Source organism: Streptomyces tardus (assembly GCF_018101125.2).
GTDB lineage: Bacteria > Actinomycetota > Actinomycetes > Streptomycetales > Streptomycetaceae > Streptomyces > Streptomyces tardus.
This window is the reverse complement of record NZ_JAELVF020000001.1, coordinates 3,522,386-3,637,728: the sequence shown is the minus strand read 5'-3', so window position 1 is coordinate 3,637,728 and position 115,343 is coordinate 3,522,386. Positions and strand designations below refer to the sequence as shown.

The following is a 115,343-nucleotide window of genomic DNA, read 5'->3' as shown; positions in this document are numbered from 1 at the left end:
CCGGCGCTACTTCAAGCGGCACGCCTGGGGCAACACCCGGCTGACCGACCTGCTCTCCGCGCTGACCGAGACCTCGGGCCGCGATCTGGAGGAGTGGTCGCGCGCCTGGCTCCAGACCGCCGGCGTCAACACCCTGACGCCGCAGGTCTCCTGCGACGCAGAGGGCCGGATCACCGAGCTGGCCGTGCTCCAGGCGCCCGCCGAGGGCGAGGCAATGGACCCCGTGCTGCGCCCGCACCGCGTCCAGGTCGGGCTCTACCGCACCGAGGGCGGGGCGCTGGTGCGGTACGCAGGCGCCGGCGTCGACGTCGTCGGCGCCCGTACGGCGGTGGCGGAGCTGGCCGGCGCCGAGCGCCCCGAGCTGGTCCTGGTCAACGACGAGGACCTCACCTACGCCAAGACCCGGCTGGACGAGGTCTCGCTGGCGACGCTGGTGGACCGGCTGGGCTCGGTGAGCGACCCGCTGGCCCGGGCGCTGTGCTGGTCGGCGCTGTGGAACCTCACCCGGGACGGGCTGATGCCGGCCCGCGAGTTCCTCGGCTTCGTGCTGCGTTTCGGCGGCAGGGAGAGCGACATCGGAGTGCTCCAGATGCTGCACGCCTGGTCCCGTACCGCGCTGGGCCACTACACGGCGCAGGAGCACCGGGGCACTGCCGAGCGGCAGCTCTCCGAGGGCGCGCTCCGGCTGCTGCGCGAGGCCGACCCCGGCAGCGGCCATCAGCTGGCCTGGGCCCGGTTCTTCGCCTCGGTGGCGAGCGGGCCGGAGGAACTGCGCCTGCTGCGGGGGCTGTTGGACGGCAAGGAGAAGGTGGCGGGCCTGAAGGTCGACCAGGAGCTGCGGTGGGCGTTCCTGAGCCCGCTGGTCGCCGAGGGTGCGGCAGGCGAGGCGGAGATCGCAGCCGAGCTGTCCCGCGACGACACCGCCTCCGGCAAGCGGCACCAGGTGCGCTGCCTGGCGGCGCGGCCATCCGCAGAGGTCAAGGAACAGGCCTGGTCGGCGGTGGTCGACTCGGACGCGCTGTCCAACGCGCTCGTCGGCGCCACCCTCGCCGGCTTCGACCCGGGCGGACAGCGGGAGCTGCTGGCCCCCTTCGTACCGCGGTACTTCGCCGCGCTGGAGAAGGTGTGGGCGGAGCGTTCCATCGAGATCGCGATGGCCGTCGTACGCGGCATGTTCCCGATGGCCCAGGGCGACGAGGCGACGCTCGCGGCGACGGACGCCTGGCTGCGGGAGACCGAGGGCAGTGCGGCGCCGGCGCTTCGCAGGCTGGTGTGGGAGTCGCGGGACGATCTGGCGCGTGCGCTGCGCGCCCGCCGGTGCGACGCCTCGGCCGTCTGACGGACCGACGCGGCGTCCGGGCGCCCTGGCAGCAGAGCGCCGGCAGCGCGGCGTTCGGGCGCGCGGCGCCGGCGTCCCCCTGATCACCCACTCAACTCCCGTACGTGCGTACGGGAGTTGAGTGCTTTCGGCGGAGGGTCAGGGCGTGTTCCGGGCAGCTTGAGGACAGGGAGGTCCGGGTTCGTTGACGAATCTGTAACAGCGCGAGAGGGCCGGTGTGCACGCGGGCATCGCACAGTCATGGCCCACGAGACCCCGCTCCCTCCCCGCTCCGCGAACCGGCCCCGCAACGACGACACCACCGTCGTCACCGCGGCCGTGCTGCGCGCCCAGGGCGTCAGCGCCGCCGCCGTGCGCGACCTCTGCCGCACCGGCGGCCCGTGGCAGGCGCCGCTGCCCGGCGTCTACCTCCTGCACCCGGACGAACCCACCGAACAGGAACGACTGCGCGCGGTGCTGCTCTACGCGGAGGGCGACGGCTCACGGGTACCGGAGCAGGGCGGGCGGCCGGTCCTCAGCGGCCTGGCCGCCCTCGCGCTGTACGGCTTCCGCTCGGCGCCGCCGATCGCCGCGCTGGAGCGGATCGAGGTGCTGGTGCCGCGGAGCAGGCGCGCACGCTCCTCGGGATGGGCGCGGATCGTCCACGTGCCCCGGCTGCCCCCGGCCCAGGAGGTGGAAGGGCTGCCCCTCGCCCCGGTGGCCAGGGCCCTCGCCGACGCGGTCGCCGGGCTCACCGAGCCGGCCGAGGTGCATCGGCTGCTCGCCGAGGCGGTGCGCGCACGGCACTGCGAATCGGCGGAGATCGTACGGGAGTTGCGGCGCGGCCGGCTGCTGGCCCGGCCCCAGGTGGTCGACGCTGTGGACACCCTGCTTGCCGAGGGCCGCGCGGTCGCGGAGAGCCGGCTGTACGCGCTGGTGCGCGAGGGGGCGCTGCCGCAGCCGTGCTGGAACGTGGAGCTGCGGCAGCCGGGCGGGCCCTCCCTCGGGGCGTTCGACGCGTACTGGCCGGAGCACCGGGTGGCCGTGGAGCTCGACGCCTGCGGGCCGGCCCGCGACCGGGCCGGCAGCACCTTGTGGCCCCCGCGCACCCGGCAGCGCACAACGGCTTCTGAGCTGGGAGTCACGGTGCTCGGTCTGACGCCCGACCGGCTGCGCGAGGAGCCGCGGCAGCTCGCCGCCGTGCTGCGCACCGCGCTGATGACGGCGCACGAGCGCGGGAGCGCCGCGGAGGTGCTGGTACTGCCCCGCTGACCCGGCCGGCCCGCCGACCGGCCCGCCGCGTACGACCTGACCCGGCGGCCGTGCGCCGTGGCCGTGCGCCGTGGCCGTGCGCCGTGGCCGGATGCCGGGTGGTGGGACGACGCCGGAACCGTACGGCTGCGGGGTCGGACAAGGGTGGGGACGCGGATACGGGCCGGCGGCGGGCGGACCGGCAGCGTACGGGCGGGCGGGCACGTACGGCGTTCAGCTGCGGCGGATCAGGAGTTCGGTGTTGCGGTCGGTGGCGCTGCCGGCGAGCGTGCTGCGCGCGCCGGGTGCGTTGTGCGCCAACTCCCGATAGAGCGAGGCCAGTTCGACGCGGTTCGAGGTGCCGGTCGTGGTCCGGGCAGGTGCGGCGGACTCGATGAGCGTGGTGAACAGCGAGTAGCTCCCGTCGCGGTTGTCGGTGACCTCCACGACGCGCGCGAGCTGGGGGAAGTCCACGTGCGAGGCGGTGGACACCTCCCAGAAGCCGCGGTGCGCGGTGACGGCGTTCTTGTGGCTGTGCCCGTTGACCCAGGCCAGCACGTGCGGATGCCGACCCAGGAGCTCCAGGAGCTGGTCGCCGCCGTCCGGCGTGCTGGCGCTGGTGTGGTGGCTGAAGACCAGCACAGGAGTGTCGCGGTGCGCGCGCAACTCGCGTTCGAGCCAACGCAGTTGGGCAGCGCCGACAGCGCCGGTGTAGTGCCCGCCCGGGCGGGTGGTGTCCAGGCTGATGCCGATCAGGTCGTCGCTGATCCGGAAGGAGTAGTAGAGCCGGTCCTCGGCGAGGTTGGCCTCGGTGTAGCCGTGTCCGCGCGGCCCCGCGCCGGTGTACCGGCTGTGCAGATGGGCACGTACGTACTCGGCGGCGGTGAAGGGGGCGCGCGCCGGATCGGGGGTCACCGTACGGGCGTTGCGGGCGTACTCCTTGAGGAGCGCGGTGAACTGCTCACCGCGCGGGTCGCCGCCCTCACGCACCCGGCGCCAGAGTGTGGCGCTGACCTCCCGGGGCAGCTCCATCAACTTGCGGTCGCCGACGGCGAGATCGGCGAAGAAGCCGTCCCCCGAGGCGTAACAACCGCCCGGCAGGGTGTCGTGGTTGCCGACCGTGGAGTACCAGGGGATGGTCAGCCCGGGGCTGGTGAGCCGGCGGGTCGCGGCGGTCAGCAGCCCGTCGACGCGGGGGTAGCCGAGCTTCTTGTCGGCGTCCCCCAGCGTGCTCTCGGGGTGCCAGTAGAGCGGCAGGCCGGAGTTCTGGACGCCCTCGTAGCCGCGCGGATCACCGGTGTTGGGGGTGATGCGACCGCCGCTCATCGCGGTGAGGTACCAGTCGAGCTCGGCCCGGGAGTTGTTGTCGGTGTTGTCGCCCGTGGTGACCACACAGTCCAGCGGGGCGCCGGTGGCGGGGCCGTGGCGGAGCGCGTTGACCCGGTCGATCAGCGAGAGGGCTCCGTGCACCGAGAGGGTCTCCTGCGGACGCCAGGCGCTCGCCGTCTCCGCGCGCAGGTACTCGTGCCGCAGCGGGTGCTGGGTGTCGACGATGTGCAGGTCGGTGAATTGCACGAAGGCGGCGAGGGTCGTACGCCTCTCCTCGCGCCCGCCGCCCGCCGGGGCGAGCTCCTCGCGCACCTCCCGCGTCCAGCCCGGGCCTTCGGTGAGCCTCCGGTAGCTGCCGTCCCCCCGGACGCCGTCCGCGACCGCCGCGCCGGCGGTCAACAGGGTGCGTCGGTTGAGGGGCTCGGGGCTGTTCTGGCTGCGAGGCATGTCGCTCTCCGGTACGAAGCGGCAGCTGGCAGAGGGCTGTTGCCCCCCTTTCGCATGCTTGGCTTCGGCGGTGGCGCTGCGTTGAACTCGACGGGAACGTCAGCGTGCCATCTGTCTGCGCGCCCGGCGGCAGGCAGACCCCGCGATCACGGCCTGCGTGCAGCCTGCCCACGGCCCGCGCGCAGGGGGTGGAACGGCGCGGCGGGGCGGGCCCGGGGACGGCGGCGCCGAGAGGGACTGCACAGATGTGCCTGTGGCACTGGCAAGGACCGTTCGAGGGGGTGGCGTGGAAGGATGGCCGGCACCGCTGGCAACCGCCCGAAGGATGGAGACACCACGTGCCTGGCACCAATCTGACCCGCGACGAGGCCCGCGAGCGCGCCCGGTTGCTGACCGTGGACGCGTACGAGATCGAGCTGGACCTCTCCGGCGCGCAGGAGGGCGGCACGTTCCGCTCGGTGACGCGGGTCCGGTTCGAGGCCGGCGAGAGCGCCGACACTTTCATCGACCTGGTCGCGCCCTCGGTGCGCGAGGTCGTGCTCAACGGAGCGCCGCTGGACGCGGACACCGTCTTCGCCGACTCCCGGATCGCGCTGCCGTCCGTACAGACGGGGCCGAACGAGCTGACGGTCGTGGCCGACTGCGCGTACACCAACACGGGTGAGGGGCTGCACCGGTTCGTCGACCCGGTGGACCAGCAGGCCTATCTGTACACCCAGTTCGAGGTGCCGGACGCCCGGCGGGTCTTCGCCAACTTCGAGCAGCCGGACCTCAAGGCGACGTTCCGCTTCACCGTCACCGCCCCCGAGGGGTGGACGGTGATCTCCAACTCGCCGACGCCCGAACCGGCCGACCGCGTCTGGGCGTTCGCCCCCACCCCGCGGATCTCCAGCTACATCACCGCACTGATCCTCGGCCCGTACCACTCGGTGCACAGCAGCTGGGAGGCCTCCGACGGCAGCGGTCGCAGCGTGCCGCTGGCGATCTACTGCCGGCCCTCGCTCGCCGAGTTCCTGGACTCCGAGGCGATCTTCGACGTCACCCGGCAGGGCTTCGACTGGTTCGAGGAGAAGTTCGACTTCCCCTACCCCTTCGAGAAGTACGACCAGCTCTTCGTCCCCGAGTTCAACGCGGGCGCCATGGAGAACGCGGGCGCGGTGACCATCCGTGACCAGTACGTCTTCCGCTCCAAGGTGACCGACGCCGCCTACGAGGTGCGCGCCGAGACCATCCTGCACGAGCTGGCGCACATGTGGTTCGGCGACCTGGTCACCATGGAGTGGTGGAACGACCTGTGGCTGAACGAGTCGTTCGCCACCTACACCTCCATCGCCTGCCAGGCGTACGCCCCCGGCAGCCGCTGGCCGGACGCCTGGACCAGCTTCGCCAACCAGATGAAGACCTGGGCCTACCGGCAGGACCAACTGCCCTCCACGCACCCGATCATGGCCGAGATCCGCGATCTGGACGATGTGCTGGTCAACTTCGACGGCATCACCTACGCCAAGGGCGCCTCGGTGCTCAAGCAGCTGGTGGCCTACGTCGGCACCGATGAGTTCTTCCGCGGCGTGCAGGCCTACTTCAAGCGGCACGCCTGGGGCAACACCCGGCTGAACGACCTGCTGGTCGCGCTGGAGGAGACCTCCGGCCGCGATCTGTCGGCCTGGTCGAAGGCGTGGCTGGAGACCGCCGGCATCAACGTGCTGCGGCCGGAGATCGAAACCGCCGCGGACGGCACCGTCACCTCCTTCGCGGTCCGCCAGGAGGCACCCGCGCTGCCCGAGGGCGCCAAGGGCACCCCGACGCTGCGCCCGCACCGCATCGCCGTGGGCCTCTACGAGCTCCGGGACGGCAAGCTGGTGCGCACCGACCGCATCGAGCTGGACGTGGACGGCGAGTCGACCGAGGTGCCGCAGCTGGTGGGCCGGGCCCGCCCCGCGGTCGTCCTGCTCAACGACGACGACCTCTCGTACGCCAAGGTCCGCCTGGACGCCGATTCGTTGGCCGTGGTCACCGAGCATCTCGGCGACTTCGCCGAGTCCCTGCCGCGCGCACTGTGCTGGGCGTCCGCCTGGGACATGACCCGGGACGGCGAACTGGCGACCAGGGACTACCTGGAGCTGGTGATCTCCGGTATCGCCAAGGAGACCGACATCGGTGTGGTGCAGACCCTGCTGCGGCAGGTCAAGCTCGCACTCGACCTGTACGCGGCGCCGGAGTGGCGCGAGGAGGGCCTGGCCCGCTGGAGCGGAGTGGCGCTCGATCAGTTGCGCGCGGCCTCCCCGGGCAGCGACCACCAACTGGCCTGGGCCCGGGCGCTGTCGGCGACGGCCCGCACCGACGAGCAGCTTGCCCTGCTCGCCGGGCTGCTCGACGGAAGCGAAATTCTCGACGGCCTGGCGGTCGACACCGACCTGCGCTGGACGCTCCTGGTCCGTCTCGCGGCGACCGGCCGGGCCGACGACGCGGCGATCGCCGCCGAACTGGAGCGGGACCCCACCTCGGCCGGTGAGCTGCACGCCGCGACCGCGAAGGCCGCCCGTCCCACCGCGGAGGCCAAGGCCGAGGCCTGGGCGCAGGTGGTGGACTCCGACAAGCTGCCCAACTCGCGCCAGGAGGCGGTGATCGGCGGCTTCGTCCAGACCGACCAGCGCGAGCTGCTGGCGCCGTACGCGGACCGGTACTTCGAGTCGCTGCGCGGAGTCTGGGAGTCGCGCAGCCACGAGATGGCCCAGCAGATCGCGGTGGGGCTCTACCCGACCGTGCAGGTGTCGCCGAGCACGCTGGAGGCGACGGACGAGTGGCTGCGCGCCCAGGGCGAGGCCAACGCGGGGCTGCGCAGGCTGGTCACCGAATCGAGGGCCGGCGTGGAGCGGGCGCTGAAGGCGCAGGCCGCCGACGCCGCAGCGGCTGACCACAGCGGCTGACCGGGAGACCGGGAGAGCGACGGGCGCGGTACGGGGCGGAGTTCCGGCCGGTACCGCGCCCGTCGCGTTCCGGGCCGCCGTCGCGTTCCGAGCGGCCGGCGGCGGTCAGTGACCAGTGCGCCCGGCGATCCGATCGGCGGGCGGCCCGCGGTCAGCGCAAGGCGGCGGCGGGAGCTGTGGCGCCTTCCGCCCGGCGAGCGCGAACGGCAGGCGGGCGGGGCGGGCAGCACAACGCGCGCCGACGCCGACCCTTGGGTCTGCGGGGCGCGCGAGGGGTGATCCCGTGAGGCGTGGCCGGGACACCGGACGCCGACAGCCGGTGCGTGGCCGACCGGCGTACGCGATCAGCCGCGTTCCGGGCGGTCGGCGACGGCCGCGCACGGTCGGCCGATGCCGGCCGGCGGCGTCAGCAGGTGTACGCGGTCAGCCGGTCTTCTTGCGGGACTTGTCACCGAGCATGGTGAGGCCCGCGATCAACAGGAAGAGGAGCACGGGGGCCACCACGAACAGACCGACCGTCTCGGCGATGCTCAGCCCGGCACCCGGGTCGTCGCCGTCGTCCGGCCTGGCGGCCAGGGCGGTGGGGGAAGACATCAGCAGCATCAGCGTCGTACCGACGGTGACGGCTCCGGCTCGCACAGCATTCTTGTTGACCACGGTTCCAAACTAGCGAACGCCCCAGAGCGCCGCACCGCCGGGGTACCCCTGGGGCAGGCGGCGTCGAGCGAGGCGGCCACACCCTGGCAGACGCCGGCACGGCAGCGCGCCGGAGCCTCGGCCCGCCGCGCACCGGCGGCGGGGGCGTGTACACACAGCTGCGACCACCGCGCCCGGACGAGCGGACGTGGTGGTCGCGAAGAGCGGGAGGAGAAGCGGCGCGACGCGGACGGGCGGCGCCTGCTGTCTCAGTAAGCGGCGTCCATGCTGCCGCGCCCGTCGGAGTAGAGGGCGGCGCCGGTCGGCTCGCTGGTGAGCGGAAGCTCGGCGATGGGCGACTCGCTGGTCAGCGGCGCCTCGTCGGCGAGCGGCGGCTCGGAGGTGAGGGGTGCGTCGGCCCAGTCACCGTAGGAGGTGCCCTCGAGGCCGGAGTCGTAGCTGGGAAGGAGCTCGGCGAGCAGGCGTTTGGAGGGGTCGCCGTCCTCGGCCTTGCCGGCCTGTTTCGGCAGCGGAACGACGGTGGAGACGAGGAGTTCGGCGGACGCGGCCACGACGGGCCTCCGTTCGTTGACGGTGAAGGACAAGAGCTGACTACCCAATGCTCACCCGCTCATCCTCGATCCGGCGAATATCCGGACCAGAAGGTGTCGTACGTCACGTTCTCCTCCTTGGCGGCGAATTGCCGGTTCAGGCCAACGAGAACCGCCGGAGCATTCGGCAAACAGTGCTTCTGCACGAAGATTTTACGTGCTTCGACCATCGAACTCCTGCCCACTCAGCAGCACTGGGCGGTGACCGTGCGCAACCTCCTTGACAGTGGCGGGGGTTGTGCCCCCTCGGAACGAAGTCGTCCGGCGACGGAAGGAGAGAGGCGCAGCGGTCGCGCCCCACGGAGCGGATCCGGCCGGTCACGGAGCGAAGGAGGTGTCACCGCCCGTGTTGGCGATCATGCGCCGCAGCACCCGCAGGGTCAGCACGTACTCCTCGTCGCTGACGCCCGCCCGGGCTTCGGCGAGAGTCGCCGGAATGACCTCGCCCATCAGCTTCGCGCGCAGCCCCCGACCCCGGGCGGTGAGCACCAGCCGGCCCTCGACCTCCTCCAGCAGCCCGGCCGCCACGACCTCGTCGACCGCCGGGCCGAGCACGGCGTCGTCGAGGAAGGGGCGGCTCTCGGCGATCACCCGCACGATCTCCTCACGCGTGAGACCCCCTCCCTCCGCCGCGCCCTCGGCTCCGGCCCGGTAGAGGACCCACCAGTTGCGCTGCGCGAGACCGAACCGCCCGACGGCACGGTTGATCCGGGCGACGATCGCCGCGGAGGCGGCGCCGCTCCAGTAGCCCATGGGCTGGCCCAGCAGCTCGGCATCGGAGAACGTCTCGGCGAACTCTCCCGCGGCACTCGCGGGGAGGCGTCCGGCCGGGCCCTCCCCGGAGCTCGCCGCGGGCTTCGCGGGGAAGCCCCCGGAGACGGCCGCGGCGTTGACGGCGTTCATGGTCGCCCCTCTCGATCTGCGGCACTCCCGCGCTGCGGGGCCGCGGTGACTCGATCCGGGTTCCACGCTAGAAGTTGAACTTCGGTTGAAGTCAACTGCCGGACAACGACGCCGAGTCGGGGGCGGGGCGCAAGCCCGGGCAGCCCGTCCGGGACGACACCGTCCCGGACGTGACCGACGAGGCTGCCTACGCCCCGCGCGCGGCACCCCCGGGCTGGGGGCCCTCGGAGGCGGTGTCCCCGTACGCCGTCCGCAGTCGGCCGTGCGCGGCGGCCTCGGCGCCCGCCGCGTCCAGGGCGAGCAGCCCGGCGCCGAGGACCGGGGGCGCGGTGACGACGCGGGCGGAGGCGTACGGGGCCCGCTCGGCGAGTCGCTCCAACAACGCGTCGTGCAGCAGCGGATGGCGCGCGGCGACAACGCTGCCGCCGAGCAGCACCGGGGTGGGCACCCGGCTCAGTTCCAACCGGTCCAGCGTCACGGTCACCAGCGCCACCAACTCCTCGGCCTGGCGCAGGACGATCCCGTGGGCGATCCGGTCACCCTGCGCCGCGACGTCGAAGAGCACCGGCGCCGCCTCGTGCCGCCGCTCGGCGCCGAGACCACCGAGGTGGAAGGCGGCGATCAGCTCGGCCATCGTGGTCAGGCCGTAGTGCGCGGGCAGGGCGCGGGCGAGCACGGTGTCCGCGCCCCGGCCGTCCTCGGCGCGGGCGGCGTGCCAGATCGCGGAGTCGGCGAGACCGCCCCCTCCGCCCCAGTCGCCGGAGAGCGCGCCGAGCGCGGCGAAGCGGTGGACCCTGCCGTCGGCGCGCTGCCCCGCGCAGTTGATACCGGCGCCACAGACGACCGCGACGCCCTGCGGCGGGCGGCCGTCGTCGTCCAGTCCGGCACGCAGGATCGCGAAGGTGTCGTTGGCGACCTCCGTACGGGCGCCCCAACGGCGTTCCGCCAGGGCGTCGCGCAGGGCTACCTCCTCCTGCGGCAGATCGGCGTTGGCGAGGCAGGCGGTGACACCCGTGATCACGGGCCCGCCGGCCTCGGTGAGAGCGCGTTCCACGATGCCCTGGAGCACGTCGACGGCGGCCTCCGTACCGACGGCCTGCGGACGGAACCCGCCGCCGCGGGCGCCCGCGAGCAGCGTCCCGTCCGCGGCGATCACGGCGGCGTCGGTCTTGGTGTTGCCCGCGTCCAGCGCGAGCACGGCCGCCGCCGTCGCCTCCGGGGCGACCGGCCCCGAGACGGACGAGGCCGACGCGGCCGACGCGGCCGACGCGGCCGACGGACGATCGCTCACAGCCACGGCAGATGTTCCTTGTTGTGCGCCAGCAGCCGGTCGGTCAGGGTCTCGGCACGGTCGTACTGGCCGATCAGCGGATGGGAGAGCAGCGCGGAGAAGACCCGGTCGCGCCCTCCGCGCAACGCCGCGTCCAGCGCCAGGCGCTCGTACGCCGTGACGGAGCTGATCAGCCCCGCGTACAGCGGGTCGATGTCCGGCGCGGGCAGCGGAACGACCCCTCGCGCGGACACCTCGGCCGGGACCTCGACGACGGCGTCGTCGGGCAGGAAGGGCAGGGTGCCGTCGTTGCGCACGTTGACGACCTGCACACCGGCGCCGCCGTCCTGGGTGCCGAGCAGCGAGGCGGCCAGCGCGACGGCGGCCTCGGAGTAGAACGCGCCGCCGCGCTTGGCGAGCAGCTCGGGCTTCTCGTCCAGCTCGGGGTCCGCGTACATCCGCAGCAACTCGGCCTCCATGGCGGCGACTTCGGCCGCCCGGGAGGGCTTGTCGTGCAGCTCGCGCACCACCGCGTCGTGGGAGTAGAAGTAGCGCAGATAGTAGGAGGGAACGACGCCGAGGCGGTCCAGCAGCGGCCTGGGCAGCCGCAGGTCCTCGGCCAGCCGCTCGCCGTGCGCGGCCAGCAGTTCGGGCAGTACGTCCCGGCCGCCGGCACCGCCGCCCTCGGGGGCGAGCTGTACGCCGAACTCCCAGGTCAGATGGTTCAGTCCGTAGTGCCCGAGCCGGAGCCGTTCGGGGCCGACACCGAGCAGCCCGGCGAACTTGCGCTGGAGGCCGATGGCGACGTTGCACAGCCCGACGGCCTTGTGCCCCTCCTCCAGCAGCGCCCTGGTGACGATGCCGACGGGGTTGGTGAAGTCGATGATCCAGGCGTCCGGGTTCGCCCGGCGGACCCGCTCGGCGATGTCCAACACCACCGGAACGGTACGCAGCGCCTTGGCGAGCCCGCCGGCGCCCGTCGTCTCCTGCCCGACGCAGCCGCACTCCAGCGGCCAGCTCTCGTCCTGCTGCCGTGCGGCCTGGCCGCCGACCCGGAGTTGGAGGAGCACGGCGTCGGCATCGGCCACCGCGGCGTCCGGATCGGTCGTGGTGCGGACGACTCCGGGGTGGTCCTGACGGGCGAAGATGCGCCGGGCCAGTCCACCGACGAGCTCCAGTCGCTCCTCGTGGGGGTCGGTGAGGACGAGCTCGCTGATCGGCAGAGTTCCGCGCAGCCTGGCGAAGCCGTCGATCAGTTCCGGGGTGTAGGTGGACCCGCCGCCCACCACCGCGAGTTTCATGGGTACTTGGCTCCCGTCCGGGTACGGAGCGCGCCCGCCGCTGTCGAGCCGGGCCGTGGTCTCGCGCCGTACACAGGGCCACCGCACCGCATCCGGGCCCCAGTTGTCTAGACCTTACCCAGGCCGTGCCGCCAAGCGGCCGTCTCCTGCGCCCAGCGGCCGTCCCGTGCTGAGCGTCCGTCCCGTGCCCGTGCTGAGCGGTTCAGCGGCCGTCCACGCTTTCGTCGACCAGCTTGCGCAGCCGCACCGCCTCGCCGTCGACGACGCGTACGCCCTGGGCGTCCAGCGCGTGCTTGATGCGCCAGCGCAGCTCCCGCTCCACCGGCTTGACCTGGCCCGGCATCACCTTCGCCGAGACCCGCACGACCATGGAGTCGAGGGTGACCGACTCCAGTCCGAGCATCTCGACCCGGTCCCAGAGCTTCTCGTCCCACGGCGGCGAGGCGGCGAAGTCGCGGCCGGCGGACTCGATCGTCTCGCGCACCTTCTCCAGCGGCTCCCCCGCGCCCACCTCCACGTCGACGGCGGCGGTGGACCAGCCCTGGCTGAGGTTTCCGACCCGCCGGATCTCCCCGTTGCGGACGTACCAGACCTCGCCGTCGTCGCCGCGGAGCTTGGTCACCCGCAGCCCGATCTCCAGGACGACGCCGGTGGCCTCACCCGCGTCGATCCGGTCGCCGACGCCGTACTGGTCCTCCAGCAGGATGAACATTCCGGTCAGCACGTCGGTGACCAGGTTGCGCGCACCGAAGCCGAGCGCGACACCGGCCACACCCGCGCTGGCCAGCAGGGGGCCCAGGCTGATCTCGAAGACCGACAGCACGGTGAGCGCGGCTGTGCCGAGAATGAGGAAGGAGGAGACGCTGCGCAGGATCGAGCCGATCGCCTCCGAGCGCTGACGCCGGCGCTCGGCGTTGACCAGCAGTCCGCCGAACGTGTTCCCCGCGTTGTCGGCGGAGCGGTTCATCCGGGCGACGAGGCGGGTGATCGTACGGCGGACGACCGTTTTCAGCACCAGCGCGATCACCACGATCAGCGCGATGCGCAGACCGGCCGCGAGCCAGCCCTCCCAGTTGTTCTGCACCCAGCCGGCGAAGTCGTTCGCGCGCACCTGGGCATCCTCCATCGAGTTCACGCCGACACCCTAGGCCGGGGAAATGTGCCGTAACCCCGGGGATGGTCGCGAGCTGGCCGGATTGCTGTGGGTTTGGCCGGAGATTTGACCAGAGGCCCTCTCCCTGTGTCCGAAAACACGCGAGGCCCATTACCTGATCGTGGTGGCCAGCGGGCCGACCTGGGGACACACTGGGGGAGATCGTCCCGGCGCGAGCCACGCGCCGCAGACGTACAAGGAGGCACCGTGCCGCATGTCCTGGTCCTCAACGCGTCGTACGAGCCGCTCGGCATCGTACCGCTCCGTCGCGCGCTCATCCTCATCCTCAACGACAAGGCGATCAGCCTGGAGGATTCGGGCGCCCTGATGCGCAGTACGAGCTGCGCCATCCCCGCACCCAGCGTGGTTCGGCTCAAGCGCTTCGTGAGGGTGCCGTTCCGCGGCCCCGTGCCACTGACCCGGCGGGCGCTGTTCGCCCGGGACGGCGGACGCTGTGCCTACTGCGGCGGGGCCGCCACCAGCGTCGACCACGTCATCCCGCGCAGCCGGGGAGGGCAGCACGCGTGGGAGAACGTCGTCGCCGCCTGCCGGGCGTGCAATCACGTCAAGGCGGACCACCACATCACCGAGCTGGGCTGGAGACTGCGCCATCAACCCGCGCAACCCGCCGGCCTGGCGTGGCGCATCATCGGTACGGGCCACCGCGACCCGCGCTGGATGCCCTACCTGAGGCCCTACGGCGCGGACGACGCCCTGGCCCGGATCGACGGCAGAACGCCTGCCTGAGACCGGGCCTTCGTCGTTCCGGGACCGGGACCGGAGCCGGGCCGCATCGTCCGCGCGCGTCACGGCCCGCGCGTCACACCCCGCGCGTCACGGCCCGGCGCGACACCGCGCCCCGCCCGCCCCGCCCCGCGGCCCCGGCGGGGGCAGGCCGCCGACGGAGCACGGCGTACGCCGCTGCGCGCCCGGCGGACGCACTTCCGCGCACGCCGCTGACGATCCGTCGGGGAACCGTCCGCCGTCACCCGGGCGTCATCCCGCACGACAGTCGAACTCCCGCCCGCGCGCGGCGACTTCGCGCCCGCCGGGGCGTGATCGTGTTCGGAGCGGAATTCCCGGCCGGGGGCAGTGTGATCGAGCACCCGGCACGCCATACTGCTGACAGGGGTTCGCTCCAACTGCCGGACGAACAGCGGGAGTCAGCACGTAACCGAACATCGCGGGCGACGAGGGCGACAAGGGGGAGGGCCGTGTCGGTCACCGAACAACAGGCCGTGGCACCGTCGACGACGACGGGCGCAGCCGGAGTCGTCGCACATTCGGAGCCCGAGGCGCGGCCTCCCCGCCGTTCGGACGCGGCCGAAGCCGTCGCCCGACTCCGCGCCGCCTTCCACATCGAGCCCGGCAGGCTGCGGCTGCTCGGGGCAGCGGCGGTGGCCGCGCTCCTCGTGTTCGGTCTGCTGGCGTCCTGGCAGATGTCCGAACGCCGGGACAGCACCAGCGCGGTGATCGACGGAAGCCAACCGCTGAGCATGCACGCCGCGCAGATCTACCGCTCGCTGGCGGACGCCAACACCACTGCCGCCAGCGGCTTCCTCACCGGAGGAAACGAGAACCAGAAGATACGGGACCGGTACGACCAGCAGATCGGGCTCGCCTCCGAATCCCTCTCCGATGCCGCGGCCAACGGCAGAGCCTCCGACAGAGCAAGGGCCAAGCTCAGCGAGCTCACCGAGCAACTCCCGGTCTACACCGGTCTGGTGGAGACCGCGCGCGCCAACAACCGGCAGGGTCTGCCGGTCGGCGGCGCGTATCTGCGGCACGCCGACGAGATGATGCGCGAAGATCTGCTGCCCACGGCCGAAAAGCTCTACGACGCACAGTCCGAGCAGCTCAACGAGGAGCACGAGAGCGCCCGGTCGCTTCCGTGGCTCGCCCTGCTGTGGGGCGTCGCGGTCCTGGCGCTGCTGGTGTGGTTGCAGCGACGCCACTTCCTGCGCACCAACCGCGTCTTCAACCGCGGTCTGGTCGCCGCGACCTGTGCCGCCGCACTGCTGCTGGTCTGGGTGCTGGGCAGCGGGCTGCTGGCGCAGCACCACCTCGACGAGGCCAACAGAAACGGCACCCTCTCGCTGGACAGGCTCAACTCGGCGCTGGTGGCCGCGCTGAAGGCGCGCGGCAACGAGGGCATGGCGCTGGTCTCGCGAGGCGCCGGCGACCAGTACACGAGCGAGTACGAGAAGAACATGAAGGACCTGGCCGGCAGCAGCCCCGAGGACGGCGACGGCGGACTGCTGCGCGAGGCGGAGCAGTTGGCGGACGACGAGGCGGGCAGGGAGCCGGTCAGGTCCGCGCTGCGGAACGCGGGTTTCTGGCACTACCGCAACGGAGAGGTACGGAAACGGGAGGCCGGCGGTGAGTACAGCCAGGCGGTCGCCATGGTCATAGGTTCACGCGGTACGACGGGTGAGACCTTCGACAAGGTCAACGGTGGTCTGAGCAGGGCGATCAAGCACGAGCAGACGCAGTTCACCACCGCCGCGGAGCGGGGCAGAAACGCCCTGGACTCGCTGCCGGTGGGCGCGGTGGTGCTGGTGCTGGTGGGCGCCGCAGGGGCGGTCGCCGGCATCGGCCGCAGGCTGGCCGAGTACCGGTGACAGGGGCGGACATGACAGACAGACGACGGTTCGGCGGCACCGACCCCGATTCCTCCGTGCGGACACGCAGGCTCGACCGGGGCTTCCTCGCCACGGCCGCGGCGGCACTGACCATGGTGCTGGCCGTGCTGCTGCACCCGGTCTGGACCCCCGCTCCCGGTGGCGGTACGGCTGAGGCACGCCAGGAGGAGACGACCGCCCAGCCGGTGCGGCCGGCCGCACCCGAGCGGCGCCCCACCGCACCCGAGCGGGAGAAGGAGTGCAAGGACGGCAGCGACCCGGCGGCCAGCCTCAAGCCGGCCACCGCGACTGGCGAGGCCGTGCGCCGTATCGACAAGCGCGGCTTTCTGAAGGTCGGCGTCGACCAGAACAGCTACAACTGGAGCCACCGGGACCCCCAGAGCGGTGAGCTGGTGGGCTTCGACATCGATCTGGTCAATGCCATCGCCGAGGATCTGCTGGGGCCCTCCGCCCGGATCGTGTACAAGGCGATCTCGACCAACCAGCGCGCCGAGGCCCTGGCGGACAACAGCGTCGACCTGGTCGTGCGCACCATGACGATCCTGTGCGAACACCTCGACAAGAAGGTCGCGTTCTCCACCGCCTATTTCGAGGCCGGCCAGCAGCTTCTGGTGCCCCAACGCTCCCGCATCACCGGGCTCGACTCCTCGGCCAAGGGCAAGAAGCTCTGCACGGCCAGCTCGTCCACCGGCGACAAGGAGCTCGGACGTGGTTTCCACGGCGCCAGGACAGTCCGGGTGGCCAACCAGCTCGACTGCCTGGTGCTGCTGCAACTCGGCCGGGTGGACGGTGTGGTGACCGACAACGCGCTCGCCGCGGGCCAGGCCGCACAGGACCCGTCGGTCGGGCTGGTCGGCGAACCGCTCACCTCCGAGTTGTACGGGGTGGCGATGAGCCAGGAGGACGAGGACCTGGTGCGCCGCGTCAACCACGTGTTGGAGGAGTTCCGCGAGGGAGGTGAGTCAAGCCAGTGGCAGAAGTCCTACCGCGAGTGGCTCGACGAGGTACTGGACGGCGAGTCGGCCACACCGCCGAAACCGCTCTACCGGGACTGAACACCCCCGCCGCACAGCCTCGTTGACTCTTCGGGGCCGCGAAGCCCTCCTGCGACGTGGCCCGCGACGAGGGCCCGTGCCCAGCAGCACCAGCAGCACCAGCAGCCAGTGACCGCAGCCCGTACGAGCAGTGAGGTGATCGATGGGGTCCCCAGGACCCGCCGGCCCGGTGATGAACCGGGAGGAGGTGGACAGGACGCTCGCCCGTCTCGGTGCGGAGTGGGAGGCGATCGAGTCGTCCCTGTACTCCCTCCAGGACCACGCGGGGCGTCGGCTGCTGGAGGGCGCCGAGCTGAACGGCACCACCAGACACCGCTGGGCGACCGCCGAACACACGATCTCGCTGCTGTGGACGCAGTTCGAGACGTACGGCCGGGCACTGACCGCCGCCAGGGCGATCCGCGGCAGACGGCGCTGGCCCAACCGCGAGGAACTCCTCGAACTCACCGCGCTGCTCCGCGGCGAGGGCCTGACGGTCGGTGCCGGTGCGGCCTCCAGCGGCAGGCTCGCCGAGCAGGTCAGCCTGGACCGGCTGGTGGAGCGGATGAACACCGGGTACGCCCGGGCCCTGGACGTCGTCGCCGCGGCGGACTCGGTGTGGTCGGCGCTGCCGGCCCGGATCGATCTGCTCGCCGCCGAGCTGCGCCGGGTGCACTCGCTCGCCGGCTCGGTCGGCGTGCGCGCGGGCGAGCATCCGGCCGGTGACGAGCTGGAGCAGATCACCGACGAACTCGTCGCGCTGCGCCGGGAGGTGGTCACCGACCCCCTGGACTTCTGGCTGCCGACCCAGGGCAGCAGCACACCCGGCAGTGGCCGTCCCGACACCGGGCGCTACGACCGCGCCGCCCGCGCCCTGGAGGACGTGCGCCGCGAGGTCGACGCCGTGCTGGCGGTGCGTCAGGACGCGGACGAGCGGCTGCACGGGGTGCGCGACACCCTCTCGCGGGCGGACCGGACGCTGGCCGAGGCACGTACGGCGCGCGGCGAGGTGCTGGCGAAGATCGCGGCCTTCGAGGTGCCCGCGGTCAGCGGTCCCTCCACCGTGCTGCACGAGGAGCTCGCCACCGCGGCGGAGTACCGCAGGGCGGGCCGCTGGCACCGGCTGTCGCCGTTGCTCGACGGGCTCGAGGACCGCGCGGAGGAGGAGCTGTACCGGGCCCGTGCCGCGCTCTCGGACGTCACCGCGCCACTGGCAGTGCGAGCGGAGCTGCGCGGCAGGCTGGACGCGTACCAGGCGAAGGTCTCCCAACTCGGCCTGGAGGAGGAGCCGATGCTCATCGAACCGTACGACGCGGCGCGGCGGATGCTGTGGAGCGCACCCTGCGATCTGCGGGCGGCGGAGGCCGCGGTGACCCGGTTCCAGCGGGCGGCGGCGGAGGCGGTCGCGGCGAGCTCGGGCGCGGGTACCGCAGCCGGGGAGGCGGGCCGATGAGCTCACTGTCGACGGGCTGCCAGCAATCCCACTGCGAGGGCTCCTACGAGGACTTCGGGGACGACGAGCAGTACTGCGACGTCTGCGGGTTCCCACCCCCGGTCTCCGGGCTCGGCGCGCTCGGCTCGCCCGCGACCGGAGTGGTGGCGGAGGGGGCCGGTACCGGCAGGACCGGCTCGTCGGCGTCGACGGGGACGGGACCCGGGTCCTCCTCGCACCGTTCGGTCTCCGGACGGCTGTCGGGCTCGTCGAGCGGCGCGGGCTCCGTACCGGCCGTCTCGGTGCGCGGCTCCCGCAGCACCACCGACGGCTCGTCCTCGGCGCGCAAACGGTTGGGCGCGGGGCTGGTGACCGTGCCGGAAGTGCCGGCCCCCGTCCCGACGACGGAGGTGATGGCCGACCCCGAGGTGCCCGAGCGCAAGCGCTTCTGCAGCAACGGCGAGTGCGGCAGCTCGGTGGGCCGGTCGCGCAAGGGCCGCCCGGGGCGTACCGAGGGCTTCTGCACCAAGTGCGGCCAGCCGTACTCCTTCACCCCCAAACTGAACCGCGGCGATGTGATCAACGGGCAGTACGAGATCGCCGGTTGTCTTGCGCACGGCGGTCTCGGCTGGATCTATCTGGCCATCGACCGCCCGCTGAACGGCCGCTGGGTCGTGCTCAAGGGCCTGCTGGACACCGCCGACCAGGACGCCATGGCGGTCGCGATCTCCGAACGCCACTTCCTCTCGGAGATCGAGCACTCCAGCATCGTGCGGGTGTACAACTTCGTGGAGCACCACGATCCGCGCACCGGCAGCGTCGACGGCTACATCGTCATGGAGTACATCGGCGGCAAGTCCCTCAAGCAGCTCGCCAACGAACGTCTCACCCCCGAGGGTCGCCGGGAGCCGCTGCCGGTGGAGCAGGCCTGCGCCTACGGCATCGACGCGCTGGAGGCGCTCGGCTATCTGCACAGCCGCGGACTGCTCTACTGCGACTTCAAGGTCGACAACGCGATCCAGCAGAACCACCAGCTCAAGCTGATCGACATGGGCGCGGTCCGGCGGACGGGCGACGACGACAGCGCGATATACGGCACCGTCGGCTACCAGGCCCCCGAGGTCGCCGAGCAAGGCGCCTCGGTCGCCTCCGACCTCTACACCGTCGCGCGCACCCTGGCCGTGCTGACCTTCGACTTCCAGGGCTTCACCACGGTCTACCGCGACAGCCTGCCGCCGCCGGAGAGCATCGGCATCTTCCAGCGGTACGAGTCGTTCTACCGTCTGCTGGCGCGTGCCACCGACCCCGACCCCGGGCGGCGGTTCGCCTCCGCCGAGGAGATGGCCGACCAGCTGACCGGGGTGCTGCGCGAGGTCGTGGCCCTCCAGACCGGCAAGCCCAGGCCCGCCGCCTCCCGGCTCTTCGGCCCCGAGACCCGCCTGGTGGACACCGACTTGCTCAGCCCGCCCCGCGGCGACGCCTCGACGCTGGGCTCCCGGGTGCAGCGCTCCCGGCGACGGTTCGGCTGGCGGCGGGCCGACCGCCCGGAGCTGGCACCGACGCCGGCGGCCCAGTCGCCGGGCGCCGCCGCCTCCGCGGAGCTGCCCGCCGGCGCGTCCCCGCGGGCCGAGGCGACCGGCTCGCTCCCGCAGTCGGCCGAGCGGCAGGCGATCCCGTCCGGTGGTGTGCCGGCCCAGTCCTCCGAGCAGGCGGCGGCAACGGGGGTCCCGGTCTCCGGGCGCCCGGCCGAGCATCCCGGCGGGGGCGGCGGCGAGCAGCTGCAGCCGGTGGGCGAGAAGGCGCTCGCGCCGTCCGAACACCCGCCCGGCGCACCGGACTTCGCCGCGTCCGAGCCCGCACCAGAGCCCGCACCCGAGTCACCCGCGCCCGAGTCCGCCGATCCGACGACCGCCGACGATCCGGCGACGTACTCCTACGGCCAGACCCCGGCCCACGTACGCCTCCCCCACCAGCTGCGCGCCTCCTCGCCCGTCGCGCGGGAGCCGGTCGCGGGCGCGCCGCCCCTGGTCCCGCTGCGCATCCGCGCCACCGCTCTCGCGCTGCCGGTGCCCCGTATCGACATGCGGGACCCCAGCGCCACCTTTGTGCTGGGGCTGCTGAACGCCGAACCGCACGACGTGCTCCCGGCGTTGGAGGAGGTCCCGGTCGACTCGCTGGAGGTGCAGCTGCGCCGGCTGCGGGCCCGGCTCGAACTCGCCGACCGGGACCCGGAGTCCGCCGCCGCGGTGAACGAGATCGTGGCCGATCTGGAGAGCGAGCACGGGGAGGACTGGCGGGTCGTGTGGTACCGCGGTCTGGTCGCCCTGACCAAGGGCGACCGGGACACTTCCGCGCACTCCTTCGACGCGGTCTACGACGCGTTCCCCGGCGAGCCGGCGCCCAAGCTCGCGCTCGCGGTCTGCGCCGAGATGCTCGGCCAGCTCGACAACGCCGCCGAGTACTACCGTCTGGTGTGGTCCGCCAACCGCAACTACGTGAGCAGCGCGTTCGGTTGGGCGCGGGTGCTGCTGGCCTCCGGCGACCGGCAGGGGGCCGTGGCCGCTCTGGAGTCGGTGCCGCAGACCTCCATCCACTATCTTTCTGCACGGGTCGCCGCCGTGGCCGCGAGACTGCGCGAACGCGACCCGCAGGACGACCTGCTGACCGATCTGTACGCGGCGGCGGAGCAGGTCGAGGAGTTGGACGCCCTCGGTGTGGACGCGCCCCGTCGGGAGCGGCTGACGACCGAGGTGCTGGGCAGTGCGCTTGACTGGGTTCTCGCGGGGCGACACGGCGCTCCCCCGAACCCCGGCCCCGGGCAGATCCGTTCTGTGCTGGGCTGTCCGCTGGAGCAGGAGGGGTTGCGGCTCGGACTGGAGAAGTCCTGCCGCACTCTCGCCCGACTGGCGACAAGCGGTACCGAAAGGATCGAATGGGTGGAACGCGCCAACCGCTTCCGCCCCAGGACATGGGTGTGACGATGCCGCAGCTCGAACAAGTCTCCACCTGCCCCAGCTGCGCCGAGCCGTTCGAAGAGGGCGACCGCTTCTGCGGGGTCTGCGGCACCGATCTGACCGCGCCCCGCCCGGTCGCCTCCGGAACACCCGTTCCACCGACACCCGCCTCCGGGACACCCGTGCAGGCTCCGCAGCCGTCGGGGGCGCGCCCCGCGCCCGGGCCCGGCCCGCCCCAACCGGGCGTTCCCACACCGACGTTGACGGATTTCTCGGTTCCGCCGGACGCGCCGGGCACACCACCGCACCCGCCTCGCCCGAGCGCGGCCCCGGCCTCACCGCAGCAGCACCGGGCGCAGCCTCCGCATCCCGAGCAGCACCGACAGCCCGGCGGACACGGTCCGGTGGACCGGCCGGCGGAACAACACCCGCCGGACCGCGGGCAGTCCGGCGGGTACGGTCCCGCGCCCTCCGCGGCCGGCCGCGCCGGAGGGCCGGTACCGCCGCCGCCACCGCCACCGGGTGCCACTCCCCCGGCGGGCCCCGACCCGCAGGCGAAGCGCCCCCGTGAGACCGGGGGCGCGCCCCCCGCGGGACGGCCGGCCGGGCAGTTCGGCCCACCGCGCCACCGGCCTGTGGCACCGTCTGCCCCGCCTGCAACCATTCCGGAATTGTTGCAGGCGGGGCAGACGGTGCCACCGGCCGGTGGGCGTGACGCTGTGGGTGGCGGCGAAGAAGTCCTCGTTGCGGTGGTGGCGGTGGCCGCGGTCGCTGACCACGCAGACGCCGTCCAACTGCTCTTCCATGTGGTCCCGTTCGCGTGGCTGGGCATGGCCGCACCGCTCGCAGTAGCCGTCGCGGTGGATTCCGGAATCCACCGCGACGGCTACTGCGAGCGGTGCGGCCATGCCCAGCCACGCGAACGGGACCACATGGAAGAGCAGTTGGACGGCGTCTGCGTGGTCAGCGACCGCGGCCACCGCCACCGGGTGCCACTCCCCCGGCGGGCCCCGACCCGCAGGCACAGCGTCGGCCGCGTCGGCTCCCGCCGAACCCCCGCAGGGCCGGCCGGTCGCCGCTCCCACCGCGCCACCGGCCGGTGGCACCGTCTGCCCCGCCTGCAACCATTCCGGAATCCACCGCGACGGCTACTGCGAGCGGTGCGGCCATGCCCAGCCACGCGAACGGGACCACATGGAAGAGCAGTTGGACGGCGTCTGCGTGGTCAGCGACCGCGGCCACCGCCACCACCGCAACGAGGACTTCTTCGCCGCCACCCACAGCGTCACGCCCACCGGCCGGGACGCAGTCGTCGCCGTCGTCTGTGACGGCGTCTCCTCCTCGACCCGGCCCGACGAGGCGTCGGCCGCGGCGGCACGTACGGCCTGCGCCTCGCTGCGCGGCGACCTCGCGTCCGGAGCGCGGCCCGAGCAGGCCATGCACGACGCGATTCTGCGCGCCGGAGCCGCCGTCAACTCCCTCGCCGAGTCCGACCGCAACCCCGAACAGAACTCCCCGGCCTGCACCCTGGTCGGTGCCGTGGTGGTGGAGGACGTCCTCACCGTCGGCTGGGTCGGAGACAGCCGTGTCTACTGGGTCCCGGACGACCGTTCCGCGCCGGCCTCCCGGCTGACCGAGGACGACTCCTGGGCCGCGCAGATGGTGGCCGCCGGCCTCATGCCGGAGAGCGAGGCGTACGCCGACCCGCGCGCGCACGCGATCACCGGCTGGCTGGGCGCCGACGCCTACGAGGTCGAGCCGCACACCGCCTCGTTCAGCCCGGAGGGCACCGGCGTGGTCGTCGTCTGCACCGACGGGCTGTGGAACTACGCCGAGTCCGCCGCGGAGATGGCCGCCGCCGTCCCGGGCGACGCCCGTACCGCGCCGTACGCCGCCACCCGGCACCTGGTCGACTTCGCGTTGCGCAGCGGGGGCCACGACAACGTAACGGTGGCGCTCCTGCCGTTCCCGCGCCCGCGGACGCGGGCAGGATCGGCCTGACGGACCGACACTCGGGGGAAGCGCCGGACCCTTCTTCCGAACTCCGCTGCCACGGCGGCCGGTTGTACGCGTACCGAGGGGAAGAGGGACATACGCGGATGGCGAGATTCACCAAGGAGAACGTGCCGAGCTTCTCGGCCGAGGTGTACCAGAACAAGTTCCTGCCCGAGGGCGCCGAGGAGGTCAACGCGATCGTCACCGTCACCTCCACGGGAGGGGGTACGAGCGGTGGGGTTCCCCTGGTGAGCGACGCCTCCGGAGTGCACAGCGCGGGCAGGGTCAGCGCCTCGCGGGCCGCCGTGGTGATCATGGTCGACTGCTCCGGGTCCATGAACTACCCCGAGGCGAAGCTCCGCAACGCCGGGGAGGCCACCGCCGCGGCCGTCGACACCCTGCACGACGGGGTCTCCTTCGCGGTGGTCGCCGGCACCCACAAGGTCCGCGAGATCTACCCCGGGGACGGCCGACTCGCCGTCGCGGGAGAGGAGACCAGAAGCGCGGCCAAGACCGCCCTGCGCGGCCTCACCGCGGGCGGCGGCACGGCCATCAGCACCTGGCTGCGGTGCGCCGACCGGCTGCTGGCCACCAGCGAGGCGCCGATAAAACACGGCGTCCTGCTCACGGACGGGAAGAACGAGCACGAGGAGCCCGTGGAGCTGCGCACCGCGCTGGAGGAGTGCGCGGGCCGCTTCACGTGTGACGCGCGTGGAGTGGGCACCGACTGGGAGGTGCGGGAAGTCACCTCCATCGCCTCCGCGCTGCTCGGCACGGCGGACATCGTCGCCGACTCCGAGGGGCTGGCGGAGGACTTCACACGGATGATGGCGGAGGCGATGGGCAAGGAGGTCGCCGACGTCAACCTGCGTCTGTGGACTCCCCAGGGCGCCGAGATCCGGTACGTCAAGCAGGTCGCGCCCACGGTGGAGGACCTCTCCGCCCGCAGGACCGACACTGGTCCGCGCACCGGCGACTACCCGACCGGCTCCTGGGGCGACGAGTCCCGGGACTACCACGTGTGCGTACGGGTGCCCGCTGCTTCGGTGGGGCAGGAGATGCTCGCGGCCCGCATCTCCCTCACCCGCCCGCAGCCGGACGGCACTTCACCGTCCCTGGCGCAGGGGCTGATCAAGGCGGTGTGGACGGACGATGTGGCTGCCGGCACCACCCTGAACCCGCAGGTGGCTCACTACACCGGGCAGGCCGAGCTTGCCAGGGTCATCCAGCAGGGGCTGGAGCTGCGCAAGAGCGGCGACGAGGACGGAGCGACCTCCAAACTGGGCCGTGCCGTGCAGTTGGCATCGGCCTCCGGCAACGAGGACACCGCCAAGCTGCTCGCGAAGGTGGTGGACGTGGTGGACGCCGCTGCGGGTACTGTTCGGCTCAAGGCTCGGGTGACTGACGCCGACGAGATGACACTGGAAACCCGGTCGACCAAAACGGTTCGAGTGAAGAAGTAGCGGTTACGGAGGGGGCACCGGGGAGCACTGCCCGCAGTGCGGCACCCAGCGCGAGACGCAGGCGCACTTCTGCGAGGAGTGCCGGTACAACTTCCTGACCGGCCAGCCCACCCCGTACCCGACTCCGGGGCCGCCGCCCGGCGGCTATCCCCCACAGTCGGGTGCAGCGCCGCTGGACTACACCGACTCCGGCCGCACCAACCGGACCGCCGAGCGGATACCGCCGGGTACGGGCCAGGTTCCGGGCGCGGGCCAGGGCGCGGAGACGTCCTGGAACCTCGCACCGCCGAGCGCGGGTGCTCCCGCTCCGCAGTACAACCGGCAACCCCCCTCGCCGCAGCATCCGAGCCCGTCCGAGCAGTCCTACCCGCAGGGCCAGCAGCCGCCGCAGGGCCCCTACCCCGGCCAGGGCCAGCAGCCCTTCGGCGGTGGCACCGGGCACGTCCAGGGCGGCGCGCCCCAGTACCCCGGCGCACCCGAGCAGTCGTACACCCAGGGCCAGCAGCCGCCTGCGCAGCAGTACCCGCCGGAGCAGCAGCCGCAGTACGGCTACCCGCCGCAGCAGACCGGCGCTCCGCAGCAGGCGCAGCAGTTCGCGCCGCAGGCACCGCCGCCGCACCAGCACCCGCAGCACCCGCAGCACCCGCAGCAGGGCGAACAGCACGGCCGGCCCCAGCAGTTCGCGCCCCAGGGCCAGCAGCCGTACCAGCAGCCGTACGGCCAGCAGGTTCCGGGTCAGCAGGTTCCGGGTCAGCAGATGCCCGGACAGCAGCAGGGCCCGCCCGGCGCGTGGCGAGTGATCATCACGCAGGACCCGGAGTACTTCCAGGCGATGATGGAGCGCAGCGGCCCGGAGGGCGCCGGCCTCCAGATCCCGCAGCCCGGGCCCGGCCAACAGCTCCCGCTCACCGGCCACCAGATCACCATCGGCCGCCGCCGCCAGTCCACCGGCGAGGCGCCGGACATCGACCTCGGACGCGCACCCGAGGACCCGGGCGTCTCGCACCAGCACGCGCTCCTGGTCCAACAGCCGGACGGGAGCTGGGCCGTGGTGGACCAGGACTCGACCAACGGCACCACGCTCAACGGCGCCGAGGACCCGATACAGCCCTTCATCCCGGTCACGCTCCAGGAGGGCGACCGCGTACACGTGGGCGCCTGGACGACCATCACCCTCCACCGCGGCTGAACGCCCGCACCGTCGCAGCTGGTGCGCGGGCCGTACGCGCCGTGCGGGGACGGGAGTTCAGCCGTGCGGCACGTGTGCGGGAAGGGCCCAGCGATGCGGGCCCTCCGGAGTGTCCAGCCACACCCACTGCCCGCTCTCGGTGACCGTGAGGCCGAAGCGTTCCCGTCCTGGTTCGCCCTCGCGCCGCCACAGCTCGTACGCCTCGCGGGGGTCGAGGACGTCCGCGCTCAGCGTCAGCAGGAAACGGAACGCGTCCTGCGCCCGTGCCCCGGCCGGCACCCCGGCCGGCCGCCTCGGCGCCTCCCGCAACTGGTCCGCGCCGCGCAGCGGCACGAAGTAGGCCGGGGTCTCCAGGAAGCGCCCCTCGGCCCAGCCGACCGGGCGTACGCGCAGGGCGATCAGGCCGGTGGCGAGCGGCGCGAGTATCAGCCCGTCCACCGCGGACTGCGCGACCCAGGGCCAGGGCACGCGGCGCAGCGCACAGGTCGCGATCACCCGGTCGTAGGGGGCGTTGCGGGCGTGGCCCCCGGCCCCGTCGCCGGTCACGACAGTCGGCCGGTAGCCGGCCGCGGCGAGGTGGGCGCGCGCGGCCTCGGTGATCTCCGGGTCGACATCGACGGTGGTGACCCGGTCGGAGCCCAGGCGGTGCGCGAGCAGCGCGGCGTTCCAGCCGCTGCCGGTGCCGATCTCCAGCACGTTCATGCCCTCGCCCACCCGCAGAGCCTCCAACATCGCCGCCATCAGCGACGGTTGACTGCTGGAGGAGATCAACTCGCCCTCGTGCAGCCGGATCGCCAGCGGTACGTCCTCGTACGCGCCCTCCCGCCAGCGCGCCCGGGCGGCCGGGTCGGGGTCGGCGCGCGACCGCCGCTCGCCGCCACCGGCGGTGCCGATGAGGTAGTACGGCACAAAGGTCTCGCGCGGTACCGCACCGAAGGCCTCGCGCCAGTCAGGGTCCTTCAGCGCGCCCGCGGCGACCAGGGCGTCGAGCAGGGCTTGCCTTCCCATCCCTCCACTGTGATCGGTGCCGGCGGTTCCTGCGAGGGCAGGGCGAGGGACGGGCCGCACACCGGCTCGGACGGCGACTCGCACACCGGCTCGGACCGCGGTCGTGCCGGACGTCTGCTCCGATTGTCGGTCCCGGCAACGGACTCCCGCACCGAACGGATAGCCGATAGCGTCCCGGTATGACGATCAGTGCCGACGCTTTCGCGATCTCGGCCGAGAACCTCCGCAAGCGGTACGGCGACGTGCAGGCCGTCGACGGGGTGACTCTGCAGGTGAAGCGGGGCGAGTTCTACGGGATCCTCGGGCCGAACGGCGCGGGGAAGACGACCACCATGGAGATCATCGAGGGACTCCGCGAGCCCGACGAGGGCAGCGCGCACATCCTCGGGGAGTCCTCCTGGCCGCGCAACCACCGGCTGCTGCCGCGCATCGGTGTGCAGCTCCAGGCCTCCGCGTTCTTCGAGAGGCTCACCGCCAGGGAGCAGATCCGGACCTTCGGTTCGCTGTACGGCATCGGCGCGAAGGACGCGGACGCCATGCTCGACCGCTTCGGGCTGACCGAGAAGGCGGGCGTGCGCGACGATCAGCTCTCCGGCGGCCAGGCCCAACGGCTGTCCATCGCCTGCGCGTTGGTGCACGACCCTGAGGTGGTCTTCCTCGACGAGCCGACCACGGGTCTCGACCCGCAGGCCCGGCGCAACCTCTGGGACCTGCTGCGCGACCTCAACAAGGAGGGCCGCACCGTCGTGCTGACCACCCACTACATGGACGAGGCGCAGCAGTTGTGCGACCGGGTCGCGGTCATGGACCACGGCAAGGTGCTGCGGGTCGACGCTCCCGACGCGTTGATCAGCGAGCTGGGCGTGGACTCGCTGGAGGACGTGTTCCTCAGCCTGACCGGACGGGAGTTCCGCGAGTGAAGGCGTTCCTCACTCTGTCGAAGACGATGACGCTGGGCCTGCTGCGGGACCGGGCGGCTGTCTTCTTCATGTTGATCTTCCCGTTGATGTTCCTGGTGCTGTTCGGCGCCCTCTTCAAGGACACCTCCGCGCCTCAGGTGAAGGTGGTGCAGGTCGGCGATGTGGCCGTCTTCGACGACATACCCGCCGAGCAGCGCGAGCAGCTGCGCGACGTCATGGTCGTCGACAAGACCGACGGCTCGCGCGCCGCGCTGAACCAGGCGCTCGCCGATGTGCGCAAGGGCGATGCCGACGGTGTCATCTACGCACCCGAGACCGCCGGCAAGAGCGCGGGATCGGGCCCGACCGAGCAGGTCGAACTGCGAGTCTCCGGCGCCGACAGCGCCAAGGCCGGCAGCGTGCGCAGCGTTGTGGACTCCGTGCTCCAGCAGGCCAACCAGAAGGCGACCGGCCAACCGCCCGCCTACGCGCTTGCCACCGACCGGGTCGAGGACGAGTCCGTCAAACAGATCCAGTTCCTGACCCCCGGGCTGCTGGGCTGGGCGGTCGCGATGGGAGCCGTCTTCGGCACCGCGTACAACCTGGTGGCCTGGCGGAAGAAGCGCATTCTGCGGCGGCTGTGGCTGGCCCCGGTCGGCGCGGGTTCGGTGGTCAGCGCCCGGGTGGGGGTGAACCTCGGGCTCGCCCTGGTGCAGACCGCGATCTTCCTCGGAATCGCCGTACTGCCCTACTACGGGCTCAAGTTGAGCGGCGACTGGTGGTTGTGCCTGCCGCTCGTGGTCACCGGCACCCTGGCGTTCATGTCGATCGGCCTGGTGGTGGGAGCACTCGCGAAGTCCGAGGAGGCGGCGAACGGCATGGCACAGCTGATCGTGCTGCCGATGGCCTTCCTCTCCGGCTCCTTCTTCCCCCTGGACCTCGCGCCGGCCTGGGTCCGCACGCTGTCGGACTTCCTGCCGCTCAAGCACCTCTCGGACGCCATGCAGGGCGTACTGAGCCGGGGCGAGAGCTGGGGCACCGCGCTGCCGGTGATGGGCGGGCTGCTGCTGTTCGCCGCGGTGCTCACGCTGATCGCAGGCAAGCTGTTCCGCTGGGAAGCCGTCTAGGCCGTGTTTTAGAAGTCGCGGGCGGCCAGCCATTTGGTGAGGTCGCCCGCGATCCGGTCACGATGGTTCTCGATGGCGATGTCGTGCTCGCGGCAGGTGGTGTCGTGGCGGACGATCTCGAATCCGTCCTCGTCTAGGACGGAGACAGAGGCGAACCAGGCTGGCTCGTCCTCGTCGGGCTGGATGACGATGAAGGTGTTGTCGCTGTCGTTCAGATCGCTGATCAGCATGAATAGGGCATCCTCGGACGGGTCGTCGACGTGGTCGCCGTTCTCGCTGTCGGCGCAGTAGTGCCCGGCGGCCACAGGTCCTCCCCATGTGCGTGCTGATCGAACCGGTGGCCAGGATGGCACGGCCGGACGACCAGCCGATGGGTCACAGCCACTGGTGGATCGCCGCGATCTGCACGGTGGCCTCGAAGCGGACCGCCAGCTTGTCGTAACGCGTCGCCACCGCCCGGTGTTGCTTGAGCCGGCTGATCCCGCACTCGACCGCATGTCGGGCCTTGTAGTCCTCCCGATCGAAGGCCGGTGGCCTGCCGCCCACACGGCCTCGACGCTTGCGGTGGCGGATCTGATCGGCCGGCTCGGCGATGGTGCACCGGATCCCGCGTCTGCGCAGGTAGGCACGATTCGCGCGAGACGAGTACGCCTTGTCACCCCGCACCCGCAGTGGCCTGCGCCTGGGGCGCCCGCCACCGACCTTGGGCACCCCAATCGCTTCGAGGACCGGTTCGAACTGCGGGCTGTCACCCCGCTGTCCTGCCGTGACCAGCAGCGACAGCGGCTTCTGGCCCTGCTCGCAGGCCAGATGAATCTTCGTGCTGAACCCGCCCCTGGACCGTCCCAGGCCGTGATCGTCCGGCTCTTGGCCGACCCCGCCGGGCGGCTCCTTCTGCCCGACCCCGTCTCGGCGGGCACCAGCGGCGTGCTGATGAGCCCGGCAGACCGTGGAGTCGACGTTCACCTCCCACGTGACCAGCCCGGCCGCATCGGCCCGCGCCTGGAGCGAGGCCAGCAGCCGAACCCACACACCCTCGCGTTGCCACCGGCGGAAGAGCCCATACACGGTCTGCCAGGGTCCGTACTCGCCCGGCAGATCACGCCAGGGAACACCGGTCCGCACCCGCCACCGCACCCCGTCGATCAAACGCCGACGGTTCTGCGGCCGACGACCCAACCTCACCGCCGGCAACAACGGCTCCAGCACCGACCACTGCTCATCAGAAAGATCCCCTCGCCCCACACCATGATCATCACGCCGCAAGGCAAGACCCGGAGACCAGTTCTAAAACACGGCCTAGCCCCCGGGCTTCCCGTGTCCGCGCGAGCGCGTGCGGGCACGGACGGGCGGCCTACGGGCGTACGGGCAGGCACGGACGGGCGGCCTACGGGCGTACGGGCGCGCGTGGGTACGAATGCGCGGGCGCGCAGGTACGGAACGCGCGGGCAGTTGCGAGGAGCAACCGCGCTCCCCGGCCGCCCGAGCGGCGTCCCCGGGCCCGGCTCGGAGTGATCGCTCCGAGCCGGGCCCGGGGACGCGGGGATCTGCGACCATGGTGACGTGATGGAGATTCCGCGCGGCAGCTTGCAGCAGCAGACGTTCTTCGAGCAGGTCGGGGGCGAGGAGACGTTCCGTCGGCTCGTCCGGGTCTTCTACGAGGGCGTCGCCGACGACCCGTTGTTGCGGCCCATGTACCCGGAGGAGGACCTCGGCCCCGCCGAGGAGCGACTGGCGCTCTTCCTGATGCAGTACTGGGGCGGGCCTCGGACCTACAGCGACGAGCGGGGCCACCCCCGGTTGCGGATGAGGCACGCGCCGTTCACCGTCGACCAGGCTGCGCACGACGCCTGGTTGCTTCATATGCGAGCGGCCGTCGACAGTCTCGAACTGGCTCCGGAGCTTGAGCAGCAGCTGTGGAACTACATGGTCTACGCGGCCCGCTCCATGATCAACGCTCCGGGCTGAACACGCGGTTGCCCGCCGCACGGCAGGCGGTGCGGCGGGCTGTGGGCAGGGCGGATGTGGCGCGACTCTGCGGCTCTGCGGTGGGTCCGCCCGGCGGGCGGACGGGGGTTCGGTGCGGCAAGCAGTGCGCGCCTACGAACCGTGGCTGCCCGCCCCGGTCGGGGTGACCGAGAGGCTTGGACCGACCGAGGTCCGCACCGCCACCGAGCCGTAGCGGGTGCGCAGCCGCAGCCAACTCCCCGCGCTCAGCAGTGTTGTCGGGTGCTGCCCGTGCAGAAACCCCAGCGCGTGCGCGGCGTGGACGGCCCTCAGCGGCAGCTCGGTCCGCCCCAGCGGGCGCGACCAGATCTCCTCGGCCAGCTCGTCCAGGGTGCCGCGGTCGCGCTGTGTCAGCCGCTCCGCACGCTCCCGGAACTCCTTGACCGTGGCTGCCGCCACCGTGCGGACGGAGTCCGTCGGCAGCTCGCCCAGCGGCTGCCAGCCGCTCCTCGGCGGGAGCACCCCGGCCCACGAGGGGCCGGTGACCGGGGACGGTACCGTCATCGCCTCGGCGCCCTCGTCCACCGACTCCAGCAGCTCGCCCGCGGCGACCGTGCTGTCCAGCTCGGTCGGCCGCAGCAGCCGCGCGGTACGGATCGCCAGCACCTCGAAGCGCGCCGGCTTGGCGAAGACGCCCACCACACCGCTCTCGCCGGTGTCGCTGTGGCCACCGCCCGACTTCACCCGCACCGAGGCGTTCTTCTCCCAGCGCACCAGCCTCTGGAGCAGCGCCGCGAAGCCGGCTGCCTCGCCGGGGTCAGCGAACGTCAGTCGACGCACGGTTGTTGAAGCTGTCATCGACGTACGCCTCCAGGAATGTGCGCTCCTCGTCGGTGAGCCGACGGGGGCGGGCGGCCTCCAGGTCGTAGGGCACCACGACGGTCTTGGCCCGGACGTACAGGACGTCGGGGTCCTTGATCTCGTACGCGAGCGTCGCCGAGGCGTAGCCCAGCTTGTCGACCCAGGTCTCGATGGTGACCGGCTCGTGCCGGTGGACCAGCGGCCGGAGGTAGTCCACCTCGTGGCGGGCCACGACCGAACCCCCGGTGAAGGCACCGGAGTCGGCACGACGCGCGAGCCGGAACATCAGGTCGATCCGCGCCTCCTCCAGATACCGCATGAAGACGACGTTGTTGATGTGCCCGAAGGCGTCCATGTCCGACCAGCGCATCGGACACTCGTAGAGGTGGCGCATGGATTCCCCGTCCCGGTTCCGGGGCCCGTCACAGAACGGCGGCCCCTTGGCGCCGGTCGCCGGGAGAGACACGTCTCCCGGCGACCGGCCCGCGCGCTCAGCCGCGGGTGAGCTTCTTGTACGTGGCGCGGTGCGGGCGGGAGGCGTCCGCACCCAGACGCTCGATCTTGTTCTTCTCGTAGCTCTCGAAGTTGCCCTCGAACCAGAACCACTTGCTCTCGCCCTCGTAGGCGAGGATGTGCGTCGCGACGCGGTCCAGGAACCAGCGGTCGTGGGAGACGACCACGGCGCAGCCGGGGAAGTCGAGCAGGGCGTTCTCCAGGGAGGAGAGCGTCTCCACGTCCAGGTCGTTGGTCGGCTCGTCCAGGAGCAGGAGGTTGCCGCCCTGCTTGAGGGTGAGCGCCAGGTTCAGGCGGTTGCGCTCACCGCCGGAGAGCACACCGGCCGGCTTCTGCTGGTCCGGGCCCTTGAAGCCGAAGGCGCTGACGTAGGCCCGCGAAGGCATCTCGACCTGGCCCACGTTGATGTAGTCCAGCTCGTCCGAGACGACCGCCCACAGCGTCTTCTTCGGGTCGATGTTGGCGCGGGACTGGTCGACGTAGGAGATCTTGACGGTGTCGCCGACCTTGATCTTCCCGCCGTCCGGCTCCTCCAGTCCCTGGATCATCTTGAACAGCGTGGTCTTGCCGGCGCCGTTGGGGCCGATGATGCCCACGATGCCGTTGCGCGGCAGAGTGAAGGACAGGTCGTCGATCAGCACCTTCTCGCCGAACGCCTTGGAGAGGTTCTCCACCTCGACCACGACGCTGCCCAGACGCGGGCCCGGCGGAATCTGGATCTCCTCGAAGTCCAGCTTCCGCATCTTCTCGGCCTCGGCCGCCATCTCCTCGTAACGGGCGAGCCTCGCCTTGGACTTGGCCTGCCGGCCCTTGGCGCTGGAGCGGACCCACTCCAGCTCGTCCTTGAGCCGCTTGGCGCGCTTGGCGTCCTTCTGGCCCTCGACCTTGAGCCGGGCCTGCTTGGTCTCCAGGTACTTGGAGTAGTTGCCCTCGTAGCCGTGGGCGCGACCGCGGTCGAGCTCCATGATCCATTCGGCGACGTTGTCCAGGAAGTACCTGTCGTGGGTGATGGCCACGACGGTGCCCTCGTACTTGGCCAGGTGCTGCTCCAGCCACTGCACCGACTCGGCGTCGAGGTGGTTGGTGGGCTCGTCGAGCAGCAGCAGGTCAGGGGCCTCGAGCAGCAGCTTGCAGAGCGCGACACGGCGCTTCTCACCGCCGGAGAGGTTCACCACCGGCCAGTCGCCGGGCGGGCAGCCGAGGGCGTCCATCGCCTGCTCGAGCTGCGCCTCCAGGTCCCAGGCGTTCGCGTGGTCGAGCTCCTCCTGGAGCTTGCCCATCTCCTCCATCAGGGCGTCGGTGTACTCGGTCGCCATCTGCTCGGCGATCTCGTTGAACCGGTCGACCTTGCTCTTGATCTCCCTGACGCCGTCCTCGACGTTCTCCAGGACCGTCTTGGACTCGTCCAGCGGCGGCTCCTGGAGGAGGATGCCGACCGAGTAACCGGGGCTGAGGAACGCGTCGCCGTTGGAAGGCTGCTCGATGCCGGCCATGATTTTCAGAACGGTCGACTTGCCGGCGCCGTTCGGCCCGACCACGCCGATCTTCGCACCAGGCAGGAGGCTGAAGGAGGCGTCGTCAAGGATGACCTTGTCGCCGTGCGCCTTGCGCGCCTTGCGCATGGTGTAGATGTACTCAGCCAAGAGAAACCGTCCGGCAGTGTGGTAGTGGGCAGATGCTCCCATCCTGCCGTACTAGCCGTCTGCGATGAAATCCGGGCGTCCCGGCCCCACCGGGGGCCGCCGTCCGCGACGGCCCCCGGTGGCGCAGGTCACTCCCCGGACGCGGGGCCCTTGTCTCCGTCGCCGCCGCGGGACTTCGGAGCGGGCTCGGGCTCGGGGTCCGACTCGGCGTCCGACTCGTCGGCCGGATCGGTGCCCTTCGGGCTGCCTGCTGCCGACGCCGCGTCACCCGGAGCGTCGGCGCGAGAGACGTCGTCGTCGCCGGCTTTGTAGCTGCCACCGGCCGCTGCCGCGGCGCCCTCGCCACCGCTGCCGCTGCCGCCAACACCGGACTGTGCGCCGCCGGCAGGGCTGTCCTCGCCCTCGGAGCGACTCTTCCCTGCGTCGGCGCTCCGAGCCGCGGGGGCATCGTCGGATGTGTCGTCGTCCGCGTCGCTTTCGGCGTCGTCGGCCGCGAGGTCGTCCGATTCCGCCTTGGTGCGCCGGACCATCAGGAGCGCCACGGCGCCCAGGACCAGCATTCCCGCCGCGATGCCGATCAGGAGCGGCACGTTGCTGGTGTTCCCCGTCTCGGCGAGGTTCGGCTCGGAGTCGCTGCCGCCGACGGTCACCGGCTCCGTCTGGACGCTCAACCCGGGCGTCTCGGCGGGCACTTGGGACTTCGGGGCGCAGTCGAGCACACCGCTGAACGTCTCCGAGCGGCCCTGCGGCACGGCGATGCCGATGCGGTAGGCCTGGTCCTCCTTGACGGGCACCGCCACTCTGTCGGCGGCTCCTGCCGCCACCCGGTGCTCTTCCTTGCCGAGGGTGAACTCGAAGGGAGCGTCACCGCGGCTGTTGTCGACGGTCACGTTGACCGCACCGCCGCCGCAGTCCTTGCGCGCGGTGACTGCGGGTATCGCCCCTTCCGCAGCCCAGACGGCGTTCACCGTCGCGGCTGCGGTCGCCTCGCTGGAGCCGGCGAGTATCTGCGTCTGGCTGGTCGTCTCGGATCCCTGGCTGGTGAAGACCCGGCCGACCGGAACGGTCGTCGCCGCCTGGATGCTGAGCGCCGTGGCGCCGTCCTCGGTGTCCGCCGGGATCTCCAGATAGACCTTGTCGCCGTGGCTCACGGAGGTGACCGTCTCGCCCTTGCGATCGGTGATCCGCACCCCTTCGCCGGCGTCGGGCGCGGTGCTGACGGTGGCGCTCTGCGCTGCGGTGCGCACGGTGATCGGACCGATCCGATCACCAGGCCTGCCCGCCAGCGAGGAGGGGCTCAGCGCGAGGGAGGATCCGGGCTCGGCTTCCTTCCTCGCCTCCTTGTAGAGGTAGGAGGCCAGCTTCTGCGCGCTCTTGTCGACCGCGGTGACCTCGGTGTGCTCGGAGTAGCGCCAGATCGCGACCTGGGTGCCTGCCGCGGCAGCCTGCGGGGTGAGCTTGCCCGCGCCCGCTTTGCGCGCAAGCGCGGAGAGGTCGTTGACCTGGGGGTAGGAATTCTTGAGGATCCAGCGGATCTTGCCCGCGTCGGGGTTGTCGTGCAGCGAGGACGCACGCCAGGAGGACTCCTGGTACTGCGCCTGCTCCTGCGTGGTGCCGAGCATGTCGACGCTGTAGGTCTGGAGGCTGCCGCCGCCGGCGACTGCCATCTCGAAGAGCCCTGCACCCGTCGGGATGCGCTCGCCCTCCTCGTGGATGATCGCCTTGCCGTGCACCGCGAGTCCGTCGAGGGTGGCGACCGCACCTCCTCCGGAGTCCTCGGGGGCCAGCTCCTCGGCGCTCGCACCCGGCGCCGTCGCGGTCAGCGCGAAAGCCATCGTCAGACCGAACGCAACGGCCCTGGCCCCGCGACCCGAGACGGCTGCCCGGCCGCGTATCGAGATCATCCTCTTCCCCTCGTCATCCCCACATCGACGACTGGGACGAACCCAGCAAGCCTGCCCGGGATCGTAGAGAGGGAAAATGTCGCGACCACCGACTTTCACGATCACTTCGCCTTCCGAATCAGAATCGTTATCGCCGAATGCCGCGAACCCGGACCTTCGCGACGCCGCACCAACTCGCCGCCACACACCGCTTTGTGGGCTTCGCGGGCTTTGTCGGCCCTTCACCCGAAAGACACATCTGTGCGCCGCGGCTCCCGATCCGACCGCGGCCTCTCGGCTGCACGGGGCGAGAGCCCCAGCACCCCCGCGCCGCTCGCGACATGCTCTCCACCCGTCTCTCAACGCGCCCCGCACCGGGGCCGGTTCGCCGTCGGCCCCCGGCGGCCACCCTTCCCTCGGCAGTCGCGGTGGTCTCACTCATGCCCGCTCCTCAACATCCGGCAGTCCGAAGCACGCCTGTCGGCGACGCGGGCCCCGACACCGCGAGGTGCTGCGAGGCGGTCAGCGCCGCCGACAGCACCATGCTGCCGCCTTCGCGAGAATTCCGCTCGCGCCTGTGGACTACTGGCCGGTTGTGCACAACTCGACCACTCTCACGAGGAATTGACGCCGCTCCCGACCCGTGCGGTTGCTGCCGGTGGACTCCCCCTGGTTCGCCTCGGCCGCAGGGACCGTGTCGGCAGCAGGGACCGTGTCGGCCGCAGCACCGCGCCGGAGAGCGGGCGACAGCGGGGCGGCGTCCGGACGACTCGTCAGCGCCCGCCGGCCCGTTCCCCGCGCGATCGGAGACCGTTCCCCCGGACGACCACGGGCCTGTTCCTGCCACTCCACCGGCCCGGGTGAGACGGCGAACGCACCACGGTGGAAGCAGACACCACAGCGGGAAGCCGTGGCAGGCCCGTGAGGACGATCTGCCACGGCTTCCCGCCGCTCTCACCGATTCCTACTGCTCCCGCGGCTTCCCGCTGTTCTCACAGGGGGCTAAGCCGTCTCCCGGCTGGGACGCCCTGCGCTCAGCGCATCGGCCCGACACTTTCCGGCCCGCCCGCCGCCACCACGTACTGCTCCCGGGCCTCGGTGTAGCGCAACAGCTCGGCCGCCACCGGCTCCAGGACCCGACCTCGGCCGCAGTCCGCCGCGAGACGGCGCAATCGCGACTCCTGCTCCAGTCCGAACGCCCTGGCCGGGCCGCGCGCCGCCACCCGGCAACCCCAGGCGAGCGCCGGCCCGCCCAGCGCACCCGCGACCAACAGCCCGAAGGGGAGCCACCGTTCGGCGCCCATGCCGCCCGCCAGCAGCCCGCCGAGCAACCAGCACACGCCGATCAGCTGAAACGCCAGCAGCAGGACCTGACCGACCGCAGCAGCCGTCCACCAGCGCGGACGCACCGGACGCACCGGCAGCCGCGCACCCGCCACCGCGCGGTCGAGCGCGCCCGGCAGCCCTCCGCCACCCGTACGAGCGGCGTGCCACACGGCGCGCGCCCACGCGGCGGGCAGCCCTCGCGTGGTGTCGTCCATCAAACCGCGCACCGCCTGTTCGACCACCGGCCTGCCGGTGTGCTGCTCCCAGGCCGTGCTCTGCCGATCGCCACGCGGTTCCCACAGCTCACGGTCGGCCGGGGAACCACCCGTAGCCTCCTGGCACGCGGACCCACGGTCCGCCGCCCAACGCCCGTGCTCGGACAGCTGTGGTCCGGGGTCCCCCGCACCACCGACGCTGCCGCCTCCCGGTCGCTCCGTGCCCCCTGCTGGGCCCTCCGCTCTCCCGCCTCCTGCCGGTGCCACCGCCGCAAGCGCCGCCGACCGACCCTGGCGGCCCGCCTTCGTACGGTCCTTCGCGGGCTGCTCGCCCATCGCCCAGCCGTCCGGCTTCTCGCCCCGGCGGGCTCCCGCGCGCCGTACCTGCCAACGCGCCAGTCCCGCCCAGGAGGTGCCGCAGGCGAGATCGGCCTGACGCAGCCACGCCCGTTCCGCGGTGCGTCCAGCGGCTGCCGCGCCGACCGCCACCGCCAGCCGCTCCTCGAACGACTCCCGCACTTCGGCGGTGAGCCCCTCCGGCCTCGCGTTGCCCTCGCCCGTGCAGACCGGGCGCAGTTCGTCGACGACCCGGTCCACGTCCGCGGCCAACCGGCGGGCCGCGGCGAGCTGGTGACTCACCAATTCGCCCAGCGCCTCGCGCAGTTCGCACACGCCCTGGCCACTGAGCGCGGACAGGGAGAGCACCTGCGCTCCCGGGTCGCCGTGCTCCCCGAGCGCCATGCCGTCCTCGTCGAGAAGTCTGCGCAGGTCGTCGAGGAGTTCACCGGCGGCTTCCTCCGGCAGCCGGTCGACCTGGTTGAGAACCACGTAGGTGACCTCGGCGTGTCCCGCCAGCGGTCGCAGATAGCGCTCGTGGAGCACCGCGTCGGCGTACTTCTCCGGGTCGACGACCCAGATCACCGCGTCGACCAACTGGAGGAGCCGGTCGACCTGTTGACGATGGCCCTCGGCGAGCGAGTCGTGGTCGGGCAGGTCGAGGAGGACGAGCCCGCCGAGCTCTCGATGGCTCCCCTCGCGCAGGTGCGCGCGGCGACGGGCACGCGGCGGCACGCCCAGGCGCTCCAGCAGGCCGTCGGCGCCACCGGTGCGTTCCGAGGTCTCCCACACGCACGCCACCGGCGTCGCCGTCGTCGGCCGGCGCACTCCCGCCTCCGAGAGTTGGGCGCCGGCCAGCGCGTTGAAGAGCGTCGACTTGCCGCACCCCGTCGGTCCGGCGACCGCCACCGTGGTGTGGGCGCGGGAGAGCCTGCCGCGCGCCGAGGCCTCGTCGAGCACCCGTACCGCCTCGGCAAGGCTGTCCGGCTCCAGTCGAGTCCTGGACAGCCCCACCAGTTCACGCAGGGCGAGGAGCCGGCGGCCGAGCCCCCGCTCGCCGCCCGGCGCCGCGGGACCCGCCCGACGCCCCGCCCGTGCGGGGGCTTCGGCGGGCATTTCGGGAACGGAGATCGACTGCGCGAACGGGGCCGTCAGCCGCTGCTCCTCGTCCTCCGCGGACTCGGCCGCAGGCGCCCTCTCCCATGCGTACGGGGTCCGCTCCCGAGCCCGAGGTGACCCTCCCCGAGCGCCCGGTCCGGGAGCAGGTGGCCCGCGACCCGTACGCGGGGGAGCTCTCCCCCCTGTCGGGAGCGGCCCCGTACGCATGGGAGAGGGCGCCTGCGGCCGAGTCCGCGGAGGACGAGGAGCAGCGGCTGACGGCCCCGTTCGCGCAGTCGATCTCCGTTCCCGAAATGCCCGCCGAAGCCCCCGCACGGGCGGGGCGTCGGGCGGGTCCCGCGGCGCCGGGCGGCGAGCGGGGGCTCGGCCGCCGGCTCCTCGCCCTGCGTGAACTGGTGGGGCTGTCCAGGACTCGACTGGAGCCGGACAGCCTTGCCGAGGCGGTACGGGTGCTCGACGAGGCCTCGGCGCGCGGCAGGCTCTCCCGCGCCCACACCACGGTGGCGGTCGCCGGACCGACGGGGTGCGGCAAGTCGACGCTCTTCAACGCGCTGGCCGGCGCCCAACTCTCGGAGGCGGGAGTGCGCCGGCCGACGACGGCGACGCCGGTGGCGTGCGTGTGGGAGACCTCGGAACGCACCGGTGGCGCCGACGGCCTGCTGGAGCGCCTGGGCGTGCCGCCGCGTGCCCGTCGCCGCGCGCACCTGCGCGAGGGGAGCCATCGAGAGCTCGGCGGGCTCGTCCTCCTCGACCTGCCCGACCACGACTCGCTCGCCGAGGGCCATCGTCAACAGGTCGACCTGTTGACGATGGCCCTCGGCGAGCGAGTCGTGGTCGGGCAGGTCGAGGAGGACGAGCCCGCCGAGCTCTCGATGGCTCCCCTCGCGCAGGTGCGCGCGGCGACGGGCACGCGGCGGCACCCGGAGGCCTCCGCCGGTAGGCGCCTCGAGACCGGGCAACGCCTCCGGACGCGCGGGCGTTCCCGCCGACGCGGGCGTCTCCGGAGGGGCCGGGTCTCCTGGACGGGCCGGAGGTGCCGGATGTGCCGCGGGGTCCGGCCCGGACACTGGGGCCGTCGCAGGCGCCACCGTCTCGTCCGCAACGACGGGGCGCCCGGAAGTCGCGTCCGGCGAAACCGGGTTCGCGACGGGGGCCTCCTCGGAACCCACGCCCTCGACGATCGTCTCCACGGCCGTCACGGCCCGGCGGTCCTGCTGCGGTGGGTGCACCGGGCGGCCCGCGTCCGTGCGGCTCGCGTCCGGAAGGCCCAGGTCCACCGTGCGGCCCGAGTCCGGGCGGCTCGCGTCCGGAAGGCCCAGGTCCGGGCGGTCCAGATCCGCCGTACCGCCCGGGCCAGGGCGGTACGGGTGCGTCGGGGCCGCGGCTGTCACCCGCGCCGGGTCAGCCGGGGCGGCGGCGTGCGGCAGCGGGCCCACCGCCGGGGTGTACGGGGCCGCTTCCGTGGTCAGCGACCGCACTCGGCCGCGTACGGCGGAAGGGAGTCGCGCCGTACCGGTGCCGGACGCGGTCGGCCGTTCCGGCGCGCCGAGCCCCACCTCTCCCTCGACGAGCGGGAGTTGAACCGGCTCGTCGACCCGGCCCACGGCCACCGACGCCTGCTCGCGCCCGCCCGGTTCGGCGGCCGGCCGCGACCGCGTCTCCTCCGGACCGGGTCGTGCGCGGCGGGCGATCAGTCCGTCGTCCCATGCCGGAGCACCGCCCGAGATCCGGGCACCGCCCGCGGCGACCGCGCGTACCTCCCGCCGGGCCACGGTGTGTTCCGTCTCCGCCTGCCCGGCGCGCTCCGCGTCACCGCTCCCGCGCGCCACGGACACGCCCGCTCCCGAAGCAGCGGGTTCGACGCGGACACCGAGGGCCGCCGGGACGTCGGGTGCGCCCGGTGCGTCGGGGGCGCAAGGTACGTCGACGCGAGGTACGTCGGAACCGGAGGCCAGGCGCACACCCCCCGACGCGCCCTCCTCGCCCCGCGCGACCTCAGCCGACGCGTTCTGGCCCCGGGGGTCCTCGCCCGGCCCGGCGGGCCCGCCCGAGGAGGCGGTCTCCCGGTCGTGCGCCGCTGTCGCGGTGTCCGGCTCTTCGCCGACACTCTCCGCGCTCTGGCCGCTGTGCTGTTCCTCGATACGGACGTCGCCGAGCGAACCGGACACCGTGTCACCTCTCCTTGTGCAGTACGGACAGTGCGGCGATGAGCCGGGCCTGCTGCTCCGGTCCCGCGTCGAGCTTCCGGAGCGGCGCGAGTCGGCGGTCCCGCTCGCCGTGCAGGGCGCGATCCACGCACTCGGTGAGCAGTTCGGCGCCGCGTTCGCGCAACGCGGCGGCCGGCGGCACGGTGAGGATCGCGGCCAACGCCTCGCCCGCCGCGATCCCCTGGGCACCGCCGAGCAGCGTGGTGGCCAACAGGGCCGCGGTCTCCTCGCCGTTCGCAGGGCCGCGGCCGTCGGCCCGGTACGCCTCCTCGGCCAGTTCCTCGACGCAGCGCCGCCAGTGGCGTACGGCCACGCCCATCCGTTCCACCGTCGGCGCGGCGCCCAGGCAGGGGTCCTCGGGCAGTCCGACCGCGCCCGGTTCGCGCCGCCAGAAGTCGACGATCCGCTCCTCGGCGGCGCCCACGGCGTTCGCCAGCAGATCGGCCAACCCGTCGGTGCAGGCGGTCATCAGCTCCTCGCCCGCGGTGTCCGTGGGGAAACCGCGCCAGTGCGTCCAGGCCTCACCGGCGAGCAACCGGCCCTCGCTCAGCCGGAGTTTCGCCCGCTGACCGGCGTCGGCGTAGGCGAGCTCGACCTGATGGGAGAGGCGCAGCGCTGCGGAATGCTGTGCGGCGGCGCCGGCGGCGAGTTCGGGGACGCGAGAACGCAGCGAGGCGAGCGCGCCGGCCGCCGTACGGCCCACCGCCTCCTCGCGGGCGAGCGGATCGGTGACCAGGTGGGTCAGCCAGTGCCGCAGCGAGTCCACGGCGCTGCCGGGCAGCAACCCCCGGCTCCCGGCGGCCGACTCGGGCAGTTCGGGGACGGTGAAGCGCGGGATGCCGGCGAGCCCGGCCCGCTCCAGCAGTGCGGTGTACTGGCGGGTGACCTCATGGGTGATCTGGTGCGGCACCCGGTCGAGCACGGTGGCCAGCGTGACGTCGTACTCCCTTGCCGCGCGCAGCAGATGCCAGGGCACCGCGTCTGCGTACCGGGCGGCGGTGGTGACCAGGATCCAGATGTCGGCGGCGCAGATCAGCTCGGCCGCGAGATCGCGGTTCTCGGCAACCAGGGAGTCGATGTCGGGTGCGTCGAGCAGCGCCAGTCCGGTGGGCAGCGCCTCGTCGGTCTCCAGCCGCAGCGCCGGTCCGCTTTCGCCCGCGGGCGGGCGCTGGAGGGTGCCTGCGGGCTGCGGCGAGGGGTCGGTGCGGTCGGCGGCCCGTTGGAGGACGGTGCCCGGCTCGCGGTCGGCGCTGAGCCGGGCGAGGCGCGGCAGCACCCGACGGCCCTCGAACCAGTGGGCGTCGTCGGGGTGGCACACCAGCACCGGGGTTCTGGTGGTGGGCCGGAGCACGCCGGCCTCGGTGATTCGCCGCCCCACCAGGGAGTTGACGAGCGTCGACTTGCCTGCGCCGGTCGATCCGGCGACGACCGCGAGCAGCGGCGCGTCGGGATCTCGCAGCCTGGGCACGAGGTAGTCGTCGAGCTGGGCCAGCAGCTCGGACCGGCACCGCCGCGCGTACGGGGCGCCGGTCAACGGCAGCGGAAAGCTGGCGGCTGCGACGCGATCGCGCAACGCGACCAGCGAGTCGAGCAGTTCGGTGCGTGCTTCCAAGATCGCCACATGGGGAAGAATGCCCAATTTGAGCGCGTTTTTGAAGCTTATTCATCCGGTAACAACCCGTTTTGCCCCCATGTCGCGAGGGCTCACCGACAGCCCTGCGGCATAACGACTGCACAACACCCGCCGCAGTGGTCGCGCAAATCAATGCGTGAGCAGCGCTCGCCTGCGATTATCGGAGCGCTTCACGGAACCTCCACAGCATGCTGCGGCGGTGACGCGAACAAGAGTGACGAACGGGGCCTCTATCCTTGCTGCCGTGCAAGGCCACACCGGGGTTCCGCCCGTCCGAGGCCAGGCCGGCCCCCGTAGCTCAGCGGATAGAGCAGGCGCCTTCTAAGCGCTTGGCCGCAGGTTCGAGTCCTGCCGGGGGCACCACCGACATCGCGACAGCTGGGCGACGTTTTCGCAGGTCATACTACGCATGATTGACCTGCGCGATGATCCGGACTTACCAGCTCCACATGGGCTCGAGTCCGGCTGACGCTGAGAAGAACCGGGCCCCTACGGCTATCCGTCCCACATGCGTCCCACGAAAATCAGGCTCCGCAGAGCCCCTCCACGCCCGCACGGAGAGGGCCAGTTCACGCCGCCACCTGCGGGAGGTCTTGCCCCTCCTCGGTCCGCTTGAGGTAGTCGTCGCGCTGGCCGACGATGCAGCGCGCGTACGTTGCCAAGAGGACCTGCACGCTGTTGCCTGCCCAATCGGCGACCTCAGCTGCCGGTATACCGCTGTTGAGCCACGTCGTGAGGCAGGTGTGGCGCAGGTCGTACACGCGTCGACCAGTCGGCGACTTAAGTTCTGGCTCGGGCAGCACCTGCTTACGCGCCTTGGCCCAGACTCGCCGGAAGACTGACCCTGCGAGCATGTCACCCTTCTCCCCGGGGAAGAGAAGGTCAGTCGGCTTCAGGTCGTACTTCTGGATCGCCCCTCGGAGGATCACGACCAGAGAAGGGTGAATCGGGACGGTGCGCGTGTCGCCTTCCCCTCGCCCCTTGAGCCCTCGCCCTTCGTGTACCTCACCTGTATCGGTCCACTGGCTGCCGACCTCGGGCTGAGCCTCGTGCACGAGGAACTCGCCCCAGCCAGTGCTCGGCAGCGCCGCGTCCCCGACTCGGAGGCCGACTGCCTCCTCAGGGCGAAGACCGGCGTAGTAGAGCGTGGCGAAGAAGGCTTGGTACAAGCGTCCGCGCCGAGGACGCTCACCTATCCAGTCCAGCATCCTCGCGACCAAGTCACGGCTCAGAAGGCATCGCTTGTCGATAGCCTGGGCCACCCTTGGAGCACTGCGCTCCCCCTTGCCCTTCGGGAGCGGATTGATCGTCAAGTAGTTGCGCCTGATGGCGTACCCCATGACGAGGTTCATGATCCGATCGTTGCGCGTCACCGAGCTGGCAGCTGCCGGAGTGCCATCCAGGAGGGCACCGAGCGCGGCGATGACCTTGTCCACGTTCTCGGTCTTCTCCCAGGCGCTCATCGGCTGGGAGTTGCGCTTGAACCAGTCAAGGATCGACTGAACTTCACTCGGGACGGGTTTCCCGGGGTCACAGCGCCGGTTGACGTTGAAGGCGTACTCCCGGAGCGCCCGTCGAACCTTGACAGGGTCGAAGTGCGCTGGCATTGGCGTACGCAGCAAGGCAATGGTCACCGTCGTCAGAGCCTTGGCCATATTCTTGCGCGTATTGCCGGAGGAACGGGGCCATTTCCAGTCGACATACTCGACAGCGAATTGAAACCAGGTCATTTCGGCCGCCTTGGAGGTCCACGAGACCGGGAAACCCGTTTCGATGTCGAATAGCTCGCGCCTCCGATGCGCCTCCAGAAGCTTCGAACGTTCATCGTCCGCCGCAACGAAATTCTTGTAGGTCTTACTATGCTTCCTGTGAGCTACTTTCCAGCGCACAGTGTAACTTTTCCCTTTGACTCGCTTATTCGTCTCAATGGAATAGAAACGAACATTCAGCGAACCTTCACTCGTCAAGAGAGATCCTCGCAATCACTCAACCAATTTTCGAAATCACTGCGCCGCACCCTCAGGGAGCCATTAGGTAGGCGAATACAGCGTGGCCCCTTACCTTTCTGACGCCATTCATAGAATGTGCTTCTCGCCACACTCAGCTCGGCACACACCTCGTCAACAGTGAGCTTGGTCGCAGACCGAACCACTAGCGCCACACCCTCACCCCTACGCGGAGCAAATACATCGAGCCCGCCCCTTTGCGACGGATTCGCCAGACCGACCTCGCGAATAGAAGCATTCGAATAGACCCCTTACAGGAGGTTCACCCGGTGCGACGAACAGTGAGATAACTTACTTCAACGCATTACAGAAGCGTCGAGCCCACCCCTAGGTGCTATCCCTAGCACCGCCCACCGCGGTTCACCCTCCTACGCTTGATTGTCGCGGCCAATGCGTTCAGCCCGGGCGCTACCAGCAACGCACCCAGATGCGAACTCTCATGACGGTCTGACACTGTCCTCGATTTCACACACCGGCGATTGCGGGCTATGTTCCGCCCCGTGTTCGTAGGCTAGGGAATCAGCCAGAGGTTTTTGGGCAGGACGCAGCAGCTGCGACCAGGAATGGGACCTGCGAGTCAGCTGCACCTTCGAGCCACTGCACGGGCGGCCCTGCGGATCTCAGTGTCAGTGCTCCATCACACTGCTCGAAGGCCGACAAGCGAAGGACACGGCCCCATACGGACCGATGCAGATCTACAGGGTGTGCGACGAGGTTGCAGATTGCCATGGCTTTCACGGCGGATCCAGCCCTCAGGGCGCTTCGCCCTTCTGCCGTGAGCGATTCGGCCTTCTGCTCCAGCTGATGCGAACGGAGGCAGAATTCCCGTGCCGTCAGCGGTAGGTTTTTGCGAGGTTCATTGGCGCCAAACGCCATGATCGCCTAGGACCTGTCTGATAATTGATCTTGTGGTGGGTCGTGGTGAGTTGGCGGATGCGGCGTGGGAGCGGATAGCGCCCCTGTTGCCGGGTGTTGACGGTCGTGGGCGGGAGGGGCGAGATCATCGGCAGGTGATCAACGGGGTGTTGTGGCGGTTGCGGACCGGTGCCCCGTGGCGTGACCTGCCGGAACGCTACGAGCCGTGGCAGACCGCTTATGAACGGTTCGCCCGCTGGGAAACGGATGGCACCTGGGCCCGTCTGCTCGAACAGGTCCAGGTCCGCGACGACTCGGTCGGAGCCGTGGAATGGACGGTGTCGGTGGACTCCACGATCAACCGGGCCCACCAGCACGCCGCCGGCGCCCGCAAAAGAGCGGCGACGGCGGGGGACGAACTGGAAGATCCGGCTGCAGAGCTCACCGGAGGGCGCCACCGCGTACGTGGACGCCGACATGCACGACCCCGACGCGATCCTGGACAGCCAGGAGTTCCGGGACCTCATCGACCTGGACCGGCCGGTCGCACTGATGGTGATCGGCATCCTGCACTTCGTCATGCCCCCGGAGGACAAGCGGCTGGTACGGCGGCTGCTGGAGCCGCTGCCGTCCGGCAGCTACGTGGCGATGACCATCGGCACCGGGGACTTCGCGTCCGAGGAGGTCGGGCGCGTGGCGGAGGAGTACCAGCAGCAGGGCATGCCCATGGAGCTGCGCGATCTGGCCACCGCCACCTCGTTCTTCGAGGGCCTGGAGATCCAGAACCCGGGCGTCACCCAAGTGCACTTGTGGCGGCCGGGTCCCGAGCAGGAGGGCATCGACGGCCGCGACATCGCCATGTACGGGGCGGTGGCCAGGAAGCCCTGACTGCGCACACCGCCGGCGGTGGTACTGCTAGAGAGTGTCCTATCGCGCATGCCACGCGGTGATGGAGTTCTTGTAGCCCTCGGGCATGGTCAGGTCTCCTACCTCGTCGAGGGTGAAGAGTCCGACCTCTTTGTGTTCGTGGCTGACTGCGGGCCGGCGGTCGGGCGTCAGCACGATGCATCCGTAAGTCACGATCAGGACGCGGCGGCCCGGCAGGGGTTCGTACACCCATGTGTCGAGCAGATCCTCGGCCTTGACCTGCCAGCCGGTCTCTTCCTCGACCTCTCGCGCCAGCGCCACTTCACAGCTACAGTCGGCAACCTGCCCGGTGGCCGCGTTGCCGACTTCCAGCCGGCCGCCCGGCAGTTCCCACTCTGCTCGCTCGTTCTTCAGCAGCAGCACACGGCAGGCCGAGTCAAAGGCCACTCCCTTGACCGAGACCGGCCAGAGTGGCGGCGCATACGACATCGATCTCCTTGGGCGCCACTACATCAGGTCTCGTGAACGTAGCACGCGGCGCCCAAGCCACCGGCAGATTAACGGCGTTCACCGGTTGAGCGGCGGAACCCACTTCGGGCGGCTCGCCGGAGCCACCCATCACCCCACGTGGCGCGCCTACCTCCACGACCGCCTGAACCTCTACACGGCCACAGCACCCAATCTCGCTGCCGCCGCAGCGACCCTTCGCCGAGACCTCAACCGAGTGAAACTCGACATCGAGCCACGGCTGCTCCACCACGACCTCCAACCCGGGCACCTCCTCCGCACCGCGGGCGGTCTGCGGCTCCTGCTGGACTGGGAACTCGCCGTCTTCGGCGACCCCATCTCAGATCGAGCCCGCCTCGCCGTACGCCTACGCCTGCCGCCGCCGGTTGCCCTCACATTCGCACCTGCGCAATCGCCCGTCCGAGTGGCTCCGAACTCGTTCGAATGAACTGCACTGCTCGCACCCCGCTGAACACGGGCCAACCCCGCCCCCTCGCACACAGATTCGCGAGATACCCGTTACCACGCACCCGTGGGTGCCGTTTCTAGAGCACCTGTACCACTTTTCCATCCGTACGGAGGACATCGTGACTCGCCGCCCACAGTCAGCGCTCACTCCCGAACCAGTCGAACACCACAGCCTCCGCAGGTTGCTGGCGCCGTCTCTGCGACATCGAGATGACGCCGCCCGCCGCCGGACGCGGCACGAAGTGGATCTCGGCAGTAGTCATCCTGGTCCCGCTCGAAGCGCCTCCGCGCTGCACGGTGGCCCCGTGGGGACGGAGTCCGTGTGAAGAGGCGCGAGGAAGCCACGGAGGCGGAGGTCTCGGCGGTCGAACGGGAGCTGTTCGGAGGCCGACTGCGGTGGCGACAGTCATACATCGAGCACGAAGGCGCCCTCACGCGCATGCGTTTCGGGCAGATGGCTGCTGCTCTGCCACGCATGGTGGGCCTGGTACTACGGGCCGGGTGGAGCGCGGACCCGCGGGCGTTGACCGGTCTGGTGGTGTCACAGGTCGGGCTCGGCTTGACCACCGGGGTGGGGCTGGCCGCGGTCAACAGCGTTTTGACCAGCCTGTTCGCAGACGGCCCGACTGCCGACAAGCTGCGGCAGTCGTTGCCCGCGCTGCTGGTGCTCGCGGTCGTCTCCATCGGAGCAGCCGTGCTGTCGGCGTGGTCGACCGCCATGACGGGGCGGTTGGAGCCTCGAGTCGAACGGGCTGTCTCTGCGCGGTACTACCGAGCCGTCACACAGGTCGAGATGGAGGCGACCGAACAGCCGGAAGTGCAACGCCACCTGGAGGCAGGCAAGTTCGGGACGGCTTCCGCCCGGCGCATGCTCGGCCTGTCCGTCGGCGTCGCGAACGTGTTGATCAGCATGATTGCGGCCGCTGTCGTACTCGCCTCGCTACACCCTGCGCTGCTACCGATGTTGCTGGTCATCGCGCTGCCAAAGGGTTGGGGTGCCGTACGCTCCGCTCGCCGCGAGTACATCTCGCGACTGCACTGGATCGACCACCGGCGCGCGGTGGCCACGCTTGTGCAGTACCTGACGATGCCGCACGCGGCCGGAGAACTCCGCGTCCACAAGGCGTCCGCCCTCCTGCTGCGGGGGTACGCCGAGATGTCGGAGCTGATGGAGACCGAACAGCGTCGACTGGCCCGCGCACAGGCGCACACCGACCTCGTCGCCGGCGCGTTCTCCGGCCTGGCTTCTGTGGGCTGCTACGGGGTCCTGTGGGCGCTGCTGACCAGCGGCGGACTCCCGCTGGCTGTCGGCGGTACTGCCGTCGTCGCGATTCGCACCTCCACTGCTCGGCTCACTTCCCTGGTGCAGCAGGTCAACCGCATGTACGAGGAGATGTTGATGCTGTCCGACACCGAGAGGGCCATCGAACTCGCAGCGAAACACGCCATCCCCACGACAGGGACACCGCTCCCGACCCCAACCCACGCCATCCAGGTCGAGAACGCCACCTTCACCTACCCCGGCGCGACAACACCCTCGTTGAACGGTGTCAACGTCACCATCCGCCGAGGCGAGGTCACCGCGCTCGTGGGAGCGAACGGCTCCGGCAAGACCACACTCGCCAAGATCCTGGCTGGGCTCCTGCTGCCCGGCAGCGGCGCCGTGTGGTGGGTGGGCCCCGACGGTGAACGGGTGGAAGTACGTGAAGCCGACCGCTCGCAAGTCTTTGACTCCGTCGGCCTGTTGGCACAGGACTTCCCGCACTGGCAGATGACGGCCGCAGCCAACGTCGCCGTCGGCGCCGGCGACCGCCCGCGGAACATGGAGAAGGTCGAAGACGCCGCACAGTCAGCCGACGCGAGGTCCCTTGTCGAGGACCTGGAACACGGATGGAACTCGATGGTCGTCAAGGGCTACGAACGCGGCGTGCAGCTCTCCGGCGGACAGTGGCAGAAACTCGGCAACGCACGCAGCCGATACCGCAACGCCCCGTTCCTGCTGGTTGACGAACCCACCAGCGCCCTCGACCCCCACGCCGAAATCGAAGCATTCGAGCAGCTGCGGACCCTGGCCGGCGACGGCACCGCGGTCGTGCTGATCACCCACAGACTCGCCGCTACCGCATCCGCCGATCACATCTACGTCATGGACCACGGACACGTCGCCGAAAACGGCACCCACGACCAGCTCATGACCGCCGGCGGCCTGTATCACGGGATGTACCAGGCACAGGCCGCCCAGTACAAAGTCGGCCCCGCAAACGAAGTTCCTGCACCCCGCAAGGGCGTGGCCCCTGAGCCCGAGACCCCGGGTGACCATGCAAGGTCGCCGAGAACGAACGAGGAGGGGCGGCACTGACGCAGCTCCGTAGCGCTCACCGGTCTTGCCGGGCTGGTGCTCACCCTTGCCCCCAGTCTGTCCGAGATCGCTGTTCGTCCCGTGCACCGTAGGCACTGGTCCGCGGACAACTCGAACTGGAGTCGTGACGCATCAGTAGATGCTCGCAGGCGGAATGAACACCCTTCACCAAAGGCAGGGCTGTTGTTCTGGTTCGGGGGCGCCGGGGAGGCCGGGTGGGAGGGCGGCAGCCACGAGTTGACCCCAGCTCTCGTACGAGGTCGCGCGGTGGCGCCGCTGAGCGGGGGCTTCGCCCAGGCCCGGCGTCGTGTGCTTCAGCAGGGCGTCGAGGCTGTACTTCGTTAGTTCGGGGTAGGTGGCCTTGGCCAGTCAGAGCATGTCGATGACCCCGGCCGGTTTCCTCTGCGGCAGGCGCGCCGACAGGACGCGGTAGTGAGCGTTGTGGGCTGCGATCCACGCTGCACTGAGTAGTTCATGGACCGCACCCTTGGTCTCGTCCCAGCCCGGCTTGTCTTCGAGGTCCTTGGTGGTGAGTCCGTGCACATGAGCGGCGAAGGGCGTGACGGGGCGCTTAGGCCGTGTCAACCATGCTCTTGCGGTGCTCTTGTCTGGTCGACCGTCGCGCACACCAGGTGCGGCCACCCCAACCAGGTCGGGCGGGCTGACGCCGTTGCCCTCGACGTCGACGGCGAACAGTGCGCGGTTGAGCGGCACCTGGGCAGGAGGGTCCTGCCCAGGTGTGTTCGCCGCTACTGCTGAGGCTGCAACTTCTCCCCGTAAGTCTGGGCCTGCGTGCGCCACATGGCCGCGTACTCACCGTCCAAGTCAAGCAGGGATTCGTGGGTGCCCTCCTCGATGAGCCGTCCGCGGTCGAGCACCACGACGCGGTCAGCGCCTCGGGTTGAGCCCAGACGGTGGGTAATGAGGATGACCGTGCGTCCCGCGCCGAGTGCCCGAATGCGTTCGTACATCGCTTCCTCGGCTCGTGGGTCAAGCGCGGAAGTCGGCTCGTCGCAGATCAGCACGGGCGCATCCTTCCGGAAGAAAGCCCGTGCGCCAGCCAGACGCTGCCACTGTCCACCTGACAGGTCCCGGCCGCCCCACTGCGACGGCGCGAGGTTGGTGTCCAGCCCGTCGGCAAGCTGCTCGATCACCATCTCTGCGCCAGCGAGCCTTGCGGCTTCCAGCACAGCCTGGTCGTCGCGGTCTCCCTGTCCTAGAGTGATGTTCTCCCGAGCGGACACGGGCCAGCGGGCGATGTCCTGCGGCAGCATCGCCAATTTTGCCCATACCGATGCCGGTTCGACGGTCGCCAAGTCCACTCCGCCCCACTCAACAGTTCCCTGAGTCGGCTCGTACAGGCCGGCCAGCAGCTTGGCTAGGGTCGACTTGCCCGAGCCGTTTGCCCCCACGATCGCCAGTGTCTCGCCGCGTCGGACGGTTACGCTCACTCGGTCCAGCGCTGGCGAGGTGTGCCCGGGGTAGTGGAAGGTGACGCCCTTGGCACGGAGCACGTCCGGCTCCGCCGGGATCGTGCCGGTGAACTCCTTGGCCAGCGCCTGTCGTTCTCCGTCTGCGACGAAGTCAACCCAGTCGCCAAGGTAGAGGCCGGTCTTGTAAGTGGTGTTCATCCCGCTCACGAGCTCGGCGAGCATCATGCGGCTGGCCTGCACCGCCACCACCGCTGTACCTGCTGCCGCCAGCGGCACCCGGCCGGCGACCACCAGCGCGGCAAGCGCCGCGTATACCAGCATCGCGGCGGCGCCTGCCATCGCGTCGCCCAGGAGCTGGTAGCGGCCGGTCTCCCGACCCACCCGAGCTGCGTGCTTAGTCAGCCGCTCGGTGACCTCGGTGAATCGGCTCAGCAACCAGGGCCGCATGGTCGCGGCGCGCACGTCCAGAGCGGTCGGCCGCCCTGAGGTGTTGTAGATGAGGGTGTGACGCAGGCGACGGTCGGCCAGAGTGTGGCGCTCCGCGCGGTGTGCCGAGCGGGCAGCCTGTACGGCCGCCGCCGCGCGAGGCACCACGGCTAGGAGAAGCAGGGGAACAAGAAGGGGGTGGAGAGCGGCGAGGATACCAGCCGAAGCAAGCAGACCGATCAGGGCGGTGCTGACGACGGTGAGCGCCTCGACCATCAGGTGGGCGTCTTTCGACGCCCGGTTCGCGGCCTCGCTGCGGTCGCACCAGGCCGGGTCGTCGTACGAGGCGAGCGGGACGCTCGTCGCAGCGTGCAGATAGCGGAGTTCAGCGATAGCGTCGACGCGTGGCCCGATCCGGGCGGTGGTGGCCAGAGTGGCGGCGCCGATCAGGGAGCGGACGGCGGAGGCCACCATGATGACGATGATCGCAGGGAGTGCATCGTGCAGCCGCTCGGCGGCTGGCCCGGAGGCGAACAGCGGGCTCAACGCGCTCTTCGTGGCGTACAAGCCGATCGCAGTGACGATGCCGGTGCCAACTTGGAGCAGTGCGGTGAGTATCAGTGCGGGCCGGTCGGCCTGCCAGGCCAGACGCAGGGCCGTGGCCGACAGGGCGGGCAGACGCCGGGCCATGGTGAAGAAGGAGTCGCTTAGGGCGTTGTCATGGCGTTCGGCGCTCACCGCGTACTGCGGGAGAGCATCATCCGTGGCGGCGGGGCGGGGGCGCCGCCGCCACGGCCATAGCGCGCGGTGCATGGGCTGATCGTCGTGCGTCTTCATACCGGGCGCAACGCGTCACCCATACGAGTGGTTGTGGTGGCGAGGGGTGGCGAATTCTAGTTCGACGATTCCACCGAGAGGGCAGCCCGGTACGGCCACACCCGGTCGGCGGGTTCCTGCCCGTGCACGGCGTCGGCGGTGGCGATCCAGGCGTGCGCGCCCTGCGGTACGAACCGGGCACCCAACACCCACGTCACTCGGCGGCCAGTAAGGGCAGCGGCCAGGTAGGCGGCAAGCGACTCTTCCAGGCACGCCGCCCTGCCGGGCCACCACCCAACCGCCCCTCGTACTGCTACGCACACCGCGTCGGCCTCCTCGGGCGAGGCGGTCCGGCCCGGCAGGCGAGCCGCGAGCCGGGCGGCGTGTACGACCAGCCGGACCGGCAGACAGCGCAACAGCACTAGCGCCGTCGCCAGCCCGACGTGCCCGGCCGCGCGCACCCTCGCGCTCGGGCGGGGCTCGGAATCGACGTACCGGACCTGGGTGGTCTTCCTCGCTGGCGGGTGGAGTGCGGCGGTGAACAGGCCCTCGGCGTCCAGCCGGTAGCCCAGAGCGTTCATGTCGGCGCGCACTTGCTCCGGATCGGCACCGCGCTGTGCCCAATAGGCAACCAGCTCCTCCACCGCGTGTTCTCGTGGTGTTCCGGAAACGACTTTCCGCCATAGGTCGGCCCCCACTGGGTCGAGGAATCTCCACTTTCCGCGAGTGGTCCGCAGGTCGATCACGGCCACTCCGTCCTTGGTGTCGGTGGCACAGATCCGTGCGGCAGTCACGCTGCCACTCGGGTTTCGTGTGTCTGCTCCCACCACGCTGAGCGGTCGAGCGCCAGCAGTGCCAGCCAGAGCTCGGCTGCCACCAGACCGTGCAGTGCTGCGAGCGGGACAGTTTCCCCGCGAACGCCAGCGTCGAGCGCGCCCATTACCCGGTGACCGTCCAGGAGGCCAGCTTGTACGAGGACAGACCCGGCCAGGATTCGGCGGACTGCTGGGGCGTGTGCTCGCAGCCCGTCGTACAGGCTTGCGGTAAACGGCGTCTTCGTGCGCCGCTCCAACAGCACGTCCGGCACGAGGCCGGTGAACGCCGCCTGGGCGAGCGGTTTGAACATGCCCGGCTGCGACCGCTGCCACCCGGGTATCGCGTGGCACAGGTCGACGACACGGTTGTCCAAGAGCGGGGCGTGCACGGGCAGATCCCACAAGGTGCGCGACACCTGGTCGAAGGTCGAGTGCCCGTCACCCATTAGTTCCAACGCCAGCCGCTCGTGCAGCCGCCCCGGTGTCTCGCGCCGGTCCGCGCTGGCGGCTCGTGACCCGACCAATCCGGCCACCAGCGAGCGCCCCAATTGTGTCAGCCACGGCAGGGCGCTGCCGGTGCCGCACCACGTCAGGATGCGTGCTGCTCCTGATAGGCCGTCCGTTTGGCCTGCCGTCACCTGGTCGGCAAGTTTCTCCAGCGCGTGCGGGTAGGGGGTTGCAACCGTACGGGCGGCTTGAGCCAGCAGCTCGGTGCGCGCAGCGCGCCTGGCCCGGGCAAGTACAGTGATGCGCCGCCAGGCTGCCACCCGGTGCCCGGCTCGGAACTGGTCCAGGGGCATCGACCCGACGGCGTCCAGGACGTCATCCCCGCCCCGTCCGGTCAGGTGCAGACGCGAACCGCTCTGCACAGGCAAAGCCAGCTGCAGCCGCTTGATCTCCAGGAGGCCGAGGCTGTAGGTGGGGGTGTCGGTCAGCGGGAGAAGGCTCGGGTCGTCCAGCCCACCGAAGTGCAGCACCGTACCCGTGCCGCCTTCCAGCACCTGGTGGCGAACTCCGGGCAGTTGGGCCGCCACCTGCCGGGCGTAGTGCGCATCGTCCTCATCCTCCATCCGGGCATCGGTGTAGGTCACCGCGAGCAGTCGCGTGCGCTTGGCGGCGATGCACGCAACGGTGCTGCTGTCCATCCCGCCGGACAGGTCCGCCGAGATAAGATCGCCCGTCAGCGTCCGCCTCTGCACTGCATCGGTCACGGCGTCCCGTACGAGCGGCGCGGCCCTCTCGAACGCCATCTGACCCACAGGCAGCGGGATCGGTTCCGTGCGCACCGGCTGTCCCTCTTCTAGGACCAGGGCATGGCCGGGCCGCACGCGATGCACGCCGTGGAAGTGCGACCCACCGTCGAGTACATCCACTCCCTGCAGCATCATCTGCCCGAGCAGCACGGCCGGGTCCACCTCGTGGCCGCCGAGCGCAGCCAGTGGGGCCGCCGCTGTTCCCCACACCACCCGGCCGGCGAAGCGCATCCAGAACACCTGGACCGTCCCCGCTCGATCCCCTATAACCCGCCATGCCGGGCCGCTGCGCACCAGCACGAGAGCCACCCCTGGCAACCGTGCCGCCGCCACCCAGTCGCCTCGCGCCGCCGCTGCCGCGGCCCGTTCCAACTCCGTCACAGAGGCAGGGCAGCTACCTGCCACTACAACCGAGCCATCCCCGACGTTGCCTTGTCGGATCTCACTCGCCCCGAACTGGTTCGCCCAGACGTCAAGGCCGCTCACACCGGTTACCGCGTCCGCCCCTCTCGGCCGCCAACCCATCTCGGCCGCTGCCGTGATTCCCACGATGAACCGCATCACCGTCCTCCTTTCTGATCGTGTTCGGCGAACAGGGCGCCCAGCACGTCCGGCCGCTGGCCGTTCGTCCTGGGCGCCCCATCAGGTCAGCAGGCCCGCGGCGGGCTGCCGGATCAGCTCCAGTACTGGGTGTCATCCGCCTCGTCGTTGCCCGCGGAACCGAGCGTCACCTCCACGACGGTGCCGAGTTCGCTGACCGCGGGGGTGGAGTAGGTCTGCTCGGTCGTGTTCTCGTTCATGATCGTTCCCTTCAACTGACTGATGAGGTTCGCCGGTTGGCCCCGCCCGGATCTCGCTGGGCGGTGGTCATATTCAAGGACCGATCGGTTCTGGCCGGGAGTGCCAGAAAGGGGTGCCAATTCCTCGCGGGAGTGCCAGGTTGGGGCCAGGAAGGGTGCCACGCGTGCACCGACATTGACTGCATAGGGAAGGGCCGTTGATGGTGACACCAGACGGGGTCGGTCAATTGCTCCGTACGATCCGCGAGAAGGCCGGACGATCGCGGATCGAGCAGGCCGAACGCCTCGCTGCGGCTGGCCGCCACTGCACAGAGGAGAACGTGAAGCGGTGGGAGCTTGAGATGAGGCTGCCGTCCCCGGTGTGGTACCCGGCGATCAGTTCGGTCTACGAACTCGGGGAAGAACAGGTAAGAGCTGCCGTTGCTGCTTCCCGTTGGCACCGCAAGCAGAAGAAGGAGAGTGAGGATGTGGAGCGCAGGAAGTTCCTGGGCGGCGCCGCCGCCACCGCAGGCATCGTGGCTTTGCCCGGCATTGCCCAGGCCCGCGAGCACATCGACAGTGCACTGACCCCCACGGGTGAAGCCGACATCGCCTACTTCGAGGGCGTCTTCGAGCGGCACCGCGGCGGCTACGCCGGCCGCACTCCCGACGCCGTGCTCGGCGTGATGGAGCAGGACCTCCAAGAGCTGTCCGCTGCGTTGCGCCGCACGAGGCGCGCAGGGGAACGGGGGGACTTAGTCCGTGCCGCTGCCGGCATCACTGGGCTCGTTGCGATCATCCAGCACGATCGCGGTGACCGAGCTGACTCGCACCGCTGGTTCACCATCGCCGAGAAAGTCGCGCGCGAAGCCGCCGACCGCCGCACCCTTTCCTGGGTCTTGGCCCGTCGCGCCATGGTGCCTCTCAACTACGGCGCACCTCGCCAGGCCGCTGAGTATGCGCACGCTGCCCGCCGGGCCGCAGGCCGCACTCCGACCGGAGCCGCCGCTCTGGCTAGCGCGGTGCACGCCCGCGCCCTCGCAGCCCTCAACGACGTCGATGGCGCACGCAAAGCCATCGCCAGCACTGAATCCCTGCTCCAGAAGATCGACGGCGACGAGACCGCCGATACCTGGTTTGGGTACCCCGGCCAGAAGCACCATGTCCACCTTTCCCAGGCGTACACCCTCCTCGGCGACACGAAAGCCGCCTACCACAACCAGGATGCCGCCATCGCACTCACCCGCTCCCCGTCAGTGATGACTCGTGCGCTCCTAGCCCTGGACACCGCCACCTGCCTACAAATCGACGGCGACCACCGCGAGGCGGCCAACATGGCAGCAGAGGCATGGGATCGCCTTCCCGTCGAGCATCGCAGCGGGTTGGTGCGCGCCCGCGCGACCGCGCTCCTCGACCGTCTAGACGAAACTGCCCAGGCACACCTCAGGATCGCTTTGACACCGTAATCGCGTCTGCATGACTACGACACCGTCCCCCAGCCGGGGATGTGCAAGAGTCGCCACGCGGTTCTGTCGACCGAGCCGTTGACGGCAGCAGCCGCTGAGCGCTATCCACTTGACGTCGCAACGGCACAGGCTGACGCACGTGTGACAGCTCGCTGGACACTTTGGAAGCCGTCGTTACGAAGCCCCAGGCCAGGCGAGGCACCCGACCAGCCCGCCACCAACATTGCAGCCGTGTGGTTGCGCAGCGGCAACCGCTCAAGTGGTCGTTCGGTTGGCGAGCAGTGACTCAAGTGCCGCAGCGGTCGCCGCAGGATCGGTCGTGTGGTGGATCGTGCGGATTCCCAACGCTTCGGCGGGCGGCAAGTTCTTCACGTGATCATCGACGAACACGCACTCTTCAGCGCGCAAGTCGAGCTTCTCCAGCGCGCGTTGATAGATCAGCGGTGCTGGCTTTCGAACCCCCTCGCGCTCAGAGAGGATGTAGGCGTCGAACCGATCCTCACCCATTCCGAGCGCTTCATACGGGTTGTAGGGCCGCAGACCGAAGCTGTTACTGAGGAGGGCGACCTTGACGCCAGCTTCCCGGGCACGCTGGGCTGCATCGACGATCAGGCCCTCCGGGCGCAGGGCGGCAAGTGCTCTGCCCATCAGGTTCGTGGGGTCTATGCCCAGCAGCCGACCGATAGTCACGTTCCAGTCGTCCTGAGTCGCTTCTCCCACCTCAAGGGCGGCATAGACTTCCACGCCTTCCGGATGCTCGTCGAGGGCGTGGAAGTACGCACCTGGCGGCAGGCCCTCAGACCTCTCGAACGCCTCGCCGTTCGTGCGCATGCGTGTCGTGAGGACACCACCGAAGTCGAGGATCAAACCGTTGTACGGGGCGGCAGGCAATGCAGCCTCCTTGCATATCTGAAGGTGCCCACGAGCGCCGCAAGCGCCGTGCTGGAGGAGAGGGCCCAGCGGTCCTCCGGCGATACGCGTCCAGTATCCCCCCACAAAGTACCGAACTGCGCCTACGCTCTCAGTGGAGTGCCCCGTCCACGATCGCGAAGGGTCAACCCATGGCGCACGGTGAGCTGTTCAGCGTCGGTCAGCGAGTCAAGTGGCTCCGGGAGCGCCGAGGCATGTCGCAGAAGACCCTCGGCGACTTCGTTGGGAGGACGGAGAACTGGGTTTACAAGATCGAACACGGCCGCATGCCAGTCGATCGGCTTCCCGTACTGATCGCGCTGTGCCGCGCTTTGAAGTGCAGCATGGAGGACTTGACCAGTGGGTACGTTTCTGGCGTGACGATCGGAGAGTCCGAGCACGAGCACGTGCCGGCTATCCGCCAGGCGCTGTCACTGCCAACTTCGATCCTGCCCGTACAGGTTGAGGGCGTCAGCGCGGAGGACTTCGGGCTCGGCGTTGCTGACGCCTGGACGATCTACGAGACGCAGGCGCACGCTCGATATCGAGATGTGGGTGAGCGGTTGCCCACCCTGCTTCGCCAAGGCCATGCTGCTCTGCGGGACTCCAACCCCGCGGACGAGCCCGCGGTACTGCGGCAACTCATCAGCCTGTACAGCTTGCACCAAATTTGGCTCCGCCGAGTTGGCGAACCGACGCTCGCGCGGATTGCCGCCGACCGCGGGCTGGCTCTGGCGGACAACGCGGAAGATCCGGCCCTGCTGGCAGCTGCCGCTTGGAGCCTTTCGTGTGTGCTGACCTCATCGGGCGACGTCGCAGACAGCTACGAGCTGGTCCGTCAGACCATCCATCAGTGCAGGCCGGACGAGGCTGCTTCCGCCGAGCACTGGTCGGCCTTCGGCGCGCTGCATCTGCAGGGAGCGGTAGCTGCGGTCCGCGCCAACAAGGCGCCCATGGGCTGGGATCTCTATCGAGGTGCGCAGGAAGCTGCGGTGCAGGTCGGATCAGACCTTAACGCTTGGCATACCTGCTTCGGACCCACAAACGTGGCGATGCACGAGGTACATCTCATGGCGGAGGAGGGGGACCCGAGCGAAGCCCTCCGCGTAGCAGACACGATTCAGGTCAATCCAGAACTGCCCTTGGAGCGGCGTACGCGGTACCTGATCGAGGTGATGAACCTCAACCGGATCCAGCGCGACGACTACGCGACCGTACACATCCTGGGGAAGCTGATGAAGCAATCGCCCGAAGAGATCATGTTCTCCCCGCTGGTCAGGGAGGCCGTGGCAGAACTCCTGAAGCGAGAGAAGCCGCTGTGGAGGGACGACCTTCGAGCGGTCGCGAGGCACATCGGGCTTGCCGCCTAGTCACCGGTCAATCCCTGAGCGTTACTCAGCCCTGATTTTTCCTCAGGGCTAGGTACCTCAAGTAGCCCTACGTTCATGAGCTATGACCACACGTCACTCGGGTCCTGAACGTCAACCGCTCTCGCTGTCGTCACGCAAGCACCACCTCCGACTCGTGAAGCCGGCCGTCGTCGGACGCACGGAGGCTGGACGGTTCACAGTCCCTCTGGTTCTGCAGCCGGGGGCTGCGGCAGAGGGACCGCTCCCGCTCGTTCTGACAGCGGATGAAGCCCTTGCGCTCCGCGACCAACTGAGTGCCCACCTCGCCTCCGCCCCTCATCGGAGTGAAGCATGAGGCGGCGTTGCGCGCCCTTTGGCTGGATGACCGTCGTGACACACGACCAGGGGCGTACCGGGATCGAACGCCACCGAACTCAATCTCGCTTCGAGATCGGTAGAGAGCGGTGACCTCCACACTGCCGCTGACGTGGGTTCCTCCTGCAGAGCAGGAACAGCTGCAGCTGGGATTCCCCCTCGGCCGGCGTTCCGTAGATGCACCTCGCGTCGGTGAGGTTCGGAGGCTTGCCACTGAGTGGGCTGCTGCGCGCCAGATCGCCTCTGACCTTGTGGACGATCTCGCCCTCGTACTCTCCGAACTGGTCTCCAACGCGATCCTGCACAGCGGTGGACAGAGCATCGTCGTTGAACTCGTACGACGTGATGGGTACATCCGAGTAGGGGTCTTCGACGGTACCGAGAAACGTCCATGTCTCCGTCCTCCCGCAAGCGACTCGGAGAACGGCCGAGGGCTCTACCTCGTCGAGTGGATCGCCAGGGACCGCGGGGGCGGATGGGGCGTAAGCCCTGACGGCATGACCACTTGGTGCTGTCTTCCCCTAGCTGTTGGGGCACTCGTGCCCGGCGAGCAAGCCTTCTGCCCCCAACTCCCAGGAGCCCAGAGGTGACACCTCTGGCAGGGAGCAGGGGGCCGAACTTCTCGGCATCAGAAGCCACCCAGGGCCCTGTGTTTCCTCGTGCCCAGCCAACACTCCCACTCGCCTGCTGCCGCTGTATGTAAGCGTTCAGCAGGAACGGCGGGAGCTACCCCACCGTGGGTCCTCAATTTTAGGAAGAACGCATGCTCGATTGGACTTCAGCTGCACTGTCCGCAGGGTTGGTATCCGCGCCGTGGGCGGCGTTAGTCGTGCAGAGGCGGTGGGCTTCTGAGCGTCGGGTCGCCGCTGCGCAAACAGCAGTTGACGAGTACCGCGGCGAGGCCGAGCGAAGCCGCCATGGGCACGAGGAGTTGAGGCAGTCACACGAGGGGCTGATGCGGTCCTACGGGGAGTTGGGTCGGTCACACGAGGAGTTGCAGTTCCTCTACGGGGCGGTGCAGGAGGAGGCGCGTCACTTCGCGCAGGTGCGGCTGCCAGCCCTTGTTGATGTCGTGGCGCGGGGGTATCCGGGTGCGGAGGTGCCGGGGTTGCGGCACCCGCAGGTGCGCGGTACTGCGGTTCAACAGAGTTACGACGAGGTCGAGGCGCAGCTGCGTGAAGCGGTCAGTGTCGTTCGGGGGTCGATTGGGCGGGCGTCGCGCGCTGGGGTGCGGGCCACTGCCGAGGATGCGCAGATGTATCTGGCGCGGTGTCAGGTATCGATCTTTACGGCGCATGACGCTCCGGATTCTGAGCTTCGGCAGTGGCTGATGGACTTCGATCACCTGGTCACGCGGGCTTTGCACGTGCAGCAGCGGCTGCGGATTCTGGCCGGGTCGTGGCCAGGGGTGCAGCGGGCCGACTGTCCGGTGCGGATGGTGATCGAGAGCGCGCAGGGTCGTATCGACGGCTTCCAGCGGGTGCGGTACACCTATCTGCCGTCCACGGGTGAGGTGTTCGTGGAGGGTCGGGTGGCGGAGGCGCTGACGGTCGCGCTGGCCGAGCTGCTGGCGAACTCGATCGCGTGGTCGGCTGAGCACATCGACGTCACGGTGCAGGAGGTGCAGACCGGGCTGCGGATCGTCGTAGAGGACTACGGCATCGGGCTGACTGCCCAGCAGCGGGTCGAGGCCGAGCAGCTTCTGTCGCAGTCCACGGTCATCGACACGACGAACCTCACCGAGCGTCTGGGATTCTCGGTGATCGGGCGGCTCGTGCACGAGTACGGCTTCGGCGTGGATGTGAGTGCGCCGTCGTCCGGGGGTGGGGTGCGGGCCGCGGTGATGGTGCCGGCCCGGATGCTCCGTTCGGCTCCCGCCCCGCCGGATCCGCTGCCAGAGCGCCGGCCCCTCCCCGGAGCGGCCCCGAGGGAACACGCCGATGGGCCTTCGGGTCCGGTGTCGGCGCCGATGACTACGGCGCAGGGGCTGCCCAAGCGCAGGCGGCAGCAACCGACTTCCGCACCGCAGGCCGCGCCGAAGCCGGTCACCGATGCGTTGGACGCGCACGCGATCGTGGCCGGCCTCCAGGGCCTGGGCCACGCGATCCACACCAACTTCCCCGCAGACGAAGGAGATTCCCATGAACGTTGAACACGGTGAGCACAGCGCTGACACGGCCGACCCCACCTTCGCGCTGAACGCGTTGTGCGAGGACGAGGCGGTGCTCGCCGCTCTGCTGTACTCCAGCGACGGGTTGGTCCGGGCGTACTCCGAGGGCCTGTCCCGTGAGACAGCCGAGCGTATGGCGGCGGTCTTCGCCGGGCTCCAGGCCACCGCGCACAACCTCGCCGAGTTCTGCGGCCTGCCCGAGGGGGAGCTGCCGTGGCGGTACGACGTCCGTGACCACGGTGACCACACGATCTTGGTGGTCGCCGCGGGCGAGCGCACCGGCATAGCGGTGGCGGTCGGAGCGCCGACTACCAGTCCCCAGGTGGCGATCGCCACCGAAGCCACGTTGAAGACCATTCGAGGGCTTCGGCACGCGCTGCGTGTGAAGGAGCGGGAGAGCGGCCGGTCATGAGCCGGGGCCGCCAGCGCACCGGGATGGTGCGGTCCTACACCCCGACAGGGGGTGTAGCCCGCCCCACCCGGCGGACGCTGGATGACGCGACGCTCCTGATGGTGGATGAGGAGAAGGAGTTGCGGGGCCTGGAGCCGGAGCCGTATCGGGTGATGGAGCTGTGCCGGCCGGGCCGGCTCTCCCTCGCTGAAGTGAGCTACCACCTCCACCTTCCCCGGACCGTCACGACCGTGATCGTCGCGCACTTGGTCGACAGCGGCCACCTGATCGCCCGCGCCCCCGTACCCGCCGCGTCGGTGCACGACACGGCTCTGCTGGAAAGGATCTTGGATGGGCTCCACGCTCTCTGACCGCGACTACGTACCGGATCGGGTGTCCCAGTCGGTCAAGATCGTCGTGCTGGGCAGCTTCGGAGTCGGGAAGACGACGTACGTCCGCGCGGTCTCGGAGATCCGCTCGATGCACACCGAAGAGGCGATGACCCAGGCCGGCGAGGCGATCGACGACCTGTCCGGTGTGCGGGACAAGACCACCACCACGGTGACGATGGACTTCGGCCGCCTCACGCTGACCACCGATCTCGTGCTGTATCTGTTCGGCGCCCCCGGCCAAGACCGGTTCCTGCCGATGGTCACTCAGCTCATGGACGGAGCCTTGGGCGCTCTCGTCCTAGTCGACACTCGGCGCCTGGACCAGTCGTTCACCTCGATCGACCTGGTGGAGCGAGCGGGCCTGCCCTACGCCATCGCCGTCAACACCTTCCCCGACGCGCCCACTTACGCCGACACCGAGATCCGCGACAGCCTGACCATGGAGAACTCCACTCCCCTGGTGCGGATCGACGCGCGCGTGCGCGACTCCGCGAAACGGGCACTGATCGCGTTGATCAGCAACATGCTCGGCCGCCCCCACCTGGAGACCGCCCCGTGAACACCTCGCCTGCCGCGCCCCGTTGCCCTGCCCTGCACGGGGCGAGCTTCGCCCACCGCCCCCAGGACGCGTACGACGCGCTGCGCGCCGCCGGCCCGGCAGCCTGGGCGGAGATCGCCCCCGGCGTCCACGCGCTCGTCGTCACCGGCCACCGCGCCGCCCTCGACGTGCTCACCGACACCGAGACCTACAGCAAGGACGCCCGCCGCTGGCGCGCGCTCGCCGAAGGGCATGTTCCGCCGGACAGCCCGGTGTTGGGAATCATGGGCTGGCTGCCCAGCCTGCTCTACGCGGACGGTGCCGACCACGCGCGGCTGCGAACGGCGATGGAGGACTGCCTTGCCCGGATCGACCCGCACCACCTCGCGGAAGTCACGCGGTCCCGGGCGCTGAGCCTGATCCAAGCCGTCGCGCCCGCCGGCGAGGCCGACCTGATGGCCGCCTACTGCGACAGCCTCCCGGTCTTGGTGTTCGCCGAACTTCTCGGCTGCACACCCGCGTTGACCGGGCGGATGGTCCGCGCCTGCCAGGGCATCATCAACGCCGGGCCCGAAGCCGGGCAGGCCGCCGCGGACTTCGCCGGTATCCTCGCCGAGCTGATCCAGGCCCGCAGAGCTCAGCCGGGGCGGGACGTCACCTCCTGGATGCTGTCCCACCCGCAGAACCTCACCGACGACGAGGTGCTGTACCAGCTGTATTGCCTGGTCGGAGCCGGAACGATCCCCACAACTGCGTGGATCGCCTCCACGCTGCGGCTGCTCCTGACCGACGACGAATACACCTCCCGCCTGACCGGCGGCGGCATCACCGTACGACGCGCCATGGAACAGGTCCTGTGGAGGCGGTCTCCGCTGGGCACCTTCGCCACCCACTACGCCCGGCACCCCACGCTGCTGCACGGTGTCCCGGTCCCTGCCGATGTGCCGGTGATGGTCAGCCACGCAGCGACCGGCACCGACCCCTCCCTCTCTGCAGGGCTGGGCACCGAGTGCCGCGCGCACCTGGCCTGGTCGGCCGGCCCGCACCAGTGCCCGGCTCGCAGCCACGCCTCGGTGATCGCCCAGACCGCCATCGAGGTGGTGCTCGACCGGCTCTGGAACGTCGACCTCATCGAACACGACATTCCCAACCGGCACGGCCCGTTCCACCAGTGCCCGGAACGGCTGCCCGTGCGCTTCGACAGATCTGACAGCGCCCGCTACACCTACCGCTCTTCACCCGCTGGAGGCACCGCGTGAACACCCCGATACTTCTCGACACCACCGGCCGTCGTCTCTATACCCAGGCCGACCAGCTCCGCGCCGCCGGCCCCGCCGTCCGCGTGGAGATGCCGATGGGCCTGGTCGGGTGGTCCGTCACCCGTGGCGACGTGGCCCGCCGCCTCCTCACCGACCGCCGCGTCTCCAAGGACGCCCGCCGCAGCTGGCCCGGCTACCAGCCCGGCCGCTACCCATGGCTGGCCGCCTGGGTCGACGTCACCTCCATGCTCACGAGCGACGGCGCCGACCACACCCGCCTCCGCAGCTTCATCGGACGGGCCTTCAGCCGCGACCGGATCAACGCCCTGCGCCCCCGGATCGAGACCATCGTCGCCGACCTCCTCAACGCTCTCGACCACGACACCAACCGCGTGGTGGACCTGCGGTCCGCGTTCTCCTACCCGATCCCCACCCGCGTGATCTGCGACTTGGTCGGCGTACCGGACGAGCAACGCCCCGCGATGCTGAAGGTGATCGACGCCGTCCTGGACACCAGCGCCACTCCCGAGCAGCAGGCACAGACCGCCGACGGCATGTACGCAGCGATGACAACTCTCATCGACACCAAACGGGCTGAACTCGGCGAGGACCTGACCAGTGTGCTGCTGTCCGCCCAAGCAGAGGACGGCGACCAGCTCAGCGAAGACGAACTCGTCAGCACACTGATCTTGATGATCGGCGCCGGATCCGAAACCGCCGTGTCCCTCATCAACCACTCGGTGGCCAGCCTGCTGACTCACCTCGACCAGCTCAACACCGTTCAGCGGCACGGCCGGTGGGATGACGTGATCGACGAAGCACTCCGCCTCCACCCGCCGATCATGCACCTCCCGCTGCGCTACGCCACCGAGGACATCGATCTCGGCGACGGCACCGTCATCCGCAGAGGGGACCTCATCCTCATCAGCTACGGGGCTCACGGCCGTGACCCCAGCGTCCACCGCGACCCCGACCACTTCGACATCGACCGCGCGAACACCGACAACCTGGCGTTCGGCCACGGCATTCACTACTGCCTCGGCGCTCCTCTCGCGCGCCTTGAAGCACGGATCGCCCTGCAACAGCTCTTCGCACGCTTCCCGGGCCTCGAACTCGCCTCCGACCCCGGCGAGTTGGAACGCCGGCCCAGCTTCATAGGCAACGACTTCCACGAGCTTCCTGTCCGCCTCCAGCGAGCCCGCCCGGCCAACTAACACCCCGAGCGAGCCGGCACCGGCCGCCTGACCGCTCACCTGCCCGTTCACCACCGGAGACCCCATGTGCCAGCACACACCGCCGTGTCCGAGCGCGACCGCACCCGACCGGGACGCAGCTCACCTCCTCGCCCATGTCCCAGAACAGGGCTGGAGCCTGCTCTGTAACGAAGTTCTGCACTTCGAGGACACAGGCGGCCTTCTCCCCAGCGGGGCCGTCATCGCCCCTCGCCGCCCCTCCCTCAGCTCTTGAGCAGGTCCTCAATGCTCGGCGACGCCTTCGAAACAAGCTACGTACCCCTACAGACAGCGCTGCGAGCCGCGGGAGTCGGCGGGCTGTCCGTGGACTACCAGCGCCAGAACTCAACCCCGCTGATCATGTCCATCGAGAAAGTGACCGGCGCCGACTCGCTCAACCTCACGGCGATCCTGCGCACTGCGCTCTCCGCGGACAACCCGGCGTCCGTCCCGAGACCGGCACCCCCACAAAATCGGCGCATCGGGATGATGACGCACGAGCAGACCGTGGGCGCGCACGAGGACCTGGCCTACGCACTGGCCCAGGCGCAACTCCACGGGCTCACTCTCGAAACACAGCAAACGGTCTGGCACGGCCAGGTCGTGCACATCCGGAACCTGCGCGAGGGCCAAGCACGCGACCTAGCCACGCTTCTCGTCGGCGGTCTTGCCGACCACTACGCGGCAGCCTCCGATCTCCACGCAGCGCTGCACCACCGCGGGTTGAACGCCGACGAAATCATGCCCGCCATCGCCGTACGTGACCTGCGCATCCCGCTGGGCGAAATCACCCTCCCCACGGCAATGGCCCTCGGCACAGCACTGGGCGCCACCCCCTACCTGACCAGGGTCGACTTGGACGACTACCACGTGGGCACCGCGCTCTATCACCGGCTCACCAGCGCCATCCAAGCCGTTGACCCCGGGCTCGTAGACATGCTCCACCACCCGACCTGCGGCAAATGCCTCCACATCGCCACGGTCGAACTGAACTCGCTCACCCTCCCCGCCGCCACCGCGCTGACGGACGCACTACGCCAAGGCCAGCCGTGACAACCACCAGCCACACCCCGACCCAACTCCTCGAACCCGCGCCCCCGCACCCCCAGACCGCCAGACAACTCCTGCAAGCCGCAGCCCGCGCCGCCGAGCACCGGAACACCCTGATGCTCTCGCAGTACACACTCGCGGAGGACGGAGCGGCACGGGCCAGCCGGCACGCCGACTACGCCGCCGCAGCAGCACTGCGCCTCGCAATCGGTGCGCTCGGCCGCTGGCCTGACCGCACGCTGGTCGGGCCAGCAGCCGCGCGCGCCGCGACCCAAATAGCAGTGCGCTCCGACCACTTGCCCGGCCTCCAGGCCACCGCTCTGCGACTGCTCCTCACTGCCACCCAGACCGGGACGGCGCCCACCGCCCACTGGGCGAGGCTGGCCGACCGGTGCGCAGTGGGCGCTGGGTCCCCGCAGGACCATGGCACGCAATACCTCCTCGACGGCACTGGGTTACACCTCCTGCCCGTCACCGACCCGGCCGACGAGCTGGACGCGCGAAGAGCCGAAGTCGGGCTGCCTCCCGCCAGCTGCGCCGAGGCCGCCTTACTCCAGGCCTTCCCCCCGCCGGCACCCCAACCTCCGCGAGCGTGACATGAGCAGCACTTCACACCCCGCCGACCCAGAAGTAGACGCGCAGGCCGCCTACGATCTCGCAACCGCCGTTCTGTCAGGGGCGCACCTTGACGCCCACGCCGCCGGCATCGACCTCATCGACCACGCCGAGCGCCTCGTCGAGCACCTCTCCCGGGCACACGTCCGCACTCGGCCACGGACCGTGGTGGAGGTGTGCGACCGCTACACCGTGGACGAGGCCCGGCGCAGGCTCGCCGACCCGCTGCCTCCGAAGTCCGACACCGCCACCGCGCACGTTGCGCAGAAACACGCACGCCTCGTCCAAGCCCTCGCACGCGCCGCCATCCGGGCCGAGACGCATCCGTGAACAGACCCACCCGGCCAGCGCACGACCACTACAGAGGAGAAAGCACCGTGCCACGCACCACCACCCAAAAACTAGCCGAGCTTTCCAACTTGGAGCCATCGGCCGCCGAAATCGCATGCGAGGAAATCGCAAAAGAATTCATTGAAAGTGGACACGAGCCAGATCTGACTCTGCACACCGCTGACTACCAGGAGAGCCACGCACTGGTGTGCGCAGACAGGTACTGGAGGATGCGCATCGAAAAAGCCCCCACCTGCCACACGGCCCGCCTGTGCGCGCAATGGCTACACACACACGCCGACAATCTCTCCCCTGCACAGGTAGCCACCATCGAAGAAAAATGGAGCCTGGGGTACGGATTTATCTCAAGCGCCACCGTAGAGACACCGGAAGAAACCTGCTGTGCACCGAGTGAGGGTTATTTCTCGCCACGGGAGCACTTTTTTGCAGTGCTTTACCATGCGGGGAAACTGCGGGCGAATTACAACTTCCCCGCCCTCTCCGCGCACCTGGAACGGTATAGGTCAGGTCGCACGAAAGACGAATACTGTGACCGCCCAATCATCTTTGCCCTGCTCGCATTCGCCGCACTCGGACAAGACTCAGACCCATATCCAGGACTAGCCATACTGCGCACAGCCTGGGAGAACCGCACGACGCACACCACAGCGGACGTCTGCCTCAACGCACTCGGGGCGGCACGACCATTTCCCGAGCAGGGACACCTCCTTCGCGCCTACGCTAAAGAAGCCGTTACCAAACTTTCGGACGACACGGCGTACTACTGGCTCGCATCCGGCGGCTTCTTCACACACGACTACGCCGGCGCACTCGACGCCATCAACAAATCGCTAGCCCTACTTCCCGCACGAGGATCCAGGGGAAGCCATGCGCTCATGCGCGAACAGCGACTCCTTCTCCGCCAGCGCATCACTCAAGAAATGAGAAGAAACTGGCAGTAGCAAGCAAATAATGAGCGGGAGTTTACCGTGATGGCGTGAAATGAACGGCAGTAATGGTCATCACGAGAGGAGATCGCAACGCTCAGGCATAGGCGCCCATCGACTAGCCACCGCCACATCCAGGTAGCGCCCCCTCTACCAATCCCATTAACCCTAATCCCAGGAGGAATTAACCCCGATCAACACTGACCTGACGAACGTCTAAGAATATCCTTATCCGTGGACCTCACGATTCCTCTCGCCCGAAGGTGATAATGACCGGCGAATCACTATCAGATTGGGCGTCGCGTCGCGACGCGCAGAAAGGCGCCCTGCGGGCATCTCGCCTCGACTTGAGCGACGGCACCAAGGGTGCGCATGTTGCCCCGGACACGCCACGCATTATCCACCAGTGGAGCGGATACAGCTGGGAGGTGCATGGCGTCGTATCCTCACTCGCAGATGCACACCATATTCTTTATCCCCGCGCCCAAGAACCGCCTCCCCGTCCAACGGTGCAGCCGCTGCAGGCCAGGGGTCGCCATCGAAAACCCCAACTTGAATGAAACACGGCCCCAGCGCCCTGGTGGTCGATCCCCCGCGTAGTCGTTGGCTCCACACCCGGATAAGGCCAGGTGCGGAGCCAACGACTACGTGACGCGAGCCGCACCCGAAAGAGCCTATCGTCGCACCTTCAGGGAATGCTTAACGAGGGCCTGTGAAAACGAATAGTGACAACCATTTCACGGCTCTTCGGAGTGATCATACATAAAATCAGCACCATACCGCTCAGCCATCCGCATAAGATCAAAGAGAATCGCCTCAATAGCAACCTCAGAAACCAAAGTCCAATATTCTTCGGAGTCGACAGGAACTTCACCACTCCTGCTCTTCACGTCAGCCTTGATTGCGTCCTTCACTCTGGACTCATGTGCAATACCAAAGCACCACTGAATGGTAGCCGGATCAGGAACCCACTCTGCCCCGGTTGACTGCATCTGCATATGGCTACCCTTCCAGTACCCATCGACAGGCACGGGTCGCACGAAGAAAACATTGCACTACTCCGCGCGACCCGATCGACGCTAACTATCGAGCAGTAACATACACGTGCTTGGTGCGGTCACTGCCGATGTTACTGCAGCACGGGGTCATGATCTGCCCTTCAGACATCCCCATGTACGTTCCCGACTTACGCACCTTGGCGCCGTTCGCAAGCGGCGTGTAGTAGGTCTTGATGACGCCCCCCTTTACGTTCTGCGTCTGACTGGAAGTTGCGACGATCTCAGGAGGACCTTGTACCGGCTTACCCGGGGAGCCGCCTGCCACATACCCAAGCCTCCCCTTCACAAAGACTTGAGCATCTTTGTCGCACAGTATGCGCGTCTTGAAGATCACACTCCCCGCACCGGAAGACCAATGTGGGCTATTGATCTCCAAACCACAGACGGTCACTCCAGTTGGACTTGCTGCAGTGATCTTCACTGCCGAAGCACCGAGACTCTCAGTTACGGAATCAGCCCGACTTTCCGGGGCCGTAACCGCGACAAACGCGAGAGAACACAAGACGCCAACTAGTCCTTTACCTGCCCGGCTCTGACTTTTGGTGTACATCACTACACCAATCCCCTCCCCTGGTCACTGCTACCTACTTCGTGTTCCTTCCGGACACAACGATTACCCATCACCGAAATACGATCAAGCCCTCATCGTTCTTTTCAGACATTCGGAATACTGGATTCAGTCGGTTCGTCTTCAACAGGCGAGCAACCAAAGCTGGAGTCCACCACCTCCACCACCCTTCCAGGAAGAGCCCGAGGCACCGCGCGGTCATCCGCCGCATCGCGAAGCCCAGGCGGTGTGCACGCGCCCACTTACGCTCAGCACTTGGCTGTTCAAGGGCCTGTCCGCAGATACTTATCAGCGCCCTGTCGGCAAGGACAGACCGACCGCCTCCTTGAGGAGGCACTCCCGCGCGACCCGACTCTCTGCATGGCCCCTCGTAGCCAGGGCTATGCAGACAGAGACTCCAAGGCAGATGTCCAATATCTTTCGCTGAGTCCGATCAGCGTCTGGCGAGCTAAACCGACCAGGCCAACTCGGACTACAGGTCTGTCAAGCTCTCGGCCGGGGCCAGCGCGATGACTGGGCTGCAGTAGACGGCCGTCATAGCCTGGGGCGCCAACCCGGATGTCTTGGACGAGATCCAGGGCACGAAGAGCTGCGCGTAGATAGTGACGCTGACGTCGTCGGCGGGTTCGCGGCGAGAGCCATCACCGCCAGATCGCCGTTACCTGCTCGAGGTTGAGGTGCCGGGCTGGACGGAATGGGCCTCGTCCGCGACGACGAGGTCGGCGGGGCGGGCTCCCTGGCGGCGGTGCTAGACGATGGACATCAAGTCCTCCTCGGCGAAGCGGCCCGCGTTCGCCGCCAGCCCGAGGAAGATGTCGACGTCCGCGGTGCCGGCCAGGGCGGCGAGTTCGACTGCAGCGGCCATCTTGACCCGGATCCGGGTGGTGCCGGCGACGCCCGCCTCGATCAGCCAGGGCTTCGCGCCGGGCCGAGTTCGAGGAAGGCTCTCTCCGCGTCGCTGGTCGGCCTCGGCTTGGGCTGGCGCGGTGAACCGTCCATCTCCTGCGGGTGGTTGGGTACTGGGCCAGATCGACGACTGGTCGGCCGGGCAGAGATAGTGGATGCCGGGCGACTTCCGTCAGGCCCGCCGCTCCCTGCGTCCGCTCCGGCCGGTGGGCGAGGCGGGACAGGTCGACCACGACGACGAGTTCCTCGCCGTCCGCGCGAACCCATGCCTCCTGGCCGACCAGGCCGGGCGGCGTCGAGTAACGGACCGATCCGTTTTGGGCTGTCTTATCCCGCAACACCTGCCGTGGTTTGCCGAGCGCGAGGGTGTGCGGGCGTCGGGCAGTGGGTTCAGCCGGGTCTTCGCGATGTCCAGCGCGGACGCCGGAGCCCTTCCGGTGCGGTCCCAGACCGGGATCACCACCCGATAGCGCGGCGAGGCCAGCGAGGCGCAGGACAACAACGTCTCGCGTTCATCTCCGCCGCCTGGACCAGGGACTTTCGGGCCCCAGCCTTAGCCGAATTGCAATCACAGGCCGGCTCGGTGATCACGGCCAATACGTTCGCCGGTGGCCAGTCTTCCAGTGTTCCTTCGCCACCGCCACCGCCCGCGCGGGAACCATGCCCCCTCGCATGCCAACTATTGGTTCCCCCGCCGAATCGTTCTTCAGGTCGCCCTTCGAGGTCAAACATGCGAAGCGTACGAACGCCGTTCCTGCAGCCATATCCAGGCCGGGGTGAAAGTCGCGCGTGAATCCCAGTGAAATCACTCAAGGCCGTACCGATCGACCGCAGCACGCACCTTGATGCCGTTCACTTCCCACGTTCATGCTTGAGCACAAACGCCAGCAGATATACGAGAGCGCAAGAGAAGCCAATAAGAACAGCCCCGTATCCGACCACAAGCCCCAACGTTTCACTCAACGACGCACCGATGGGGGCTCGAGGTAGTAGAATTTGAACAAACACGGCAAACAGAATGAAAGCCGATACCGCACAGAGTGCCACCAGCGTCATGCGGTGTTTTGCTTTCTTGTACGATTCACCGAGGTCCACATCCCGGCGCAGCGGCCGACCGGACTGGAACTGCTCGCAGTACAACTGTCTTCTTTCAAGCAGTTTTTCCCGCGATACACACAAAGCCGTAGAGATCGGCGAGAATTCGGAAACATTTGACGAAGCGAGAGCCGAGTCAAGGCAAGCTATTGCCTGGTCGTACTCGCCGCAAATCCGCAGGCCGTAGGCCAAGTGGTAGAGAAACTCAGAAATCTCAGGCCACTGTTCTACCGCTTCATCCGCCATTTCGCAGAGAAGCTCACCCTGCCTTTCGAAGGGATCGGCTTCAGCAACCGCTAGCAAGCAGACATGAGTAGATTGCGCCGTGCGTTGCGCATGATTCCACGCCAGATCCAGGAGCACACCTGCATGACTACTTGTAGCGTTTCGACTACGGTAGGCCGCGACCGCCCGGAGGGCTGCCGCCAATGCACTACCTCGAAGCTGCACGGACTGCCCAAGAAATTCCTGAAGAGAAGCATATTTGTGGTTCGCAAGCAGCTTGCCTGCCTTGTACAGGGAAGTGAATTTCAAAACCTCCCGTGACTCCCGGGGGGCATCAGTAGCGCTTTGACTAACGTCTTCTTCCTGGCACTCCTCATGGCGAGTCGCGAACGCGAAGTCCACTGCCCAGATTTCAGAGATGACATCTCGGATCGGATAGCCATCTTCGCTTGTTTCCGACACATGATCTTCGATCCATCGCGCGCACGATTCCACCGTCACTTCCGAAGGTCGGGTCGCGATCCGCATCCCCCAGTAAAGACCGGCACAGATCGCCCAAGGGTCTCTGGCTTCGACGGCTTCAATCCTGAAGGACGGCAGTTCCCCTGCTCGGATCAGTTCCTCCGCTACTTGCTCACAGGTGCGGGCGAGGTAGCGGTCGTCCTCTTCGCCGACGCGGCCGAGCCGCGCAGTAATCCCCTCCATGGCGTCATACCTACCACGCCTCTGTGCTGGACGGGAGCGGATCGACAGGGCCGTCTTACCGGTTGCCCTCCCATCGGCGGCCAGTGGTGGGTTCGCGGCGCACGGAACGCCTCGCCCGCTCGCCAGCGCCGCGGAGCACGCCGACCTCCGTGGCGGAGCGAGCGAGCAGGACAGCGACTGTGGCGAACGCCACAACAAACTGTTGAAGTGGCAGGTCAGGGGGCTACGCGCTGAAACCGCCACCACGAGCGCTCAGCTAGGAAGTCAACCTAAGGGCCTTTCACATGACTGCGCTTGACGCGTCGTCATGTGAATTTGCTGCACGTACGCCGCCGCCCTCGCGCCTCTGCGAGGAGGTTGCCGCCGGCTGGCATTCTCATGCAATATCCGGGACGGGTTCGCGACGCCTGCGCAGGTGTACTACAGAGGAGATAGGCTCGTGCACGCTGACGACGCAACGAATTCGCCCGAGAATAACGGCAGCAGTGCTCCCGCTGGGAAGTTTATGGGTTTCGGTGCTCTGCTGCGCCAGTGGCGACGCAATGCTGGCGTGACACAAGTGCGAGCCGCGAAAGCTCTTGCAATGTCGGAGCGAACGTACAGGAAGATCGAGCGGGGCGCTTCACCACCCCGTATTACGAAATCCCAGTGCGATGCCCTCGCCGAGCTTTTCGCTCTGGATCGGACCGAACGCCATGCCCTGCACCTGCACGGAGTGGGCAGCAGCGTGCACCGCTCGGAGCGACAGCTTCCAGTGCCTGCCGATATTCGCCTCCTCCTCACCAGGCAGATGCCGAACCCCGCTTACATCTGCGACCAACACTGGAACATCATTGCCTACAACGCGGCGATGGCACAGTGGTGGCCGTGGGTGACAGAGGACAACGCTAATCTGTTCCGGTGGAGCTTGCTCACCTCGGAAGCACGGTCGCAGTACCACGACTGGCCGGGCCGCGCACGAGCTGCGGTGAGGATGCTGAAGTTCGCACTTGCTACATCAGAGTACGACCCCGACCTGGATAACCTCGTCGGTCAAGTGCTTCGAGATTCTGAAGTCAGGGAAATCTGGGCATCCGACGAAGAGTTGGACGGATTCATCGACGGGCACCATTTCCGCATGACAGTGCCCGCTCTGGACTGGGAGCCAGTCAACCTGATCAGCCACGAGCTGCACCCGGCATCTCTTCCGGCATGGAAGTTCGTCGTCGTCACGTGGACGGAAGCATCGCGCGAAGAACCTCCGATTGACGTCACCGGACGCAGCGGCGTCTGCGAAAGCCCCCTCCTCGACGATCTTTCCGACCCGTGCCCGACAGGCACCCTTCACGAAGGACAGTCTGCCTGCAGCAGCACACTGACGCGTTCCGACCTACCTCAGGATCCGTCACGGGCTCTGGCAAAGGTGGACGAGCTGGCAGAGCACCTACACGGCCGCATGGCCGGGCTACAAGAGCTGCGAGAGACGGTGTGCGCGGAGATCGACCCGTCGGCCGACTGACGTAGCCCTGCTTCACTCTGGGCGGCCCCTCTTCTCGGGCAGCACGGGACAAGTTCATCTCTCAACTTGTCTACGCGAGATCGGCAAAAGCTTTCCGGTTTTACCCATCGAGCAAGTCATCTTGGTCCAGACCTGGCTCGCGAGGAACTTGACGCGCCAGCAGATCCATCGAATTGCCAGCCCAGAACGTTAATTGACTGTAAGTCAGCGGAAACTGACGTCCACTCACTTCCGAGCGACTAATGCCAAAAATAGGGCAAACGGCGCCCGTTGACGGTGCCGTACGGGCTTCGCTTAAATCTCTTCCGACCAAGTTCGACAACTGCTGCCGTCGAGAAGGGGAACCGACGATGAACTTTCGCAGCGACGTCTCCCACACCTGACGCGAAGCTTCTGGACCGTTCGCGAATCAAGGCTGGATCTTCAAGACCGCTTCCGAGTACGTTCAACGTCCGCTGGGAACCGCCCAGCAACAGCATACGAGGAGCGTCGCCCAAGGCCCACCCAGCACACAGCGACGGCGCCCGAGAGGTACCAGCTCTCGAACGCCGAACGCCTTGCCCCGCCCCTGCAAGGGCGGGGACCCATCACCACGTTTTCCCTACCAGCGGGCACCAACGTGGCGACTGCGAAGGAGATTCTTGCATGCCTTCTGCCACGCACGAAAGTGCAGCGGTCACAGGCTTCGCACTGGAACGCCGGACTCGCCCATGAGCGGACCAACACGCGAATGGGTGTGGGAGCACAGCACGAGCAGGGGAACCGCGCGACTTGTGCTGCTGTCTATCGCCGACCGGGTGGTCGACGAGCAGTGCATAGCCTGGGCTTCCCTCTCCAGCCTCGCCAAGCGCACCCGGGCGAGCAAATCGACAGTGCAGGCCGCACTCGTCAAGCTGCTGTCCAGCGACGAGCTAGAGCAAGTGGACGGTTTCACCGGCCCTTTGCGCAGCACGGTCTACCGGCTGCCCCTGGCTGCCAAGCAGCTGTCGGCAGGTAGGGCCCAGGACGTTACGCCGGCGCCTGGAGACGACCGGCTTTCCGCACTGAAACGCCTCGGAATTCGCCCTCGCGAGGAGCCGATTCTCGCCGCGACATACCGAAATCCGGACGGTCCGATTCCCGGTACCCCCGTCCGGGATCCGGTACCTCGCAGTACCGAATCCCGGCACACCGGGGTACCGGATCCCGGCACACAGAACCGTAAGGAACCTAACCGTAGGTACAACAGCAGTGCCGACGCACCCACAACGGCCGACCGTTGGCAGGTGGATGCCGTAGCCCGCGGTTGGGCCCTCCGGCAAGGGCACCTCGAGCGTCTCGGCGAAGAGGGGCTCGCCGCGGCCGACGCGAAGTGGCGGGCCCACCGGGCCACTTGGGGCAACCGTCCCGCCACGTTCTGGGCCGCCGACTGGCGCCAGTGGATCGCACGCGAGCACGCCCCCACTTCACACGGCAAGCGCAACGTGAGCAGCAAGACCCGTGCCGAAGCCCACACCGATGCCCTGCTCGCCGCTCTGGCTGCGGCCGATGAACTGGAGTAACACGTGGATCGCCGCGAAATCGCCGCTCTGCTGGCCTACCTGGGTCGGATCGACCCGCGCACCATCCGCACCGACGAAGGTGAGGCCGGCGACCAACTCGCCCAGTGGTACGAGCTGCTGAACGACGTGCCGATGGCCACTCCGTACGGGTGGGACGCAAGGGATGCGGCTCGCCAGCACATACGCACCTCTCCGTACCCGATCCTGCCTGCGGACGTCGCCCGCCCCTGGGAGCAGTACCGCCGTGACCGCCTACGGCGGCACACCGACCCGACGCCCACCTCCGACCCCGACGACCAGGCCGCATGGAGAGCTGAGCTGGCCAGCGTCCGCCGTGCCGTCGCCACCGGTGCAGCACCGCCCGCCCAGCACGAACTCGCCAACGGTCAGGGGCACAGCGAGGTGCTTGAGGAACGGCTACGGCAGATCGGATCGTGCATCCCGCCCGAAGCCCGAGCAGCGCTCGCGCCGTTCCGACCGGGCCGAGCCCGACGGGAGGCAGCCCTCGCCGAGGGCCGACCCGACCCCCTCACCGTGCACTGCACCTGGTGCAAGGCCCAGATCGGCGAGCGCTGCCGACGTATCAGCGGCGCCCGCGGAACCGCGCTGCTGACTGCCACGAACTCGCATCCCAGCCGTATCGAGCTGGCCGAACGCTCCCCAGAGCACACAAGGGCCTGACAGCCCCAACCAACCGTGCCGCACCACCACGGTGCCGCCTCCGAACAAGCCCATCCCGGCGGGCCATGCATCCCCGGCCGGGGATGTCTGGAGCACTCGATGCGCTACATCACGACCAATGACAGCAGTTCGCGCACCTACCGGAGCCTCACTGACACCAGTTGGCACGTGCGCGGTGCCTGCCACGGCATGGAGCCCGCCGACGCGGAAGCGACCTTCTTTCCCCACCCTCGTGACCACTGGTCCATCGACGAGGCGAAGGGCCTGTGCGCGCTGTGCCCAGTCCGTGAGGAATGCCTGGACTTCGCTCTTGAGCACGGAATCCTCCACGGCATCTGGGGAGGTCTCACCGACCGCGAACGACGGCGACCCCACGACCTGCTCGCCCAGCGCCTGGACTACCGCCGTGTACGGGCAACGGTCCAGGGGCGCCATGTGCACCTCACCGAGGAAGAGAAGACTGTCGTCATTGACCACGCGTACGTCCTCGGCTGGTCCCCGGCCCGCCTCGCTCTCGCCCTGCGGATAGGACACAAGCACGCTCGTGACCAACTCCGAAGGGCCGCCCACCGGGTGGACGACCGCGACAGGTACTTCGGAGTGCCGCGCCCACCCAAACGGCGACCGCAGACCTCACCACCCCGCCGTCGCCCGGACTCCGGTGCGACAGCGAGAACCGCGCACGCTCCGGTGAGAAAGGCCGCATGATCCACTCCACGCACCTGCTGGGCCTGGGTACCGCACTCGCCGCCCTGCTCCTGGTCCTCGCCGGGTGGGCAGTAGGGCGCCGCCGCTACCGGCGGGACCGTCGGCCCGGCAGCATCGAGGTCAAGGTCGCCGCTATCGCCGCGGCCGGCTGCACCGCCTATTCCGCCGACACCAGTTGGGCTTTCGCTCGGGATTACCTGGACATGGTCAGCACCACCGAACGCACTGCCCTGTTCGCCGTGGCCGAGCTGGCGCTGGTCTCCACCGCGCTGATGGCACGCAAGAACCTTGCAGTGCAGGGAACGCCGGGATTCCCCGGCACTCTGGTGTGGCTCATCACCACGGTGCAGGTGGTACCCGCGTACGCCGAGAGCGGCCTCGTCGGCGGCTCGGTCCGCGCCTTCTTCGGCCCGATCATGGCCGCCGTGCTGTGGCACCTCGCGATGGGCATCGAGGTACGGATCCGTACCGGAACCGCTTCACGCGGCCTCCTCACCACCCTCGGCAGAGAAGCGCGCGAACGACTCCTCTCCCGCCTCGGAGTGGCCAACCGCGACCGAGACGCCGCACAGATCACTCGCGACCGCGCCACCGCCCGCGCAGTCGACCTCGCAACCCGCCTCGCGGAGCAGTCGCCGCGGCAGCGGCAGTCCCGCCGCGGGCGCCGAACCGCCCGCAAGCTCTCGGCGGCGATAGGCCGAGCCGGAGCAGGCACCCACCCCGCTCAGCGCGCAGCTCTCCTCAACCAGCTAGCCGCGCGCCGCCACGCCCTGGCGCTCGTCACGGTCCCCCTGCCCTCTCCCTGGTCCCCGGTCCCCGATCACGACACCCGGGACCGGGGACCAGGGAGAGGGCAGGGGCCGGGGACCGGCAGTGCACTCCACCACGGGACCGTCCCCACCGACGAGGAGACAGGGACGGTCCCACTGGCCGGTCCCCGGTCCCCGGTCCCCGGCCACGACACTCGGGACCGGAGGCCGCAATCGACCGGAACGGGGACCAACAACGCCCCCCACCACGGGACCGTCCCCGTCCCTAGCGACGAAGAGACAGGGACCGAGGAGAGGACGGAAGCACCGCCTCTGTCGGAACACGGGACCGTGCCACCGGGGACCGAGCGACGCCCGGTCCCTCACCGGCGCAAGCCGACCCCGAAATCCAAAGCCACTGCCAAAAGCAAGCCGCGGTCCCGAGCACCGCAAGAGCCGTCGACCGAGTACCTCGTCGACCGGGTCCGGCCTCACGTCCCCGAACTCCTCGCCCGGGACGGCAACGCGCAACTCACCCGAGTCCAGCTACGCGAGATCCTCCGTGCCGATGGAATCGGCTGCCGCAACGACCGGCTGACACACGTACTTCGAACCCTCAACACGCCAACAGGGAGCCGTAGATGACGACCTGCCGCCGCTTCGCCCAGCTGCGCCAACGCTACGAGCGCGAGATCGACTACCAGATCGGGCGCGCCAAGCAGCACGCCGAAACCCCTTCGGGAAGGGCCAGCGCCACGGCCGCGAAGACCACAACAGCGCTGATGGCCAGGTCTCTCAGCAGCCACGTCAGCCGCTGCCTCGAATGCAGATAAGCCTCAAACCTGCAGGTCAAAGCCCCATTGAGCCACGCACACACGGTGCTGATGTCCTCCTAGGAGACTCCCGCATGCAGCTATCTGAAGACCGATACTCGCCCATCTGCCTGGAAGCCGCGGTGTGGGTCGACGTCCTGATTCGGCACGGCCTCCTGCACGCCGCCGTGCAGTTCCCCACCGGCCACTGGCTCATCGCCCGACACGCGGGCGACCCCGGACGTGCAGTCAACACGCCAGCAGAGGTCCTTGCTCTCGTCGCGGCAGTCCAACGCCGCGTCCGCTCCTCCGCCGGGCGCACCCGATGACCACCAGCGCCACCCCAGGAAGCGGCGGGCCCTTCAACTCGTCACCGGGGCGAGCAAGTTATCCCCTTGGATACTCCGCCCCGGGCGGAGTATCCAAGGGCTCCCCTGCCCCTCAGGGGCAGGGGCACGTCCAGCGCCGGGGGACGCCGGACGAGGAGGCCGCGACCGAGGGCGGTGCGCAGCCACACGGACAACCCGAGCACGCCGCAACGCCTCGTCCTCGCCGCCGCAAGTACCAGCGCCGCCAGCGCCCGCACGTCCGCACCACACGCTTCACCGACGGGGAACTCGCACGCGTGACCACCGGCGCGCAGGCCGCCGGCCTCACCGTCGCCGGCTTCCTCGCCCGCGCAACGCTGTCCGCCGCACGCGACCTCGACCGCACCGCGAGCCTCATCGCCGACGAACGGGCCGTCACCGCCGAGCTGTTCGCCGCCCGCCGACACCTCGGTCACATCGGCAACAACCTCAACCAGGTCGCCCGCGCGATCAACGCTGGTGCGCACCCACCGGAACTCGACGTGGTCATCGCTGCCACCCACCGCGCCGTCCAACGCATCCAGCACGCCACCGACCGGCTCCTCCACCAGGACCCCACCGCCCGGCATGATCCCCAAGATCCATAAACGCGGACAGCGCACCCTCGGTCTCCTCCACTACCTTTACGGCCCCGGCACGAGCGAAGAGCACACCGACCCGCACCTGGTCGCCTCCTGGGACCACAACGCACCCGACCCCGGCCGTGACCGCTCCGCCACCCTCAAGCAGTTGCAACGACTCCTCGACCAGCCTGTCCTGAACACCGACCCCCGACCCAAACGGCACGTCTGGCACCTGTCCGTGCGCAACAGCACCCACGACCGGACCCTGACCGATCAGGAATGGGGCGACATCGCCCGCCGCATGGTCGCCGCCGCCGGCATCGACGACCCCGCACGCCAGCCCGGATGCCGCTGGGCGGCCGTCCGGCACGCCGACGACCACATCCACATCGTCGCCACCCTCGTCCGCGAAGACGGATACACCCCCAAACTCAACCACGACGCCACCCGCGTCCAGGCCCAAGCCCGCCTGCTGGAAACCGAGTTGGGACTGCGCCGCCTCCACAAGGGCGACGGCACCGCCGCCAAACGTCCCACCAGCGCCGAACATCACAAAGCCCGACGACACGGCCGCACCCGCACCGCACGAGAAGAGCTGCGCGAAACCGTGCGCCGCGCCGCCGCCGGCACACACAACGAGTCCGAGTTCTTCGAACGACTGGCCGCCGCCGGCCTGATCACCCGCACACGTACCGCACCCTCCGGCGACCTCCTCGGCTACAAAGTCGCCCTGCCCGGCGACCGCAACAAGGACGGCAACCCCGTCTTCTACGCCGGCGCCCGCCTCGCACCCGACCTCTCCCTTCCTCGCGTTCGCGAGCGATGGAGCAAGACACCCTCGCCACCCGGCCCAGCCTCCCCCAACAAGCCCCCCAGCGCCGCATCCGCACGCCGCACGGCCACCACAGCCGCCTGGCGCGCGCTCCTCGTCATCCAAGACGCCCCCGACACGATCGCCGCGGCGCACATCGCCGCAACCGGCGAAGTGCTCGACGCACTCGCCGCAACCTCCGCCGCACACACCCGCCACGAACTACGTGCAGCCGCAACGGACTTCGAACGCGCCTCCCGCTCCCACATCCACGCCGAACGCGGCCACGAACACGCACTGCGACAAGCCGCCCGCGAGCTCACCCACGCCGGGCCGGCCCTTGGCCGCGGCGAAGACGGCGCAACCACCGCGATGGTGATCGACATGCTGGCCTTCCTCGCCACGGCCATCATGCACTGGCACGCGATCCGCGACCACGCTCAACAGGCCGCCTCCGCCGCCCACGCCGCCGAACACCTCCGCGCCGCCTACCAGACAGCCGCCGCCCAGCCCCTGAACACTCTGCGCCGTCGAGGCCACGACCTCAGCCCCCACCAACTCCAGCAGCTGGCCCACCTCCTGCAACAAGCAACACCGGAACTCGCCGACCACATCCTCCAAGAACCCAGCTGGCCCGCACTCGCCGCCCTCCTCGCCGAGACCGCTGCAGCCGGCCACAGCCCCGCCCCCCTCCTGGCCGACGCCGCACAAGGCCGAGAACTGCGCTCAGCGCGCTCAGTGAGCGAGGTACTCATATGGCGCCTGCTCCGCACCACCGCACGAACCGACACCACACCAGCGCCTCAACTCCCAGCCACGCAGCAGCAAGCCGCCCGACACCACACCCACGATGACACCCAGCCCACGCCCGATGCCGCCGGCAAGTTCTGCCCCCGACACACCCCCACTCGGACGTGACACACGCCGCAACGCGGCCGATTCACCGCAGGTGGCCCTTGTCGACGCCGCGAAGAAGTCGACCCGCCGGTTGTCGCAGTGGTTCCTCAAGCAGACCACAGACAGCGCCGCGCTCCACGATGTCCGGCCGTGCCAGCCGAACCTCGTCCGTCCTCAGGACAGAGAACGGACGAGGCAACATACGTCAGCCTGTCGGCTGACCGCTTCCCGCGCACATGTCACGGCTGCCGTACGCCTGATGCGGCGGGCAGGACTCGCCGGGTGCCACGGACACACGCGCTCCGCAGGAGAGGCAACCACTCTGATCGTCGGACATTGCTGACCTCCATTGCTGGTTGGTCGTGCTCGGTCCCTGCGATGGTGCTGTGGTGCGCTACACCCGCCCGCCGACCGGGTCAGCGGACAACGCGGGCGTAGATCTTCGCCGAGTCGGCGAAGAAGAACGTCACGCCATCGTTGCCTTTCCTGTTGCCCTCGCGAGCAGACCAGATGGCGATGTCGGTCAACTCGCGAGTGCCGGATTTTGCCACGAGTTCGGCCAGCCACCGCTCTTCGAAGAGCCCGCCGGCAGGCACCGCGTCAGGGTCGAAAGCCTGGTCGGCCTCTCTGATCTTCTCCGGCTGGTCGAAGTCGTCACCGGCACGCGACTCCGCGATGATCTGGTACCGGATTTCCTTCCCGCCAGCGTGCGCAACCACGCCGTACGGATACCGCTTCTCCCCGACATCCGCAAGCGGCTTCGGCTGCCCCCCGTCAGGTGCGATGCGAGCGAGATCAAGCACGAAATCTTGGAACCGGGCCGGGCGCATGAACGAATCCTCCAAAACGATAAGTGCGGGTGGCCGGACAAGGCTCGAGAACGGACAGCGGGAAAGCCGCCACACGCCCTACCATCTTCCGGAGCCGCTCGGGCCCGGCCACTTTGCCGCTATGCCCACACACGGGCACCACGGTCCACCCCCACTCGCGCGGGGAGCATCGACGATAGTTCACCTTCCCCGCGCGGAGAGTCCAGCCCACTCAACGTGAGTAGGCTGAGTCGCTGACCCTCCCCTGGCTCGCGCACTAAGCAGGCTCTCCCACCCGTCGGCTTCCCTAGCGTGGCCGGTTCACCTCCGCTCGCGAAGAGAGCACCCTTCCCGCCGCCGGACACCGAACACCCCAACGCGGTTCACTTCCACTCGCGCAGAGAGCACCCGGCCACGTCATAGGCCACGAGGACCAGCAGCGGTTCACCTCCGCTCGCGCAGAGAGCACGCCGGGTGCGGGGTGCCAGATACGCGCATGTCATGGTTCACCTCCGCTCGCGCAGAGAGCACCGAGACAAGCGGAAAATACCGTACGTCAAAGGCGGTTCACCTCCGCTCGCGCAGAGAGCACCGGTGCACTGCGCCAGGAGGTGACGGACGGCGCGGTTCACCTCCGCTCGCGCAGAGAGCACACGCCTACCCGCACGTGCGTAACCCCCCGCACCGGTTCACCTCCGCTCGCGCAGAGAGCACTCACTCGTGCCGGGGTAGGCCAGTTCGTCGGTCGGTTCACCTCCGCTCGCGCAGAGAGCACATCGTCTCCACCTCGGCGGCCTCCGCCGTGGCCGGTTCACCTCCGCTCGCGCAGAGAGCACCCGCGTCGCCAAGGCTGCGCACCCGCGAAACCCGGTTCACCTCCGCTCGCGCAGAGAGCACGCCTCGACGCCGCCGGGGACCGGGTCGCCGACCGGTTCACCTCCGCTCGCGCAGAGAGCACTGGGCCGCCTTCGACACAGCGGCGCTCACCTACGGTTCACCTCCGCTCGCGCAGAGAGCACGCACTCCGGTCTACCTCCAGGTAGCACGGAGCCGGTTCACCTCCGCTCGCGCAGAGAGCACTGCTCGAAGATCACGCGCGACCGGTCGTCGACCGGTTCACCTCCGCTCGCGCAGAGAGCACCGCCTCGGCGGCCTCCCACGCGGGGAACTCGCCGGTTCACCTCCGCTCGCGCAGAGAGCACGTCGGCGAGCCCGGCCGCCGCCCCCTCCCCGACGGCTCACCTCCGCTCGCGCAGAGAGCACGACGGCGACCCCTTCGCCTACCGGTCCCGGGCCGGTTCACCTCCGCTCGCGCAGAGAGCACCGACGGGCCCCCTTGCGAGCCCTACGGGGCGCCGGTTCACCTCCGCTCGCGCAGAGAGCACGTGAGGATGCGCTTATCGAGCGGCGCAGGACCCGGTTCACCTCCGCTCGCGCAGAGAGCACCGGCCGGGGCCGGCTCCGGGCACCGCCTCCAGTGGTTCACCTCCGCTCGCGCAGAGAGCACCAGACCACCAATCAGGTGGCCCACATCCTGAACGGTTCACCTCCGCTCGCGCAGAGAGCACTGACGCGTCCCCACCGATGTGGGGTACGGCCCCGGTTCACCTCCGCTCGCGCAGAGAGCACGAATCCGCACTGGAACTCTCCGCAGGTGATGCCGGTTCACCTCCGCTCGCGCAGAGAGCACGGCAGCGGCCCTGCGGAGCAGGTCCACAGCTTCTGGCTCGGGCGGTTCACCTCCGCTCGCGCAGAGAGCACGACGGCGGCCGGTTGGCGGCGGCTATCCGGTACGGTTCACCTCCGCTCGCGCAGAGAGCACTCAAGCTCGGCACGGATCTGCCCGTATACGTCCGGTTCACCTCCGCTCGCGCAGAGAGCACGACGTAGGCCGTGTTTTAGAAGTCGCGGGCGGCCAGCCATTTGGTGAGGTCGCCCGCGATCCGGTCACGATGGTTCTCGATGGCGATGTCGTGCTCGCGGCAGGTGGTGTCGTGGCGGACGATCTCGAATCCGTCCTCGTCTAGGACGGAGACAGAGGCGAACCAGGCTGGCTCGTCCTCGTCGGGCTGGATGACGATGAAGGTGTTGTCGCTGTCGTTCAGATCGCTGATCAGCATGAATAGGGCATCCTCGGACGGGTCGTCGACGTGGTCGCCGTTCTCGCTGTCGGCGCAGTAGTGCCCGGCGGCCACAGGTCCTCCCCATGTGCGTGCTGATCGAACCGGTGGCCAGGATGGCACGGCCGGACGACCAGCCGATGGGTCACAGCCACTGGTGGATCGCCGCGATCTGCACGGTGGCCTCGAAGCGGACCGCCAGCTTGTCGTAACGCGTCGCCACCGCCCGGTGTTGCTTGAGCCGGCTGATCCCGCACTCGACCGCATGTCGGGCCTTGTAGTCCTCCCGATCGAAGGCCGGTGGCCTGCCGCCCACACGGCCTCGACGCTTGCGGTGGCGGATCTGATCGGCCGGCTCGGCGATGGTGCACCGGATCCCGCGTCTGCGCAGGTAGGCACGATTCGCGCGAGACGAGTACGCCTTGTCACCCCGCACCCGCAGTGGCCTGCGCCTGGGGCGCCCGCCACCGACCTTGGGCACCCCAATCGCTTCGAGGACCGGTTCGAACTGCGGGCTGTCACCCCGCTGTCCTGCCGTGACCAGCAGCGACAGCGGCTTCTGGCCCTGCTCGCAGGCCAGATGAATCTTCGTGCTGAACCCGCCCCTGGACCGTCCCAGGCCGTGATCGTCCGGCTCTTGGCCGACCCCGCCGGGCGGCTCCTTCTGCCCGACCCCGTCTCGGCGGGCACCAGCGGCGTGCTGATGAGCCCGGCAGACCGTGGAGTCGACGTTCACCTCCCACGTGACCAGCCCGGCCGCATCGGCCCGCGCCTGGAGCGAGGCCAGCAGCCGAACCCACACACCCTCGCGTTGCCACCGGCGGAAGAGCCCATACACGGTCTGCCAGGGTCCGTACTCGCCCGGCAGATCACGCCAGGGAACACCGGTCCGCACCCGCCACCGCACCCCGTCGATCAAACGCCGACGGTTCTGCGGCCGACGACCCAACCTCACCGCCGGCAACAACGGCTCCAGCACCGACCACTGCTCATCAGAAAGATCCCCTCGCCCCACACCATGATCATCACGCCGCAAGGCAAGACCCGGAGACCAGTTCTAAAACACGGCCTAGTCCGGGTCGCACCCGACGGTGATGGCGGTTCACCTCCGCTCGCGCAGAGAGCACCAGGGTCGCGTTCGACCGCGAGGCTGCGCTGAAGGTTCACCTCCGCTCGCGCAGAGAGCACCAGTACGTCGGCCCTGGCGGCGACGATGTCGGCGGTTCACCTCCGCTCGCGCAGAGAGCACACCGCCAGGCCGCCGCGCTCGTGCCCTTCCAGCGGTTCACCTCCGCTCGCGCAGAGAGCACAGCGTCGACCAGGCGCTCGCCGCCATCGACGTCGGTTCACCTCCGCTCGCGCAGAGAGCACACCGTGGCGACGGAGGCCGGGGCGGTGCCCCGCGGTTCACCTCCGCTCGCGCAGAGAGCACGCGGGCCACCCTGGCCGAGGAAGATCGTCGTACGGTTCACCTCCGCTCGCGCAGAGAGCACACCGGGACGTCAGAGAGGCCCGCACCCCCACCGGTTCACCTCCGCTCGCGCAGAGAGCACTCGCCATACACCGGGGTTCCGCAGACACCGATCGGTTCACCTCCGCTCGCGCAGAGAGCACTTCGTGGCTGCGGTGGAGTGCGAAGCGCACCACGGTTCACCTCCGCTCGCGCAGAGAGCACATCTCCTGCGCGATCGGCTCCGCCCGCAGAATCGGTTCACCTCCGCTCGCGCAGAGAGCACGGTCAGGCATTCGCTCAGCGCGGGGGTGGCTACGGTTCACCTCCGCTCGCGCAGAGAGCACCGCTACAGCGAGACGCCCCGGCCCCGCAGGAACGGTTCACCTCCGCTCGCGCAGAGAGCACGTGTGTCAGGCGAGCGGAGCGGCGTAGCGCAGCGGTTCACCTCCGCTCGCGCAGAGAGCACTACTCCGGCCTCACCCGTGCCATCAACGACCTCGGTTCACCTCCGCTCGCGCAGAGAGCACAGATGGTGGCGTGCGCGGGCTGGTAGAAGGCGCGGTTCACCTCCGCTCGCGCAGAGAGCACCGATGCGCCCTGAGAAGGACATGGATCAGCTACGGTTCACCTCCGCTCGCGCAGAGAGCACGCCACCGCCCAAGCCACCGCCCGACGCAGCAGCGGTTCACCTCCGCTCGCGCAGAGAGCACACCCCAGGCCGCGCGTACGTCAGGCCCTCGAACGGTTCACCTCCGCTCGCGCAGAGAGCACCGTTCCAGCGCGGGCCCTGCCAGAGGCGGTTTCGGTTCACCTCCGCTCGCGCAGAGAGCACGGATGTGGTCGGCCAGCGTGGGTGCCGGGGGGCGGTTCACCTCCGCTCGCGCAGAGAGCACTACCACCTCGCCAAGCTCGCCGGATTCGGCGCCGGTTCACCTCCGCTCGCGCAGAGAGCACGGCTCCGCGATCATCACCCACACGATGAAGGACGGTTCACCTCCGCTCGCGCAGAGAGCACCCTTTCTGAGCTGGGTCGCTAGAGGAGCATTGCCATGTCTTGACTCTTTCTGTCGAAGGCGATCAGGGTGAGCCCGTCGAAGTCAGTCGGTGTGCGGCGTTGAGGTCCGGCGGTCCGTATGTCGAAGCCCTGCTCGTTGTCGTTGGGGTAGGCCAGGACAGCGGTTCCTCCGTCGGTGCAGGAACACACGGATTGCCAGAGTTCATCCCGCACACGAGCGGAGACAGTCCCGATGTAGAGCTCTGGCGTGACCTCGAGCAGCCATCGCGAGAGGGCGCCTCTGAGATGGTCAGGGACCGAGGTTGCAGAGAGAACGATCATGGAGGCCACGAACGATTGCCTTCCCGATGGCGTCAGTTGTGGTTGGCGTGATTGGTGCCACCGGGCACACGGCCGGTGACCGGGTCCCACAGGTCGACGAGTTCTTCCTCCGGGTCGGGTGCTTCGCGATCGCTTCCGGGGTCCAGGAGGTCCTGGATGTCGTGGACGATCCGTGGCAGGAGTCGGAACAGTCGCAGGCCGTCGCGGAACGAACGGCGCGCCTGAGCTTCGGGGTGGGAAGAGCTGTGCAGGGAGAACGCGAGCGGAATGGTGAGTTCGGCTTTATAGAGGTCGGCGATGTCGTAGACCAGGGCCTGTTGATTGCCCTGGTGAACGAAGCCAAGGGCCGGTGACATGCCCAACGAGTGGATCGCGGCGTGGACGATGCCGTAGAGGCAGGTGTTGGCGGAGGACAGCGCAAGGTTGACGGGGTCCTGCTCCTCCCACCGTGAGGGGTCGTAGTTCCGCCGGAAACGGCCGATCTTGTGCTGCTGGGCGAGGATCTTGTATTGGGCTTTGACGCGTTGCCCTTCCATTCCTCGCAGTTGGTGGAGCGAGGTGCCGGGCGGGACAGTTCCCGGCCCGAACCGCTTCTCGTACATGGCGGTCGCGGTGCGCAGTCGCTGCCCGCCCTCTGCCCACGCGCGAGCCTGCCGTTCGAGCCACTTCGTGGTCAGCGAGGCCGGTTGCGCGGCGGCGTAGCAGCGCACTCCGCCGGCGCCGGTGGCCAGGACGGTGGTGCCGTGGCGAGCCAAGGTGGTGAGGGCCGGCGCGGTGATGGAAGTGCCCGGGCCCAGGAGCACGCAGGAGAGCGCCGCGGTAGGCAGGTACACGGTCTGACGGCCGTAGTGCTCACTGCTGACCTCGGCGAGGACTCCCGTGTCGTCCTGCAGCACTCGCACGATGTCGAGGTAGAGGAACGAGAGCGAGTCGGCCACTCGCGGCAGCATCGCGACGGTTGGTGCGGCAAGCTTGCGGCGCGCCTGGGCAGGTGTAGTGCTCATGTGTCGGCCTGCTCGCGTGCAGGGGCGAGGGTCAATAGGCCACAACCGTAGGCTTTGCCGCGTCCGATGCCGGCAGTGAGTTTCTGGCGCAGCAGGTCAGGGTCGACAACGACAGCGGTGCCGTCGAAGCGGGTCCGGGCGTGGCAGATACGTTGCCGTTCAGGCTTCATGCCTCTGACACCGATTGCAGTGTCCACCGGCAGGGCGTGGAGCGAGAGCAGCTTCAGCCCGGCTGCTTCTGCCTGGCGTTGCCACCACTCGTCGGCCTGGGCCCCCTGAAGAGCGACGACTCCGGGAAGCCGCTGCGCCGCCCTCGTGGTGGCACCGGGCTTCCGTACCGCGCTGGCAATGCACCGGTAACGGGTCGTCACCCCGCTGCGCAGCAGGCCGAGCAGCGGGTCCAGACGCCGGGTGGCCGCCGGCCCGTACCCCCCGGGCAAGTGGGCCAACTCCGGTGGCACAGCGGACTGGAGCAAGACAGCGGGCCCGGAAGGTGCGACATCGATGCGGTGGAGCAGGCCAAGGGCCCGCCGGGGCTCACCGCCGAGCTGGTCGGGAAAGAGCCGCATGAGCCGACGGTGCATGGCGACTGCGTCGCCCAGGTCGCGGCGTACTTCGCGCGATCGCACATCCGGGGTGATGCGCGTCAGCCACAGTGCGGTCATGAAAGGGCCCCCTGGGATGCGTTGCGGGAACGGTATGCGGTCAGGCTGTGGAGGTAGGCGATGCCGTAGCCAGCCCACTGGGGGCGCGGCGGAGTGTAGGTGCGGCGGTAGACCGACCGTGAGCGGTAGGTGCGGCTGCTGGGGCTGAACGAGACGGGCTGATCGGAGAGTTGCCCGGTCACTTGGGCGGAGAGTGCAGCGTCCGAGGGGGCCAGGTCGGCAGAGAGGGGAAGCTGGTCGAGGGGCTCGTCGCTGATGAGTTCCACGTGCCCGTCGCCGGACTCTGGTGGAGGCGGCGCGGCAAGTGGCAAATGGATCAGGTGCTTCAGCGGGTCCGGGTAGAGCCCGATCAGTACCGGATCGGTGGGTGGGCAGGAACGGCGCCCCAGATATAGCGGCCAACGGGGTGCAGAGAGCGCCCGCGCACATTCGGCGAGAAGGTCGGCCGGGGTGCTCGCGGCGGGAGTGAGCGCTGCAGTGAAGGCGGCATCGGCGAGGTAGTAGCGATCGGACACAAGCGTCCCCGTCCCGTGCTTGAGGCGGGGCTTACCCCCGGCGTTGACGACCGTCTCCTTCATCGGCAGCCCGCCGCCCACGGTGTGGAAGTCACGCAGCAGTACCCCAGCACGGTCCGTGCGCACCGTCAGCCGGAGCGTGGCCAGATCGTCGAGGGATTCGTGGCGCCCTCGACCGAGTGCGGCTGCCAGCAGGCCGACAATGCCCGAACGGGTGGGGTGAGGAGCGGTGTCCCGTCGATTGAAGTGGCTGTGCGCGCCCCAGGACTGCAGTGGGCCCGCCAAATGAAGGAGGAGGCCGAGAGCGGACGCCAAAGTGCTGGCGCCCACGGGGGTGGAGTCGCTCACGCTGCAGCCTGCTTCCCGAAGGCGCAACGGGCGGCGCTGGTGATCAGCCCGTCGAGGGAGCGGTTCCGTTCCCCGAAGCCGGCGAGGTCCTTGGTGCCGAGTCCGGTCCAGCCTGACGAGAGGATGCCGTCGGATCCCATGAACTCATTGACGGCTTCGGCGTATTTGGCCAGAGCGTCACGTGAGGCTGCGGCGTATCCCCCTTCGTTTGCTGCGCGTACCGGCTTCTCGAATGCGGCGGCCAGGGAAAGCGGACGGTCGGCGCGGACGGTGATGTGGACCAGGTCCGGCGGGGTGTGCGGGGCGGTGCTGTTCTTCTTCGCCTCCGGCATGGTCTTGACGAACGAGTGGAGGAAAGTCTCAGCCAACTGGCTGACAGCTGCCACGTCGCCCTTCAGGTTGTGGGCGAGTTGGGCCAGGTCGATGGTGGCGTAGCGGTAGAAGGTGCCGGTACTGAATTCGGCGTGGCCCATGTGACCGCTGCCTGTGGAGTCCTGCCACAGCGCAGTGACGTCGTCGACCGCTGAGAAGTAGTCGATCTCCACGTCTGTTGCATGGGTGGTCATCGCGTGAGCGACCTGTACGGCGCCGTCGACGGCGGCCCCATCGACCTCGGTCAGCATTCGACCGAAGGTGTTGATGACGCCGTTGGTCGATCGCAGGATGCCCTGAATCTTCTCGGCGGGGCTCCCGTTCTGCTTCTTCTTCGGTGCAAGCACACCAGTGTCTGCGGATGTGGTGATGTCTTGGGCCGACTCAATGCGCTCACGGAACTCTTCCGCGACGTCAGCCAGTGCCGAGACCGTTGTGTCCGGGGCATAGACCATTGAGTTGTGGAAGACGATGTTCGGCACGACCTTCGTCGTCTTACTCCCCTTGTCGTCCTCGATCACCTCTTTCCCCAGTTCGAAAGTGATGCCAGCGGCAGCAGCCAAATGTGCTCCTGCCCGGGCCGCGTGGTCGTTGCTCCAGCCGCGCTCGTCAGTAAGAAGTCGAGCCACCCGTTCGCCGATACGGCGGGTGCGCAACGCGGTCTGCCCGATGCGGTGCTCGAAGTCCAGACGCACGGGACGCTTCCAGCACTGGCTGGAGATGCGTGTCCTCAGGACGCCGCCAAACTGGACCGTCTTGACGGAGTTGGTGTCGTCACGGTTGAGGTTCGCGAACGGCACGGTGTGCAGGGCGCTCACACAGATAAAGCGGGCAGAGTTGGTGGCAGACATGTGTTCTCCAGGTCGTTGGCTTGCCGGGGTTATGCGGAGCCACGGGGCGTTTGGCCGCAAGGCCGTGAAGCCCCAAGGCGTACTCGTCCTCGGGTAGGTGGTTGTCGGTCAGGTGGAGACCGCGCCCTGAGGCGCTTTCGGGGGGTGTCCGAAGCTTTCGAGGTCTGCTTCCTCGACCTTTGCCCTGTCTTCTTCGTTCAGCGCTCGGTAGAAGTCCTGAAGCCAGCGCCGGGTGATGCGCCCGGAGTATTGGGGCCAGTCGATGAGGTCTTGCAGCAGGCGTCCGTAGTCGACCGGAATCTCAAGGGACCGCAAATGACGCACCTGGTGGGGGAGATGACGGTGCAGGGCGTTGATCTGGTGCTTACACAAGGCGTTCAGGTAGCTTTCCGCTGACCCCCGACGCATGCTGCGTCGCATGCCCGGAACTTCTGCGACGGCGGCGGCGAATGTGGCGCCGAGGCTGGTGCCGTAGTCTTCCTGCCGCGCGGCAGCGGGGGGTTCCTCTGCAGCGGGCAGGGGGGCATCGCCGCTGCTCTCGTCAGGAAGAGTGGTGTCAGGGCCCGGCACCTGCTGTCGACGAGCTTGTTCAGCGATCATGGCCGCGACCGCGTAGTACGCGCGCTCAGTACTGGCGCTGGCAGTGGGGACCAGATGAGCGATGACCACATGCATAGATGGCACAGAGTCCAGGTCCTTGCCTACACCCTTCTCCAGTGCTTTACGGGCCCCGGGGTCGGTAGAGCAGCGGTGCTCGACGAAGTCGGTGAATCGGTCGTAGCGAGCGAGCCGTGCGGTGCGAGGACGGCGGGGGCGGGGCATAGCTGACCGCAGAGCAGAGGCGTCGGAGGTCAAGAGGGGTCTCCTTCTTCGTGTAGAGGTGAGCGGCCTATGCGGGCGTTCCGAACAGGTGGGGGCGGGCTGCCTCCACCGCTTGTGCACCGCGCTGCGTGCCGGCGACCCGACGGGTCGCCTCCTCAAACGCAGTGAGAGCCAGGCGTAGGAAGGCGGAGCGCGTGGCCGACAGATCCAAGCCGCCGCCAGCGGTGGGGTCCGAGGAACCCAGCCGGTCGAAGCGAGCCCAAAACTCCTGCTCCGCGGCGGGCCAGTAGAGAGCGGCGCCTTCTTCGGCCCACGCGTCCGCGATGTCCTTGTCGTTGCCTTCCTTAGGCGCGGCTGCGTTGTTCTTGCCAGCGTCGGCATAGTTGCGCCACGCACGTCGCAGGGCCATGTCGAGGCGCCGACCGAACGCCTCGCCCACGGTGCGAAGTTGACCGACAGCGGGGCTGCTGGCGGCATTCCGGCGTTCCAGGTGGCCCAGGACGGGCGGGGTGGAAGCGTCGACGAACTGGTAGTCCATAACCTTGTCGCGTTCCTGCTCGAACCCGAGTGCCCTGACTCCGAGGTCTGGCGAAACTTCATGCGCCCATTCGAAGACCGCCGGGCGGCGCGGGCTGGCTTGGCCGGGTGGATCGATGAGCAGCAGCGCGTCAAGGTCTCGCCACAGAGCCCGTGAGGAGTCCGCATGCCGCGCGTAGCGGTTCTCTTTCGCGCTGACCTGCCAGATCAGATAGTCGTCGTCGATGACGGTGGAGCGTTTAGTGCGGTAGCTCCACGTGATGTAGGCGTCCGCAACGACGTCGCCGTCGGGCACCAAGAGCAGAGCGTGAACGCCTTGTCCGGTGAGTTGCGAGCAGGGCCCGGTGGTGGGCGGTGGAGCACCCTCGGGGTTGGTGAGCGACTCCTGCTCCCACGGGCAGGGGTCGCTGTCACGGCGTACATGCTGCTTCGGCGGGACAAGCCCTGCGAGGAGCGTTTCGAAGAGCGTGTTGCCCACTGGATGGTATGAGAGAAAGCCACGCAGTGGCCCGGTTCTTGCTTGGGAGGACTTGGTGCCGTTGACGGTGCGAGCGCTGCACTTTCCCGACGGCCCGTAGAAACTCCAGGCCAAAAGCGCCATTACGGCGTCGGAGAGGCTGACGGGTTCGGCGCGCGAGTCTTGGGTGTGTGTGAACCAGCTGTGATTGTTCCCGGCAGATCGAGTCACCATCAGCTTGTTCACCCCCGCTGTCTTGTCACATTCGTGGCTCAGCCGGGGATCCTGCATCCATGGCCTGCCGCCGGGGTCGAACAGGAAGAATCTGTCGTGGCGTTGAACGCAGTAGCCGTCGATACCGCTCACAGGAAGACGTCCGGCCGCCAAGAGATCATCGCGGCGTTGAAGCCAATCGTCAGGGCCCTCGACGGCCTCATCGAGTCCGGTCACTCGGGCAGTGAGCGCGTAGAGCGCTCGCAGTAGTGCGGAGTGGGCGGGCGGTAGGGACACAGTCAGCGTCTCGATTTCGTGTGCGTGCTCCAGCAGCGCACGCAGACCGACCTCGCCGTGTGGCCCTGCATCCGAGGTAGGTGTGATGCCCGGCTTCCAGCGCACAGGAAAGAGAGGTTCGTCGAGCAGATTGACGGCCGGCATGGGCTTCTCCAGGACCAATGAGTGCGAAGCGAGATAGGAACTGAGCCAAGCGCGCAACTGGCGCGCGGCCTCCGCGCCGCCATGGGCTGCTCACCTTCTACGCCCAACTCCGCGTGCGGGTAAGGCAGTTGAAACGTAGCGGACCACGATGGCGTATGTGCGTGTTTCCACCGATTCGTCAGAGTTCTTCGATTCCGACTTCGGAGAGAGCAATTACGCGGTCGCCCAAGCGGCAACGCCACGCGCCTCCCTCGCGTTGCATCACCAGCACCCGCACCGGCCCCAGGAGAGGGTGACGTCGCCAAGTCGAAGGCTGCTCGGTTACTCCTTCGCGCAGCCAGCGCCCGGGCACCGGCACCACGTGGGCCATCACCTCGACGGCGTCTTGCCGCGTCACACCTCCACTCGTAGGCAGGGCAATGAACCCGGACTCGTCGAGAGTCCGGGTTCCGTCGGCATGCGCATACACGCAGACCACCCGGCCCGTGTCCGCGCCCAGACGCGTCGTGAGCAGTTCCTCGCTCACACCCTCGACTGTTCGGCTGATCAAATGGAGGTTGCCCTGGACGTCTCCCGGCCCGTCGATGGTGACCATCTGCGCCAGGCCCGCCTCGGCCGCCTCGGCCGCGACACGTTCACCGTCCAGGTCGCGCAACTCACGCCCGACTGCGGCGTCGAGGTCCTCAACGAATTCCGGCGCGTAGACGGCGTCAACGAGCTTCTGCACCTCGCCCGGGACCGCGATCCCGCGACCGTCGCGTTCCTGCAGCAGCAGAGACGTGCGCAACAGGAGGCTGGCGTCGTACACGCTCCCCCACGAATTCGGGCGCAGTCTGCGCTCGGGCGCTGTGAACGGGTCCAGCACGACTAGGCGCGGAGCCTCCTCGTCGGCTGCCCATGCCGGTCTGCCCGCCTGGCCGCGGCGGTGCCTCCGGCACCGGCCGGCGCGCTGCAGCAGCTGCGCCAATGGGGCCAGGTCGCTGATCACCAGGTCGAAGTCGAGGTCGAGGGACTGTTCCACCACCTGCGTCGCCACCAGTACCGACCCCGAGCGCACTTCATGCTCGCCTTCCGGTGACGGTTTGCCGTAGTCGAACTCGCATTGCGCGGTGATCTCCTGGCGCAGTCGAGCGGGATAGCGGGAGTGCAGCAGCCTCAAGCCGCCCGCGCGTCGGGCAAGTTCGGGGTAGGAGGCACGGATGTCTCGGAAGGTGGCCTGGGCCTCGGCGACGGTCGTGCAGCACACCAGAGCAGTGCCGCCGGCATCGACGACTCGACGAACCTCTGCACGGACGGCGGCGCGACGCCCGTCGGGCTGCGCCAGGCTGCCCGGTTCGCTGCCTCGCATGTCCCAGGCCACTGGCCGTACGTCGACTTCGAGAGTGCGCGGCCTCTGCGTCGCGGTGCATCGCGGTGTCGACACCTGGCCGGTGCCGACACCCGCGTACAGCCAACCCGGGTAACTCGGCTCCAGGGGCACTGGATCGGCAAACCCCGCGCCTCGCCGGTAGGCGTTCACCAGCGAAGCGGCTGTCGCGCCCGTGAGCGTCGCCGACAGCAGCACTACTGGCGCCCTCATCGCGCCCAACCATTCCAGCAGGACCATCAGCATCTTGTGCATCCACGGCCCGTAGGCGTGGGCTTCGTCGACCACGAACACCTTCTCGTGCATGCCGAACAGCCGCAGCATGTTGTAGCGCAGCGGCAGCACCCCGGCCAGGACCTGGTCCACCGTGCCCACCGACAACGGCGCCAGCAGCCCCCGCAGGTTCCCGTACACCCAGTCCGCGGCGGCGACCGAGGTGGCAGCGTCCAGCGACAACCTTGCGGGGGCGTCGGGCGACGGCGCGTAGGCCGGGTTGAGCCACGCCATCGAGTGCAGCAGCGTCAGAGCCCGTTGCCCGCTCATCGCCACCTCGGCGAACGCTCGCACGCGGGTGTACATGGCATCTGCCGTCGCCATCGTCGGCAACGCCACGAACAACCCCCGCGCGCCCGCGGCACGAGCCAACACCGACGAGGCGAACAGCGCTGCTTCGGTCTTGCCGTCACCGGTGGGCGCTGTCACCAGCAGGACCCCCGGGCCGTGCACCTCCACCAGCGGGGGCAAATGTTCAGCAACGTCAGACTGGAGGGGATTTGGCGAGAAGGGAAAGACGTCCTCGAAACAAGTGGCGTCAAACTCGGCCCGGCCCAAACGAGCTTGGGCAACCAAAGAAGGGGCCGCAGCCCGGGACCGGGCGAAGTGTGCGTCCACTTCTGCCCGGGTAGCGCGCCAACTCCCCGCGCGGCGCACCGACTCGATGGCGGAAGTATCGCTTGCCAGCCAATCAGCGCAGACGATCAGTCCTGTAAGCACCACCGCCAGATCAGCCGACAGGGGGCCCGAGGGAACCGCCGTAGCGCACGTGACCCGCTGCAGCTCCCGCAGATGACAACGCCGTTGGATCTGCCACCCATCAGTACCTAAGCCGGGCTGATAGGCATCCGGCGCCCGCATCTCAGCCACAGTCAGCTTCCGCCCGTAGAGGCCGTGGTGCCCACCGAGTAACTGCCCGACCCACTGCGCCAGAGCAGCGCCACTGCCGCCACATCGCGCAGCGGTACGCCGATTCGAGTAGCCGATCTCCTCCAGGAGCGCGATCAACGACCAGTGCGTCGCCATCTCATGCCGCATGGCGGCGTCGGACGCCTGGGCACACCCCGGCACATCTCGCGCCGCTCTGAAGAGCGCTGGAACCTGCGATTGGAAGGCCGGCGAAAGCTTCCCCAGGTCGTGAAGCCCCGCCCAGAACGACAACACCGATCTGCACTGCGCCACCGGCAGCCCCAACTGCTCGCCGAATCGCGCCCGCACCCGCGGCTCCAGCAACTCATCCCACAACACGCCGAACACTGCTGCCACATCAAGCAAGTGGCACATCAGCGCATACGGCGCGGTAAGCCCGTGCTCCTTGCCCCAAAATCGACCATCCGGCACCGCCGTCGAACACGAACCACGCTCACCTTCAGTCATGGCGCAGTTCCTATCAGCCAGCACTGACATTGATGCTGATACTCGGGTTCCGGCGGTCGTGACTCGGGCACTGACTGACGCCCTGCTGGGCTGTCCTCGCGCTGGTCTGTCCGGCCGCCGGAACTCGTTCTCATGGCTCCGGCCGGGCGGAACATGACCTGATAGGAGCTTGGTCAGAAGCCCCTTCAATGTCCTGTCTGCGCCACCCGGCCGGCGCCTACCTTCGGCTGGGAAGGCAGTATCAGCATGGCATCAGAGGTCGCGGCGGACACCATGGACCGGGACGTGTTCGGCGGGGTTGACTCCCACGCCGACACCGTCCACGTCGCGGTCATCAGCGACAACGGCGGCCATCTCGCGGACGCGGAGTTCGCCACCACCACCGCTGGATACGCAGCGGCCCTGGCCTTCCTGACCGCCCACGGAGGTGTGGTCGCGATCGGAGTGGAAGGCACCTCGTCCTACGGGGCCGGCTTCACCCGCACCGCCCGCTCCCGCGGGCACCAGGTCGTCGAGGTCAACCGCCCTGACAGGGCCGAACGCCGCCGCACTGGCAAGTCCGACCCGATCGACGCCTACGCCGCCGCTCGCGCCGCCCTGTCCGGCAGAGCCTCCAGCTCACCCAAGGACGAGACGGTCGCCGGGATACGCGCCCTGCACAACGCCGCCCGCTCCGCCGTCAAGGCCCGCACCGCCGCACTCAACCAGATCGGCAACGTCCTCATCACCGCCCCGGACGCCATCCGCGCGAAATACGGGCAGCTCAAGAGCACCGACCGCACCGAGGCCCTGGCCCGGCTGCGGCCGACCGGCGACGCCCTACACGTCGCCGTCCTGACCGCACTGAAAAGCCTCGCCCGCCGCGTCAAGGAACTCACCGCCGAGCACGAGACGCTGACGCGGGCCCTGGACGCAGAGGTCACCACCCACAACCCGGGTTTGCGGGCCGCCTACGGTGTCGGCCCCGACACCGCCGCACAACTGCTGATCACCGCAGGCGGCAACCCCGAACGGATGCGGACCGAGGCGTCCTTCGCAGCACTCTGCGGAGCCGCGCCGGTCCCTGCCTCCAGCGGCAGAACCAACCGGCACCGCCTCTCCCGAGGCGGTGACCGAACAGCCAACGCAGCCCTCTACCGCGTCGCCCTGGTCCGCATGTCCAGCGACGCCCGGACCCGGGCCTACGTCGCACGACAGACCGCTGCCGGACGGACCAAGAAGGAAATCATCCGGATGCTGAAACGGGCCATCGCCCGGGAGATGTTCCGCTGCCTCACCACCACGGTCACCATCCCGGGCACAGCCGATCTGCGTCCCTTGCGGCAGGCCAAGAACATCACTCTCACCGCTGTCGCCCAGCACTTCGGAGTCTGGCCCACCACCATCTCCAGAATCGAACGAGGACTCAGCAGAGACGACGACCTCACCTACGCCTACCGCAACTGGCTCCAAGCCGCTTGACAGCAATAGGAGCATCAGTGCCGCCTGACCAGCCCATACGCTCCTCCACTCCCGACCGGCCAGTTAGAGTGCATCGCATGCGACTTGCCTATCCACACGGCCCAGCCGCTCTCGGCTACGAAACGGCAAAGCGCCTCTGACGCTGCAGTTCAGGAAGGGTGCTCTCCGCGCGAGCGGAGGTGAACCGTTCGAGGTCCGCTTGATGGGGGCGACGCAGATGTGCTCTCCGCGCGAGCGGAGGTGAACCGCCGTGCTGGGGGTGTCCTCGCCGGGCGCCCAGGTGCTCTCCGCGCGAGCGGAGGTGAACCGCCGCAGCACTGGCCCGACCCCGTCAGGGTGGAGTGCTCTCCGCGCGAGCGGAGGTGAACCGCGCTCGCGGTGCCGGATGGGGATGCGCGCGCCGTGCTCTCCGCGCGAGCGGAGGTGAACCGACGTCTTCGCCGCCAGCACCACCACACCGAGCGTGCTCTCCGCGCGAGCGGAGGTGAACCGCGACGTGGTCGCAGATCAACCTGGACGCTTTCGTGCTCTCCGCGCGAGCGGAGGTGAACCGGCCGATTCGATCCGCGCGCTGATCGGGGCCCGGTGCTCTCCGCGCGAGCGGAGGTGAACCGAGCTACCCCGAGATGATCCGGCGCGATCAGGAGTGCTCTCCGCGCGAGCGGAGGTGAACCGTCGTTGACCGACCGGGGCGGCGCCTCGATGCCGTGCTCTCCGCGCGAGCGGAGGTGAACCGTGGTCGTGGATCGACAGCTTCAGGTCGCGGTTGTGCTCTCCGCGCGAGCGGAGGTGAACCGCCGCGGAACTGCGGCTCGATCTTGAGCCCGGAGTGCTCTCCGCGCGAGCGGAGGTGAACCGCCACCGCCACCGGGCTTTCACCGGTCATCACGGTGCTCTCCGCGCGAGCGGAGGTGAACCGCGCCGCACCTACGCGGCGCTCTGCGACGTGTAGTGCTCTCCGCGCGAGCGGAGGTGAACCGCCCCAGATGCCGAGGGCTCTGCGCAGCTCGGCGTGCTCTCCGCGCGAGCGGAGGTGAACCGTACGGCCGGACCTTCGGGTGGCTGAAGCAGCAGTGCTCTCCGCGCGAGCGGAGGTGAACCGTCGACGGCCCGGTTGGGGCGGCAGTTCCCGGAGTGCTCTCCGCGCGAGCGGAGGTGAACCGGCCGGATATCCAGAGATCGCGGCTCACTATCGGTGCTCTCCGCGCGGGCGGAGGTGAACCGCCGGGCTCGGACGTCGTCGACACCAGCCTCCAGTGCTCTCCGTGCGAGCGGAGGTGAGCCGCACTGGCGTACACGATGTGGCGCGCGCAGTGATGACCTCGGGATTTTCTGCAGCTGCCCGGGCAAGGCGGTCAGCGCAGTGATCGTGGGCTGAGCACTGTGCTCGGTTGCATCGGAAATCTGAGCAGAGCGCCCACTGCACGGAACACCGTGCACTCCATAGCGTTCCCCTAGATCCCTACCAGCACGTTCATGGGTTCGAGTGAAAACACCGCGTCAGCAACAGAAGCAAGCTCCGCGGTCCCTAGCGTCAGCACGGTGAACACCGACACGCTCACCACCCCCGAGGCCAACGCCGAACAGCTCCGCAACGCCCTGGTCGACCAGATCAAGGCCGCCGGCCACGCCCGCACCACGCCGGTCGAAGTGGCCCTACGTACCGTGCCCCGGCACCTGTTCGTCCCCGATACTCCGCTGGTCGACGCCTACGACAACAGCCCGGTCAACGTGAAGTACGACCCCGAGGGCACCTCGATTTCCTGCGCATCCCAGCCGGCCGTCGTTGCCCTCATGCTGGACCAGCTCGAAGCCCGCCCAGGTGAGCGCATCCTCGAACTTGGGGCTGGCACCGGCTACAACGCCGCTCTGATCGGCCACATCGTCGGCCCAAGCGGACACGTGACCACCATCGATGTCGATGACGACCTGGTCGAAGGCGCCCGAGCCCACCTCGCTGGCGTCGGCGCCACCAACGTCGAGGCCCTGACGCGCGACGGCGCTCTCGGCCACGCTGAAGGCGCCCCGTACGACCGGATTATCGCCACGGTCGGCGCGCACGGCATCCCCCACGCCTGACTCGACCAGCTCGCCGAAGGCGGCCGACTCGTCACCCCGCAGCGACTCACGGGCAGCGTCTCGCGCTCCATCATCTACGAGAAGCACGACGGCCGGTGGCAGTCGGTCAGCTCGAAGATGAACACCTTCATGCCGCTGCGCCGGGGCATCGCGGACGACAATCGCCGTGCCGTACCGCTCAGCACGGACGGCAGAGTGCGCCTCCAGGCCCCGGCCGGACTGGCGCTCGACGCCGGTGCCCTCGCCGGTGTTCTTGAACAGCCGCGCGTCGAGAAGTGGACCGGGGTGACAGTCCTCGCCGGGGAGTCCCCGGAGTGGATGGAGCTGTTCGTCTCCTGCGTCATGCCCTCCGGGCTGATCCGGATGCTCTTCCCCCAGACTGCCAGGGGCACGGTGCTCACAGAGGACCCCTACCCCTCGGCCACGGCGGCCGTGGAGAAGGGCACCATTACCTATCTCGCTCGGCGTCCCTCGGAGCAGAAGACCTCCGACGGCGACAAGCTCTGGGAGTTCGGTGTCATCGGCCATGGTCCCGGAGGCGATGAGCTGGCCGCCCGGGTCGCCGAAGCTGTCGGCACTTGGGATCGCGAGTACCGCGGCCGGGAAGCCACGTTCGAGATCCTGCCGCTCGACGCACCCCCGTTCGAGCAGCCCGGTGCCTTCGTCCTCGACACCCCGCTGAACCGCGTCCGCGTCTCCTGGAGGTAACTGATCCGGCCGCGTGGTGCCTGCCGGTCGGCAGGCACCACGCGGCTCTGCTCGCTCCTTGCCGTCTTCGTCTGGGGGATCTAATGGACCCGAACGGACCCATAGCACAGCGCTTCCCTCTCATCTACCGATTCCGACCCGCCTGCCTACCGCTGTCTCGGCGTGTGCACGGCTTGGTCGAACTCGCCGAGGCTGCCGCCGCAAAGGAGGATCAGGGCCTGGCCTCCGCCGTCTACAACCAGGCCGCTCTCATCGCCTCCGACCTTGCGCTGCCCGACCTAGCGCGCAAGATGTGCCATCAGCACGCCACCACCTACCTGAACGCCACCCCCCCCTGCCCGGCATGACCGCGATCCGAGCCCTCGAACCCGTGGTGAATCTCGCCCGCCTCCAGATCCGCGCGGGGGCCGCCGACGACGGGCGTCACCGTCTACTACGCCTCTTCGACGCCGTCACCGCTGGCACCAGCGCTCAATTCGAGCAGGTTCACGTCCCGGCCGACCTCACCCTCACAGACACCGACCGCCACGAGGTCCGCACCTGGCTGTGGAAGGTCGTCTTGGCGGATGGCACCCGCACCCTGACCGCAGCCGGCCGCTGGGCGGAAGCCCTGGCCCACCTTGAGGAGCACCGGGGCGTCGGACATCGCATGCTGGACGGGCGCCAGGTCGCCGTCCTGGCCGCTCTCAGCCACTCCCCGTCCGCCGCCGCCGCGCTCGTCACGACGACCGCACCCGGAGACCGCTGGGAGAACTCCGTCACCGGCTGCCTTGAAGCGATGTGCAACAAGGCCCTTCTGGGCCCGGCCCTACCCATTCTCGACGCGCTGGTCGAGGACTACGTCGAGCACCAACCTGACCAGGGCATGACTGTCTTCGACACGCGCCTCGGACTGACGATCCTGGACCTGCTGGAACCACACCAGGAGGTAGCAGCACTCCGGATGGTTGCAGAGCTCCACCACCGGGCTGCCACGGCGACCGACGGCTACGCCGCTCGTGAGTGCCTGGCTGATCCCCGGTTCGTCGCACTCGCCGAGCTGCGCCAGGTCGAGGCGGCCCGACAGCTTGTCCGCGCATGTGCGCTGGGGGACGGCTGCCTCCCCGAGCCCCTGCTCGCACAGATGACGGAGGCTATGCGACTCAGCGACAAGGTGATTCGGGCGAGCGTCGGGCGCCCCCACCCCAGCACGGGGGCTGCTGCGCAGAGCTGAGGCGTAGAGGCTCTACCACCGCCAGCGGCGGCCCCTCGCGTCAAAGCCAGCACCCGGCGCAGCTCCGGTTGGTGATGCGCTCAACCGGACCTCAGCTCTCGAGACAGAACCTGCGAACAGCGCGCTGAATCCAGGAAGTTGGAAGCGGACAGCTGCCGAGGAGTGAAACGGCCCCAGCGGCGCTTTCAACCGGCGGGGGCGCGAAGGAGGCGGTCACGGGTGCTTTCGGGCAGTCTGCGGCGCAGGACCGGCGCCGTGGAGCTGAGTGCTGCGGCGAAAGCGGCGACGAGGTCGTGCGGCACGCTGCTACTGAAGGACGCCGCCCACAGGTAAGGCCCACCCGCGGTGGGCTCGGACCACGCCTGCCACCCCTGCAGACCGGGCCCGTCAGCCTCCGGTACAGCCGATCGAGGATCACCGTCCTGGATCAGCGGCGGGACCTCGCCCAGGCTCAAGTGCGAGACGTACATCGGGTCCGCTGCTGCGGCGGGCTCATCGGCGTCGGGGATCCAGCCGTTGGCAGTGGTCGCGGACACGACGAGGTCGGGGCCGCCGAGCGTTGCGGTGGGCTGCTCGGTGGCGTCCAGGGCGAGCAGGAACGCGGATACTGCCTCGCCCGGAACTTCGCGAGTGAAGTACGCTGCCCAGTGCGCCATTCCCTCGGCCGAGGCCCGCGCCGAGACCTGCCAGCCGATCGGCAGGCCGCCGAGGAGGAAGGGCTCGTCCGCCAGTACCCACTGCGCCCAACGCCGGGCATCAGCGCCAAGATGGAGAACGGTACTGCGCAGTACTCCCGGGTCATCGCCGCGCTGGTGGCGCCCCCGCACCATCGTCAGCGCCGTCCAGCCGAGGCCGGAAAGCGTGTCCGCGACAGTGTCGTAGAGGCAGCCGTCGTCCCCCGAGATGTGCCGGGGGCCGACCCACTGCACGGAACCGAAAGTAGGGATGGGGCCAAGCGGTCGCTCGGGTTGCAGAGGTCCCTCCAGGGCTTCGAGGTGTGGCGAGGTCGCAAGTCGACGCTGTGGACGACGAGTCCCAAAAGAGCGACGCGGTCACTTCTCGCCGGCCATTCGGTTCTTCTCGCCGTAATGACTTCCGCATGCGAGCCGCGACTGTCGGGGAGGTACGTACGTTGACATGGGTTGGCGCCGGTCACCAGTCGATTGGGGCATCTTCCTGCGTCTGGCCCGAGCGAACCTCGTGCGTGGCATGCTTCACCCGCAGATCGCGGACCGACGAAACGCCAAAGTCGCCCCCAGCCGCCCGCCGAAAACTGGATGCCTGCTCTGCGACCTGCGCGATACGGTCGGCGCCGACGCCGCAGTGCGCTGCACTTGAGGTTCTACCAAGGTGCAGCCCTGCGCTCCAACGCGTCGAATGCACAACGCGGTTGCCCGTCGGCCTGATGCAGCGGTGCGTCCGCCGCGACGAGCTGAAAGGACGAGTCCCTGATGGCAGACAACATTCCGGGTGGCGGGGGCAGCAGGGGCGTCCTCGTCCTGTCGGGCATCTCCGCGGCGGGCAAGTCGACCGTCGCACAGGCTCTGGCCGAGCGGCTGGACCGTTCTGTTCACGTGCGCGGCGACTTCTTCCGCCGCATGATCGTCAACGGCCAGGTCAACATGACCGCCGACCCGGAGCCGGAAGCCCTGGAGCAGCTGCGCCTGCGGCACCGACTGGCAGCGGCGTCCGCCGACGCGTACTGCCAGGCGGGCTTCACCGCGATCATCCAGGACATCCTGCTCGGCGAGCACCTCCAGGAGATCACCGAGACGATCAAGAGCCGGCCACTGGCCGTGGTCGTCCTCGCTCCCAGCCCCGACGCCGTGCTGGCGCGGGAGGAGAAGCGCGCCAAGACCGGGTACGGCCCGGACTGGCAGCCCAAGGACCTCGAGACGGTGCTGCGCGGCAGCACCCCGGAGGTCGGCCTCTGGCTGGACACCTCCGACCAGACGGTCGACCAGACCGTGGACGAGATCCTCAAGCGGGCCTGGACCGAGGGCGCCGTTTCCTGAACGTCCCGCACCCGGGTCGTGTCAGTCCGCGAAACACTCCGCCCGCCAGGCCTGCAGCGCGCCTGCGCGCCCCTCCGAGCACACCACTGCGCTACTGCACAGCGTGTTGTCGCAGGCGGCTGGTCACCAAGAATGAGTGCGTGACGAGTAAGCAGATGCCAGAAGAACTCCAGCAACCGCTGTCGTACGGGACTGACCAGGACCAGGCCGGAGCGCTCGCCCGGCTCACAGAGCGCTACGCCGCTGTCCTTCCGGAAATCCGCAAGCGTGAGCCGCAGACCGCGAGCAGCGAACTTCTGAGTGCAGTTCTGGGTTACCAGGTGACCAGGATGCTCCGAGAGCACCGGTGGTGGAGCAAGGTGATGGGGCCAAGTACGGAAGTCTTGGACGATCGCAGAGAAGACGTCGCTGCCGCCTTCGCGCTGCTGGAGGATGCCCTAAGTGAACTAGTCGCGATGCGACAATTCTTCCTCGTGGTGGCACGTCACCCCACGGCAAGCACCGCCAAGCCACTACTCACCTTCGAAGAGGTCGCCGCTGCAGTTGGGCTCGATTCCGCTCAGGCTGCGAAGTCTCTCTACCGCCACGTAGTTGACAATCCAAGCGCCGCTTCGGCCGGTACCGACGGGACGCCGTAGGACGAGAGCGCCGTTACGTGCGGCCCATCGGACTGCGGCGTGCAGCCTTTCGCGTTCTGGGGCGGGCAGGTAGCCCAAGCAGGTGCGGTGGACGGGCACACTGACGAAGGTTCAGTGGCAGTTCCTCTCGGCGGTGTCCAGCAAATGGTCCAGCAACTCCCGCGGGAGACCGACCTCTGCATCTGGCCCCGGCTCGGCGCGCAACAGCAAGTCGAGGGTGTACTGGGCGCGGTCGGTGAAGCTCGCAACAGGTGTCGGCCGATTGCACCGGCGGGCCCAGCGGGCAGCGGCGTGGTAGAGGTCCGCCAGGGCGGAGCCCGCGGTGGTCGGGGCCAGCCCGATGCCGTGCGGGTGGTGGGCTAGGCCGAGTGCGCAGGCCTGAGAGTGAGCTTGGCGCAGGTGGTGCTCGGTGAGGTCCGGAAGCGTGGCGGCGAGGGCGCCGGGTGGTATAGGGCCGTGGTCGTCGATCTCGGTGATCAGGCGGATCAGGCCGGGGCCGGGAGAGGCCAACGTTGCACAGAGCTGGGCGCGGGAGTTCATCGGTGCGGGTTTCCTGCCGGGAGTGAGGCCGCGAGCGCAGTCGCGGTGGGGTGGGAAAACAGCTCTCGGTGCCGCCACCTGGTCGGAGGGAGCGTTGTGGGCGCTGCCTGGCGGCTGTGGCGTGGGGCTCGCGTGGAGGCCGGTACGGCGGGGCGCGCTCGCCCCCACAGGGTGTGGTGTGCGGCGTTGGCGGGCTTGCCGGCCGACCACGCCGAGACCGCGCTGAAGACGGGGCCGAGGGAGCCGCCGGCGATCGAGAGTTGATAGCGGTGGCGGGTCGCGGCGAGGTGGACGAGGCCGTCTTCCCGTAGTTGGCGGAGCGTCGGGTAGATGGCGCTGGGGTGGTGGTCGGGCATGACCGTGGCGGCCAGGGACGTACCGCTGGCGGCACCGCGCGCCTTGAGGGCCCAGAGGGCGGCGGTGGCGTGCCGGCGTGCAAGGAGGGCCAGGCCGTCTTCCACTTGCTCGACGGCAGTGATTGGGCGGGTCGAAGGCTCCAGGTGGCGCTCCGCCCAACTCGCTATCTCGGGCAGGATGGCGAGAAGCGTGGCGCCGCGATCGGTGATTTCGTAGGTGACGTGACGTGCGGTGTGCTCGGTGCGCAGCACTAGACCGGCGTGGCACAAGGTCTGCAGCTTCGGGTGCAGTTGACCGGGGCGCAGATAGGGAAGTCGGCTGGCGAGGTCGCTGTAGCGCAGGGGCGGCCCACCCAGGGCGACCATGATCTTCACGTGCCAGCGCGGCGTGATCATCGCGAGGGCTTCGGTGACCCTGTCGATGTCGGCGTCGAGTTCGGGAGGCAGACCCGTCGTGGCCAAGGAGAACTCCTCAAGAAGGGATGGTTCAGCGGGTGGGCGCCGCCGCTGTCGTCGCAGGCCCGCGGGGGCAACAGGGAGGCGCGGCGGGTTGAGCGAGGGGGACGGTGGGAGACGGCGCGCTCGACGTGATCAAGAGGGTGCGGCATGCCCAGGAGGGCCGCGAGCATGGCTGGCGGCTCCTCCTGGGCGTTCGGGATGAGGCGGTGTCCGTCTAGCTGGGCAGGTGCCGGCTGCTTACCGCGCCCGCCCCACTCCTGGTGCCTGGGCGGGTGCGGGACGGGCCGGAGCCGGGTTCTCCCCTCTCGGGAGGGGGAAGCCTCGGCGAGGAGCGGGGGCGTTCTTCGGGCTCTGTTGTCCGGGGACGTCAGGAGCGAAGCAACGCCGCAGGGCCTGTGCGTGGCGGTCGCGGGTCTCGACCGCATCGGCCACTTGGTGTGCCAGCTCGGTCGAGGCATCGGCCTCGTCCCCCGTTGGGAGCGCGGCGAGAAGGCGGTCTTCTGCCCGACTCAGCAGGGTCTGCGACTCGGCAAGGAGACTGTACAAGTGCACGATGCTGGCGCGGTCGGAAGTTACTCCGAGGCCCCTTGTCGCTCTTCTCAACTCTTCCATTTCCATTCCGAAATGGAACTCTATTCTTCGAGCCAGGCTTTCCACGAGGCCCCCTGAGCCCGCCACGCCGTCGAACAAGGTGCTCCTAGAAGCAGGTGGGGTGGTTGCGGTAGACGTAGACTCCAGACACCCATCCCTTTACACCCGTGCTTCCATTTGTAATATAGTGCCATCCCTTAGCAGACTTGTGCACCTTGAATTTGTGAGCACGGTAGATAATTCCCACGCTGGTGCTCTTAGTAGATGCCCTGGATCGAATCTTGACAGCCGTCGCATCGACGATCCAAGGCCCCGGTCGGTCACACCTGTCCAGCGGGGATGCGGCAGCAGCGCCTGTCGAGTCCGGCACCGGGGGCAGTGCCGATGCTGCGGTGGCCGTGCCGGCGAGCGGTAGGGCCACCGCACTCAAGATGAGCACGGCTCGTCGCATGGAACGCATTCGAAAAGTACCTCCAGAAGTAAACGTCGGGAACCAGCCGGAGACGCGCTCCGGCCGTTGTCTAATAGTCTTCGGAGCGGCCGTTTTGGCCATCTTCTATTTCTCGGCTATATTCCGCAGTCGTTCTTCAGCGCAGGCGCCGGGAAGGCTGGCCGGTGAGTGGCTGCGCCGACACGGGAGAGGAACGGCCCGACGATTTCGCTCTTCCCAGAATTCGGTCTTCGCACCTACGTAGGGCGTCGCCTACGGATTCACAGCCGATCTCGCGCAGGGTGTACGTCCAGGTCTTGTAGTCGATTTCTTCGACGAGTACGCGGTACGGCACGGGGCGGTCGTCGAGTGCGCGCAGGGCAACGACGGTGAACGGGTCGCTTGGATCGGCGCGGGTGAAGCAGTAGCCCATCGCGAAGTGGTCTCCGTCGCTCACCAGTCGGCGTTCGAGTGCGACGGTCTCCTGGTTGCCGGGTTCGGGGCCGAGGTCGGTTCGGAGGCTGATGGCTTCTGCGGGGCATCCTCGGTGGATCAGCCAGGACTGGGCCATGGAGGGCAGCGGTAGCCGGCGGGCCTCGTAGGTGAAGGATTCTTGGCTCCTGCGGATCTGGAGCGCTAGGTAGGGCGGTTGGTTTGGGTGCCCGTGCTCCGTGGAGCGGTCGAACAGGACGTAGTAGCTGGTAGCGGGGATGTGATGGTGTGCCAGCGGCGTCATCATGTCGGCGTGGAGACCGATGTCGGTCCAGAATTTGGGCGGGCCGTCGAGGTCATCGACGTAGAAGTCCACTTCCGGGTCAAGTGGCAGGGGAACTCCCTGGTTCTCTCGAAGGGTCAGTGGTGGCGGCGGTATGCAGTACCTGCAGTGGGGATTTCGGACGGCAGCGGCGCCGGATGTCGCGGGTGGGGTGAGGGGTGGGCGATGACCAGCGGCGGCCGGGTGGCGAGCTGCGGCGGCCGGGACCGCGCAGCGTGGGTGCGGGCAGGAAGAGGGCGGCGAGTCATGCCCAGCCGTCGGCCGACTTCGTCGTAGACGTCTGCCCGCTGCCGGACCGCGAGGACGTGGATCTCCTGGCGGCGCTGCGACTGCTCGGGTGCAGGTCGCTGCCCGTAGATCAGGCGCCACCGCCGCTGGGCCAACGGGATCTTCCTGTAGCCGTCGAGGTCGCCGGTCAGGCTCCTGCCGAAACGCTGTCCTGCCACGATCTCCTGCAGGCAGGAGAGGGCGTCGTCGCGTACTTCGTCGGGGGCCTGGAGGAGATCGACGAGCACGCGGGGGTCGAAGCTCAGCCCGTACCTCACGAGTTGCGCCCGCCGCGAGTTGAGGAAGGCGGACCGGGCAGGACTCGGTGCGCGGGCCGGTCTGGGGAAGTCATGCACGCCGACAGCGGCCCGCCGGCTGCGCGGACCACCGCGAAGGCGTGAGTGAGGCAGTCTCTGTGCCACACGAACAGCCCTGCCAGCCCTGACTCCGGATCCTTGTACTGCTGGTAGGCGAGCCACAGGCTGTGGAGCCAGGCGACGACGTCCTGGTGTTCCTCCCACTGCTGACACCACGGTGCTGCGGTCGTGACCTCGGCTCCGTAGACCGGCATGAGCCAGGAGTCCACCCAGTCCACGAGCGCGTCCAGCTCGTCTTCGTACGCCTCGCCCTCAAGCTCCAGGATCGGCTGCGCCTCCGTAGGGGGCATCGGCGGGGCGCCCCCCAAATCCGGCATGCCGAATGCGGCGAACGGAGACTCCGCGGGGGCAGCGGAAAGGTGGTCGAGCTGTCGGGCTTGCTGGGCTGACTGCTCCATCAGTCGGCGCACGCTGGCATCGATTTCTTCCAACTGCGATTCCGGCACACGCACGGAATCACCTTCATGCATCTTTTCGATGTCAGACATACGCAGAGTCTCCAATCGCCATCAAAGTCGGCACGGAAATACGACGCACGACCGGTTAGGCGCCGAGTTCGAAGTCTTCCTGTGTCAGGTTCTCGCGCACGGCCTGCGTCAACCGCTCTGAAGCGACCTCCGCGTAGTGCGCGGTCTTCTCGATCCCGATGAACTTTCGCCCCTCTTCGAGAGCAGCTACACCCGTGGACCCCGATCCGGCACAGAAATCCAGAACAGTGCCCCCAGGGGGCGCGATCTTCACCAGCTCACGCATCACAGATACAGGCTTTTGCGTGATATGGAGACGCTTCGACCCGGACGGCTGCGAGGCTTCGATCATCCCCGGCAGGTAAACAGGATGACGAGTTCCATCCATCCGCCCCTTTGAGGCCCAGACCACAAATTCGCAGGACTGGGTAAAGCGCCCCTTCTGCGGCCTGGACGCTGGCTTGTGCCAGGCCAGCACGCCACGCCACAGCCATCCGGCTGCCTGAATAGCGTCAGTTGTAACGGGAAGTTGCCGCCAGTCAGTAAAGAGGAGGGCTGTACCTCCGTCTTTTGACAGACGACGGGCTTCGGTCATGATCTGCGTCAACCAGAATCCGTAGCTGCGCTGATCCATATTCTCGCCGGTGAAATCGGCAAGAACGCCGCCACCGGAAGTGTACTTCTGCTTCGCAGAACGGCCGGTACGCTCCTTTGCGGTACGCCCACCCGAATTATAGGGCGGGTCGGTTATGACGGAATCCACGCACGAATCCGGAAGACCGGAAAGAACACTTAGCGCGTCACCATGACGTAGAGAAAAAGACAAAAATACCCCGATTCGAGTGGGGAATGAAATGGACGCCTCGTCGCATGGCTTCATGAGATGCAACTGGATCGGGGCGGGGCCCAGACCAGGAATCACGGCGCGACAGGAGAGGCTCTAAAAGAGTAGGGCCGTGACTGCGGTCGACCAATTAGAGGCCGCGCATGTGCCGGATTTCGGTACCTCAGGGTGGGGGGTTTGGTCGACGGCCGGTCCGCTCTTACCGTTTTTATCTGCCCGCCCCGACCATCACATCTTGCGGAGTCTGTATGCCATCTCGGTACCCCCCGCTGCTTTGCACTGCGGACCCGACGGGCGCCTGCCGCGGGTGAAGGCGCTCGTTGCCACCATCGGCTTCGTCTGCCTGATACCTGTGCTGCTCGGTGGTGGGGCGATGATGCTGGCCGGCTCCAGCGATGCCACCGCCATGAGCGCCCGCTGGCAGTGCATGCCCGGTGACGGCTCGGAGAAGATCGCCGACCAGGTAGCCGACATCCTCGACGGCGCGGACGCGTCGGACGTGCGGATCAAGGACCTGCCGTTGCCCGACGAGCAGGTGCCGCACGCGCAGACCATCGTCGCCACCGGTATCAGCTTGGAAGTGCCCCGGCGCGGACAGATCGTCGCGCTGGCCACCGCGATGCAGGAGAGCCGCCTGCGCAACCTCAACTACGGTGACCGCGACTCCCTGGGCCTTTTCCAGCAGCGGCCCTCCCAGGGCTGGGGAACCTCTGAGCAGGTCCGCGACCCGGTCTACGCCAGCACCCGTTTCTACAAGGGGCTGCTGGCGGTGGCCGGCTGGCAGCAGATGACCGTGACGCAAGCCGCTCAGGCTGTGCAGCGGTCCGGATACCCGGACGCGTACGCGCAGTGGGAGCCGCTGGCCACCGCGTTGCAGAAGGCCATCGCCGCGACCTTCCCCGGCAGCGGCGAGCCACCCGAGGACAGCAGTTGCGATGCTGCTTCGTTCGACGACATCCCCGAGGGCAAAGCCCCCAAGGGCTACTCGGTGCCAGGAGGCACAACCCCGCGGGCGCGGACAGCGATCGTGTGGGCGATGCACCAGCTCGGCACGCCCTACCAGTGGGGCGGGTCGTGCACCGACGCCGACGGTCCCGACCCCATGGCTCGCTGCGACTGCAGCTCGCTGACCCAGCAGTCCTACAAGCAGGCGGGGATCGCGCTCACCCGAACCAGCCAGACGCAGGTTCGCGACGGGGACGCCGTGAGCCGCAAGAGCCTGAGACCCGGCGATCTCGTCTTCAGTCGCGGCTCCGCCGCGGCCCCCGAGCACGTCGCCCTCTACCTCGGCCGCGGCCTGGTCATCGAAGCACCCCGCACCGGCAAGCCGGTACGGGTCGTCCCACTCGCCACCCTCGATGTCCTCACCGCGCGCCGCGTCACCTGACGTCCCCCGCCTCCCGCACCGACACCGTCCTCCACGCAAGGAGTTCCCATCAGCCCACTCATGTACCTCGCCTTCGATCCGGGCATCACGCCGCGCGGCGGCGGCCTACCCGGTCTGGGCGTACTGAAGACAGTCGTGAGCAGCATCAATCTGGCCGGGCTAGTGGCCGTTGTCGGCGCCCTTGCCGTGTCCCTGGGAGTGTGGGCCTGGGGTCATCACACCGGCGGCCACCAGGCCGAAGCCAACGGCAAGAAGGGCGCCGTCGTGGCGGCGGGCGCCGCGCTCGGACTCGGCGCCGCCAACGGCATCGTGGCCTTCTTCTCGGCGTTGGGATCCCAAGTCCAGTGACGAACACCCCCACGCCCCGCCGCGGGCACGCGTGGACGTCGAAACAGCGCTTGGTGGTCGCCGCACTCGCGCTCACGGTGCTCGTCTGCCTGACCGCCGTCATCGCCTGGGCAACCCGCAGCGACAACCACAGCCCGCAGCAGCCTCCAGCCGCAGCGGAGAGCAGTGCCCCCGCCACGCCCCCGCCCTCCACTCCCGCTGCGCGCCCAGGTTCCGTTCCCGCGCCCCCGAAGGTGGCCGACCCGCTGTCGTACGCCAAAGAGGCAGCCGTGATGCTCTGGTCCTACGACACCCGCGACACCCGCCGCGCACAGCAGCTGGCGGGCATGCGCGACTGGATGAGCTCCGAAGAGACCTGGGCCGACTGGGACTCGGTGCGCGGGCAAGTACCCGACCCGTTGCTGTGGTCGCGCATGTCGGACCAGAAGCAATGCGCCACGGCCACCGCCTCGACCGCCCACTTCCCGAGCGCGTTCCAGGAGGCGCTCGCCGAGGATCCCGCCGCCATCACGAAGGCGTACGTCTACTTCGTGACCGTCACCGGCCGCCAGACCCTCTCCTGGGCCGGCGACGGCGGCGGTGCCGAGGAGCGCGCAGTCACCCTCGCGGTGCAGTGCCGCCCCAAGGCGACCTGCTCACTCATTGCCATCGCCCCTCGCGTCGCACCGTAAGGAGTCCCCATGGGGTTCTGTGACCTCCCCCTCGCGGACAAGCTCTGCTCGGTGGGCGAAGCGGTCGACTTCGCCTCCGATCCGGGCAAAGCCATCGGCGACTGGGTCGCCAAGTCCGCGGGTGAACTCGCTGTCGCCAGCGCCGACTTGGCGGCGACCGCCGTCGACTCGACCACCAAAGTCGACCTGGGGGCCTCCTGGTTTCGCGACACCTACTCGCTGATTCTGCCGATCGGTCTGGTGCTGCTCGTGGCAACGTTCTGCGCGCAGCTCGTGCGTGCGGCGATGCGCCGCGACGGACGGGCGCTGGCCCAGGCGTTCACCGGCACTGCCGCCGGCGTGGGTTTCGCCTTCTGCGCCATCGCGGTGACGACTGTCGCGATCGAGGTCGTCGACGCCCTCTCCGCCGGCCTGCTGAAGGCGTCCGGACACAACATGGAGTCGGCCGTGCGCCGCATCGTCATGGTCGACAATCTGACCGCGGTCAACGGCCTCGGCTGGCTGGTGATGGTCCTCGCAGCACTCGGCGCCTCCCTCGGAGCGATCCTGTACTGGTGCGTCATGATGGTCCGCAAGGTCGGCATCCTCGTCCTCGTCACGCTGGCCGTATTTGCCGGCGCAGGCGGAGGCTGGGAAGCCGCCCGGCGCTGGCGCCGCGGCTGGATCGTCGCCACCTCCACCCTCGTCGCGAGCAAGCTGCTGATGACGGTCATCTTCGTCCTCGGCCTCGCGGCCCTGGGCGACACGAAACCCAAGGACGGGCTCTCCGCCTTCGCTGACGTCCTGGCGGGCACCGTGATCATGGCCATGATCCTCCTCACCCCCTACGCAGTGTTCAAGTTCGTCCACTGGGCGGCAGACGGCGCTGACGGCGAGACCCTCCACCGCGCCGGAGGCACCGGCGCGCAGATGGCCCGGCAGTACGGCGAGCGGACCGCCCGCAAGGGCGCCGCGATGGTCGCCACTGCAGGAGCCTCGGCCGGAGCCGGGGCAGCAGCGCAGGGACCCTCCGCCTCCTCCAGCAGCGGCAGCCTCGCCTCCCACCCCACCGGCAGCAGCTCCGACAGCACCAGCTCGCCGTCCCTCGGTACGACGGCGAAGACCTCACTCGACAAGGGCATCCGGTCCGCTCCGACGAACCTCGCGCAGGAACCCGGCGGAGCCGGCCCGCGCAGTGGAGACCGTTCACCGCCGCCGACCACCAGCCCACCGCCGCAGGGCGCGCCGGCTTCCTCCCGCGACCAGACCGGGACTCCCCCACCGACCGGGCGCTAAGCCCTCCTGCCCGAAGGGCGAGACGAACACCAACTCCGGCTCGCCGCCTCGCCCTTCGGGCTCCGCCCTCGTCCTCGGAGGACCCTTCCGCCCGTGTCTGATCACTACGCTGAGCCCCGCGTGACATTTCCACGCCGGTCGACCCGCGGCATCCTGCTCGGCCTGAGCATGCCCCAACTGCTGGTGGCAGGAGTTGCGTTGACGCTTCTCGTCGTCACCACCGTCACCACCGGGCTCCTCGGTGCGCTGGCGCTCACGCCGCTTTGGGCGGCCCTGGCCGTGCTGGTCGCAGCCCGCCGTCACAGCCGCTCCCTGATCGACTGGGCCCCAGCGGCCCTGCGGTTCGTGTGGAGGCGCCGGACCGGTCAGACCCTGTGGCTGGCTCGCGCGGTCACCCGACCTCGACAAGACGGTCTCCTTCACCTCCCAGGAGCCGCCGCCAGCCTGCGCGTGGTGACCCCGGGCGACTCTGCCAACCAGGCAGCCGCCGTGCACGACCCCCACCACCACACCCTGACCGTCGTCGCCCGCGTCACCGGCCGCGCTTTCGCACTCCTCGACCCAGCTGCCCAAGCTCAGGCCGTCACCGGCTGGGGACGCGCGCTCGCGGGAATCGCCCGGCTCGGGAACATCGCGGCGGTCCAGGTCTTGGAGCGAACCGTTCCCGACTCCGGCTCCACACTCGCCCGCCACTGGGATCGACAGGGTCACCCCGGGGCGCCCTTGGCCGGACCGGTCTACGCCGACCTCGTGGCCGACGCCGGGCCCGCCGTCGCTCCCCACGAGACCTACCTGGCCATCGCCATGGACCTCAAGGCCGCCAAGAACCTGATCACCCAGGCTGGCGGAGGAATGCCAGCGGCCTTCACCGTCATGCAGCAGACCACCTCCACCGTCGCCCAGGCAGTCCGCAGCGCCGGCCTGACCGTCACTGGCTGGCTCACCGCACACGAGATCGCCGCCGTCGTCCGCACCGCCTACGACCCCGCCGCACTCGCCGCGCTGCAGAAATGGTCGGCCACCGCACAAGCCGAAGCGCCCCCGGCAGCCGCCGGACCCGTTGTGCAGGCAGAAGAAGCAGACCGCCTTCGCACCGACTCCTCCCGGCACACCGTCTACTGGATCTCCGACTGGCCCCGCGTCGAAACCACCCCGGGCTTCCTCCACCAGCTCATTTACACCCCCGGAGTGCGCCGGTCCCTGTCCCTCGTCTACGTCCCGCGGAGCCTCGACTCGGCACTGCGCGATGTCCAGCGTCGTAAGGCCACCATCGTCGCCGACGCCGCCGAGCGACGCCGCCGCGGGCAAGTTGACTCCGAGGCCGACTCGGCGGAATACCAGGACGTGAAAGACCGCGAGCGTCAGCTGATCGCCGGACATGCCGATGTCGCCCTGACCGGGCTCCTCGTCGTCAGCGCGGACACCGACACCCTCCTCGACGCAGCCTGCGCACAGATCGAGACCGCCGCGGTCACCGCCCAGGTAGACCTGCGGCGCCTGTATCTCCAGCAGCCCGCCGCGTTCACCCTCGCCGCGCTTCCCCTCGCCCGCACCGCCCTGTAGCACTCCGCCAAAGCCCAACCCGCAGGGCGGGAAAGGAACTTCGCTTGACCACCACACGCCCCGCTGACGCGCACCCCTACCTGCGTGCCGCCAGCGCCGGGGTCCGCCACCACTCGCGCGCCGCTGACGCCCCCGCCGACCGCACCCACCTCGACGTCCTGCACGACCACCTGACCCTGTTGCACCAGCTGCTGGACCGCCTCGCCACCGCCAGCCGCCCCCCGCACCCCAACGCTGGCCGACACCTCGCCGCCGCTCACGCCCGGCTGTGGCAAGCCGCCGAAAGTGTGCACACCGCATTCCACCTCCTCCCACCCGTCCACAACCCCCACATCCGCCCCGCGTGCAAGGCAGACCAGCTCCACGACGGCCCCGCGGTCCTGACGATCTGCCAGCGGCATCTGGCCGGCAGCCACGCCGTACGCCGCAAGACCACCCCAGCCCAGCTGTCCCGGTAGCGCGACCATGAGCCCACAGCGTCCTATCACAGCCACCACTCTCTTCACCGCGCACGGCGATACCCGTCAAAGCCGCAAGACCGCCCGCCAACTCGCGT

General features: G+C 69.0%; 95 protein-coding genes, 1 tRNA gene, 7 pseudogenes and 3 CRISPR repeat arrays (1 of these 106 cut by a window edge). Of the genes and pseudogenes, 56 read left to right on the top strand and 47 right to left on the bottom strand.

Annotated features, from left to right (window positions below; genetic code table 11):
* Both pepN (JGS22_RS15535) and JGS22_RS15530 read left to right on the top strand, forming a co-directional pair.
* On the top strand, positions 1-1,339 hold the 3' portion of the coding sequence (gene pepN / locus JGS22_RS15535) for an aminopeptidase N (protein WP_211040778.1). Its footprint begins 1,280 nt before the window's first position; only the last 1,339 of its 2,619 coding nucleotides appear in the window; its start codon lies off the left edge, out of view; the stop codon is at positions 1,337-1,339.
* Between the two features lie 240 nt (positions 1,340-1,579).
* A complete protein-coding gene (locus JGS22_RS15530; protein ID WP_211040779.1) occupies positions 1,580-2,590 on the top strand; it encodes a hypothetical protein in 1,011 nt (336 codons plus the stop codon).
* Between the two features lie 213 nt (positions 2,591-2,803).
* Here the strand turns inward: JGS22_RS15530 and JGS22_RS15525 are convergent, their stop codons facing one another.
* Complete coding sequence (locus JGS22_RS15525) at positions 2,804-4,345, bottom strand: TIGR03767 family metallophosphoesterase (RefSeq protein ID WP_216815006.1); 1,542 nt, start codon at positions 4,343-4,345, stop codon at positions 2,804-2,806.
* Positions 4,346-4,683: 338 nt separating this feature from the next.
* On the opposite strand from JGS22_RS15525, the gene pepN (JGS22_RS15520) reads away from it, so the two are divergent.
* Positions 4,684-7,272, top strand: coding sequence for an aminopeptidase N (gene pepN / locus JGS22_RS15520; RefSeq protein ID WP_211042497.1), 2,589 nt, complete (start codon positions 4,684-4,686; stop codon positions 7,270-7,272).
* Positions 7,273-7,695: 423 nt separating this feature from the next.
* Here the strand turns inward: pepN (JGS22_RS15520) and JGS22_RS15515 are convergent, their stop codons facing one another.
* The 7 genes from JGS22_RS15515 to JGS22_RS15485 form a co-directional block, all read right to left on the bottom strand.
* Positions 7,696-7,875 carry a hypothetical protein gene (locus JGS22_RS15515; RefSeq protein ID WP_236073981.1) on the bottom strand — a complete coding sequence of 60 codons (180 nt, stop codon included), beginning with the start codon at positions 7,873-7,875 and terminating at the stop codon, positions 7,696-7,698.
* 302 nt (positions 7,876-8,177) lie between these two features.
* Complete coding sequence (locus JGS22_RS15510; RefSeq protein ID WP_211042495.1) at positions 8,178-8,480, bottom strand: hypothetical protein; 303 nt, start codon at positions 8,478-8,480, stop codon at positions 8,178-8,180.
* A gap of 59 nt (positions 8,481-8,539) precedes the next feature.
* Positions 8,540-8,689 (bottom strand): hypothetical protein, encoded by a 150-nt coding sequence (locus tag JGS22_RS15505; RefSeq protein ID WP_211042494.1) that lies wholly within the window; start codon positions 8,687-8,689, stop codon positions 8,540-8,542.
* Between the two features lie 148 nt (positions 8,690-8,837).
* A complete protein-coding gene (locus tag JGS22_RS15500; RefSeq protein ID WP_211042493.1) occupies positions 8,838-9,422 on the bottom strand; it encodes a winged helix DNA-binding protein in 585 nt (194 codons plus the stop codon).
* Between the two features lie 187 nt (positions 9,423-9,609).
* A complete protein-coding gene (locus tag JGS22_RS15495) occupies positions 9,610-10,719 on the bottom strand; it encodes an N-acetylglucosamine kinase (protein ID WP_211042492.1) in 1,110 nt (369 codons plus the stop codon).
* On the bottom strand, positions 10,710-11,993 hold the full coding sequence (locus JGS22_RS15490) for a family 4 glycosyl hydrolase (protein ID WP_211042491.1): 1,284 nt from the start codon (positions 11,991-11,993) through the stop codon (positions 10,710-10,712). The genes JGS22_RS15495 and JGS22_RS15490 overlap by 10 nt, the downstream gene beginning before the upstream one ends.
* 202 nt (positions 11,994-12,195) lie before the next feature.
* On the bottom strand, positions 12,196-13,119 hold the full coding sequence (locus JGS22_RS15485) for a mechanosensitive ion channel family protein (RefSeq protein WP_211042498.1): 924 nt from the start codon (positions 13,117-13,119) through the stop codon (positions 12,196-12,198).
* Positions 13,120-13,353: 234 nt separating this feature from the next.
* Between JGS22_RS15485 and JGS22_RS15480 the strand changes: the two genes are divergently transcribed.
* The 9 genes and pseudogenes from JGS22_RS15480 to JGS22_RS26365 all read left to right on the top strand — a co-directional run.
* Positions 13,354-13,893 carry an HNH endonuclease gene (locus JGS22_RS15480; protein WP_216815005.1) on the top strand — a complete coding sequence of 180 codons (540 nt, stop codon included), beginning with the start codon at positions 13,354-13,356 and terminating at the stop codon, positions 13,891-13,893.
* A gap of 467 nt (positions 13,894-14,360) precedes the next feature.
* Positions 14,361-15,767, top strand: coding sequence for a GlnX family signal transduction membrane protein (locus JGS22_RS15475; protein ID WP_308405688.1), 1,407 nt, complete (start codon positions 14,361-14,363; stop codon positions 15,765-15,767).
* Between the two features lie 11 nt (positions 15,768-15,778).
* On the top strand, positions 15,779-16,843 hold the full coding sequence (locus JGS22_RS15470; protein ID WP_236073167.1) for a glutamate ABC transporter substrate-binding protein: 1,065 nt from the start codon (positions 15,779-15,781) through the stop codon (positions 16,841-16,843).
* A 142-nt stretch (positions 16,844-16,985) separates the two neighbouring features.
* Positions 16,986-18,275, top strand: a complete 1,290-nt coding sequence (locus JGS22_RS15465) for a hypothetical protein (protein ID WP_211043173.1) — start codon at positions 16,986-16,988, stop codon at positions 18,273-18,275.
* Positions 18,276-18,280: 5 nt separating this feature from the next.
* Positions 18,281-21,232 (top strand): tetratricopeptide repeat protein, encoded by a 2,952-nt coding sequence (locus tag JGS22_RS15460; protein ID WP_372454314.1) that lies wholly within the window; start codon positions 18,281-18,283, stop codon positions 21,230-21,232.
* Between the two features lie 851 nt (positions 21,233-22,083).
* Positions 22,084-22,194: pseudogene (locus tag JGS22_RS27555) on the top strand (protein phosphatase); the annotation flags it as partial.
* Between the two features lie 13 nt (positions 22,195-22,207).
* A pseudogene (locus JGS22_RS15455) lies at positions 22,208-23,209 on the top strand (PP2C family protein-serine/threonine phosphatase); the annotation flags it as partial.
* Between the two features lie 98 nt (positions 23,210-23,307).
* On the top strand, positions 23,308-24,666 hold the full coding sequence (locus tag JGS22_RS15450; RefSeq protein ID WP_211043604.1) for a vWA domain-containing protein: 1,359 nt from the start codon (positions 23,308-23,310) through the stop codon (positions 24,664-24,666).
* A 580-nt stretch (positions 24,667-25,246) separates the two neighbouring features.
* Positions 25,247-25,855 (top strand): annotated as a pseudogene (locus tag JGS22_RS26365) (FHA domain-containing protein); the annotation flags it as partial.
* A 57-nt stretch (positions 25,856-25,912) separates the two neighbouring features.
* Here JGS22_RS26365 and JGS22_RS15440 read toward each other — a convergent pair.
* Positions 25,913-26,863 carry a methyltransferase domain-containing protein gene (locus JGS22_RS15440; protein ID WP_211043402.1) on the bottom strand — a complete coding sequence of 317 codons (951 nt, stop codon included), beginning with the start codon at positions 26,861-26,863 and terminating at the stop codon, positions 25,913-25,915.
* Between the two features lie 179 nt (positions 26,864-27,042).
* Between JGS22_RS15440 and JGS22_RS15435 the strand changes: the two genes are divergently transcribed.
* Together JGS22_RS15435 and JGS22_RS15430 are read left to right on the top strand one after the other, a co-directional pair.
* Positions 27,043-27,783, top strand: a complete 741-nt coding sequence (locus JGS22_RS15435; RefSeq protein WP_211043400.1) for an ABC transporter ATP-binding protein — start codon at positions 27,043-27,045, stop codon at positions 27,781-27,783.
* Positions 27,780-28,889: an ABC transporter permease gene (locus tag JGS22_RS15430; RefSeq protein WP_211043391.1), complete on the top strand. Its 1,110-nt coding sequence runs from the start codon at positions 27,780-27,782 to the stop codon at positions 28,887-28,889. The genes JGS22_RS15435 and JGS22_RS15430 overlap by 4 nt, the downstream gene beginning before the upstream one ends.
* Positions 28,890-28,897: 8 nt before the next feature.
* On the opposite strand, the gene JGS22_RS15425 is transcribed toward JGS22_RS15430, so the two are convergent.
* Positions 28,898-29,194 carry a hypothetical protein gene (locus tag JGS22_RS15425; RefSeq protein WP_211043812.1) on the bottom strand — a complete coding sequence of 99 codons (297 nt, stop codon included), beginning with the start codon at positions 29,192-29,194 and terminating at the stop codon, positions 28,898-28,900.
* A gap of 70 nt (positions 29,195-29,264) precedes the next feature.
* Complete coding sequence (locus tag JGS22_RS15420) at positions 29,265-30,134, bottom strand: IS5 family transposase (RefSeq protein ID WP_211043814.1); 870 nt, start codon at positions 30,132-30,134, stop codon at positions 29,265-29,267.
* A 318-nt stretch (positions 30,135-30,452) separates the two neighbouring features.
* On the opposite strand from JGS22_RS15420, the gene JGS22_RS15415 reads away from it, so the two are divergent.
* Positions 30,453-30,857 carry a globin gene (locus JGS22_RS15415; RefSeq protein WP_308405687.1) on the top strand — a complete coding sequence of 135 codons (405 nt, stop codon included), beginning with the start codon at positions 30,453-30,455 and terminating at the stop codon, positions 30,855-30,857.
* 132 nt (positions 30,858-30,989) lie between these two features.
* Here the strand turns inward: JGS22_RS15415 and JGS22_RS15410 are convergent, their stop codons facing one another.
* The 5 genes from JGS22_RS15410 to JGS22_RS15390 form a co-directional block, all read right to left on the bottom strand.
* Positions 30,990-31,694, bottom strand: a complete 705-nt coding sequence (locus JGS22_RS15410; protein ID WP_211042601.1) for a DUF8185 domain-containing protein — start codon at positions 31,692-31,694, stop codon at positions 30,990-30,992.
* The gene (locus JGS22_RS15405; RefSeq protein ID WP_211042600.1) at positions 31,654-32,091 is read right to left on the bottom strand and encodes an acyl-CoA thioesterase; all 438 of its coding nucleotides are present in this window, start codon (positions 32,089-32,091) and stop codon (positions 31,654-31,656) included. Before JGS22_RS15405 ends, JGS22_RS15410 begins: the two co-directional genes overlap by 41 nt.
* Before the next feature lie 97 nt (positions 32,092-32,188).
* The gene (ettA, locus tag JGS22_RS15400) at positions 32,189-33,853 is read right to left on the bottom strand and encodes an energy-dependent translational throttle protein EttA (protein ID WP_211042599.1); all 1,665 of its coding nucleotides are present in this window, start codon (positions 33,851-33,853) and stop codon (positions 32,189-32,191) included.
* A 128-nt stretch (positions 33,854-33,981) separates the two neighbouring features.
* A complete protein-coding gene (locus JGS22_RS15395; protein WP_236073165.1) occupies positions 33,982-35,688 on the bottom strand; it encodes a thioester domain-containing protein in 1,707 nt (568 codons plus the stop codon).
* A 1,082-nt stretch (positions 35,689-36,770) separates the two neighbouring features.
* A complete protein-coding gene (locus tag JGS22_RS15390) occupies positions 36,771-38,939 on the bottom strand; it encodes a GTPase (RefSeq protein WP_216815003.1) in 2,169 nt (722 codons plus the stop codon).
* An 86-nt stretch (positions 38,940-39,025) separates the two neighbouring features.
* Here JGS22_RS15390 and JGS22_RS27410 point away from each other — a divergent pair, with 86 nt between their 5' ends.
* Positions 39,026-40,942, top strand: a complete 1,917-nt coding sequence (locus JGS22_RS27410) for a GTPase (protein ID WP_443742853.1) — start codon at positions 39,026-39,028, stop codon at positions 40,940-40,942.
* On the opposite strand, the gene JGS22_RS15380 is transcribed toward JGS22_RS27410, so the two are convergent.
* Entirely contained in the window at positions 40,905-42,560 is a 1,656-nt protein-coding gene (locus JGS22_RS15380; RefSeq protein ID WP_211042406.1) for a dynamin family protein, read from the bottom strand. The two genes, JGS22_RS27410 and JGS22_RS15380, sit on opposite strands and share 38 nt — an antisense overlap.
* Positions 42,561-42,859: 299 nt before the next feature.
* Here JGS22_RS15380 and JGS22_RS15375 point away from each other — a divergent pair.
* Positions 42,860-42,935 (top strand) — tRNA-Arg (locus JGS22_RS15375).
* A 206-nt stretch (positions 42,936-43,141) separates the two neighbouring features.
* On the opposite strand, the gene JGS22_RS15370 is transcribed toward JGS22_RS15375, so the two are convergent.
* Together JGS22_RS15370 and JGS22_RS15365 are read right to left on the bottom strand one after the other, a co-directional pair.
* Positions 43,142-44,539 (bottom strand): tyrosine-type recombinase/integrase, encoded by a 1,398-nt coding sequence (locus tag JGS22_RS15370; protein ID WP_211042405.1) that lies wholly within the window; start codon positions 44,537-44,539, stop codon positions 43,142-43,144.
* Positions 44,536-44,724 carry a helix-turn-helix transcriptional regulator gene (locus JGS22_RS15365; RefSeq protein ID WP_372454313.1) on the bottom strand — a complete coding sequence of 63 codons (189 nt, stop codon included), beginning with the start codon at positions 44,722-44,724 and terminating at the stop codon, positions 44,536-44,538. Before JGS22_RS15365 ends, JGS22_RS15370 begins: the two co-directional genes overlap by 4 nt.
* Before the next feature lie 762 nt (positions 44,725-45,486).
* Here JGS22_RS15365 and JGS22_RS15360 point away from each other — a divergent pair.
* A pseudogene (locus JGS22_RS15360) lies at positions 45,487-45,894 on the top strand (IS5 family transposase); the annotation flags it as partial.
* Positions 45,866-46,321: pseudogene (locus JGS22_RS15355) on the top strand (SAM-dependent methyltransferase); the annotation flags it as partial. The pseudogenes JGS22_RS15360 and JGS22_RS15355, both read left to right, overlap by 29 nt.
* A gap of 39 nt (positions 46,322-46,360) precedes the next feature.
* Here the strand turns inward: JGS22_RS15355 and JGS22_RS15350 are convergent.
* Positions 46,361-46,789 carry an NUDIX hydrolase gene (locus tag JGS22_RS15350; protein ID WP_211042403.1) on the bottom strand — a complete coding sequence of 143 codons (429 nt, stop codon included), beginning with the start codon at positions 46,787-46,789 and terminating at the stop codon, positions 46,361-46,363.
* Here JGS22_RS15350 and JGS22_RS27405 point away from each other — a divergent pair.
* Complete coding sequence (locus JGS22_RS27405) at positions 46,752-47,255, top strand: phosphotransferase (RefSeq protein WP_372454251.1); 504 nt, start codon at positions 46,752-46,754, stop codon at positions 47,253-47,255. The genes JGS22_RS15350 and JGS22_RS27405 overlap by 38 nt on opposite strands.
* A 459-nt stretch (positions 47,256-47,714) precedes the next feature.
* Positions 47,715-49,634: an ATP-binding cassette domain-containing protein gene (locus JGS22_RS15340; protein WP_216815002.1), complete on the top strand. Its 1,920-nt coding sequence runs from the start codon at positions 47,715-47,717 to the stop codon at positions 49,632-49,634.
* A gap of 369 nt (positions 49,635-50,003) precedes the next feature.
* On the opposite strand, the gene JGS22_RS26360 is transcribed toward JGS22_RS15340, so the two are convergent.
* The 5 genes from JGS22_RS26360 to JGS22_RS15315 form a co-directional block, all read right to left on the bottom strand.
* Positions 50,004-50,348 (bottom strand): 3'-5' exonuclease, encoded by a 345-nt coding sequence (locus tag JGS22_RS26360; RefSeq protein ID WP_236073163.1) that lies wholly within the window; start codon positions 50,346-50,348, stop codon positions 50,004-50,006.
* A gap of 35 nt (positions 50,349-50,383) precedes the next feature.
* Positions 50,384-52,330: an ABC transporter ATP-binding protein gene (locus tag JGS22_RS15330; RefSeq protein ID WP_211040283.1), complete on the bottom strand. Its 1,947-nt coding sequence runs from the start codon at positions 52,328-52,330 to the stop codon at positions 50,384-50,386.
* A 56-nt stretch (positions 52,331-52,386) separates the two neighbouring features.
* On the bottom strand, positions 52,387-53,103 hold the full coding sequence (locus JGS22_RS15325) for a lasso peptide biosynthesis B2 protein (RefSeq protein WP_211040282.1): 717 nt from the start codon (positions 53,101-53,103) through the stop codon (positions 52,387-52,389).
* Complete coding sequence (locus tag JGS22_RS15320; RefSeq protein ID WP_211040281.1) at positions 53,100-54,938, bottom strand: asparagine synthase-related protein; 1,839 nt, start codon at positions 54,936-54,938, stop codon at positions 53,100-53,102. Before JGS22_RS15320 ends, JGS22_RS15325 begins: the two co-directional genes overlap by 4 nt.
* A gap of 113 nt (positions 54,939-55,051) precedes the next feature.
* On the bottom strand, positions 55,052-55,177 hold the full coding sequence (locus JGS22_RS15315; RefSeq protein WP_211040280.1) for a lasso RiPP family leader peptide-containing protein: 126 nt from the start codon (positions 55,175-55,177) through the stop codon (positions 55,052-55,054).
* 200 nt (positions 55,178-55,377) lie between these two features.
* Here JGS22_RS15315 and JGS22_RS15310 point away from each other — a divergent pair, with 200 nt between their 5' ends.
* Complete coding sequence (locus JGS22_RS15310) at positions 55,378-56,622, top strand: NsdA family TPR-like regulatory protein (RefSeq protein WP_211040279.1); 1,245 nt, start codon at positions 55,378-55,380, stop codon at positions 56,620-56,622.
* Between the two features lie 255 nt (positions 56,623-56,877).
* Here the strand turns inward: JGS22_RS15310 and JGS22_RS15305 are convergent, their stop codons facing one another.
* A complete protein-coding gene (locus JGS22_RS15305; protein ID WP_236073162.1) occupies positions 56,878-57,513 on the bottom strand; it encodes an HAD family hydrolase in 636 nt (211 codons plus the stop codon).
* Positions 57,514-57,683: 170 nt separating this feature from the next.
* Here JGS22_RS15305 and JGS22_RS15300 point away from each other — a divergent pair, with 170 nt between their 5' ends.
* The 14 genes from JGS22_RS15300 (at position 57,684) to JGS22_RS26350 (ending at position 68,739) form a co-directional block, all read left to right on the top strand.
* Positions 57,684-58,901: a helix-turn-helix domain-containing protein gene (locus JGS22_RS15300; protein ID WP_211040278.1), complete on the top strand. Its 1,218-nt coding sequence runs from the start codon at positions 57,684-57,686 to the stop codon at positions 58,899-58,901.
* A gap of 443 nt (positions 58,902-59,344) precedes the next feature.
* Entirely contained in the window at positions 59,345-59,845 is a 501-nt protein-coding gene (locus JGS22_RS15295; protein WP_308405686.1) for an ATP-binding protein, read from the top strand.
* 404 nt (positions 59,846-60,249) lie between these two features.
* A complete protein-coding gene (locus JGS22_RS15290; RefSeq protein WP_211040277.1) occupies positions 60,250-61,407 on the top strand; it encodes an ATP-binding protein in 1,158 nt (385 codons plus the stop codon).
* The gene (locus tag JGS22_RS15285) at positions 61,397-61,837 is read left to right on the top strand and encodes a roadblock/LC7 domain-containing protein (protein WP_211040276.1); all 441 of its coding nucleotides are present in this window, start codon (positions 61,397-61,399) and stop codon (positions 61,835-61,837) included. The genes JGS22_RS15290 and JGS22_RS15285 overlap by 11 nt, the downstream gene beginning before the upstream one ends.
* On the top strand, positions 61,834-62,187 hold the full coding sequence (locus JGS22_RS15280) for a DUF742 domain-containing protein (protein ID WP_236073160.1): 354 nt from the start codon (positions 61,834-61,836) through the stop codon (positions 62,185-62,187). The genes JGS22_RS15285 and JGS22_RS15280 overlap by 4 nt, the downstream gene beginning before the upstream one ends.
* Positions 62,168-62,767 carry a GTP-binding protein gene (locus JGS22_RS15275; protein WP_211040275.1) on the top strand — a complete coding sequence of 200 codons (600 nt, stop codon included), beginning with the start codon at positions 62,168-62,170 and terminating at the stop codon, positions 62,765-62,767. The genes JGS22_RS15280 and JGS22_RS15275 overlap by 20 nt, the downstream gene beginning before the upstream one ends.
* Complete coding sequence (locus tag JGS22_RS15270) at positions 62,764-64,005, top strand: cytochrome P450 family protein (protein WP_211040274.1); 1,242 nt, start codon at positions 62,764-62,766, stop codon at positions 64,003-64,005. The genes JGS22_RS15275 and JGS22_RS15270 overlap by 4 nt, the downstream gene beginning before the upstream one ends.
* Positions 64,002-65,219: a cytochrome P450 family protein gene (locus JGS22_RS15265; protein WP_308405685.1), complete on the top strand. Its 1,218-nt coding sequence runs from the start codon at positions 64,002-64,004 to the stop codon at positions 65,217-65,219. Before JGS22_RS15270 ends, JGS22_RS15265 begins: the two co-directional genes overlap by 4 nt.
* A gap of 64 nt (positions 65,220-65,283) precedes the next feature.
* Positions 65,284-65,472, top strand: coding sequence for a DUF5999 family protein (locus JGS22_RS26355; RefSeq protein ID WP_236073159.1), 189 nt, complete (start codon positions 65,284-65,286; stop codon positions 65,470-65,472).
* Positions 65,469-66,290, top strand: a complete 822-nt coding sequence (locus JGS22_RS15260) for a hypothetical protein (RefSeq protein WP_211040273.1) — start codon at positions 65,469-65,471, stop codon at positions 66,288-66,290. The genes JGS22_RS26355 and JGS22_RS15260 overlap by 4 nt, the downstream gene beginning before the upstream one ends.
* On the top strand, positions 66,287-66,883 hold the full coding sequence (locus JGS22_RS15255) for a DUF6624 domain-containing protein (RefSeq protein ID WP_211040272.1): 597 nt from the start codon (positions 66,287-66,289) through the stop codon (positions 66,881-66,883). Before JGS22_RS15260 ends, JGS22_RS15255 begins: the two co-directional genes overlap by 4 nt.
* Before the next feature lies 1 nt (position 66,884).
* On the top strand, positions 66,885-67,232 hold the full coding sequence (locus JGS22_RS15250) for a hypothetical protein (protein ID WP_211040271.1): 348 nt from the start codon (positions 66,885-66,887) through the stop codon (positions 67,230-67,232).
* Between the two features lie 47 nt (positions 67,233-67,279).
* Positions 67,280-68,194 carry a hypothetical protein gene (locus JGS22_RS15245; protein ID WP_211040270.1) on the top strand — a complete coding sequence of 305 codons (915 nt, stop codon included), beginning with the start codon at positions 67,280-67,282 and terminating at the stop codon, positions 68,192-68,194.
* Between the two features lie 254 nt (positions 68,195-68,448).
* Positions 68,449-68,739, top strand: coding sequence for a DUF6087 family protein (locus JGS22_RS26350; RefSeq protein WP_236073158.1), 291 nt, complete (start codon positions 68,449-68,451; stop codon positions 68,737-68,739).
* Positions 68,740-68,916: 177 nt separating this feature from the next.
* On the opposite strand, the gene JGS22_RS15240 is transcribed toward JGS22_RS26350, so the two are convergent.
* On the bottom strand, positions 68,917-69,177 hold the full coding sequence (locus tag JGS22_RS15240; protein WP_211040269.1) for a hypothetical protein: 261 nt from the start codon (positions 69,175-69,177) through the stop codon (positions 68,917-68,919).
* 2,386 nt (positions 69,178-71,563) lie between these two features.
* Complete coding sequence (locus JGS22_RS15230; RefSeq protein WP_211040268.1) at positions 71,564-72,736, bottom strand: hypothetical protein; 1,173 nt, start codon at positions 72,734-72,736, stop codon at positions 71,564-71,566.
* A 439-nt stretch (positions 72,737-73,175) separates the two neighbouring features.
* Between JGS22_RS15230 and JGS22_RS15225 the strand changes: the two genes are divergently transcribed.
* From JGS22_RS15225 to JGS22_RS15185, 9 genes are all read left to right on the top strand, one after another.
* Complete coding sequence (locus tag JGS22_RS15225; protein ID WP_211040267.1) at positions 73,176-74,234, top strand: helix-turn-helix transcriptional regulator; 1,059 nt, start codon at positions 73,176-73,178, stop codon at positions 74,232-74,234.
* A gap of 710 nt (positions 74,235-74,944) precedes the next feature.
* Positions 74,945-75,775 carry a helix-turn-helix domain-containing protein gene (locus tag JGS22_RS15220; protein ID WP_211040266.1) on the top strand — a complete coding sequence of 277 codons (831 nt, stop codon included), beginning with the start codon at positions 74,945-74,947 and terminating at the stop codon, positions 75,773-75,775.
* A 3-nt stretch (positions 75,776-75,778) separates the two neighbouring features.
* The gene (locus JGS22_RS15215) at positions 75,779-76,456 is read left to right on the top strand and encodes a zinc finger domain-containing protein (protein WP_211040265.1); all 678 of its coding nucleotides are present in this window, start codon (positions 75,779-75,781) and stop codon (positions 76,454-76,456) included.
* Positions 76,457-76,555: 99 nt separating this feature from the next.
* Entirely contained in the window at positions 76,556-77,164 is a 609-nt protein-coding gene (locus tag JGS22_RS27120) for a WhiB family transcriptional regulator (protein WP_211040264.1), read from the top strand.
* Positions 77,161-78,558: a hypothetical protein gene (locus JGS22_RS15205; RefSeq protein ID WP_211040263.1), complete on the top strand. Its 1,398-nt coding sequence runs from the start codon at positions 77,161-77,163 to the stop codon at positions 78,556-78,558. Before JGS22_RS27120 ends, JGS22_RS15205 begins: the two co-directional genes overlap by 4 nt.
* Positions 78,555-78,746: a hypothetical protein gene (locus tag JGS22_RS15200; protein WP_211040262.1), complete on the top strand. Its 192-nt coding sequence runs from the start codon at positions 78,555-78,557 to the stop codon at positions 78,744-78,746. Before JGS22_RS15205 ends, JGS22_RS15200 begins: the two co-directional genes overlap by 4 nt.
* A 74-nt stretch (positions 78,747-78,820) precedes the next feature.
* The gene (locus JGS22_RS15195; RefSeq protein WP_211040261.1) at positions 78,821-79,054 is read left to right on the top strand and encodes a hypothetical protein; all 234 of its coding nucleotides are present in this window, start codon (positions 78,821-78,823) and stop codon (positions 79,052-79,054) included.
* A complete protein-coding gene (locus JGS22_RS27400; protein WP_211040260.1) occupies positions 79,051-79,680 on the top strand; it encodes a MobC family plasmid mobilization relaxosome protein in 630 nt (209 codons plus the stop codon). The genes JGS22_RS15195 and JGS22_RS27400 overlap by 4 nt, the downstream gene beginning before the upstream one ends.
* Positions 79,661-81,385: a relaxase/mobilization nuclease domain-containing protein gene (locus JGS22_RS15185; RefSeq protein WP_236073157.1), complete on the top strand. Its 1,725-nt coding sequence runs from the start codon at positions 79,661-79,663 to the stop codon at positions 81,383-81,385. The genes JGS22_RS27400 and JGS22_RS15185 overlap by 20 nt, the downstream gene beginning before the upstream one ends.
* Positions 81,386-81,780: 395 nt before the next feature.
* Here the strand turns inward: JGS22_RS15185 and JGS22_RS15180 are convergent, their stop codons facing one another.
* From JGS22_RS15180 to JGS22_RS15130, 11 genes are all read right to left on the bottom strand, one after another.
* Positions 81,781-82,194, bottom strand: a complete 414-nt coding sequence (locus tag JGS22_RS15180) for a hypothetical protein (protein WP_216815001.1) — start codon at positions 82,192-82,194, stop codon at positions 81,781-81,783.
* A 296-nt stretch (positions 82,195-82,490) separates the two neighbouring features.
* A CRISPR array of direct repeats spans positions 82,491-84,056; the repeat unit is 29 nt; unit sequence CGGTTCACCTCCGCTCGCGCAGAGAGCAC.
* A 15-nt stretch (positions 84,057-84,071) separates the two neighbouring features.
* Complete coding sequence (locus JGS22_RS15175) at positions 84,072-84,368, bottom strand: hypothetical protein (RefSeq protein ID WP_211043812.1); 297 nt, start codon at positions 84,366-84,368, stop codon at positions 84,072-84,074.
* Positions 84,369-84,438: 70 nt separating this feature from the next.
* Positions 84,439-85,308, bottom strand: a complete 870-nt coding sequence (locus JGS22_RS15170) for an IS5 family transposase (RefSeq protein ID WP_211043814.1) — start codon at positions 85,306-85,308, stop codon at positions 84,439-84,441.
* A gap of 82 nt (positions 85,309-85,390) precedes the next feature.
* Positions 85,391-86,761: direct repeats of the CRISPR family, unit length 29 nt; unit sequence CGGTTCACCTCCGCTCGCGCAGAGAGCAC.
* An 18-nt stretch (positions 86,762-86,779) separates the two neighbouring features.
* Positions 86,780-87,091 carry a type I-E CRISPR-associated endoribonuclease Cas2e gene (gene cas2e / locus JGS22_RS15165; RefSeq protein ID WP_211042122.1) on the bottom strand — a complete coding sequence of 104 codons (312 nt, stop codon included), beginning with the start codon at positions 87,089-87,091 and terminating at the stop codon, positions 86,780-86,782.
* Positions 87,092-87,114: 23 nt separating this feature from the next.
* Positions 87,115-88,086, bottom strand: coding sequence for a type I-E CRISPR-associated endonuclease Cas1e (cas1e, locus tag JGS22_RS15160; protein WP_236073156.1), 972 nt, complete (start codon positions 88,084-88,086; stop codon positions 87,115-87,117).
* Complete coding sequence (gene cas6e / locus JGS22_RS15155; protein WP_211042123.1) at positions 88,083-88,751, bottom strand: type I-E CRISPR-associated protein Cas6/Cse3/CasE; 669 nt, start codon at positions 88,749-88,751, stop codon at positions 88,083-88,085. The genes cas1e and cas6e overlap by 4 nt, the downstream gene beginning before the upstream one ends.
* On the bottom strand, positions 88,748-89,614 hold the full coding sequence (gene cas5e, locus JGS22_RS15150; protein WP_308405683.1) for a type I-E CRISPR-associated protein Cas5/CasD: 867 nt from the start codon (positions 89,612-89,614) through the stop codon (positions 88,748-88,750). The genes cas6e and cas5e overlap by 4 nt, the downstream gene beginning before the upstream one ends.
* On the bottom strand, positions 89,611-90,837 hold the full coding sequence (cas7e, locus tag JGS22_RS15145) for a type I-E CRISPR-associated protein Cas7/Cse4/CasC (protein WP_211042124.1): 1,227 nt from the start codon (positions 90,835-90,837) through the stop codon (positions 89,611-89,613). The genes cas5e and cas7e overlap by 4 nt, the downstream gene beginning before the upstream one ends.
* Positions 90,838-90,945: 108 nt before the next feature.
* On the bottom strand, positions 90,946-91,659 hold the full coding sequence (gene casB, locus JGS22_RS15140) for a type I-E CRISPR-associated protein Cse2/CasB (RefSeq protein ID WP_236073968.1): 714 nt from the start codon (positions 91,657-91,659) through the stop codon (positions 90,946-90,948).
* A 67-nt stretch (positions 91,660-91,726) separates the two neighbouring features.
* A complete protein-coding gene (gene casA, locus JGS22_RS15135) occupies positions 91,727-93,307 on the bottom strand; it encodes a type I-E CRISPR-associated protein Cse1/CasA (protein ID WP_211042126.1) in 1,581 nt (526 codons plus the stop codon).
* Between the two features lie 178 nt (positions 93,308-93,485).
* A complete protein-coding gene (locus tag JGS22_RS15130) occupies positions 93,486-96,323 on the bottom strand; it encodes a CRISPR-associated endonuclease Cas3'' (RefSeq protein WP_211042127.1) in 2,838 nt (945 codons plus the stop codon).
* A 246-nt stretch (positions 96,324-96,569) separates the two neighbouring features.
* Between JGS22_RS15130 and JGS22_RS15125 the strand changes: the two genes are divergently transcribed.
* From JGS22_RS15125 to JGS22_RS15110, 3 genes and pseudogenes are all read left to right on the top strand, one after another.
* Positions 96,570-97,784 (top strand): IS110 family RNA-guided transposase, encoded by a 1,215-nt coding sequence (locus JGS22_RS15125; RefSeq protein ID WP_236073140.1) that lies wholly within the window; start codon positions 96,570-96,572, stop codon positions 97,782-97,784.
* A 158-nt stretch (positions 97,785-97,942) separates the two neighbouring features.
* Positions 97,943-99,069: direct repeats of the CRISPR family, unit length 29 nt; unit sequence GTGCTCTCCGCGCGAGCGGAGGTGAACCG.
* Positions 99,070-99,260: 191 nt separating this feature from the next.
* Positions 99,261-100,571, top strand: a pseudogene (gene fxlM, locus JGS22_RS15115) (methyltransferase, FxLD system); the annotation flags it as partial.
* A gap of 83 nt (positions 100,572-100,654) precedes the next feature.
* Positions 100,655-101,784 (top strand): annotated as a pseudogene (locus JGS22_RS15110) (hypothetical protein).
* A 185-nt stretch (positions 101,785-101,969) separates the two neighbouring features.
* Here the strand turns inward: JGS22_RS15110 and JGS22_RS15105 are convergent.
* Positions 101,970-102,770, bottom strand: a complete 801-nt coding sequence (locus tag JGS22_RS15105) for an SPDY domain-containing protein (protein ID WP_211041797.1) — start codon at positions 102,768-102,770, stop codon at positions 101,970-101,972.
* A 465-nt stretch (positions 102,771-103,235) separates the two neighbouring features.
* Between JGS22_RS15105 and JGS22_RS15100 the strand changes: the two genes are divergently transcribed.
* Entirely contained in the window at positions 103,236-103,799 is a 564-nt protein-coding gene (locus tag JGS22_RS15100) for an AAA family ATPase (RefSeq protein WP_211041788.1), read from the top strand.
* 140 nt (positions 103,800-103,939) lie between these two features.
* On the top strand, positions 103,940-104,437 hold the full coding sequence (locus JGS22_RS15095; protein ID WP_211041789.1) for a hypothetical protein: 498 nt from the start codon (positions 103,940-103,942) through the stop codon (positions 104,435-104,437).
* Positions 104,438-104,548: 111 nt separating this feature from the next.
* Here JGS22_RS15095 and JGS22_RS15090 read toward each other — a convergent pair whose 3' ends face one another.
* The 7 genes from JGS22_RS15090 to JGS22_RS15060 all read right to left on the bottom strand — a co-directional run bounded on the left by JGS22_RS15090 (position 104,549) and on the right by JGS22_RS15060 (position 109,525).
* Entirely contained in the window at positions 104,549-104,977 is a 429-nt protein-coding gene (locus JGS22_RS15090) for a hypothetical protein (protein WP_211041790.1), read from the bottom strand.
* A complete protein-coding gene (locus JGS22_RS15085) occupies positions 104,974-105,795 on the bottom strand; it encodes a winged helix-turn-helix transcriptional regulator (protein WP_211041791.1) in 822 nt (273 codons plus the stop codon). The genes JGS22_RS15090 and JGS22_RS15085 overlap by 4 nt, the downstream gene beginning before the upstream one ends.
* 694 nt (positions 105,796-106,489) lie before the next feature.
* A complete protein-coding gene (locus JGS22_RS15080; protein ID WP_308405681.1) occupies positions 106,490-106,834 on the bottom strand; it encodes an SH3 domain-containing protein in 345 nt (114 codons plus the stop codon).
* A 136-nt stretch (positions 106,835-106,970) separates the two neighbouring features.
* Positions 106,971-107,621, bottom strand: a complete 651-nt coding sequence (locus JGS22_RS15075) for a hypothetical protein (protein WP_211041792.1) — start codon at positions 107,619-107,621, stop codon at positions 106,971-106,973.
* A gap of 44 nt (positions 107,622-107,665) precedes the next feature.
* Entirely contained in the window at positions 107,666-108,133 is a 468-nt protein-coding gene (locus tag JGS22_RS15070) for a hypothetical protein (RefSeq protein WP_211041793.1), read from the bottom strand.
* Positions 108,130-108,630, bottom strand: a complete 501-nt coding sequence (locus JGS22_RS15065) for a DUF4913 domain-containing protein (RefSeq protein WP_211041799.1) — start codon at positions 108,628-108,630, stop codon at positions 108,130-108,132. Before JGS22_RS15065 ends, JGS22_RS15070 begins: the two co-directional genes overlap by 4 nt.
* Positions 108,631-108,775: 145 nt before the next feature.
* The gene (locus tag JGS22_RS15060) at positions 108,776-109,525 is read right to left on the bottom strand and encodes a DNA-methyltransferase (RefSeq protein WP_211041800.1); all 750 of its coding nucleotides are present in this window, start codon (positions 109,523-109,525) and stop codon (positions 108,776-108,778) included.
* A gap of 325 nt (positions 109,526-109,850) precedes the next feature.
* Here JGS22_RS15060 and JGS22_RS15055 point away from each other — a divergent pair, with 325 nt between their 5' ends.
* The 6 genes from JGS22_RS15055 (at position 109,851) to JGS22_RS15030 (ending at position 115,245) form a co-directional block, all read left to right on the top strand.
* The gene (locus tag JGS22_RS15055) at positions 109,851-110,930 is read left to right on the top strand and encodes a C40 family peptidase (protein WP_211041794.1); all 1,080 of its coding nucleotides are present in this window, start codon (positions 109,851-109,853) and stop codon (positions 110,928-110,930) included.
* A 60-nt stretch (positions 110,931-110,990) separates the two neighbouring features.
* Complete coding sequence (locus JGS22_RS15050) at positions 110,991-111,278, top strand: hypothetical protein (protein ID WP_211041795.1); 288 nt, start codon at positions 110,991-110,993, stop codon at positions 111,276-111,278.
* A gap of 53 nt (positions 111,279-111,331) precedes the next feature.
* Positions 111,332-111,949: a hypothetical protein gene (locus JGS22_RS15045; RefSeq protein WP_308405680.1), complete on the top strand. Its 618-nt coding sequence runs from the start codon at positions 111,332-111,334 to the stop codon at positions 111,947-111,949.
* 9 nt (positions 111,950-111,958) lie between these two features.
* Positions 111,959-113,224 carry an SCO6881 family protein gene (locus JGS22_RS15040; protein WP_211043295.1) on the top strand — a complete coding sequence of 422 codons (1,266 nt, stop codon included), beginning with the start codon at positions 111,959-111,961 and terminating at the stop codon, positions 113,222-113,224.
* 120 nt (positions 113,225-113,344) lie between these two features.
* Positions 113,345-114,787: an SCO6880 family protein gene (locus JGS22_RS15035; protein WP_372454250.1), complete on the top strand. Its 1,443-nt coding sequence runs from the start codon at positions 113,345-113,347 to the stop codon at positions 114,785-114,787.
* A gap of 44 nt (positions 114,788-114,831) precedes the next feature.
* A complete protein-coding gene (locus tag JGS22_RS15030) occupies positions 114,832-115,245 on the top strand; it encodes a DUF6238 family protein (protein ID WP_211043298.1) in 414 nt (137 codons plus the stop codon).
* The last annotated feature ends 98 nt before the right edge of the window (positions 115,246-115,343 follow it).

Coding starts and splice junctions, on each gene's coding strand:
- JGS22_RS15530 (WP_211040779.1), top strand. CDS start 1,580: ATGGCCCACGAGACCCCGCTCCCTCCCCGCTCCGCGAACCGGCCCCGC.
- JGS22_RS15525 (WP_216815006.1), bottom strand. CDS start 4,345: ATGCCTCGCAGCCAGAACAGCCCCGAGCCCCTCAACCGACGCACCCTG.
- JGS22_RS15515 (WP_236073981.1), bottom strand. CDS start 7,875: ATGCTGCTGATGTCTTCCCCCACCGCCCTGGCCGCCAGGCCGGACGAC.
- JGS22_RS15505 (WP_211042494.1), bottom strand. CDS start 8,689: ATGGTCGAAGCACGTAAAATCTTCGTGCAGAAGCACTGTTTGCCGAAT.
- JGS22_RS15500 (WP_211042493.1), bottom strand. CDS start 9,422: ATGAACGCCGTCAACGCCGCGGCCGTCTCCGGGGGCTTCCCCGCGAAG.
- JGS22_RS15490 (WP_211042491.1), bottom strand. CDS start 11,993: ATGAAACTCGCGGTGGTGGGCGGCGGGTCCACCTACACCCCGGAACTG.
- JGS22_RS15485 (WP_211042498.1), bottom strand. CDS start 13,119: ATGGAGGATGCCCAGGTGCGCGCGAACGACTTCGCCGGCTGGGTGCAG.
- JGS22_RS15470 (WP_236073167.1), top strand. CDS start 15,779: ATGACAGACAGACGACGGTTCGGCGGCACCGACCCCGATTCCTCCGTG.
- JGS22_RS15465 (WP_211043173.1), top strand. CDS start 16,986: ATGGGGTCCCCAGGACCCGCCGGCCCGGTGATGAACCGGGAGGAGGTG.
- JGS22_RS15450 (WP_211043604.1), top strand. CDS start 23,308: ATGGCGAGATTCACCAAGGAGAACGTGCCGAGCTTCTCGGCCGAGGTG.
- JGS22_RS15440 (WP_211043402.1), bottom strand. CDS start 26,863: ATGGGAAGGCAAGCCCTGCTCGACGCCCTGGTCGCCGCGGGCGCGCTG.
- JGS22_RS15435 (WP_211043400.1), top strand. CDS start 27,043: ATGACGATCAGTGCCGACGCTTTCGCGATCTCGGCCGAGAACCTCCGC.
- JGS22_RS15410 (WP_211042601.1), bottom strand. CDS start 31,694: ATGACAGCTTCAACAACCGTGCGTCGACTGACGTTCGCTGACCCCGGC.
- JGS22_RS15405 (WP_211042600.1), bottom strand. CDS start 32,091: ATGCGCCACCTCTACGAGTGTCCGATGCGCTGGTCGGACATGGACGCC.
- JGS22_RS15395 (WP_236073165.1), bottom strand. CDS start 35,688: ATGGCTTTCGCGCTGACCGCGACGGCGCCGGGTGCGAGCGCCGAGGAG.
- JGS22_RS15390 (WP_216815003.1), bottom strand. CDS start 38,939: ATGCGTACGGGGCCGCTCCCGACAGGGGGGAGAGCTCCCCCGCGTACG.
- JGS22_RS27410 (WP_443742853.1), top strand. CDS start 39,026: ATGCCCGCCGAAGCCCCCGCACGGGCGGGGCGTCGGGCGGGTCCCGCG.
- JGS22_RS15350 (WP_211042403.1), bottom strand. CDS start 46,789: ATGTCGTATGCGCCGCCACTCTGGCCGGTCTCGGTCAAGGGAGTGGCC.
- JGS22_RS15340 (WP_216815002.1), top strand. CDS start 47,715: ATGCGTTTCGGGCAGATGGCTGCTGCTCTGCCACGCATGGTGGGCCTG.
- JGS22_RS15330 (WP_211040283.1), bottom strand. CDS start 52,330: ATGAAGACGCACGACGATCAGCCCATGCACCGCGCGCTATGGCCGTGG.
- JGS22_RS15320 (WP_211040281.1), bottom strand. CDS start 54,938: ATGCGGTTCATCGTGGGAATCACGGCAGCGGCCGAGATGGGTTGGCGG.
- JGS22_RS15315 (WP_211040280.1), bottom strand. CDS start 55,177: ATGAACGAGAACACGACCGAGCAGACCTACTCCACCCCCGCGGTCAGC.
- JGS22_RS15310 (WP_211040279.1), top strand. CDS start 55,378: ATGGTGACACCAGACGGGGTCGGTCAATTGCTCCGTACGATCCGCGAG.
- JGS22_RS15300 (WP_211040278.1), top strand. CDS start 57,684: ATGGCGCACGGTGAGCTGTTCAGCGTCGGTCAGCGAGTCAAGTGGCTC.
- JGS22_RS15285 (WP_211040276.1), top strand. CDS start 61,397: ATGAACGTTGAACACGGTGAGCACAGCGCTGACACGGCCGACCCCACC.
- JGS22_RS15280 (WP_236073160.1), top strand. CDS start 61,834: ATGAGCCGGGGCCGCCAGCGCACCGGGATGGTGCGGTCCTACACCCCG.
- JGS22_RS15275 (WP_211040275.1), top strand. CDS start 62,168: ATGGGCTCCACGCTCTCTGACCGCGACTACGTACCGGATCGGGTGTCC.
- JGS22_RS26355 (WP_236073159.1), top strand. CDS start 65,284: ATGTGCCAGCACACACCGCCGTGTCCGAGCGCGACCGCACCCGACCGG.
- JGS22_RS15250 (WP_211040271.1), top strand. CDS start 66,885: ATGAGCAGCACTTCACACCCCGCCGACCCAGAAGTAGACGCGCAGGCC.
- JGS22_RS26350 (WP_236073158.1), top strand. CDS start 68,449: ATGACCGGCGAATCACTATCAGATTGGGCGTCGCGTCGCGACGCGCAG.
- JGS22_RS15240 (WP_211040269.1), bottom strand. CDS start 69,177: ATGCAGATGCAGTCAACCGGGGCAGAGTGGGTTCCTGATCCGGCTACC.
- JGS22_RS15230 (WP_211040268.1), bottom strand. CDS start 72,736: ATGGAGGGGATTACTGCGCGGCTCGGCCGCGTCGGCGAAGAGGACGAC.
- JGS22_RS15220 (WP_211040266.1), top strand. CDS start 74,945: ATGAGCGGACCAACACGCGAATGGGTGTGGGAGCACAGCACGAGCAGG.
- JGS22_RS27120 (WP_211040264.1), top strand. CDS start 76,556: ATGCGCTACATCACGACCAATGACAGCAGTTCGCGCACCTACCGGAGC.
- JGS22_RS15205 (WP_211040263.1), top strand. CDS start 77,161: ATGATCCACTCCACGCACCTGCTGGGCCTGGGTACCGCACTCGCCGCC.
- JGS22_RS15200 (WP_211040262.1), top strand. CDS start 78,555: ATGACGACCTGCCGCCGCTTCGCCCAGCTGCGCCAACGCTACGAGCGC.
- JGS22_RS15195 (WP_211040261.1), top strand. CDS start 78,821: ATGCAGCTATCTGAAGACCGATACTCGCCCATCTGCCTGGAAGCCGCG.
- JGS22_RS27400 (WP_211040260.1), top strand. CDS start 79,051: ATGACCACCAGCGCCACCCCAGGAAGCGGCGGGCCCTTCAACTCGTCA.
- JGS22_RS15185 (WP_236073157.1), top strand. CDS start 79,661: ATGATCCCCAAGATCCATAAACGCGGACAGCGCACCCTCGGTCTCCTC.
- JGS22_RS15180 (WP_216815001.1), bottom strand. CDS start 82,194: ATGCGCCCGGCCCGGTTCCAAGATTTCGTGCTTGATCTCGCTCGCATC.
- cas1e (WP_236073156.1), bottom strand. CDS start 88,086: ATGAGCACTACACCTGCCCAGGCGCGCCGCAAGCTTGCCGCACCAACC.
- cas6e (WP_211042123.1), bottom strand. CDS start 88,751: ATGACCGCACTGTGGCTGACGCGCATCACCCCGGATGTGCGATCGCGC.
- cas7e (WP_211042124.1), bottom strand. CDS start 90,837: ATGTCTGCCACCAACTCTGCCCGCTTTATCTGTGTGAGCGCCCTGCAC.
- casB (WP_236073968.1), bottom strand. CDS start 91,659: ATGCCCCGCCCCCGCCGTCCTCGCACCGCACGGCTCGCTCGCTACGAC.
- casA (WP_211042126.1), bottom strand. CDS start 93,307: ATGCCGGCCGTCAATCTGCTCGACGAACCTCTCTTTCCTGTGCGCTGG.
- JGS22_RS15130 (WP_211042127.1), bottom strand. CDS start 96,323: ATGACTGAAGGTGAGCGTGGTTCGTGTTCGACGGCGGTGCCGGATGGT.
- JGS22_RS15125 (WP_236073140.1), top strand. CDS start 96,570: ATGGCATCAGAGGTCGCGGCGGACACCATGGACCGGGACGTGTTCGGC.
- JGS22_RS15100 (WP_211041788.1), top strand. CDS start 103,236: ATGGCAGACAACATTCCGGGTGGCGGGGGCAGCAGGGGCGTCCTCGTC.
- JGS22_RS15090 (WP_211041790.1), bottom strand. CDS start 104,977: ATGAACTCCCGCGCCCAGCTCTGTGCAACGTTGGCCTCTCCCGGCCCC.
- JGS22_RS15080 (WP_308405681.1), bottom strand. CDS start 106,834: ATGCGACGAGCCGTGCTCATCTTGAGTGCGGTGGCCCTACCGCTCGCC.
- JGS22_RS15065 (WP_211041799.1), bottom strand. CDS start 108,630: ATGGAGCAGTCAGCCCAGCAAGCCCGACAGCTCGACCACCTTTCCGCT.
- JGS22_RS15050 (WP_211041795.1), top strand. CDS start 110,991: ATGTACCTCGCCTTCGATCCGGGCATCACGCCGCGCGGCGGCGGCCTA.
- JGS22_RS15040 (WP_211043295.1), top strand. CDS start 111,959: ATGGGGTTCTGTGACCTCCCCCTCGCGGACAAGCTCTGCTCGGTGGGC.